The sequence below is a fragment of the Ralstonia sp. 1B3 genome, assembly GCF_036631435.1.
Window position 1 is genome coordinate 1 of the sequence record NZ_JAPNUG010000002.1, and the last position, 86,417, is coordinate 86,417.

At 61.8% G+C, this 86,417-nt stretch carries 69 protein-coding genes and 12 pseudogenes; 35 read left to right on the forward strand and 46 right to left on the reverse strand.

Features of this window, described 5'->3' with window-relative positions; all coding sequences use genetic code 11:
- On the forward strand, positions 1–1,169 hold a 1,169-nt coding region (locus OWR21_RS00220), incomplete at its 5' end, for an RNA repair transcriptional activator RtcR family protein (RefSeq protein ID WP_332394298.1).
- 56 nt (positions 1,170–1,225) lie between these two features.
- The gene (locus OWR21_RS00225; RefSeq protein ID WP_332394300.1) at positions 1,226–2,140 is read left to right on the forward strand and encodes a LysR family transcriptional regulator; all 915 of its coding nucleotides are present in this window, start codon (positions 1,226–1,228) and stop codon (positions 2,138–2,140) included.
- Position 2,141: 1 nt separating this feature from the next.
- On the opposite strand, the gene OWR21_RS00230 is transcribed toward OWR21_RS00225, so the two are convergent.
- From OWR21_RS00230 to OWR21_RS00270, 9 genes are all read right to left on the reverse strand, one after another.
- Complete coding sequence (locus OWR21_RS00230; protein ID WP_332394301.1) at positions 2,142–3,155, reverse strand: zinc-binding alcohol dehydrogenase family protein; 1,014 nt, start codon at positions 3,153–3,155, stop codon at positions 2,142–2,144.
- Between the two features lie 114 nt (positions 3,156–3,269).
- Positions 3,270–4,190: a patatin-like phospholipase family protein gene (locus OWR21_RS00235; protein WP_332394303.1), complete on the reverse strand. Its 921-nt coding sequence runs from the start codon at positions 4,188–4,190 to the stop codon at positions 3,270–3,272.
- 108 nt (positions 4,191–4,298) lie between these two features.
- A complete protein-coding gene (locus tag OWR21_RS00240; protein ID WP_332394304.1) occupies positions 4,299–4,571 on the reverse strand; it encodes a hypothetical protein in 273 nt (90 codons plus the stop codon).
- A 127-nt stretch (positions 4,572–4,698) separates the two neighbouring features.
- Entirely contained in the window at positions 4,699–5,556 is an 858-nt protein-coding gene (locus tag OWR21_RS00245; protein WP_332394305.1) for an FAD-dependent monooxygenase, read from the reverse strand.
- Complete coding sequence (locus OWR21_RS00250; protein WP_332394306.1) at positions 5,523–6,164, reverse strand: FAD-dependent monooxygenase; 642 nt, start codon at positions 6,162–6,164, stop codon at positions 5,523–5,525. The genes OWR21_RS00245 and OWR21_RS00250 overlap by 34 nt, the downstream gene beginning before the upstream one ends.
- A 1,314-nt stretch (positions 6,165–7,478) precedes the next feature.
- Positions 7,479–9,272 (reverse strand): methyl-accepting chemotaxis protein, encoded by a 1,794-nt coding sequence (locus tag OWR21_RS00255; RefSeq protein ID WP_027678527.1) that lies wholly within the window; start codon positions 9,270–9,272, stop codon positions 7,479–7,481.
- A gap of 312 nt (positions 9,273–9,584) precedes the next feature.
- Positions 9,585–10,304 (reverse strand): amino acid ABC transporter ATP-binding protein, encoded by a 720-nt coding sequence (locus tag OWR21_RS00260; protein WP_332394308.1) that lies wholly within the window; start codon positions 10,302–10,304, stop codon positions 9,585–9,587.
- A 7-nt stretch (positions 10,305–10,311) separates the two neighbouring features.
- Complete coding sequence (locus tag OWR21_RS00265; RefSeq protein WP_027678529.1) at positions 10,312–10,968, reverse strand: amino acid ABC transporter permease; 657 nt, start codon at positions 10,966–10,968, stop codon at positions 10,312–10,314.
- 221 nt (positions 10,969–11,189) lie between these two features.
- Complete coding sequence (locus tag OWR21_RS00270; protein WP_027678530.1) at positions 11,190–11,996, reverse strand: ABC transporter substrate-binding protein; 807 nt, start codon at positions 11,994–11,996, stop codon at positions 11,190–11,192.
- Positions 11,997–12,726: 730 nt separating this feature from the next.
- Here OWR21_RS00270 and OWR21_RS00275 point away from each other — a divergent pair.
- The 6 genes and pseudogenes from OWR21_RS00275 (at position 12,727) to OWR21_RS00300 (ending at position 20,419) form a co-directional block, all read left to right on the forward strand.
- Positions 12,727–13,855 (forward strand): annotated as a pseudogene (locus OWR21_RS00275) (DSD1 family PLP-dependent enzyme).
- 376 nt (positions 13,856–14,231) lie between these two features.
- Positions 14,232–14,975 carry a 2-hydroxyacid dehydrogenase gene (locus OWR21_RS00280; protein ID WP_332394348.1) on the forward strand — a complete coding sequence of 248 codons (744 nt, stop codon included), beginning with the start codon at positions 14,232–14,234 and terminating at the stop codon, positions 14,973–14,975.
- Positions 14,976–15,076: 101 nt separating this feature from the next.
- A pseudogene (locus OWR21_RS00285) lies at positions 15,077–16,344 on the forward strand (NAD(P)/FAD-dependent oxidoreductase).
- Between the two features lie 170 nt (positions 16,345–16,514).
- Positions 16,515–17,927 (forward strand): threonine synthase, encoded by a 1,413-nt coding sequence (thrC, locus tag OWR21_RS00290; protein ID WP_027678534.1) that lies wholly within the window; start codon positions 16,515–16,517, stop codon positions 17,925–17,927.
- A gap of 19 nt (positions 17,928–17,946) precedes the next feature.
- A complete protein-coding gene (locus OWR21_RS00295; RefSeq protein ID WP_027678535.1) occupies positions 17,947–18,942 on the forward strand; it encodes a homoserine kinase in 996 nt (331 codons plus the stop codon).
- Between the two features lie 4 nt (positions 18,943–18,946).
- Positions 18,947–20,419 carry an NAD-dependent succinate-semialdehyde dehydrogenase gene (locus OWR21_RS00300; RefSeq protein WP_027678536.1) on the forward strand — a complete coding sequence of 491 codons (1,473 nt, stop codon included), beginning with the start codon at positions 18,947–18,949 and terminating at the stop codon, positions 20,417–20,419.
- 14 nt (positions 20,420–20,433) lie between these two features.
- On the opposite strand, the gene OWR21_RS00305 is transcribed toward OWR21_RS00300, so the two are convergent.
- Together OWR21_RS00305 and OWR21_RS12520 are read right to left on the reverse strand one after the other, a co-directional pair.
- Positions 20,434–21,723 carry an aminotransferase-like domain-containing protein gene (locus OWR21_RS00305; RefSeq protein WP_442968584.1) on the reverse strand — a complete coding sequence of 430 codons (1,290 nt, stop codon included), beginning with the start codon at positions 21,721–21,723 and terminating at the stop codon, positions 20,434–20,436.
- Positions 21,660–21,917 (reverse strand): annotated as a pseudogene (locus OWR21_RS12520) (GntR family transcriptional regulator); the annotation flags it as partial. The pseudogene OWR21_RS12520 and the gene OWR21_RS00305, both read right to left, overlap by 64 nt.
- An 87-nt stretch (positions 21,918–22,004) precedes the next feature.
- Between OWR21_RS12520 and OWR21_RS00310 the strand changes: the two are divergent.
- The 4 genes from OWR21_RS00310 to OWR21_RS00325 all read left to right on the forward strand — a co-directional run bounded on the left by OWR21_RS00310 (position 22,005) and on the right by OWR21_RS00325 (position 26,271).
- The gene (locus OWR21_RS00310) at positions 22,005–23,090 is read left to right on the forward strand and encodes a four-carbon acid sugar kinase family protein (protein WP_332394312.1); all 1,086 of its coding nucleotides are present in this window, start codon (positions 22,005–22,007) and stop codon (positions 23,088–23,090) included.
- Between the two features lie 58 nt (positions 23,091–23,148).
- The gene (pdxA, locus tag OWR21_RS00315) at positions 23,149–24,165 is read left to right on the forward strand and encodes a 4-hydroxythreonine-4-phosphate dehydrogenase PdxA (protein ID WP_332394313.1); all 1,017 of its coding nucleotides are present in this window, start codon (positions 23,149–23,151) and stop codon (positions 24,163–24,165) included.
- Positions 24,147–24,824 carry a 4-hydroxythreonine-4-phosphate dehydrogenase gene (locus OWR21_RS00320; protein ID WP_027678539.1) on the forward strand — a complete coding sequence of 226 codons (678 nt, stop codon included), beginning with the start codon at positions 24,147–24,149 and terminating at the stop codon, positions 24,822–24,824. Before pdxA ends, OWR21_RS00320 begins: the two co-directional genes overlap by 19 nt.
- A gap of 130 nt (positions 24,825–24,954) precedes the next feature.
- Positions 24,955–26,271, forward strand: coding sequence for a porin (locus OWR21_RS00325; RefSeq protein ID WP_332394314.1), 1,317 nt, complete (start codon positions 24,955–24,957; stop codon positions 26,269–26,271).
- A gap of 161 nt (positions 26,272–26,432) precedes the next feature.
- Here the strand turns inward: OWR21_RS00325 and ltaE are convergent, their stop codons facing one another.
- The 8 genes and pseudogenes from ltaE to OWR21_RS00365 all read right to left on the reverse strand — a co-directional run bounded on the left by ltaE (position 26,433) and on the right by OWR21_RS00365 (position 35,348).
- Positions 26,433–27,497 carry a low-specificity L-threonine aldolase gene (ltaE, locus tag OWR21_RS00330; protein ID WP_027678541.1) on the reverse strand — a complete coding sequence of 355 codons (1,065 nt, stop codon included), beginning with the start codon at positions 27,495–27,497 and terminating at the stop codon, positions 26,433–26,435.
- A gap of 172 nt (positions 27,498–27,669) precedes the next feature.
- Positions 27,670–28,994 (reverse strand): annotated as a pseudogene (locus OWR21_RS00335) (NAD(P)/FAD-dependent oxidoreductase).
- Positions 28,995–28,996: 2 nt separating this feature from the next.
- Complete coding sequence (locus tag OWR21_RS00340; RefSeq protein WP_027678543.1) at positions 28,997–29,731, reverse strand: cupin domain-containing protein; 735 nt, start codon at positions 29,729–29,731, stop codon at positions 28,997–28,999.
- Between the two features lie 147 nt (positions 29,732–29,878).
- Positions 29,879–31,105: a M20 aminoacylase family protein gene (locus tag OWR21_RS00345; protein ID WP_081785319.1), complete on the reverse strand. Its 1,227-nt coding sequence runs from the start codon at positions 31,103–31,105 to the stop codon at positions 29,879–29,881.
- Between the two features lie 50 nt (positions 31,106–31,155).
- Complete coding sequence (locus OWR21_RS00350; RefSeq protein ID WP_027678545.1) at positions 31,156–32,613, reverse strand: aldehyde dehydrogenase family protein; 1,458 nt, start codon at positions 32,611–32,613, stop codon at positions 31,156–31,158.
- Positions 32,610–33,887 carry an NAD(P)/FAD-dependent oxidoreductase gene (locus tag OWR21_RS00355; RefSeq protein WP_027678546.1) on the reverse strand — a complete coding sequence of 426 codons (1,278 nt, stop codon included), beginning with the start codon at positions 33,885–33,887 and terminating at the stop codon, positions 32,610–32,612. The genes OWR21_RS00350 and OWR21_RS00355 overlap by 4 nt, the downstream gene beginning before the upstream one ends.
- Before the next feature lie 81 nt (positions 33,888–33,968).
- Positions 33,969–34,871, reverse strand: a complete 903-nt coding sequence (locus tag OWR21_RS00360) for a GNAT family N-acetyltransferase (protein ID WP_027678547.1) — start codon at positions 34,869–34,871, stop codon at positions 33,969–33,971.
- A gap of 72 nt (positions 34,872–34,943) precedes the next feature.
- Positions 34,944–35,348 carry a RidA family protein gene (locus OWR21_RS00365; RefSeq protein ID WP_027678548.1) on the reverse strand — a complete coding sequence of 135 codons (405 nt, stop codon included), beginning with the start codon at positions 35,346–35,348 and terminating at the stop codon, positions 34,944–34,946.
- Between the two features lie 186 nt (positions 35,349–35,534).
- Between OWR21_RS00365 and OWR21_RS00370 the strand changes: the two genes are divergently transcribed.
- From OWR21_RS00370 to OWR21_RS00380, 3 genes are all read left to right on the forward strand, one after another.
- A complete protein-coding gene (locus OWR21_RS00370) occupies positions 35,535–36,455 on the forward strand; it encodes a LysR substrate-binding domain-containing protein (RefSeq protein ID WP_027678549.1) in 921 nt (306 codons plus the stop codon).
- Between the two features lie 197 nt (positions 36,456–36,652).
- Positions 36,653–37,291, forward strand: a complete 639-nt coding sequence (locus OWR21_RS00375; RefSeq protein ID WP_027678550.1) for a LysE family translocator — start codon at positions 36,653–36,655, stop codon at positions 37,289–37,291.
- Between the two features lie 18 nt (positions 37,292–37,309).
- Positions 37,310–37,510: a hypothetical protein gene (locus tag OWR21_RS00380; RefSeq protein ID WP_027678551.1), complete on the forward strand. Its 201-nt coding sequence runs from the start codon at positions 37,310–37,312 to the stop codon at positions 37,508–37,510.
- A gap of 71 nt (positions 37,511–37,581) precedes the next feature.
- Here OWR21_RS00380 and OWR21_RS00385 read toward each other — a convergent pair.
- Positions 37,582–37,924, reverse strand: a pseudogene (locus OWR21_RS00385) (IS3 family transposase); the annotation flags it as partial.
- A 46-nt stretch (positions 37,925–37,970) separates the two neighbouring features.
- Between OWR21_RS00385 and OWR21_RS00390 the strand changes: the two are divergent.
- Positions 37,971–38,246, forward strand: a complete 276-nt coding sequence (locus OWR21_RS00390; RefSeq protein ID WP_316871984.1) for a hypothetical protein — start codon at positions 37,971–37,973, stop codon at positions 38,244–38,246.
- A gap of 64 nt (positions 38,247–38,310) precedes the next feature.
- Here OWR21_RS00390 and OWR21_RS00395 read toward each other — a convergent pair whose 3' ends face one another.
- From OWR21_RS00395 to OWR21_RS00415, 5 genes are all read right to left on the reverse strand, one after another.
- The gene (locus tag OWR21_RS00395) at positions 38,311–39,237 is read right to left on the reverse strand and encodes a hypothetical protein (protein ID WP_231479577.1); all 927 of its coding nucleotides are present in this window, start codon (positions 39,235–39,237) and stop codon (positions 38,311–38,313) included.
- On the reverse strand, positions 39,216–40,127 hold the full coding sequence (locus tag OWR21_RS00400) for a hypothetical protein (protein WP_231479578.1): 912 nt from the start codon (positions 40,125–40,127) through the stop codon (positions 39,216–39,218). Before OWR21_RS00400 ends, OWR21_RS00395 begins: the two co-directional genes overlap by 22 nt.
- A gap of 617 nt (positions 40,128–40,744) precedes the next feature.
- Positions 40,745–42,379 carry an anti-phage dCTP deaminase gene (locus OWR21_RS00405; protein ID WP_027678555.1) on the reverse strand — a complete coding sequence of 545 codons (1,635 nt, stop codon included), beginning with the start codon at positions 42,377–42,379 and terminating at the stop codon, positions 40,745–40,747.
- 123 nt (positions 42,380–42,502) lie between these two features.
- On the reverse strand, positions 42,503–43,279 hold the full coding sequence (locus tag OWR21_RS00410; protein WP_332394316.1) for a metallophosphoesterase: 777 nt from the start codon (positions 43,277–43,279) through the stop codon (positions 42,503–42,505).
- A gap of 12 nt (positions 43,280–43,291) precedes the next feature.
- Complete coding sequence (locus tag OWR21_RS00415; RefSeq protein ID WP_027678557.1) at positions 43,292–44,512, reverse strand: AAA family ATPase; 1,221 nt, start codon at positions 44,510–44,512, stop codon at positions 43,292–43,294.
- Between the two features lie 891 nt (positions 44,513–45,403).
- Between OWR21_RS00415 and OWR21_RS12525 the strand changes: the two are divergent.
- From OWR21_RS12525 to OWR21_RS00440, 6 genes and pseudogenes are all read left to right on the forward strand, one after another.
- Positions 45,404–45,622 (forward strand): annotated as a pseudogene (locus OWR21_RS12525) (TnsA endonuclease N-terminal domain-containing protein); the annotation flags it as partial.
- 132 nt (positions 45,623–45,754) lie between these two features.
- Positions 45,755–45,976 (forward strand): hypothetical protein, encoded by a 222-nt coding sequence (locus tag OWR21_RS00420; RefSeq protein ID WP_332394318.1) that lies wholly within the window; start codon positions 45,755–45,757, stop codon positions 45,974–45,976.
- A gap of 94 nt (positions 45,977–46,070) precedes the next feature.
- Complete coding sequence (locus tag OWR21_RS00425; protein ID WP_332394319.1) at positions 46,071–46,739, forward strand: hypothetical protein; 669 nt, start codon at positions 46,071–46,073, stop codon at positions 46,737–46,739.
- A 139-nt stretch (positions 46,740–46,878) separates the two neighbouring features.
- Positions 46,879–48,144 (forward strand): Mu transposase C-terminal domain-containing protein, encoded by a 1,266-nt coding sequence (locus OWR21_RS00430; protein ID WP_332394320.1) that lies wholly within the window; start codon positions 46,879–46,881, stop codon positions 48,142–48,144.
- Positions 48,141–49,646: an ATP-binding protein gene (locus OWR21_RS00435; protein WP_051530832.1), complete on the forward strand. Its 1,506-nt coding sequence runs from the start codon at positions 48,141–48,143 to the stop codon at positions 49,644–49,646. The genes OWR21_RS00430 and OWR21_RS00435 overlap by 4 nt, the downstream gene beginning before the upstream one ends.
- 4 nt (positions 49,647–49,650) lie before the next feature.
- The gene (locus OWR21_RS00440) at positions 49,651–51,486 is read left to right on the forward strand and encodes a TnsD family Tn7-like transposition protein (protein ID WP_332394323.1); all 1,836 of its coding nucleotides are present in this window, start codon (positions 49,651–49,653) and stop codon (positions 51,484–51,486) included.
- A gap of 201 nt (positions 51,487–51,687) precedes the next feature.
- On the opposite strand, the gene OWR21_RS00445 is transcribed toward OWR21_RS00440, so the two are convergent.
- From OWR21_RS00445 to ttcA, 4 genes are all read right to left on the reverse strand, one after another.
- The gene (locus OWR21_RS00445) at positions 51,688–53,232 is read right to left on the reverse strand and encodes a TnsD family Tn7-like transposition protein (RefSeq protein WP_332394324.1); all 1,545 of its coding nucleotides are present in this window, start codon (positions 53,230–53,232) and stop codon (positions 51,688–51,690) included.
- Between the two features lie 132 nt (positions 53,233–53,364).
- Complete coding sequence (glmS, locus tag OWR21_RS00450; RefSeq protein ID WP_027678560.1) at positions 53,365–55,203, reverse strand: glutamine--fructose-6-phosphate transaminase (isomerizing); 1,839 nt, start codon at positions 55,201–55,203, stop codon at positions 53,365–53,367.
- 116 nt (positions 55,204–55,319) lie between these two features.
- Positions 55,320–56,687: a bifunctional UDP-N-acetylglucosamine diphosphorylase/glucosamine-1-phosphate N-acetyltransferase GlmU gene (gene glmU / locus OWR21_RS00455; protein WP_316883449.1), complete on the reverse strand. Its 1,368-nt coding sequence runs from the start codon at positions 56,685–56,687 to the stop codon at positions 55,320–55,322.
- Positions 56,688–57,013: 326 nt separating this feature from the next.
- A complete protein-coding gene (gene ttcA, locus OWR21_RS00460; protein WP_147218976.1) occupies positions 57,014–57,961 on the reverse strand; it encodes a tRNA 2-thiocytidine(32) synthetase TtcA in 948 nt (315 codons plus the stop codon).
- Between the two features lie 166 nt (positions 57,962–58,127).
- Between ttcA and panE the strand changes: the two genes are divergently transcribed.
- Positions 58,128–59,084, forward strand: a complete 957-nt coding sequence (gene panE, locus OWR21_RS00465; protein WP_332394326.1) for a 2-dehydropantoate 2-reductase — start codon at positions 58,128–58,130, stop codon at positions 59,082–59,084.
- 286 nt (positions 59,085–59,370) lie between these two features.
- On the opposite strand, the pseudogene OWR21_RS00470 reads toward panE, so the two are convergent.
- From OWR21_RS00470 to OWR21_RS00495, 6 genes and pseudogenes are all read right to left on the reverse strand, one after another.
- A pseudogene (locus tag OWR21_RS00470) lies at positions 59,371–61,109 on the reverse strand (efflux transporter outer membrane subunit).
- A gap of 7 nt (positions 61,110–61,116) precedes the next feature.
- A complete protein-coding gene (locus tag OWR21_RS00475) occupies positions 61,117–62,286 on the reverse strand; it encodes an ABC transporter permease (RefSeq protein ID WP_147218640.1) in 1,170 nt (389 codons plus the stop codon).
- Complete coding sequence (locus tag OWR21_RS00480) at positions 62,283–63,254, reverse strand: ABC transporter ATP-binding protein (RefSeq protein ID WP_147218642.1); 972 nt, start codon at positions 63,252–63,254, stop codon at positions 62,283–62,285. The genes OWR21_RS00475 and OWR21_RS00480 overlap by 4 nt, the downstream gene beginning before the upstream one ends.
- Positions 63,251–64,225, reverse strand: coding sequence for an HlyD family secretion protein (locus OWR21_RS00485; protein WP_332394329.1), 975 nt, complete (start codon positions 64,223–64,225; stop codon positions 63,251–63,253). Before OWR21_RS00485 ends, OWR21_RS00480 begins: the two co-directional genes overlap by 4 nt.
- A 58-nt stretch (positions 64,226–64,283) precedes the next feature.
- The gene (locus OWR21_RS00490) at positions 64,284–65,048 is read right to left on the reverse strand and encodes a TetR/AcrR family transcriptional regulator (protein ID WP_147218646.1); all 765 of its coding nucleotides are present in this window, start codon (positions 65,046–65,048) and stop codon (positions 64,284–64,286) included.
- An 82-nt stretch (positions 65,049–65,130) separates the two neighbouring features.
- Positions 65,131–66,054, reverse strand: coding sequence for a LysR family transcriptional regulator (locus OWR21_RS00495; RefSeq protein ID WP_332394331.1), 924 nt, complete (start codon positions 66,052–66,054; stop codon positions 65,131–65,133).
- 118 nt (positions 66,055–66,172) lie between these two features.
- On the opposite strand from OWR21_RS00495, the pseudogene rocD reads away from it, so the two are divergent.
- Positions 66,173–67,398 (forward strand): annotated as a pseudogene (rocD, locus tag OWR21_RS00500) (ornithine--oxo-acid transaminase).
- A gap of 25 nt (positions 67,399–67,423) precedes the next feature.
- Positions 67,424–68,353 (forward strand): arginase, encoded by a 930-nt coding sequence (locus OWR21_RS00505; RefSeq protein ID WP_332394332.1) that lies wholly within the window; start codon positions 67,424–67,426, stop codon positions 68,351–68,353.
- A 286-nt stretch (positions 68,354–68,639) separates the two neighbouring features.
- On the opposite strand, the gene OWR21_RS00510 is transcribed toward OWR21_RS00505, so the two are convergent.
- Positions 68,640–69,038 (reverse strand): dihydroneopterin aldolase, encoded by a 399-nt coding sequence (locus OWR21_RS00510; protein WP_252692014.1) that lies wholly within the window; start codon positions 69,036–69,038, stop codon positions 68,640–68,642.
- A 23-nt stretch (positions 69,039–69,061) separates the two neighbouring features.
- The gene (locus OWR21_RS00515) at positions 69,062–69,880 is read right to left on the reverse strand and encodes an SDR family oxidoreductase (protein WP_147215915.1); all 819 of its coding nucleotides are present in this window, start codon (positions 69,878–69,880) and stop codon (positions 69,062–69,064) included.
- Between the two features lie 16 nt (positions 69,881–69,896).
- Between OWR21_RS00515 and OWR21_RS00520 the strand changes: the two are divergent.
- Positions 69,897–71,089 (forward strand): annotated as a pseudogene (locus OWR21_RS00520) (class I SAM-dependent methyltransferase).
- A 4-nt stretch (positions 71,090–71,093) separates the two neighbouring features.
- On the opposite strand, the pseudogene OWR21_RS00525 reads toward OWR21_RS00520, so the two are convergent.
- Positions 71,094–72,382: pseudogene (locus tag OWR21_RS00525) on the reverse strand (muropeptide transporter).
- Between the two features lie 97 nt (positions 72,383–72,479).
- Here OWR21_RS00525 and OWR21_RS00530 point away from each other — a divergent pair.
- Together OWR21_RS00530 and OWR21_RS00535 are read left to right on the forward strand one after the other, a co-directional pair.
- A pseudogene (locus tag OWR21_RS00530) lies at positions 72,480–73,426 on the forward strand (M48 family metallopeptidase).
- 304 nt (positions 73,427–73,730) lie between these two features.
- Positions 73,731–74,762, forward strand: a complete 1,032-nt coding sequence (locus OWR21_RS00535; protein WP_316875067.1) for a hypothetical protein — start codon at positions 73,731–73,733, stop codon at positions 74,760–74,762.
- Positions 74,763–74,775: 13 nt separating this feature from the next.
- On the opposite strand, the gene OWR21_RS00540 is transcribed toward OWR21_RS00535, so the two are convergent.
- A complete protein-coding gene (locus OWR21_RS00540; protein WP_332394335.1) occupies positions 74,776–75,693 on the reverse strand; it encodes an EamA family transporter in 918 nt (305 codons plus the stop codon).
- On the opposite strand from OWR21_RS00540, the gene OWR21_RS00545 reads away from it, so the two are divergent.
- The 5 genes and pseudogenes from OWR21_RS00545 to OWR21_RS00565 all read left to right on the forward strand — a co-directional run.
- The gene (locus tag OWR21_RS00545) at positions 75,692–75,880 is read left to right on the forward strand and encodes a hypothetical protein (RefSeq protein WP_332394336.1); all 189 of its coding nucleotides are present in this window, start codon (positions 75,692–75,694) and stop codon (positions 75,878–75,880) included. The two genes, OWR21_RS00540 and OWR21_RS00545, sit on opposite strands and share 2 nt — an antisense overlap.
- A 32-nt stretch (positions 75,881–75,912) precedes the next feature.
- Complete coding sequence (locus OWR21_RS00550; RefSeq protein WP_332394338.1) at positions 75,913–76,425, forward strand: MarR family winged helix-turn-helix transcriptional regulator; 513 nt, start codon at positions 75,913–75,915, stop codon at positions 76,423–76,425.
- 24 nt (positions 76,426–76,449) lie between these two features.
- Entirely contained in the window at positions 76,450–76,605 is a 156-nt protein-coding gene (locus OWR21_RS00555; RefSeq protein WP_332394340.1) for a hypothetical protein, read from the forward strand.
- Positions 76,606–76,686: 81 nt separating this feature from the next.
- On the forward strand, positions 76,687–77,442 hold the full coding sequence (locus OWR21_RS00560) for a YdcF family protein (RefSeq protein ID WP_316888868.1): 756 nt from the start codon (positions 76,687–76,689) through the stop codon (positions 77,440–77,442).
- A 330-nt stretch (positions 77,443–77,772) separates the two neighbouring features.
- Positions 77,773–78,654 (forward strand): annotated as a pseudogene (locus tag OWR21_RS00565) (prohibitin family protein); the annotation flags it as partial.
- A 59-nt stretch (positions 78,655–78,713) separates the two neighbouring features.
- Here the strand turns inward: OWR21_RS00565 and argC are convergent.
- Complete coding sequence (gene argC, locus OWR21_RS00570; RefSeq protein WP_012760871.1) at positions 78,714–79,727, reverse strand: N-acetyl-gamma-glutamyl-phosphate reductase; 1,014 nt, start codon at positions 79,725–79,727, stop codon at positions 78,714–78,716.
- Between the two features lie 127 nt (positions 79,728–79,854).
- A complete protein-coding gene (locus OWR21_RS00575) occupies positions 79,855–80,640 on the reverse strand; it encodes an exodeoxyribonuclease III (RefSeq protein ID WP_096745565.1) in 786 nt (261 codons plus the stop codon).
- Between the two features lie 31 nt (positions 80,641–80,671).
- On the opposite strand from OWR21_RS00575, the gene pyrE reads away from it, so the two are divergent.
- Entirely contained in the window at positions 80,672–81,349 is a 678-nt protein-coding gene (pyrE, locus tag OWR21_RS00580) for an orotate phosphoribosyltransferase (protein WP_147215929.1), read from the forward strand.
- Here the strand turns inward: pyrE and OWR21_RS00585 are convergent.
- The 5 genes from OWR21_RS00585 to OWR21_RS00605 form a co-directional block, all read right to left on the reverse strand.
- Positions 81,316–81,750, reverse strand: a complete 435-nt coding sequence (locus OWR21_RS00585; RefSeq protein WP_332394344.1) for a hypothetical protein — start codon at positions 81,748–81,750, stop codon at positions 81,316–81,318. The genes pyrE and OWR21_RS00585 overlap by 34 nt on opposite strands.
- Positions 81,751–81,942: 192 nt before the next feature.
- A complete protein-coding gene (locus tag OWR21_RS00590; RefSeq protein WP_316888872.1) occupies positions 81,943–82,770 on the reverse strand; it encodes a polyphosphate kinase 2 family protein in 828 nt (275 codons plus the stop codon).
- A gap of 57 nt (positions 82,771–82,827) precedes the next feature.
- Positions 82,828–83,709 carry a diaminopimelate epimerase gene (gene dapF, locus OWR21_RS00595; RefSeq protein WP_316888874.1) on the reverse strand — a complete coding sequence of 294 codons (882 nt, stop codon included), beginning with the start codon at positions 83,707–83,709 and terminating at the stop codon, positions 82,828–82,830.
- Between the two features lie 89 nt (positions 83,710–83,798).
- Positions 83,799–84,692 carry a lipid A biosynthesis lauroyl acyltransferase gene (locus tag OWR21_RS00600; RefSeq protein WP_332394345.1) on the reverse strand — a complete coding sequence of 298 codons (894 nt, stop codon included), beginning with the start codon at positions 84,690–84,692 and terminating at the stop codon, positions 83,799–83,801.
- A 13-nt stretch (positions 84,693–84,705) separates the two neighbouring features.
- A complete protein-coding gene (locus OWR21_RS00605) occupies positions 84,706–85,551 on the reverse strand; it encodes a lysophospholipid acyltransferase family protein (protein ID WP_332394346.1) in 846 nt (281 codons plus the stop codon).
- A 239-nt stretch (positions 85,552–85,790) separates the two neighbouring features.
- On the opposite strand from OWR21_RS00605, the gene OWR21_RS00610 reads away from it, so the two are divergent.
- Positions 85,791–86,417, forward strand: a 627-nt coding sequence (locus tag OWR21_RS00610) for an S-adenosylmethionine synthetase N-terminal domain-containing protein (protein ID WP_332394347.1), incomplete at its 3' end; no start/stop codon positions are given.

The window sequence follows — 86,417 nt, forward strand, 5'->3', positions numbered from 1 at the left end:
AGAAGGAACTCGGCAACACGTCCGGCAGCTACAGCGTCATCGACCTGGACCTCTCGCGCTACGACAAGATCGCCACGCGTTTTGCACGCGAGCGCGAAGACACGGTGTCGCTGCTGAAGTCCGGCATTGCCACGCGCAACCCGGCGTTCAACCGGATGATCGAGCAGATCGAGCGCGTGGCTTCGCGTTCCAAGTCGCCGATGCTGCTGTTCGGGCCGACCGGCGCGGGCAAGTCGTTCCTCGCGCGCCGGGTGTACGAGATGAAGAAGGCGCGGCACCAGCTGGCCGGCCGCTTTGTCGAGGTGAACTGCGCCACGCTGCGCGGCGACAGCGCCATGTCGGCGCTCTTCGGCCACGTGAAAGGCGCCTTCACCGGCGCACAGACCGAACGCGCGGGCCTGCTGCGCAGCGCGGATGGCGGCCTGCTGTTCCTCGATGAGATTGGCGAACTCGGCCTGGACGAACAAGCCATGCTGCTCAAGGCCATCGAAGAGAAGCGCTTCCTGCCGTTCGGCAGCGACCGCGAAGTCGAAAGCGATTTCCAACTCATCGCAGGCACCGTGCGCGACCTGCGGCAGTGGGTGGCCGAGGGGCGTTTTCGCGAAGACTTATACGCGCGGATCAATCTGTGGACCTTCGACCTGCCGGGCCTGGCCGATCGCCCCGAAGATCTGGAACCGAACCTCGATTTCGAACTCGCCCGGTTTGCACGCGAGCACGGCGAGCAAGTGCGCTTCCATACCGAGGCGCGCCGCATCTACCTGAAGTTCGTCACTTCGCCGCAGGCGCGCTGGACGGGCAATTTCCGCGAGCTGTCGGCCAGCGTCACGCGGCTGGCAACGCTGGCCGAAGGCGGACGCATTACCGAAGCCGATGTCGCAGACGAAATCGCGCGTCTGCAACGCACGTGGGCCGAACCGGATCCAGCAGGCAAAGGCGACCGACTTGCCGACTTGATCGGCGACGCGACGGCATCGATCGACCTGTTCGACCGCATGCAGCTGGACAACGTGATTGCCGTGTGCCGCGAATCGGCATCGCTGTCGGACGCCGGGCGCCGGCTCTTCGACGTGTCGCGCACCGAGAAGGCCAAGGTGAATGACGCCGACCGGCTGCGCAAATACCTCGCACGGTTCGGACTCGATTGGGCGACCGTGCGCGCCGGCTAGGCGCTCGGTAAGATGCCGTCCATCCTTCGACGCCTTCGCATTCGACACCACACGCCATGATCCGCCTGGACGACCTCGCCATCCTCGTGCTGGCCGTGGACAACGGCAGCCTGTCGGCGGCTGCGCGTGTGTTGAACATTGCCCCCGCGGCAGCAAGCGCGGCCATCAAGCGGTTGGAGGCGGAACTCGGCGTGCGGCTGCTGGCGCGCTCCACGCGCAGCCTGGCGCTCACGCAGGAAGGCGAGCGCTACCTGCAACACGCGCGCCGTGCGCTGGCGGATCTGCAGGCCGGGCAGGACGCGCTCGCGCTCGGCCGCCAAGCCATCGGCGGCGATGTGTCGCTGTCGATTCCGTCAGACCTCGGCCGCAACGTGCTCACCGGCTGGCTCGACGACTTCCTCACCGAGCATCCAGCGGTGGCGCTTCAGGTGCGCATCGGCGACCGGCTGGTCGACATGTTCCGCCAGCGCGTCGATGTCGCGGTGCGCTATGGCGAGCCGGAGGATTCATCGCTCGTGGCGCTGCCGCTGGCGCCCGACAACCGCCGCGTGCTGTGCGCGGCGCCGGCCTACTTTGCGCGGCACGGCATGCCGAAGACACCGGACGATCTGCGTCAGCACAATTGCCTGTTGCTGGCCCTGTCCGACACCACGCACGACCAGTGGACCTTTCACGGCGCGAGCGGCGACGGTCAGGCGCACGTTGTGCGTGTCACCGGCAACCGCATTGCCGACGACGGCGAACTCGTGCGCCGCTGGGCCGTTGCGGGGCATGGCATCGCTTACAAGTCGCGGCTGGATGTACTGGCCGATCTGCGCGCCGGCCGGCTGCAAGCCGCGCTGACCGACTGGCACGGCGAGGCGGCACCGCTGCATTTGATCTGCACGCACCGCCTCACGCTGTCGCCCACGCTGATGCGGCTGCGCGACTTCCTGCAAGACCGCATTGCCGGTTATCTGGCGGACGCCTGAATCAAAACCCTTCCAGCACGATCTTGCCGCGCGCCTGATTGCTTTCGATGAAGGCATGCGCACGCTTGAGGTTGGCGGCATTGATCGTGCCGAAGTGCTCGTTCATGGTGGAACGCAACGTGCCTTCGTCGATGAGCGCGGCCACGCGGTTGAGCAGGCGGTGCTGCTCGATCTGGTCGTCCGTGCTGAACATGGAGCGCGTGTACATGAACTCCCAGTGCAGCGACAAGCTCTTCGCCTTGAGCTTGCGAACGTCGAGCTGCGCCGGGTCGTCGATCAAGGCAAGGCGGCCTTGCGGCTTGAGCGCCTCGACGATCTGTTCGAAGTGGCGTTCGGTCTGGTTCAGGCTGGCGACGTAGTCCACCGTCGGCACACCAATGCGATGCAGTTCCGCGGCCAGCGGCTGCGCATGGTTGATCACATGGTGGGCGCCCAGCTCGCGCACCCAGGCGGCCGTCTCCGGGCGCGAGGCGGTGCCGATCACAGTCAGGCCGGTCAACCGGCGCGCGAGCTGCACGAGCACCGACCCCACACCGCCCGCCGCACCGACGATCAACAACGTCTTGCCGCTGGGCGCCGCAGATTCCGGCACCTGGAGCCGGTCGAAGAGCAATTCCCAGGCGGTGATGGCGGTGAGCGGCAGCGCCGCTGCCTGCGCAAACCCGAGCGTGGCGGGCATCGTGCCGACCACGCGTTCGTCCACGACATGCAGCTCGCTATTGGTGCCCGGGCGCTGCAGGGCACCGGCATACCACACCGCATCGCCCGGCTTGAAGAGCGACACCTCCGCGCCGACAGCGCGCACCACGCCGGCAGCATCCCAGCCCAGCACGCGGGGCTGACCATCCACCGGCGGCATGCCGGCGCGCACCTTCACATCGACCGGGTTGACGGAGATGGCGCGCACTTCCACAAGCAAGTCGCGTGGGCCTGGTGTGGGCTCGGGCAGGGTCAGGTCGACCAGCGCCTCGGGGCGGTCGATGGGCAGGCTTTGGTAGTAGGCAACGGCTTTCATGGCGGGCTTTCCAGTGAATTGGTTAGCCGCATCATGGGCGCGCAACGCTGGGCGAAACAGACGCGCGGCGCAGATTCAGTTTCAACGGCGGACAGAAAATCCGACGCTGCCGCATCAAGCCGCGGGCATGCCGTGGAGGTCTGCGCTGCAGTTCGGGTGAGCTTCGTCGTGATGGTGCTCACGCAGCGCGCCCGGGATGCCGGTGGCCGCCAGACCATCGGCTGCGAGCCATGCCGCCGTGGCGGCAGCGGCGCGGTCGATCAATTCACCGCAGCGGGCGTAGTCGTAGGGTGACACGTCGAGCGGGCACAGCGGCGGCACAACGGTAATGGGCACCTGCCCGGCCCATCGCTCCAGGTCTTGCACGAGCTGACGCGCGACCAGCAGCGACAAGGCGTTCAGCGCGTGCTCGATGGCGCTGCGCGGGGCACGGCGGTCCGCACAGGCAAACCCCGCCGGCAATACGACGACGCGCGTGGCGCCCAGCCGGATGGCCGCGGAGATCGGCGTGTTGTTGGCGACGCCGCCGTCGATCAACAGGCGATCACCAACGCGCACCGGCGGAAACACGCCGGGAATGGCGGCGCTGGCCAGCACAGCCGGCACGATGGCGCCGGACGACAACACCACCTCGGCGCCGGTGCGCATATCGGTGGCGACAACATGCAGCGGCAGCGGGGCCGACTCAAGCAGGGTCTGCGCAAAATGCCGCGTCAGCAGGCGCTCCAGGCCAGATGCATCGACGAGGTGTTCCCGTCGGCCGCCCAGGATGCCGAGCATGCTGAACATTGCCCGCCACGACCACGGCATCACGTCGGCGCGCCGCACGCCGCGCCACAGCGCCTCCAGCTGCGCCGTGCCGGCCGCATGCGGATTGCACGCAAAAAAGGCAGCGTTGATGGCGCCGGCCGAGGCGCCCACCACCATGTCGGGCACCACGCCGGAGGCCACCAGCTCGCGCAGCATGCCGGCCTCGATGGCGCCGAGGCTGCCGCCACCGGCAAAGACAAACGCCGTTCGTTCCACTCTGTCCATGATCGATGCCGCGTTGCAGCAAGGAGTCCCAACTGGTCAATCCAGGGACGACTGGAACTAGAGTAGGTCTGCCCCGCCGTTGCGGCTAGTAGGGCCGGTCAGTCGCAATCAGCGAGCTTGCCGCGCGGCGTCCGCCAGCGGCTTCCAGTGCAGAAAGCCGAACAGCAACGTCAGCAGCACGCTGTCGAACAACGGCCCCTTGTGCAGCGCCACCTTGCGAAAGCACAGCACCACTTCCAGCAGGTGCGCGGCCAGCAGCACCGGCGCCACGATGCGCAGCCAGCCGATGGCGTCGGCCGACAGCGGCAGTGGCGTGGCATAGCTGGCCAGCGCGAGGCCATACACGGCCAGCAGGACGATCTTGCTGAGGACGTTGAACATGCCAGGACTCCAGAGGGACGGTGATTCCGATGCCATGCAGCATACCGGCCACCGCTGTCCCTCCGGCCGCTTCAAACACCTGGATAGACGCCGCCCTCCACCCGGCTGTCTCTGCCGGCAAGCGGCGTCAGGCCGTCGCCGTGCCGAACCACCGCTGCAACGCCGCCTGCAGCCCCTCCGTCGTTCCGTCACCGACCCACGCCACGTGGCCGTCGGGACGGACCAGCACAGCAGACGGCGCGGGCACCGTGCCCACCACCGGCAGCGTCCAGGCGCCTGCGTAGCGGGCGTCCACTCGCCGCACGCGATCAGCCCATGGCGCGATGTCGATGGCATCCGCCGGGCCGAAGTTGAGCAGCACCGCGCCCGCCGCGTGCAACAGCTGGAAAACGCGCACCGGGCCCTCGGCGGTGTCCAGGTCGAGATCGGGCATACGGCGGCCAAGCAGCGGATGCCCTTCGCCAAAGTCGTAGCGCACATCGAGCGCGGAGACCATCCCGACCAGGCGCCTGCGCGGTTCATCCATCCGAAACAGCTCCGAGGTGATCTCGCTCAGCGCCTTGGACCGCTCGTCCTGGCGAAGCAGCACCACCTGCGCCAGCGTATTGCGCAACGTACGCGCGGCCACCGGATGGCGCTCCGCGTGATAGCTGTCGAGCAGGCTTTCGGGCGCCGTCCGTTTGATGACGGCGGCCAGCTTCCAACCCAGGTTCACGGCATCCTGCATGCCCATGTTCAGGCCCTGCCCGCCCATGGGCGGATGCACGTGGGCGGCGTCGCCTGCCAGCAGCACACGTTTGTCGCGGTAGGCCACGGCCTGGCGGGCCATATCGGAAAACCGCGAGATCCAGTTCGGGCGATGCGCGCCAAAGTCGGTGCCATAGACCGCGATCAGCGCCTCGCTCAGGTCGGCCAGCGTGGGCGCATTGTCGGTGCCGAGTTGTCGCTCGGTCAGCACCACGCGGACGCATTTGCCGTCCTCCATGGGCGCGACGGCGTGCCGGCCGATGGCGTCGTATTTGAAGCCGAAGGGGGCGGCTGCTGCGTGGTGCGCACCTCGGCGATGAGCCAGCTGGTCGTGGCGTCCCAGCCGGCAAACTCAATGCCGGCCGCCTTGCGGACAGCGCTGCGCCCGCCATCGCAGCCCACGAGGTATTGCGCCCGCAACACCTCGCCGTCGGACAGCGTGACGTCGACGCCGCTGCCGTCTTGCGCGAAGCCGGTCACTTGACGCGCGCGATAGAACGGCACGCCCAGCTCGCCGACCCACTGCGCGAGGAGGCGCTCGGTGTGGTGCTGCCACAGGCCGAGCACATAGTTGTGCCGGGTCGGGAAGTCGCTGATGTCCAGCGGGTTCTCGCCGAAGTGCACGACCGGATAGGTCTTGCCCTGCGAGACAAACCGCTCGGCCACGCCACGCTGGTCGAGCACCTCGATCGAGCGTGCGTGCAAGCCCAGGGCACGCACACCGACCACATCCTGGTTGGCGCGGCGCTCGACAATGGCGACGTCAATGCCGGCCAGCGCCAGCTCGGCCGCGAGCATGAGCCCCGTCGGCCCACCGCCGGCAATCACCACGGCATGCCCGCTCATTTCGCACCTCCGGCTTGCATCACCGCGGCCCTGCCCTGCGCTCCAAACGTCGATGGCATCACACGCATGTCTCACCCTCCTTTCGGTCGGTTTCAAGATGGGTGGCGATGCTACTGCGGCCGCCGGGGCTTCCCGCAACCCCCGGGGCCGCGGTATACTTGAGGCAACGGTGGAGCGAATGCTTGTCTGGCGAAGCGCACACCACGAAAAAAGGCCGTCCCGAAGGACGGCCTTTTCTTGATTAGTTGCAATTATGTCTGCCCTACGAAATGCAGCGGAATCAATGCGTTACGCCGGACACCATAATTACGCAAGTTTGTCCTGAAGCACCAGTTTCGACCCAATCCACGGTGGGGCGTTACAAACATGTTTGCCCCACCTCTGGTCGGATGGCCACGGCAACCGAGTGCCATCAAGTTGAGCTAATCGTCGATCAGTTGCTTGTCCACCCTCTAAGCCATTGGTCACCTGCGCCGATTCTATCCACCTCATCCAGTACCAGGATTGGTATCGCTGAGTCGCCAAGGACGGGTATCTCACCCCCTCTAGCCGAGATGAGCTTGCGAGCACTGACTGCGGGCGTACCTGAATGGAATCGAAATCATGCTAGAAGCTTCCTCAGAGAGCTGACGGTTAATCGAGACTACCCGAAGATCCTCTCATCCACATATGAACTAGGATGGGACCCGTGAGGGGCGTCCCCAACGATTGACTGCAGGCGACTCGCTGGTCTGACCGATCTGTCACTGCACCAAGTCGAAGTTGTAGTTCGACAATACCCTCGGCTGCGACATGCAATCGATGTAGCCAATCGCGATCTTCCGCGTCGGCAACTGCATTGGGCAGCTAGTGAGCTTATCAACGAAGGACGACGCTTATCATTGACCAGCATGGCTACGCGAGCTGGGCTAGGGCATAGACAGTTTCCGAAGCTGGCCGGCGAGGCGCAACTGATCATCGCAGCGCACACATAGCAGCAAGCCTAGGCTTCTGGCTATGGATACCACCCGCCAACGACACCGCAAAGCAAACCAGCTTTGCAGTACAGGCTCAATGCGGGATGCTGGATTGACATCACGACGGGATTTCGTCCATGGGTCAGCGAAACAGAAATAGCTCAACTCATGGCTTTCGAGCCGGTGGCCAGAATTGGCGAGGAACTGTTGGGGGCGGTATGCCCCATGTTGTTGATTTGCACCGAATCTTGCCCCGCTGGGTCAGGATTTCGTGCAAATCAACATGCGCTTGGCCTGTTCGGCCGAATGCGCGCCATTTCTCGCCATACCTTCAACTCGTGCCGACAGAGGGCGACCACTAGTCAATTTTGAATTGCCCAATCGCCGATACCAATGCATCAGCCTGGTTTTGTAAGGCGCTTGATGCGGCCGCAGACTCTTCTACAAGCGCAGCGTTCTGCTGCACCATCTCGTCGAGCTGCGCAACAGCACGGTTGACTTCTTGGATGCCTGCCATCTGCTCCGTTGCTGAACGGGCGATATCCGAGACGATTGATTGAACCTGGGCGACATTGGTCACGATCTCGCTCATCGTGTCGCCCGCTTGGTGCACTTGGGCAGCACCGGCCGCGACGCTTGCAACAGTAGACTCCACCAACTGCTTAATTTCGCGCGCTGCTTGAGCGCTCCGGTGCGCTAGGCCGCGGACCTCCTGCGCAACGACTGCAAAACCGCGACCTTGCTCCCCGGCACGCGCGGCTTCGACAGCGGCGTTCAAGGCGAGAATGTTCGTCTGGAAGGCAATGCCATCGATCACGCCGATGATCGTGCCGATTCGGTCGGATGCCTCCTCAATCGTTGTCATTGTGCCGATCACGTTCGACATCGCTTCGCCGCCTTGCGATGCAGTCTGCGTCGCCGTCACCGATCGGGCATCGGCCTCGCGAGCAGCTGCGCCTGACTGAACGACCGTGCCAGAAATCTCGTCCATGGATGCGGCCGTCTGTTGCAGGCTCGCCGCTGCCGATTCAGTGCGGGAAGACAGATCGAGACTTGCCGCTGCAATCTCGTTTGCGGCGGCATGTACCAATTCACTCGCACCACGAATCTCCAACATCACCTTCTGCAGCTTAGCTACGAATTGGTTGAAAGAGCGCGCAATGTCTGCCACCTCATCCCTGCCGCCTTCCGGCAAGCGCTGTGTCAAGTCGCCGGTGCCCGACCCGATCGCCGCCATTGCATGACAGACCTCAGCAAGGCGGCGAAACACCGTCGTGGTGATAGCGAAGCAGACGACGGTCGCGATACCTACGATGATGAACAGGGATATAAGCGAAGCGGTCAATAGCGAACGGATTCCAGCCGTGGCCTCTGATTTGTCGAGGCTGACCACAACATGCCAGTCGGTACCCGCGACGGCCTGCGCGCGCATGAGCTTGGCCTTGCCGTCTACCGTTAGCTCCATCGGCACCTTGCCTGTACTGCCCGATGTCGTGGCGACCTTGGCAAAATCGGGCGCAATGTCGGCAACGGGTTTAAATCGCAACTTTGGATCGGGATGCGCGATCACGCGGCCGCTTTGGTCAACCAGCACACCAAAACTCGCCGGCGTCGGATGAATCGACTTGACGTTTTCAACGACGCTGTCCAATGCCACATCGCCCACCAGCACCGCCTTCAAAACGCCATCGCGTATCACGGGAACGGCTAGCGCAACCAGCAATTGCCCGCTGGTGCTCACGTACGGAATGGCTACAGATTTACCGGCCTGCGCGGCTCCCTTGTACCAGGGGCGGCTGGTTGGATCGTAGCTCGCCGGAATGTTTGGCCAGTCAGTGAATTTTGCTGTGCGATCAGGGTAGCCGACGCCTACGTCAAAGAACCCACCTGCAACGGCGATCTGCTTCAGCATGGGGTCGGGGTTCGTTGTCAGCACAGCGTCCTGCAGCGATGACACCATGAGAGTCTTCGCAGCGATCCAATCGCCGATCGCTTTGGCATGGTCGTCGGCGTAGGTGGTGAGATCGTGGTCGATTGCCGCTTCTGCACTTGCCTTTGCAGTCGTGTAGTTCGCTACGGTGGTTGAGACGACGGAGAACGCTACAAGCGAAACGCAAGCGCAGACGACCCGTGCGCGGATGGATGACAGCATCGTATTGCCTATGCGGTGTGTGTGGCGAGCATTCGAGTCCACCTCAGAATGCAGCGAACCGGTTCCGGGTGAGGAGTACGGTCGCGCATGTAGAAGCGCTATCCAAAGTCCGCGCTGGGGCACCGACCTTCACGGGACGGCCGCGTCAATTGAATCGCTTTGCGAGATTGCGCTGCTGTTGCAAAAAAGGCCCCACCAAATCAGGGCCAACCCTCTTCTTATCGGCGCACCTTCACCGGACGCCCGCATCGTTGCGTCATGCCACCGCCCCTGCTCCGCCGGTGAGCGGGTCGGAGCCGTCAACACGGTGCGTTAGCACGTGGCGCAGAAACTCCGCGTCCGCGCCTCGCGTGGGGCACTGAGGACCTCCTTCGCACAGCCCTCCTCGATGATGCGTCCCGCATGCAAGAAACACACTCGATCTGCGACTTCACGGGCAAAGCCCATCTCATGCGTGACGACCAGCATCGTCATGCCTTCGCGCGCAAGCGTGCGCATCACGCTCAGCACCTCGCCCACGAGTTCCGGATCGAGTGCCGAAGTTGGCTCATCGAACAGAATGGCTTTCGGCTTCATTGCCAACGAACGGGCAATCGCGACTCGCTGTTGCTGCCCACCCGAAAGCTGGTGCGGATATGCATGCGTCTTTTCGCCGAGTCCGACCTTATGGAGCAGGGCAATAGCCTCGGTGCGCGCCTGATCGGGCGGTTCTCGTTTGACGTGCACGGGGCCTTCCATCACGTTTTCCAGGGCCGTCCGGTGCGGGAAAAGATTAAACCGCTGAAACACCATACCGACCTGGGTACGAAGCTGATTGATGTTTCGGCACCGCTGTTCCACGAGCTGATCGAGCAGCTTGATCTCCCCCGAGTCGTACGACTCGAGAGCGTTGATACATCGAAGAAGCGTGGACTTTCCCGAGCCAGAGGCGCCGATCAGGCACACCACCTCGCCTTGCTGAACATTCAGCGAAATACCGTTGAGCACGCGCACGCCGCCAAAGCTCTTATGCAGATCTTTAATTTCGATCATGACAACCTCACTTCACCTTGTGTTTTCCAAAGCGTCTCTCGAGATGCCTGGTCAATCCCATCAATGGGAGACTCAATGCCAGATAGCCAATGGCCACAAGCGTGTAGACGGTCAGATTCTGGAAAGTCGCAGCGGCAATGAGTGAACCTTCGCGCGTCATTTCCGCAACGGTAATGGTGGATGCAAGAGAGGAATCCTTAAGCATGGAAACCAACGTGTTGCTATACGGTGGCAATGCAACCTTGATGGCCTGGGGCAGGATGACGCGCGTCATCGTCTTGACCTTTCCCATTCCGAGCGATTGCGCCGCCTCGTATTGACCTGGGTCGACAGACTCGATGCCCGATCGAATGATCTCGGCAACGTATGTCGAATAGCCGAACGCAAGGCCCACGATGCTCGCCTCGAGGGCGTCGAGCCGCAGGTGAATATCCGGGAAAACAAAATAGATATAGAAGAGAAGCACGATCATCGGCAAGCCGCGTACAACGTTGATCAACGTTGCGACAGCACGCCGGACCGCAGCAAACCGTGACATCTTCAGAAGCGCCCACACGAGGCCCAGCGCCGTACTCAGCAGCAAACAGCTGATCGTGATGAAAACGCTAATCCCTGCTCCTTTGAGCAATATCGGGACAAATTCAACTACGTCACTCCAACGCATGATCTACCTTCTAATAATAGTTCTATTCATAGCGGCTCAAAACATGCGCCGGAGTGACCGGGATCGACCACCTCGCTCCCTCGCCCGCACGTTCTGCAACTCGCCTGCCTCCAAAGCTCCCACGTACTAATCTGCGCGCCTCCCCTGCCGGGCCACCGACTCAAGATGGCCCGCACTCATCAAGAAAAAAGTGCCTGCGATACATCACGTGGCACTCCCGTTCAATCCCCGAAGTTCCACTTTTTGAGTATCTTGTCGAGCGTGCCGTCAGCCTTGATCTTGCCTAGTCCGCTGTTAATCTTGGACAGCAAGGCGGTGTTCCCTTTCTTCACACCGAATGCAATCGGCACCCTTCGCAGCGGCTGAAAACCGTCCACGACGCGAACTCCATCCAATCGTCCTGCGGCCTCCTGAGCCTTTAGGACCGGGTAGTCGTTGAACGCTGCCGTAATGCGGCCCAGTGCAACGTCGCGAGCCATATCCGCGCCGTTGTTGTAGAGCTTGACTTCCTTAAAGATGCCGAGCTTGACGAGTTCGTCCGAGGTCTCTTCGCCAGCGCCCGCACCCACGACGGTGCCCTTCAGATCGTCGATCGTCCGATAGGTGTTCTTGTCGGTTGCGTTGACGATGATCCCTTTTCCGAACTGCGCCACGGGTTGGGAGAAGTCAATCACTTCTGCCCGCTTGGGTGTGGGCGTCATGCCGGCCACGATAAGGTCGATCTTGTCCGAGACCACTGACTGGATCAGTGCCGAAAATGGGATGACGTTAAAAGAAACGTCGAACCCTTCGCGCTTGCCGATTTCCCGGATCACATCAGGCATGACGCCCTGTATTTCGTGCGTCTTCAGATCAAGAAATGCATTCGGGATACTGGAAGGCGTCGTTCCTGCAGAAATCTTGACGGTGTCTGCCCGTACATGGCTCGCGCCAAGAGCCATTGAGAGAGCAACGGCAGCAGTGACAAGAATGCGCCTAGCGAAACCTTCATGCGTACCGGCACCCCGTTGCGACGTATAGAGATACATGACAGATCCTTAACGAAAGTTCTTCAGACAATCGCGGGAAAAAGCACACAGGCGATGCTTGATCAGCCCCAACCGCGATGGGAATCAGCAGGCAACAGCAGCCCTGCTCAACAACAAAACAAGTGCAAACCGGATCGGTTGTAGAAAGCGGCGAAACACATCGCCGGCAGTCGACGGTAGTTCGCATCATGAAGACAGCCCTGCCCGAAGAACCACGACGATCACAACTTCTTCGACACCGCAAAGCTCTCATCATCTTTACTCCGCCTGCAATGCCCTCCACCAGACTCGAACGCAGCGAAGTCGCATAACCTCATGCGGCAAACTATAGAGAAGAATGTTTTTCCGGTGCTTAACATCCAATAAATTGTTCGTTAAATTCTAGTTAATGCTCAGGCTATCAATGCAATGGAGTCCGCATGGTGAGCGCTCTTGCCGATAGCAGAGCGCCTGCGGCGGCAATCCGGGAGCAGCTTTGAGCCCGGCGAACCCATAACGACAGCATCAGCTGCATACGGTCTGACTTGGCGCGGCGTCGGTGCATTCGTCCTTACCGGCCAGGTGCGCTCAAGGGCGTCACCCATTAAGTTGCCCAGGCATTCGATAGCGCTTAACGATCAATTTATCGGCCATTAAGCACAAGTTCGCGGCTCACTCCTATAGTGGCGCTTCCTCAAGCGCAAGAACGGTACAAAAGGCCGGTCGCGCAAAGTGCCGCAAGGAGCCGCAGATGAATTTGGAGTCGTTGAACACGCCGGCCGCATTAATCGATGTCGCCCGCATGAACCGCAACATTGATCGGATGCAGCGCCGCATGAACGCGCTTGGCGTCACGTTTCGGCCGCACGTCAAGACAACGAAATGCGAACAAGTGGTGAAGGCGCAGGTTGCCGCAGGCGCTCGCGGTATCACGGTCTCTACGCTGAAGGAAGCCGAGCAGTTCTTCGCAAGCGGAACCCGTGACATCGTCTATGCGGTCGGCATGGCTCCGGCCAAGCTGCCGCAAGCATTGGCGCTCAGGCAACAAGGCTGCGACCTCAAGATCGTCGCCGACAGCATCGCCTGCGCCGAAGCCATCGTTGCCTTTGGCAACGAACACCAGGAACGATTCGAGGTTTGGATCGAGATCGACGTAGACGGGCATCGCTCGGGCATCGCGCCTGACGACAACGTGCTGCTGGATGTTGGAAGAACGCTGGCTGACGGCGGCATGCATCTGGGCGGCGTGCTCGCGCATGCAGGCTCCAGCTACGACTACGACACACACGATGCATTGGTCCGTGTGGCCGAACAGGAGCGCTCTGGCTGCGTACGTGCGGCCGAACGCCTGCGCTCCGCTGGGCTTCCGTGTGAGACCGTAAGCATCGGGTCAACGCCGACTGCGCTGACCGCCGAGCATCTGGAAGGCGTCACGGAAGTTCGCGCGGGCGTCTACGTCATGTTCGATCTCGTCATGCACAACGTGGGCATCAATGACATCTCGGAGATCGCGTTGAGCGTACTGACAACCGTGATCGGACACCAGAGAGAAAGGCTGGGCCATTGTCGACGCGGGCTGGATGGCAATGAGCCGCGACCGCGGCACACAGAACCAAAAACACGATTTCGGCTACGGCATCGTCTGCCGCGAGAGCGGCGAGGTTCTGGACGGGTACGTGATGAGTGCAGCGAACCAGGAGCACGGCATCATTTCACGGTCAGGCGTACCGGACCACGAGATCGAGCAACGGCTTCCTATCGGAACGCGTCTGCGAATCCTGCCTAACCATGCGTGTGCAACAGGAGCGCAGCATCCCGCCTATCAAGCTGTCGACGCTGACGGCACCGTACAGACCTGGCCACGCTTCTACGGCTGGTAAGGCGTTCCGAGCACTGGGCGTAGCAAACCGGAACGCTAAAGAAGCCATTCATGATTGTGGGATGCATACGCCAGAAAGAATCATGAACGACCAAAATGAACTCGATGCTGGGAACCTCACTTGGATCATCCGCCAACGCCTACTGCGCGGCGAGGTCGAGCGAAACCCGCATCGTAATACGCGAGCGTCCGTCAATGGCATTCCTGTTTAAGTCTGACACTCGCCGGGGCGAGTTTGGCGCAAGCGCCTGCGGAGCGAGTTCCCGAGCCTTGATTTCCGTGTTTGGCCAGACGTAGGCGATCCGTCGGAAATCAAATACATCGCCTGCTGGGTTCCGCCGCCGGATCTGGGTGAAGCTTTCCCAAACCTTGAATTGGTGTTCTCCGTCGGCGCAGGTGTAGATCAGATCGACCTTAACCTTCTTCCGCCAGGTGTGAAGCTATTGCGCATGACCGAACCAGGTCTGGCGGCCGGGATGAACGAATACGCTACGCTGGCTGTATTGGCGGCACACCGGAATTTGCCTGCTTACCTCGATCTTCAGCGTGCTGGCGCTTGGAAGCAGTTGCCCACCGTTGCGGCGAAGGATCGGAGGGTTGGAGTCATGGGCCTTGGCGTCTTGGGAACAGGACTGCTCGAGAGTCTGAAGCCCTTCGGCTTCACGCTTCACGGATGGAGCCGCTCTTCGAAGCAGATTGAAGGCGTCACAACATTTACCGGGTCTGATGAACTAGCGCGGTTTCTCTCTCAGACCGACATCCTCGTTTGCCTCCTCCCACTAACTGAAGATACTCGCGGCATCCTCAATACGAGGACATTCGACGCACTGCCCAACGACTCCTGCTTGATCAACGTTGGCCGCGGAGGCCATCTAGTTGAGAAAGATCTCCTTGGAGCCCTGGCATCGAACAAGCTGCGTTGCGCCATCCTGGACGTCACGTCTACCGAACCGCTGCCCGCTAATCACCCGTTTTGGTCGCACCCGAAAATCATTCTGACGCCCCACGTCGCGAGCGTTACGGATGCCGAAGGCAGTGCGGACTTCGTGGCGACCAGCCTTCGAAGGCATTTCGCCAAAGAAGCATTGGTGGGCGTCGTTGATACGTCCCGCGGTTATTAAGTCTGTCTTGGTTGTTTTCCGAGCCAACAATGGAAGTTTGAAATGCTCAGAGTTGAAGAGGTATCGACACGCCGGGATTTGTGGGTGAAGCGGATGTTGTCGTGATTGGGGCGGGAATCATCGGGACATCCGCGGCCTATGAATTAGCACGGCGCGGTGTATCTGTGGCTCTGCTCGACAAAGGCATTGTTGGCGCGGAGCAGTCCGGGCGCAATGGGGCTGGGTCCGCCAGCAGAACCGCGACATCTTCGAACTGCCGCTTGCCATGCGCAGCGTTCGACGTTGGAGCGAATTGCGCGATGAACTCCAGATCGACCTGGGCTTTCGCCGTGACGGCATTCTGTATGCCTCCAATGACGCGAAGAGCATCGCCCGGTGGGAGGCGTGGTGCAAGCGTGCTCGCGACATCGGGTTCATCAGCCACGTGCTCACTTCGGCGGAGGTGAACAGTCGTGTCCCTGCTGGGGGTCCACAATATGCTGGGGGCGTCTGGTCTCCTGACGATGGGTGCGCTGAGCCTTCGCGCGCAGCACCTGCCTTGGCGGAGGGCGCGAAGCGCCGTGGCGCCCTGCTCTACCAGAATTGCGCTGTACGTGGCCTCGAGTTCAGCGCTGGACGCGTGAGTGGTGTGTGGACTGAGCGCGGCCTGATCAAAGCGAGCACAGTGGTCTGCGCCGGCGGCGCGTGGAGTTCACGTTTTTGCAACCGTCACGGCATTGACCTCCCGGCGGTCAATGTCGTAGGCACCGTGATGCGTACGTCCGTCGCTCCTGCCGCCATCAACGGCTGCTTCAGCGGCCCCGGGTTCGCGCTTCGCCGCCGCCTGGACGGTGCATACACGTTGGCAGTTCCTGGTTTCGGGCGCATCGACCTTGCCCCGCTTGGTGTGAAGCACGCCTTGAGGTACTACCGCAATTATCGAAACGATATCGGAAAGAAACTCAAGTACCGATTCTCAACGCCCTGGTTTGAAGGTCCAGAGGCCGGGGCAAGCTGGCAATTCGATCAGGTGTCGCCATTCGAACGGTGCCGTGTGCTCGACCCGCGCCCCGATCTCGACTTCGTCAAAGTTGCCCTCGAGAACGTCAAACGAGCGATTCCGCAGTTGGCCGATCTGCAGGTGGTGCACGCGTGGGCCGGCGCAATCGACACGACGCCGGACCTCATTCCCATCATCTCTGATGTCGCCCAAGTTCCCGGGTTCTACGTCGCGACTGGATTCAGCGGCCACGGCTTTGCGTTGGGCCCGGCGGCCGGCGAGCTTGTCGCAGACATGGTGACGGGCGCACAGCCCATGATGGACATATCACCGTATCGCTTGGGCCGTTTCAGTGACGGCACCACCGTCAAAGTCCCGGAAATGATGTGACAGCAATGTTGCTGCGCGTGGTCTGAGCGGAAGCTCGCACCTCGCGTCCGCTGCACTGCCCAAGGTCGAGGTCCGCAAAGCGGACGCGTCGCGCGGCGCAACCGATGGACTACGGTGTTCCGCTGTGAACGGGTACCACCTCATTCAAAGTCATGAGCAGGAGTGTTTTTATGAGATATGTCTCGACCCGGGGCGGCAGTGTCGACCGTCGGTTCTCAGAGATTTTGCTGGAAGGACTCGCGCCCGACGGCGGTCTGTATGTGCCCACGGCCTATCCCAAGATCGATGACGCTACGTTACGTCGCTGGCGCGGCCTATCGTACGCCGAGCTCGCGTTCGAGATTCTCTCGCTGTATATCGACGACATTCCTGCCGATGCGCTTCGCACCATCATTGCGAACACCTACACGCCGGAAATCTTCGGATCGACGCAGATTACCCTACTGAGAAAGCTCGACGATTCGATCAGTTTGCTCAACCTGTCCAATGGCCCCACATTCGCCTTCAAGGACATGGCCATGCAGCTCCTGGGCAATCTGTTCGAAGTGGAGTTGGAGCGCAGGGGATTACAGCTCAATATCCTTGGCGCCACATCGGGCGATACCGGCAGTGCGGCAGAATACGCCATGCGAGGCAAGCGGAATGTCCAGGTCTTCATGTTGAGCCCGCATGGCCGCATGAGTCCATTCCAGCAGGCACAGATGTTCAGCCTGCAGGACGAAAACATCCACAACCTTGCCGTTGAAGGCAGCTTTGACACGTGTCAGGACATCGTCAAGGCTGTCTCCGCTGACCTGGGTTTCAAGCGGCAATACAGCATCGGCACGGTCAACTCCATCAACTGGGCACGTTTGCTGGCCCAGGTGGTTTATTACTTCGCTGGCTACTTCCAAGCGACGACTGACAATAGCGAGCGCGTCTCGTTCTGCGTTCCGTCGGGCAACTTCGGCAACATCTGCGCCGGCCATGTCGCCCGCATGATGGGGCTGCCGATCGAGAACCTGGTACTGGCAACCAATGAGAACGATGTTCTCAATGAGTTCTTCAAGACGGGTCGGTACCGTGTGCGCACCAGCCGCGAGACCATGATTACCTCCAGCCCGTCGATGGATATCTCGAAGGCATCGAACTTCGAGCGTTTTGTCTTCGACCTGCTTGGCCGCGATGCGCAGCGCGTGGCGCAGATGTTTGGTACGGAGCTTCCACGGTACGGCCGGTTCACGCTTGAGGAACACGCGTTTGCCCAGATCGCCAGCTATGGCTTTGTCTCAGGCAAGAGCACTCACGCAGACCGGTTGCAGATAATTTCCGATACATGGGAACGCCATCGCATGATGATCGACCCGCACACCGCGGATGGCGTCAAGGTCGCGCGCGAGCACCTGCGCCCCGGCACTCGCACCATCGTGCTGGAGACTGCGCTGCCGCTCAAGTTTGACGAGATCGTGCGCCAAGCGACGGGGCAGGATGCCCCGCGCCCTGCTTCGGTGGCTGACCTGGAGCAGCGCCCGCGGCGCTGCCGGGTGATCGAGCCCTCCGCTGACAAGGTGATGGCATACATCGCCCAGCACTGCAATTCCTGAGCGTGCAGGGAGACTCATCATGGCTGTGTTTACGCCTGTCTCCGAGGACCAAGCGGCCGGCTTCATCGCGTCGCTGACACCGGGAAAGCTGACCTCACTGCGCGGCATACCAAGCGGAATCGAAAACACCAACTATTTCGTTACCACCACCGCTGGCGAATTCGTGCTGACCCTCTTCGAGCGGCTGCGCGAAGATGAACTGTCGTTCTACCTGAAGCTAATGCTCCACCTAGCTGGAAAGGGAATACCCGTTCCGGAGCCCAAAACCGATCGCAACGGGCAGATTGTCTTCAGACTGAACGGGAAACCGGCTTGCCTTGTGACGAGGCTGGAGGGACAGCATTGCCCGGCACCGACGCCGCACCATTGCGCGCAAGTCGGAGCAATGCTTGCACGCATGCACTTGGCTGGTCGGGATTTTGGGCTGGAGCAGTTCCCAACGCGCGGCTACGGTTGGTGGTTTCACGCCGCAGATCAGATCCTGCCGTTTCTCGACGGCAGCAAACGCGAAACGCTCCTTGACGAGTTGCGGTTCCAGCAGACCCTGGCCAACGATCACCTGTACCAGAACTTGCCTCGTGGCCCAGTCCACGGCGACTTGTTTCGCGACAACGTGTTGTTCGCCGATGGATCTAAGTCGAACGACAAAGCTGGCGCACAGACGCTGTCGGGTTTCTTTGATTTCTACTTTGCTGGAACCGACACATTCATCTTCGACGTAGCAGTGTGTCTAAACGACTGGTGCATCGATCATCCATCTGGAGCACTGCTGCCGGCGGCGGCCAACGCCTTCGTCAAGGCTTACGAAGTGGTTCGGCCGTTGACTCCACAGGAGCATCGCCACTTGCCTGCCGTGCTCCGAGCGGCAGCCTTGCGATTCTGGCTTTCGCGCCTAATGGATCTGCATTTCCCCCGCGAATCGACACTACTCCACGCACACGATCCGGAGCATTTCTTCCGTGTGTTGTGTCTTCACCGCTGTTCATCTCCTTTTTTGACACGAAACCAACGTTGATCCCATGACAAAATCATATTCACTGCGCGATCTGATTCGTGCCGATAATTTCATCGACGGCCAGTGGGTTCCTGCAGCGAGCGGCAAGCGCTTTCCCGTGACCGATCCCGCAACGGGCAAGGTCATCACAGAAGTCGCGGACAGCGGCCCCGATGATGCCCGCGCCGCAACTGACGCCGCCGCGCGCGCCTTCCCTGGCTGGCGAGATACCTTGCCGAAGGACCGTGCCACTGTTTTGCGTCGCTGGTACGCCCTCATCCTCGAGCACACTGATTCGCTGGCTCGGCTCATCTCGCTAGAGCAGGGTAAACCGCTCGCAGAAGGTCGCGGTGAGGTCATGTACGGTGCATCCTACGTCGCTTGGTTCGCTGATGAGGCCACGCGCATCTACGGCGACGTCATCCCCCAGCAGCAGCGCGGCAAACGCATGACAGCCATCAAGGAGCCGGTGGGGATTGTCGCGGCAATCACGCCGTGGAACTTTCCGCTCGCGATGATCGCGCGCAAGATCGCGCCGGCACTCGCGGCCGGCTGCACCGTGGTCGGCAAGCCCGCGGAAGACACTCCCCTCACTGCGCTGGCGTTGGTGCTCCTGGCGCACGAAGCCGGCGTTCCTGCTGGTGTGTTGAATCTCATCAGCGCGTCGCGCGACAACGCAGTCGGCTCGGTCAAAGCGTGGTTGGACGACGGCCGCGTACGCAAGATCACGTTCACCGGCTCGACGCCGGTGGGCAAATATCTCGCGCAGGAGTCAGCTGGCACGTTAAAAAAGCTGTCGCTCGAGCTGGGAGGCAATGCACCTTTTATCGTGTTCGAGGATGCCGACCTCGAAGCTGCGGTGACGGGGCTCATGGCGGCCAAGTTCCGCAACGGCGGTCAGACATGCGTATCGCCCAATCGCGTCTATGTACAAGCGCCGGTCTACGAGAAGTTTGCCGACCTCCTCGCAACGCGCGTTGCCGCGCTGAAGGTTGCGCCAGCAACTGATCCGAATGCACTCATCGGGCCCATGATCAATGCGCGCGCCGTCGAGAAGATCGAAAGTCATGTCAAGGACGCAATAGACCACGGCGCCCGGGTACTCACTGGTGGCAAGCGGTTACCAGAGCTTGGCAAGAACTACTACGCGCCCACCGTGCTAGCAGACGCCACGCCCAATATGCGGTTGAGCTGCGAGGAAACCTTCGGCCCGGTGGTTCCGCTGTTCCGCTTCGATGACGAAGCGCAGGCAATCCACGCCGCCAACGACACACCGTTCGGGCTGGCAACCTATTTCTACAGCCAGGATCTCCGCCGTATAGAGCGTATTGCTCGTCTGCTGGAAGCGGGGCTGGTCGGCATCAACGAAGGTGTGCTTTCGAGCGAAGCGGCACCCTTCGGCGGTGTGAAAGAGTCCGGCTACGGGCGTGAAGGGTCGAAGTACGGCCTCGATGATTACCTGTCGATCAAGTACCTGTGCCAGGGCAATCTCGAATGAAGAGCCGGGTGTGCTCATCGCGGCCGACGTCTGAGGGGTGCAATTCCCTGGATGCACGCCTCGAGCACGTCCAGCGACTGCGTCAGTGCCTGGCTATCCATATGCCCGTATCCAAGCAGAAAGCCGCCGGGGTCTGACCTACGCGCGGTGAAATCCCGAACATCATTGAAGACGACACCATGGGAGCGCAATGCGGCTCGCAAGTCCTGATCCCACGCAGGGTTTCGGCCCGAGATGACCACGTGCAGCCCGCCCTCGTCGCCAGCCAATGTCACCACGTCGGCGTAGGGCGCCAGCCGCTCGCGTATGGCATTCCGCATGTCCCCATAGTGCCGCCGCACCCTGCGCAGGTGTCGATCTAGCTCTCCAGACACCAGCAGGGTTTCAACGACCTTCTGCACCGGCCACGACACATGTGCACGCTCCCGTTCGACAAGCCCAGCCAGCGCTGCTGCGGCAGCGGGAGGCGCGACGATGAAGCCCAGCCGTAGCGAGGGGCTGACCGCCTTGGCGAATGTGTTCAGCAACAGTGTGCTTTCCGGCGCATGGCTGAAAATCGGTGGATGGTTTGTTCCTGCGTAATGGAACTCGCAGTCGTATTCGTTCTCCAGGATGAGCATCCGGTGCGCGCGCGCAAGTTCGACGAGCGCTCTGCGCCTCGGCCCCGACAGCCGCCCTCCCATCGGGTACTGATGCGCCGGTGTTACGTGGGCAAGGACAGGCACGGCGCCATCTCCCGCAATCCTCTCAACCAGAACGCCTTCAGCATCCACTGGCACGTAGCGCAGCGATGCACCGCAGCGAAGGAAGGCCGAAGTCGAACCGGCGTAACCCGGATCCTCAGTCGCGCACAGGTCACCCGGCTTGAGAAGTGCCTGCGCCGCAAGCTGCAGGGCATGACCTGTGCCATGCGTCACGATAATCTGTTCCGCCCCAACGCTGACGGACCGGTGTTCGCCCAGCCATTCCGCGATCGCGCGTCTGAGCCCCGGTTCTCCGCGCGGATCGCCATAACTCTGGGGCGGCAAATGGCGCCCGGCTTCACGGCAGGCGTTGCGCCATACCTCAAGCGGCAGGGTCCGCGCGTTGGCCTGTCCAGGCCGCCAGTCATGTCCGGAACCCTCCGGCCCTTCAGGCTCCCCCGCAGGACCTCGCCTATTCGTGCCAGCAGTAGGGGAGTCGAAGCCGGCTGTACCGCCGTGGCAGGGAGAGAAGACACGCTTGTCGCAACGAAGGTGCCGTGACGTCCGCGCCCCTCCAGGATGCCCTCGGCGATTAGTTCGTCGTATGCATCGACAACGCAGTTGCGGGCCACCGTCAACTGGGTCGCGAGGTCGCGGCTCGGGGGTAGCCGGGTGCCGGCCGGCACCACATGGCTGGCGATCTTTTCGCGCAGTTGCCGTGCAATCTGGCGGGAAACAGGCCCACCGGAAACCCGATCCAGTTCGAGGGCGACCAGCGCAGGCAGCGGCTGTCTCGACGAGCGATTTGCAACCATAAACGCGCCAAATTGTTCCGGTTTTGGTTCTTAAAAATTCTGTGTAAATCGTCAGAATTGATGAACCAAAGATAACACGGGATCGCCATGCGCATCCGCATCATTACCGACGACTTCACCAGCGCGCTGGACGGAACAGCTTGCTTTGCCGAGCGGGGCTGGAACACCGCAGTCCTCGTCCGACCGGACGGCTGCGATAGTGCGGAGGTCGTCAGTCTTGACACCGATTCGCGCGAATCACCTCTTTCGAGCGACCACGACAGCATCACGCGCGCAGCAACGGCATGGCGCGATGCCGAGGTGCTGACGCTGCAATTCGACTCGACGCTGCGGGGCCGGGTGGCACATGACTGCGTGAATGCACTTGCCGCTTCCGGCAGGCGCAAGCTGCTGCTCGCGCCCGCCTTCCCCTCCGCTGGACGCACGCTCGAAGCAGGACGGGTGCTGGTGGACGGTGTGCCCGTCCACGAAACCGCATTCGGGCGTGATCCCACCCTGCCGGTACGCGAGTCCAGCATTCCTGCGCTGTTCCGGGAGCACGGCGTCAACGTGCAGATCGCGCGTGACGCAGCGCATGCTCGGGCGCTGCTGGACGTGCATGACGCTGTGGTCGTGGATGCGCGTACTGAAGCGGAACTGGATGCGATCGTTGCTCGATTCGCGGGAGCACCTGATGTGCTCCTCGCCGGTTCAACAGGCTTGCTGCGCGGGCTTGCCCGCGTCCTCCCCAACTCGCGATGGACACCGGCCGATCGCCGCAACAGCGGCAGCTCCGCAGGAGCGTCAGATGTGCCGTCGGCACGCCATCCGTGGCTCGTCGTCGGAAGCATGAATCCGCGGTCACGCAGGCAACTCGCCGTCGCGCGAACAGCGTGCAAAGTCCACGTGCTTACAACCAGCGAAGCCCGTCTGCCTATCGGCACTCCGCCACAGGCTGCATTGCGTGAGCTGGTACAGCAAGTAGCGGATGGCATTACCAGCGGTCAATGCGACGGGCTCGTCGTAACCGGCGGCGAAACCGCGCGCCGCATTATCGATGCGTTGCCGGCCGTATCGTTGCACGTGTGCCGCGAGGTCATGCCTGGGGTGCCCCTAGCCCTGGTCCAAACCGCTCACCGCACATTCCCCATGATCACAAAGGCAGGGGCTTCGGAGACGACGAAGCCCTGCTGACCTGCATCCACTTACTGGCCGGGACAAAGTCATGAAGCAGAAACTGATCGCCGTCACGATGGGCGATGCGGCCGGCATCGGGCCGGAAATCATCGTCAAGACGTTTGCCAATGCGGCGCTCTGCGTTGAGCAGCCCTCATTCGTGATCGGCGATGCAGGTGTGTTACGCCGACAGGCCGCCGCACTTGACGTCCAACTCACCATACGCGAGGTCAATTCGGTAGCAGAGGTCGCACCAGAGCCCGGCGTGCTGGAAGTCTTGCAGGTGCCTGGCTCAGCCGCGCTGCCAGAGAACCTTGCCGTTGGCGAGGTCAGTGCCGCTGCAGGACAGGCCGCATTCGATGCTATCCGTATGGCCATCGAGCTGGCAGTCCGGGGCGACATCGCAGGCATCTGTACGGCCCCAATTCACAAGGAAGCACTTGGGGCGGCACACGTGCCGTATCCCGGACACACCGAAATGCTGGCGGACCTGTCGGGCACCCGCGATTACGCAATGATGCTCGTCAATCCGACGCTGCGCACGATCCTCGTGACGGTCCACTGCTCAATGCTGGACGCCATCGCAAAACTGTCGGTCGAGAGTGAACTGCGCATCATCCGTCTCGCACACCGAGCCATGCGCGATCTCGGTATCGAACGCCCACGCGTGGCGGTCGCCGGATTGAATCCGCATGCGGGCGAAGGCGGCCTGTTCGGCCGCGAAGACCTCGACATCATCGCCCCCGCGATCCGGCTCGCACAAGCCGAAGGCATTGATGCCAGCGGGCCGTGGCCCGGCGACACCGTATTCATGAACGCCAGCCGTGGGCGCTTCGACATCGTGGTTGCGCAGTATCACGACCAGGGTCTGATTCCCGTCAAGCTTGCAGGTGTCGAGGACGGCGTGAACATCACTGTCGGTCTGCCCTTCGTGCGCACGAGCCCAGACCATGGCACAGCTTTCGATATAGCAGGAAAGGGCATTGCCGACCCGGCCAGCCTGCAACTTGCCTTGCGCACCGCTCACCAGTTCGTTCGCCCGCAAGCGGGCCACACTTTCTACCGGAGCCTGATGTGTCCCACTTCATCCTGATGCTGACCGAAAACGACGCAACCGTCAGCGACGCGATTGCCACGTACGACAACCTGCGCGACAGCCCCCTACACTACGTTGGCTTCAAGGACGTCGGCTTGCCCATCACTGCGCTGAAGGAACTCGCGCAGCGAATCCGCGCGGATGGCCGCAAAGTCATGCTGGAAGTCGTCGCAACCAGCCGCGAGGCGGAGCTGGAATCGATTACTGCCGCACTCGAGATCGGCGTGGACTACCTGCTGGGTGGGCGGCACGTCGAAGACGGGCTGTCGCTGCTGCGCGGGTCGGCAATTCAGTACTTTCCGTTCGCCGGCCACACGGTTGGCCATCCCACCGTGCTCCACGGCACGATGGACGAGATCGTCGAGGACGCTCGCCGCATTGCATCAATGCCCGGCGTACACGGCCTGGACCTGCTCGCATATCGCTTTGCTGGTGAAGGCGATCCGGCCGAACTGACCAAGCGTGTTGTTCAGGCGGTCGGCGTACCGGTCATTGCCGCAGGCAGTATCGACCGCGAAGCCCGCGTGAAGGCCATGATCCAAGCAAACACGTGGGGTTTCACTGTGGGCAGCGCCCTGTTTCAGGAAGCGTTTGTCGATCGCCGTCTGTCAGCCCAGATCAATACGATCTTCAATATCGAAGGTGTGACTGCGTGATGCCGATGTGTCGGTCAAGCATCGACCATCGGTTGCCCGGCAGATACGGGGCACTCATCACGCAACGTCACGTCCCTACGCTAAACGCCCTCGCCCATCCGCCGGTGGCTGAAGCCATTGCCGGCGGACGTTGCCGGTAGGCAAGCAGCACATCAGCTTTCGGCTGATTTCAATCAGCCGCGACCCTGCATTTCGTTCTCCTCGAGGTTGTGTGTCTCCATGCCCGGGCGACATCCCGGCCAGCACGCACCCTGAAATCAGAGCCTCCACAAAAAGGGGCCACGCTTTCCAGTTGTATTCCACAACTATTAAGGGCCACAAAATGAGAATCACGCAGTGTGCAATTGCATCGACGCTGCTTTGCGCCGCCGGGAGCAGCCTGGCGCAGAGCTCCGTCACGCTTTATGGGGTCATCGACACTTCCATTCGTTACACGACCAACCAGCCTAGCGCGAACGGGCCAAGGAGCCAGATCGCGCTGAGCGACGGCGCCTTCAATGGACCGCGATGGGGCCTGCGCGGCGCCGAAGACCTCGGCTCCGGAAACAAGGCCATTTTCACGCTCGAAAGCGGCTTCGCCAGCGATACGGGCAAGAGCGGTCAACAAGGTCAGTTGTTTGGCCGACAGGCCTGGGTTGGTCTTTCCAACAGCACCGTGGGCACCCTCAAGCTCGGGCGGCAATACGGCGCGACCTACTCGTTCGTCAGCGATGTGGACCCGATCGGCGTTGGCAACTATTCGGAAGATAGCTGGGAGAGCGGACTGACCGGTCTGCGTTATGACAACACGCTGGACTACTCGAACCAGTGGGGTGGCTTCAAGGTGAACGGGCAATACTCGCTTGGGGAGCAAGCGGGCAACGCGAGTCGCGGCCGGACGATGCAGTTGGCGGCAACGTACGACGTTGGCGGTCTGAAGATCGGTGGCGCTGGCCAACAGTCTCGTGACGCGAACGGCAATGACCTGGTGCTCTGGACGGCCGGTGCGAAGTATACGTTCGGCAACATCACGCTGCACGGTTACTACATCGACTCGCGCCGTGATGCCGGCTTTGCCATCGGTGCGGGCGGAACCTCAACGCCGCTTGCCAACACCAGCATTGGCAGCAATGCCAATACCGTCTTGGGTGCCAACACGCAAACGTCGCGTCGCCACGATCGGCTCGGTGCGGTGGGCGTGACGTATCAGGCAACACCTGCGATGCGGTTCATCGCCACGTACATGCGTGACAACGTTGAGGGCGTGGCGCAGGGCAATTCGGGCATCGTGCAGACGGGTTACCTGGTGGCGATGTACAGCTTGTCCAAACGCACGGATGTGTATGTTGAGGCGGACTGCAGCCGGCTGAGCGCTGCGTCCATCGCCGACCCGAACAGTCCTCTGGGAACGTTTGGCGGGGCAAACAACCGGACAGGTGTAGGAGTGGGGATGCGCACGCGCTTCTGACAGCCACGCATCGGCATGATCGTTGCGCCGCCCTCTCGCACAAAGGCCGAGAGGGCGGCGCTTCCTGTATTCGCAGGCAAGCGGATGCGGTGCTCTGCTCCACTTGAGAAGATGCCTGGCTCCATCGGTTTATTTCCGATGGAACCATGTTGGCGACGCAATCAGAACGATGCAGTCGCCTTGATAGCGCGCTCGACATCTGCGCTGCTCACATCGAGGTGTGTGACCCAGCGGATGCGGCGCATGGCGCCTTCTTCACCACGATAGACACCGCTTTTCACCTTGATGTCGCTTGCTTCAAGATGAGCAAAAAAGTCGTCAGCGATAGTCGGATCGATGTCGGTGAACAGGATATTGGTTTGCGCCGGATGCGCCCTGAAGCGGCCGCGCAATCGAGCATTGCCCTCTGCAGCTTGGGCCAGCCCGCGCGACAGCATGGCCGCATTGGCATGGTCGTCGGCCAAGCGATGCACGTGGTGCTGCAGCGCGTGCAAGCCAGCTGCGGCGAGCAATCCGGCCTGACGCATGGAGCCGCCCAGCATCTTGCGAACGCGCGTCGCCTGGCGGACGAAATCGTGCGAGCCCAGCAGCAGCGATCCCACCGGCGCACCGAGTCCCTTTGAGAGGCACAGCGATACCGAGTCGAAACCTTCGCAGAGTTCACGCGCACGCTGCAGCGGATCGCCGCCATCGGCGAGCGCCACCGCGGCGTTGCAGAGACGTGCCCCATCGATGTGCGAGCGCAATCCGTGACGCTTCGTCAAGGCAGCGACGTCGTGCATGTACTGCATGGGCAGTACTCTGCCGCCAAACGTGTTTTCAACCACGACGAGGCGCGTGCGAGCGAAATGCGGGTCGTCAGGCTTGATGGCGGCTTCGATGTCGTGCAGGGCGATGGTGCCGTCGGGCTGGTGCTCCAGTGGCTGCGGCTGAATGGAGCCGAGCACCGCCATACCGCCGGCTTCCCAGCGATTGGTATGCCACTGCTGGCCTACGATGGCTTCGTCGCCGCGTTGGCAATGCGTCATCATCGCGATCAGGTTAGTTTGCGTGCCGCTGGGCGCGAACAGTGCCGCTTCGAAGCCAAGCATCGCAGCAGCAGTTTCCTGTAGGAGGTTGACAGTCGGATCCTCCCCTACTACGTCGTCACCGAGCGGCGCTTCCATCATTGCCTGCTTCATAGCAGGAGTGGGCAGGGTGACGGTGTCACTGCGAAAATCGCTCATGGGTTCCTCAACAATCAATCGTGAACTTGCCTCTCATCGGCGAAGGAACGACGAGTCGCGAGACCCAGCCGCACATCCTGCCGCTAATTGGAGGCGTCAACGGTGAGGAGAAAGCTCACCGCTGGGTACCTTTATTGCGGAATGACGCCTGCGCTCAATGCGCAAGCATCGCTTAGAAATCGGCGACCTTTCCCCAAGCGGATTTGCCGAATCTGGAGGGCTGATACGGCCGCGGGTCGACGATCGGATTCGCACCGGTGGCAAGATCGGCAACCAAGTGACCCGCGCCAGGACCGATGCCAAAACCGTGACCGGAGAATCCGGCTGCCAAAATCAACCCCGGGATACCGGGGACTTCACCAATGCCTGGAACACCATCGGGCGTGCTATCGACGAAACCGGCCCAGGCATGAGTGACCTTCGCATCGCGAAGCTGGGGTAGCAGCTTGACAGCGCGCCGGTGCGTTTCCCGGATCGTGGCCGGATCGGGCTTCGGATCAAGAATCCGCACCTGCTCCATGGGTGTCGGCGCATCAAGCCGCCATCGCTTCAGCGTCTCGTGCCCGCCGCGGACGCCTTCCAGCCCACCGGGCAGAAGGCTCCGCCACCGCTTGGCAAACATCGGCACGAACTGGGGTGCAAACCGCAAAAACTGCGGCGTCACGTCCACGCGCGCGCGGCCGCTGATGGCGAGGGCATAGCGGCCATCGTTCCTGCGTGTAACGGATATCCCCGCTGTAAACAGCGCGTCCGGTAAGGGATCGTCCACAGGAGATACGCTCAGGATGGACTGGCGAATCGATGCCTGAGGGAAACGGACACCGAGTTGCCGGCAGAACGCCGACGCCCAGGCGCCACCTGCAAGCACAACGGTTTTGGTCTTGATGACCCCCGCTTCCGTAACCACCCCGCTAACGTGCCCGCCCTGCAGTTCGATGCCACGGGCCGCACACTGCTGATTGACGCTGCCGCCGAGCTTCATGAGTGCCGTTGCCACAGCGGGCGCAGCCTTCCCCGGGTCGGCTGTTCCGTCGGTAGGCGAGAAGACCCCGCCTTTCCAGGACTTGCCGGTCGCTCGCCCCTTTCAGCAGCCTGCCGGCCGTCGAGCATGTATGTTGTCACGCCTGCGGTCTTTGCAAACTCACCCCAACTCGCCCAACGTGCCAACTCGTCGTCATCGTTGCTGAGATACAGGAGCCCGCAGCGATGAAACCCGGCGTCTTCGCCAGACTCGATGGAGAACTGTTCCCACAGATCAAGACTCTTGCTTGCCAGAGGCAACTCGCGAGCATCGCGGTTTTGTTGCCGGCACCAGCCCCAGTTGCGACTCGACTGCTCGGCGCCGATGCGTCCCTTTTCGACCAAGGCGACTGAGACTCCTCGCTTGGCCATGTAGTAGGCAGCAAAGACGCCGATGATGCCCCCGCCGATCACGACCACATCTGCGGCTGTCGGCAGCGTAGGGGAAGACTCTATGAAGCACAGCGGAGGGGACATGATTATGCTCGCTCGATTAAGGCCTGGACGTTCTGTGTCACGTAGAACTTGGCCACGCGATCGCTGCTTTCCCACCCGATCGCTGCACCTTGCGGCACGAACAGCGCGTCGCCAGCGCTCAGCGACAGAACGCTGCCGTCAGGCGAGGCAAACCGCACACCACCGGCAAGAAGTTGCATGAACTCGTTCTGACGATGTGGACGAATGATCCGATGGTACGGCGTCGAATCCCACGTACCCGCACGGTACTCCATACCCTCATCGGTGAAGACATTGTCGCTGCGGCATTGCGGCGCGGAACCAAGCAGTACCTCCGCTGGTAGCGACGAAGACGGCTTGAAATCCGCATCGACGCGAAGCGGAAAAAGACCGGGCAGCGCTGGCCCCTTGCTGGCGGCCGCACAGAATACGAACTGCGCAGGCGACTGCGCCTTGACGCGCAGCGCCGTACCTGCGCCGATGACTGCCCCGCCTTGCGGACCGAGTACCAGCGAGGTACCACCAGCCACCTCAAGCGTCAGCTCCCCCTCTACGACAACAATCGTTTCAATGTGAGGAAAGCTCTGTACATCCAGCTCGCCCACAAAGTCGATACGGCCAACGACCATCGAATCGGCACCGCTCCACGCGATTTCGCGCTGCTGCGCGAACGGGTCATTTTCGCCAAAGGCTGCCTTGTGGAAGGACGTGGAAAAAGGCGCGCCTCCGGCACGGTGCAGCACGATTGCTCTGGTCATGTTGTTCCTCCTATGTGGTGCATTGGTTTTGTAAATACCCTAGGGGACCTGCTGGAAACGCATGCCCCTTCACGGGCGAATTTTGCGACACCGGGCACCTGGGCTTCGGTGCATAGCAGTCCTGTCGCGAACGGACGTTTTCCTTCGCTATTCCTCGCGCAGTCCTTGGTGCCCCGGCGTGCCGAAGTAACGCTGCGCCAGAGCAACCCAATACAGCACACCGGCAGGAATGATGTCGTCGTTGAAGTCGTATTGCGGGTGATGCAGACCCGGCGCAGCGCATCCTGTCGAGGCATTGCCGATCAGCACGTATGTGCCAGGCCGCTCCTCGAGCATGAAACCGAAGTCTTCGGACGTCATGTTGGGCGGCACGTCCCGGTGCAGGCGTGCCCCGCCAAACGTCTCGCGTATGGCCGCCTCGCAAAGCGCTGTCTCAGTCGCCGTGTTGATGGTGGCGGGGTAGTACTGGAAGAACGTGACTTCGACCTGCGCACCATAGGCAGCGGCCAGCCCATTGCACATCTGCTCGATGTCACGTTGCAGCCGTTGCAGCAAGTCCGACGACAGCGTGCGAATCGTGCCCCGCAACTCGGCGCAGCTTGGTATGACGTTGTCCGTGTCGCCCGCGTTGAACATGCAGACCGAGATGACGGCCGGATCTGCAGGATCCTTGTGTCGCGCAGCGATGGTCTGACATTGCAGCACCATGGAACACGCCAACGGTATTGGGTCGAGGCCAAGGTGCGGTTGTGCAGCGTGGGCGCCCTTGCCCGTGACGGTGATTCTGAATCGCGAGCCAGCGGCCATGATGGGGCCCGTGCGCAATCCGAATTGTCCGGCCGGCAAGCCAGGCCAATTGTGCATGCCGAAGACCGCTTCCGTCGGGCATCGCTCGAACAGCCCGTCGTCGATCATCTTCCGCGCGCCTGCGCCGCCTTCTTCTCCGGGCTGAAACACAAAATGAACCGTGCCGGGCAGTTGTCGCATTTCCTTCAGGATACGAGCCGCCCCCAGCAACATCACGGTATGGCCGTCATGCCCGCAGGCATGCATGACACCTTCCTGGACGGATGCATGAGCAAAGGCATTGGCCTCGCGAATGGGCAACGCATCCAGATCTGCCCGCAGGACGATTCCTCGTTCCGGTGTAGCGCCCGGCAGGCTCGCTACCACGCCCGTGCCACCCAGGCCCCGCACAACCTTATAGCCGATATCCTCAAGCTCACGCGCGACGACATCCGCCGTTCGGTGCTCTTCAAAGCGCAGCTCGGGATGGGCATGCAGGTCGCGTCGCAGTTTCGCCCAGTGCGAATGATGCTGTCGTAGTAACGGCTCAAGGGTTGTAGGGGTTTCCAATCTCAACACCTGTGTCATGCAAGCTGCTTCACGTCTGCGCCATCACAGCGTCAGGCGTGGCCGCTGTTCTAATCGTAGAAGCCGAGGATCGACTTGACTTCCATGTACTCTTCCATGCCCTCGACGCCATACTCGCGGCCGTTGCCCGATTGCTTGTAGCCGCCGAACGGCGCCTGCGGATCCCACGCCGGATAGTTCAGATGCACCTGCCCCGACCGGATGCGCGCGGCTACTGCACGCATCACCTCCTTGTCCGTGCCTTGGACATGCGCACCCAGTCCGTAGACCGTGTCGTTCGCAATGGTGATGGCTTCTTCGACCGTGTCGTAAGGAAGGATGGCAAGAACGGGCCCAAAGATCTCCTGCTGGGCGATCGTCATATCGGTGCGAACTTCGGAGAAGATCGTAGGTCGCGCATAGAAGCCCGCGCCGAATCCCGATGGCCTGCCCGGGCCGCCCGTGAGTAGCTTTGCCTGCTCGTCGATGCCCGCTTCGATCATGTGCTGCACACGGTCAAACTGGGCACGATTGGCGAGCGGACCATGCGTCGTGGCTTGGGTGAACGGGTCTCCGACGACTATATGCTCCGTTGCTGCAACAGCCAGCGCCTCTACCTGTTGCAAGGCTGCGCGCGGCACGATCATGCGGGTCGGCGCACTGCAAGACTGACCCATGTTCCGGAACGCCCCGGCCACGCCCATTGAGACGGCACGCGGCAGATCGGCATCAGGCAGCACAATGTTGGGTGATTTGCCGCCCAACTCCTGCGCCACTCGCTTGACGGTCGGCGCGGCGGCCTGTGCGACCAGCACGCCAGCGCGCGTCGAACCTGTGATCGACACCATGTCGACTTCAGGGTGCGAAGCGAGTGATGCGCCGACTTCCGCGCCGCTGCCACTCACGAGGTTAAAAACGCCGGCAGGAATGCCAGCATCCGCGATGACCTCTGCGAAAAGCAAGGCGCTCAGTGGCGACAGCTCACTCGGCTTCAGGACGACGGTACAGCCGGCGGCCAATGCTGGGCCGACCTTAGCCGTGATCTGATAGATCGGCCAGTTCCAGGGCGTAATAAGTCCGCACACGCCAATGGGTTCGCGCGTGATCGCTGTGGTTCCGCGCTGGGTCCGGAACGGATAACTCGCGAGGTTGTCGCGCGCCACCCTGATATGTTCCGCCGCCAACGGCACGTGCGCGGCGCGCGCGTAGCTGATCGGTGCACCCATTTCCGCTGCGAGCGCTGTGGCGAACAGTTCGGCCCGCTCCAGCAGCAAGGCATGAACGTTGTTCAGTAGCGCTGCGCGCGCCTGCGGCGAGGTCGCCGACCACGTCTGGAACGCGATGCGGGCGGCGTGCACCGCCCGATCGACATCATGCGCGCTGCCGAGCGGAATCTCGCAGAGCGCCGTTTCGGTAGACGGCGAGATGACAGCAATTCGATCAGTGCCCTGCGGCACAACCCATTCGCCGCCAATAAAGAACCGATCCAACCTTCCGGCTTGCGCCAGGTGACGTACAGGTGAACTCATCTCAGTGTGTCCATAAGTCGGTACCACGCGCCAACGAACGGCAAAAACCACGGCTTGCCAAAGTGGCCAGGGATGGCAGGCCACTCAAAGTCCTTCCATGGATTCAGATCGGCACGTCCTTCCATGATTTCAGCCATCAGCGTGCCCATCAGCGTGGCCATGTGGGTGCCGTGGCCGCTATATCCCATCGAGTAGTACACGCCTTCCCGCTGACCAGCGCGCGGCAGCCGGTTGGCCGTCATATCGACCATGCCGCCCCAGCAGTAGTCGATGCGCACACGGGCCAGTTCGGGAAACACCGTGGCCATCTGCTGGCGCAGGATCAGACCGCTCTTCTCGTCCGACGTCGGATTGGATGTTGCGAACCGCGCGCGGCCACCAAACAGCAGCCGATGGTCGGGCGTGACACGAAAGAAGTTGACGAAATTCTTGGTGTCGGTTGCCATGCGCCGGGCCGGCATCAACCGGGCCAGTCGGTCATACGGCAGAGGCTCCGTGACGATGATGAAGGCGCCGACAGGCACAATCCGGCGTCGAATCCAACCGAATGGCCCGACTTGAGAAACCCCGCTGGCCAGCAATACCTGTTGCGCCCGAATTTGCCCGCGCGGGGTGCGCACCACGTATGCGGTGCCTGACGTCTTTTCTAAAGCCAGGACCGGCGTATGCTCGAGAACGTGTGCCCCGCGCGCTTGCGCGGCGTTGGCAAGACCTCGCACGTAGCGACCGACATGCATTCCGGCACTCTTCTCGAAAATCAGTCCGCCGTGATAACGGTCTGAGCCGATCTCATCTCGAAGCTCGGCCTTCGTCACAATGCGTGTGTCGGGGTCAACGCTCGCGGCCAGCAACGCCTGGCTTCGTGCGAGCTTGTCGAAGTGCTCTGGCTTGGCGGCGAGCTTGATCTTTCCGTGGCGGGCGAAATCGCAATCAATCGATTCCTCCCTGACCAGACGCTCGACCGTGTCGACACCCGCGTCGAACGCCACATACAACCGGTTGGCTAGCTCCGTGCCAATACGCTGCGACAGCGAAGCGTAGTCCTGCGCGAAGCCGTTGTTGCACATGCCACCATTGCGCCCTGATGCGGCCTGTCCTACGGTTCCCGCCTCGCACACAACGACGCGTGCGCCTTTTTTGCTGAGCGCCAGCGCGGCCGCCGTGCCTGTGATACCGCCACCGACCACAACCACATCGCAGTTCCCGCTTGGTAGCTCAGTGGAATGGCTAACGAACGACTCCGACGTATCAAGCCAGTAAGAACGGAGATGCATCACAAGCCTCAAGCACGCAAGCGGAAAGAACTCGTCGCAATAACCGGCAGCCGTGTCCCGCAACGATTCATTGGACCCAGCCTAAAACATAGCTTGACTGATAACCGCGTAATACCGGCCAGCCCGATCGGGTAGGCCACTAGTTGCATCGGCAGGCGCGTTGCGGACCATCTTTGGAACAACATCGACTCGGTTCAATCCTTGTTCGCTGAGCCAGCCCCCAAAAGTAGCTCCGGAAGGGACGTCGATACGAATGAATTCCCCTGCTTGTCCCGCAAGCCAATGACTGATCAGTGCCATGGCGCGAACGTCTTCACTCGAATGCGGCGCGACCACGGGGCCAATGACGTAGCCCCGGCCAAAGCGGCGGAGCACCGAGAATCCAATAATCTCTCCACCACGTTGGAGTACTACGCTGTCCCCAAGCTTGAACAAGGCGCACAAAATCGCACGGCGCTCCAGGCCGGAGGCGCGTGAAGCCATGTCGGCAAGATGAGGGAAGTCCTCAGGCGTTGCCAGCCGAATCCGCTCACCGTCGGGCAAAACGACAGGCGTCGCATTGACGACGGTCCCCTGATACTGCTCCAGCGAACCGCACTCGGTGAAACCCAACTTTTCGTAGAGTGGTCGGCCCGCCTGTGTCGCATGCAAAAAAACTTCTCGTGATCCCAACTCTCCGAGGAGCATCTCCACCAACTTGCGGCCAATGCCTCTGCCATGGTGGTTTGGGGACACGATGACGTTGCCGATAGACGCGCGGTCCGTTCCGAACTTCCAGCACAACGCTGTACCAACGACAACACCACCTTCTTCCGCGACGACGCCTGTCGCCCGGTCTGCAGAAAATTGCCAATCTTCCGGCCTATGTGCCCAGCCGAACGCCTTTGAAAGCGCATGGGCCGCAGGTATATCGGACCGTGCGAACACTCGATATCGAAGAGTCGTCGCGGAAGAAGGTGCCCTTACAAAGCATTCCTGTTTCATTGAGCCTACCCATGTTATGCCTCGCCAGTCAGCGCAGCCGCTATACGCGGGGCGTGGATCGAGCCAGAATTTCTATGCCAATGCGATGGCTTCGACCTCTACTTGCAGACCGAAGTGGAGTGCCGGAACCGGCACGACTGCGCGAGCGGGCCTGGTATCGCCGGCCCAGCGTGCGTAAATCTCGTTGAAGGTCGCCCATTGCCCGATATCGACGATATAGACACGGACTTGGACGAGCTTCGTTACATCGCTGCCGGCACCTGAGAGTGCAGCCGCCAAATTTGACAGCACCTGCTCAACCTGGACCTCAAACGGCTTGTCCGTGAGCTTTGTACCCGCTGCGTCGATCGGCAGTTGGCCCGACACGAACACCAGCCCATTGGCAATCGAAACATGGCTGTAGTGGCCGCCGGGAGATGCCATTCCGGAAGGATTTACTGTCCGACGCGCTTGAGCGCCAGTGTCTTGCTGATCCATGGAAACCCTAGAGGTAGAGGGACCGTCGCTAACTTGCGGCGCGCCTGAAAACCGTCGAACTGCAGCCCCCAAGCCGCCCCGGGCCTTGGATATGGGGCGCTGCTGCCAAGCTCATGCGCCAAACTATAGAAAAATTTCTTTTTGTCGTGTTTAATATCCAATGAATACTTCATTAATAAGGTCTTAATGCTACAACTAGAAGACATGCAGTTGCTTCGCGCGTTGGGAGTGTCACAATCGCTTGCCGCGGCCGCGAGGTTGCTGGACCTGACGCCGCCAGCGGTCACAGTGCGCCTTCAGCGGATCGAAGAGCGCATGGCATTACGCCTCGCCACGCGGGCCGCGAGAGGCATTTCGTTGACGGATGAAGGCCAGCGTCTTGTTCAGGAGGCAATCGATATCCTCGAGAGGATCGAATCCATTCCGTCACGCGTGTCCGGAGAGTCCAGCGGCGTCAGTGGCCATTTGCGCGTCGTGGCACCGTTCGGATTCGGTCGCGAATACATTGGTCCGCTGGTCCGTGACTTACACCGCTCGCATCCCAACCTCGCGATCTCCCTGATCCTGGTCGAAAGCCCGCTTGCAGCAGCGTCCGGGGCCGATGCCGTCGTATCCATCGGGCACGTCAAGGGGTCATCCTGGGTGGGACACTTCCTGGCCCCCAACGACCGTATTCTTTGTGCTAGCCCTGCGCTGGCGCGCAGTCTGTCTAAGCTCAAGCATCCATCGGAACTGACACGGTACGACTATCTGACATTGCGAGAGAACGACGAAGACGTGACTCGCCTGCGCTTCACTCAACACGATGCGGCGGGCAAACGCCTAAGCAAAGCGGTGACGGTTCGGTTGAACAGCGCGCTGTCGTCGAACGACGGCACTGTAGTAAGGGACTGGGCAGTCAACGGCCTCGGCGTCGTAGCGCGATCGGAATGGGATTGCGCACGGCTCATCGCAGAGGGAAAACTGGTCAAGGTACTTCCGGCGTGGCACCTTGAGCCCGCCCCGGTTATGGCGCTGACACCTACGCGACAAGGACTAACGATCCGTCAACGCGTATTTCTTGAAGCCGCGAAACAGGCCTTCAGTCCTGCGCCTTGGCGCAGTTGAGACAGGTTTGCGCCAGAGTGCGCAAGCATATCTATTTATGCCTCGGATGTCGGTATAGCAGCTCCCTAGAGCGGAGACCGGGTGCAATGCTGCACATGTCTATGCTTCAATGCCTAACACCGCCCACAAATCCCGAGAACTCAGCAACTGAACGCCGGCGTGATAAAGACGCGCGGCCGCGCCATAGGAGCCCTGCAATGATTAACTTTTCCGTCTTGCCCTACTTTTTGCTAACGGTGGCGCTGGTTGTCGCCATACCCGGGCCCAACACCATCTATGTGTCGACGGCAAGCGCCAGCCAGGGCTTCAAGTTTGGTCTTGCGTCGTGCTTCGGCATCATGCTGGGAACACTCGTTCATGTGTCCTTTGCCGCAGTAGGCATCACCGCGCTGCTGATGGCGTCACCAACCCTTTTAGGCGTGACCAAATTGCTCGGGGCCTCTTACCTCATCTATTTGGGGGTCAAGTCGATCACCAAAACGGTCACCGATACCGATGCCGTTCGTCAAACCTCTCTCGGCCTGGGCGAATCCATCAAGAAGGGGTTCCTCGTCAATTTGCTGAACCCAAAGACTGCCCTTTTCATCGCCGCTTTCCTGCCCCAGTTTGTTGACCCCGCCTCTCGAAACATTCCCCTTCAAATCTTCTCTCTGGGCGTCATCCTGATCGTGATCGGCGGCCTCAGCGACATCCTTTACGCCGCAGCGGCCAGCAAGATTGGAAAGATGGTCGCCAACACTCGCAGGACGCGCAGCGTTGGAAAATATGTGACGGGGGTCATCTACATTGGGCTGGGCATCGTGGCCGCCACAACTTCGAACGGCTCAACGAAGTAGCACCGACGGGAGCGGGGCATGTGCTACTCCGCCCAGATCGAAGCCGACTATCGACGGTTCGTACACGAGTACGGCGCCATCATGTCGCTCGACGACTTCACGCGGATGGTGGTCGAGTACTTCGCCAACCCAACGGTGCGCGTCCCGAAGGCAATGACCGTGCATTTCCTCAAATCGCCCGAGACCGACGAAGAAAAGAAAATCGCCAGGGTCACCTGAACTCGTGACCCTTACAATCGGCTGCCCCGCCGTGCCTTGCTGTTGGGGGCGCGGCAGAAATCTTGAACTGGTTACGCAAAGATTCCAAGGCTCCTGCGGTACTCGACTGGCTCAGAGAGCCCAGTGAAATCTTGATCCGCTTTTTTTGTTACAGCGGATATAGGCGTCCAGAGCCTGGATGAACTGCTCGATGGTTGTGGACTGCCAGTTCCGAGGATAGAACAGTTCGGTTTTGAGCCGGCCGAAGCATCCTTCGCATGCCGCATTGTCAGGTTAGTAACCCTTGCGCGACACGGAGCGCACCAGCTTCGCATCGGCAATGCGCGTCAATCAGCCTGGCCAGCGATAGTGGGCGCCACGGTTGGAGTGCACGACAGGCCGTGCGCTGCTGGATGCAACCGTCTCGATTGCAGCAGCCGCCCGCGAAATCAAGGAACTCATCGAAGCATCTACCACCACGGTGGATGCCGGTTCCCAGCAGGCTGTGGAGATCAGGGGCCTTATGCATGAAGTTCGGACGTCGACCGGGCGCGTCTCGGAGATCGTGACAGAGATTGCTGCAGCGTCCGACGAGCAGACTAGAGGGATTGAGCAGGTGAATGTCGCGGTTGCGGAGATGGGCGAGGTAACTCAGCGGAACGCTGTACTCGTTGAGGAGGCTGCCGCTGCAGCAAACTCTCTGGAGGAGCAGGCCGATCTGCTCCGCAACAAGGTCTCGATCTTCAAACTGCAATAACCGTAAATCGCATTATGAGCGCTGCCTGCGCCGCCGTATGGCGGGCAGCGCGGCGCACACTTGGCTAGATCGAGAACACGGCTGAAGACCTGGTGTCGATGCTGGCGCGCTCATCTAGCTCTTCAAGTATGCGCGCACCCTCAGCAGGGTCTCTCGCTTCAATGAGGGACATTTTCTTTTGTGCGCTCATGAACCGAAGTCGCTCAAGAAGTTCCCGCGCGACCGCCTCCGCCTCCTTGGACAGGGACTCAGCAAGCGCAGCGGTGTTGACCAAGATGGATGGTTGCGCTGGAGCAGCATTGCGCAACAGCGTCGCCGCAATATCTAACTCGAACATCTTGCTCTCCGCCTCTTTCTGCAAGGCGAGCAAGTGGGACGCCGACTGCGGAAGGCTGGTCACTTGGACGAGATGCTGATTGTGTGCATAGTCGAGCGTAATCTCAGGGGCGCCAGGCCATTCGACTTTCCGATTGAAGCGGGCGCGCCTTTCACTCTCCTCACGCGAGAATGCCGATCGCACCGATCGAAGAAACCGACTCGTAGGGACGGTGTTTCGCTGCACCGTTTCAAGCTCATCGACGTATGTGTCTCTCGTCCCAAACGCTGACAGCATCCGCACTGCAGTGTCTATCACCTGTGTTTTCGAGTATCCACGCACACGGGCTTCTTTCCCCACGATAAAGCCATCGAACGGCGCCGATAGTTCCGCGAGGTGCGATCCGTCTAGCAATTGCTGATGAACGAATCGGGCAACGTGCTCGAGGATGCCATACGCCGACGCCGCTCTCTTGGCGCCAAGCATCGCCTTTAGTTGCTGCTGTCGAAACGCGATATGGGTGGATGCATCTCCCATGACGGGAGCTTCATACCGAAGAGCCACCACGGCAACAAATCGCTCACCGGTCGACTCGTTCGGCTGCCAGAGCAACGGCACCGCATGCGCAGCAAAAGGCGGCGCTCCCCAAACGCTCAATTCGTCGAAGTGTCCCAAAGCGCCTCCGCATTCGGCTTCTTGAGCCGCGCCTCTATGTGTAATGCCAATGGTTCAAGACGCAAGGCGATCAAATCGACAATCAACGCTGCCATCTCGATCGTTTCAGATATCCGGCCCGGTGCCAAATGCCACTTCCTCATCTCGATCGCTAGGATCTTGAGCCTCTGCGCATGGCGGAGTAACCGCTGCGCTTCTTGCTCAACGCCGTGATCCTTTGGCCGGCGTTTGACCACCTGCTCAAGTAGCTGATTGACTTTCGCTGTGTGCTCGATGATCTGCGCCCTTGCCTGACTATCAGTGTCGATGGACGCATAGAGCTTCGAGAGGGGTTGAAGGGCTAGGTTGTGATCGAAAAGCCACCATTTCGTCCCATCGAAAAGCAGATTCTGCACATGTCGATCAGGGTTGGCTACCAATTCGTCCCAAGCAGAGCCGGACGGCCCCACCTTCTCTTGACAGACTTGGTCCCAAATATACTCCGCCGCTTGTCCACCTTGATCTGCTCGTCGAGCAATGAATTGGTCTTCTGCTTGAAACAAGCTGCCAAAAAGCAAGACCGGGCCTGTTGTGAGGCCTACGGGGCGCGAAGGGAGATCATCAAGGTCCGCGAGGACAAGCGCAGGTCGGGGGACTGGAAGATTCAGAACCTGTGAAGCGAGCCCACAGGCTAGTTCGATGTCAATCTGGCCGGCATTCGGCAAATGCTTAACGACAACAGGAATGCCAGGCTCGTCGGCTCGGGGCACTCCTGCTAGACCTTTCCAGGCATGGTTTAGATGCTTCCCGCGCAGTTTCTCCGCTACCCCTAGCAAGCGATAGATCGGAGGACGGGAAACCAGCTCCTGCAAATCAGCGGGAACACTCTTCTTCGGATTGCTCGTCGACATAGCTCACCCCCGTGAACTCTCCAAATATCGTCGCGAAACAACCGCTCGTCAAACCGGCCAAGCCGTTCTTCGATGCAATGACCTCGGAGATACGACAACGCAGTCCTGAGCAGATCGCGCGAATGGAAAGTGCTATGAGACTAATTAGAGAGGAACGGTCATGAGTGCGCGTTCCTGCTTCGGTGCGAGGAGTGATCTGGACAACCAGGTGGACAAATGACACTACAGAGCACGATACAGCAGCTCGACTAAACTTCCGTTGCTGGGCTACGGTTAGCCCATCCCAACGCATCGCGCGCGGGAGGCTCACGAGTGTCACGCACGTTTAGTAGCCAAAAGCAATCGAGGCCACCCCATTGGTGACCTCGATTCGTCGAACTTAGAACTGCCACGCGCGACGTAGCACACGTTCCAGTAATTCCGCCTCTCGCTCCGATGCTCTCTTTCGCTCCCGGTCAGCGGCGCTTGGCAAATGCAGAATGTCTGCAGTCCTTACGGCGTTCGGCAGATGCTGACCGGCAGAGTGTTGCCCAAGAGCCCCAACCGTAACAGGCTCTTGAGGTGGTCCGAAATTGAGCGGCAGTTGCTTATCTCGATCCATGTTAACCCGCAAGTGCTCACTTATCTTCGTCTGAGCCATCATTCTGGCCGGCGCTAGCGCCGACAGCAGGAGTGGCCTGTGGCTGGCGGGATTGTAGACTACGGACCGCCAAAGCCTCAAGCGTTGGAATCGCCTCGAGGGTGATGGCGGTTACAGGATACGCCGCTCGCACCCTCATCTTTCCGCTAACTGGGTCCTTTCGCCCTCCATCATGCGTGGAGAAAAATTTCAGAAAGCGAGAAGGCGCTACGCCATCGAAGGGCAAGATCCGGACTTTTGTGCTGTCGCCTTCACGCTCCGTGATCGCGTCGGCATGCAACTTAGTCGCCAAGCTCTTTCGATATGGTTCGAGGAAGTACACCTCTGTAATTCCGGCCGCGACAATATGGCGCGCACATGAGTGGCAGGGGTAAGTGGTCACAAACAGCTTGCCGCCACGCACTTGGGAACCATGTACTGCGCCCGCGTTGAGCAATGCGTGCATCTCGGCATGGACCGCCCTCGAAAATTCGATCAGCCCACGCAGTTGGCTGTCCCGGCGAATTATTTTGAAGGCGTCTTCTCGCTTGGCGTCATCGATGATCCCGCCGACGACCATGCGATCCACCACGGCACTCGCGATGAGGTCCTTCTCCTCATCATTGAAGCAGTGACCTCCGTCTATGTTCCAGCATCGGTGATCTCCATCAACAGAGTCAGCAACATCTTGGGCTTCGTAGAGGCCGCCAAACGGGCGAGGAACATCGTTCCAACCCACAGACAAGACTTCTCCTTTCTCGCCGATGAGCGCTGCTCCCACTTGGCGAGATAGGCATGCTGAGTTGCGCGCCGCAGAGTACGCCGCGTACATCGCACGCTCATTTGGTGTGGGCGTTGCAATACGTGTTCCAAGCATTAGATCAAGGAAGCGCTTGACCCTGGCGTGCAACTGCGAGTCTGTACCTGCGTCGGCACGAAGGAAGAAATCGGATTGAGGAAACGTGTCTCCCACTTGCTGCCCATAGTCGACCTCCTCTCCAGAATCACGATCGATTAATTGGTGGACGTGATCCCCCCTGTTGGTACGTTTCGACAACTTCTCGATACGCATCTCAATAGGTGTGTAGACACCAATAACATGCAGCATGTCGCCATACACCGATCGCAGAAGTCGAAGTTCGTCAACGTTCTTGATGGAATCGATGATGTGGCAACTCGGGATGGAGAAAATGGGCCTCAGATCCTCATCGGAGTCGGTTTCGTCGAAAAGACTAGCTTGCTCCTTACTGTGGTCTACGTTCAGACCTTCGCGCGCGATAGTGATCTGGTTGATTGCGATCCGAGCAAGGTATGCATTGCCATGCTTCTTTCGCAACTCATTCCCTGCTTCGATTAGTTGCCTTGTTGAGCAGTTCTGGTTTTTAAGGCCAGCGAGTTCTCTGATCTCGTCGCTGAGGCGGATGATAGAGACATGCTCGTAGTTGTAATCCGTACCTTTGAGTAGCTTCTCGAATGTTTTTGCCACCTCATGCAGCGGCGTACCCATTGGCCCACACAGAGCAATCACAATCTCGGCGGTGCGAGATTTGTCTATCGCATTCTGGTCATCAAATGCTCCTGTGTTGCGAGGTGCCCTCTTCGACGTAAGCTCAACCAGGTTCGATTTCGACATGCCCCCCTTTAGGACTGATTTTTGAGGTTAAGCATAGCCTGAATCTGCTCGCCCTAGCGTGTGGTGATGGGGCGCCGCCGCGCAAGCCATTGCACCACTAGGCATGGGAACAGACTCACACCCTCAGAAATTCAGAACAAGCCCCGCATCAAATTCGAGATTTTCAGCACCCCTTCCTTTGGGGGCATAACCTCTCGGGTTGCAGACGACCCGACATTCCCCCACGGTGTAGTCAAAACTGTCATGCATATGACCATGGATCCATAGGTTCGCTAGCTGGACAACGCTTTCCATACGACTGGCGTACGCCGGCGTGAGAGGGTCATCCTGGTACTGGGGCGCTACGCTTTGCCCTGATGGCGCGTGGTGAGTGATAACAACGCGCTTACGCTGCGCAGGAGCCATCAGTTCATTGTTCAACCACTGTCGCGCAGCGATATGCATCTGAATCGTGTCCCTCGGCTGGAGCTTTCGGAACACGCCACGCGCCTCAAAGCGGATCGAACCCGTGAAGTCACTCATGCCCCTCGCGGCATAGCCCTCTGCCGAAAGTACGCTCTGTTCTGTGCCACGGTACAGCGCGAAATCTGTCCAAAGTGTCGCACCTAGAAACTCCACATCCCCGATCGTAATCTTGTCCATGTCGAGCAGATGAACGTTCGGCGTCGCCGCGCATGCCACACGCAGGTCGCGAAGCACTCGACTGTGCTCCCCTTTGTAGAACTCATGGTTGCCGGGCACATAGATGACGGGAAGGCCTTTGCTCTGAGCTTCGATCCACGGGATGCCTCGGGTACCGAGGTGAATATCGCCAGCAAGCACGATGACATCGACACCAGTGGTGTCGATGTTGAGCAACGAGAACTCACGATGGAGGTCACTCAGGATCAGGAGGTTCATTGTTGGCGACTCCTAGTTCCCTGCATTAGATCGGCTGCCCGCTACGAAACCGATCGATTGTGCCCCGACACGCTTTGGCATCATCGGCACGGCGATGAGCTTGCCTGACGCCATCGCTGTAGCGAACGCATCTTGTACCAAACGATGTGTCTTGCGAAGATCGAGATCACTCCGTTCGGCAAGGGCATCAGCAGCGTGGATATCCAACTCGATGCGACGGCCCGTTGCGCGTTGCAACCGCTGAGCCTCGGCCAGAATGATTTGCAGCCTTTGTTCGGGGTCAGGCGCGCGGATATCGAAAACCTCCACTCGACTTAAGAGAGCGGGCGGCACGGCGTCGACATCATTGGCTGTTAGGACACAGATGATCCGGCTCGCGTCAAACGGCATGCGTAGAAACGCGTCCTGGGACGCGCACGCCGTTTCAGTATCCAGCAAATCGAGTAGCACCGGAGTGACCGGGTAGCGGCCATCATCGCCAATCTTGTCCACCTCATCCAGGACGAGAACGGGTGTCGCAGAGCTTCCTTTTGCCAGCATGTCGAAGATCATCCCTGGCCGAGCGCTCCGCCAAGCGCTGTCGCCGCCGGTCAGTTGGAAATTGGCCTGCGCGCTTCCAGCCGACCACTTCTGCATGGGCACCCCCAAGATCTCGGCCAACTGCAACGCGAACTGGGTCTTGCCAACTCCAGGCTCACCCGTCAGCAGAATCGGTCGAACACGAAAGTCTTTCGCCCGCATGGCAGCGGCAAGCGTCAGATCAATCGTTAACTTCTGGATTGGCTCACGCAGATTGCCCAGCGAGCTGTGGGCTTCTTTGAGCTTCTTCAGGGCTGGTTGGATGCGAGGCAGTTCACGGTATCCATCGTTGGTAGCAGCCTGCTCCAACAATGCCTTTGCGTGCTTCTGCTGATAGCGATCAGCCGTTTGCAGGTTTGCGCTGGCTTGCTCCAGCGCCTCCTGTGCAAAGACGTGAATATGCCGGCCCCTGGTCCGGCGGCGCGCCGGCACTACTTCTGTCGCCGCGACTGTAGGTGGTTGTGGCGAGCGGGATTCGGGCTCATCCTCCTTGACCTCAGCAAGATCCACTTTGGCTTGTTCGGCAGCATCAAGGACCGTGTACGTGGTCGACGGGACGAGTAGCGCCCACGATGCCGGGCTGCGCAGTACGGCAAGCTCCCTCAAGGGAACAAATCCAGGCGGGTACTCCGGTGACTTTCGGGGAACGTTCAAGATGTTTCTCCATACGCGAACTGGCGGCGTGTCGCCGCAGATGTCTAGCCGGCTCTATGCCGGGACAAATAGGGGCTGGGAATCAGCCTGCTATTCGCGTGCTGGTTCGCTCACGATGAGCGAACGCGCGGCTGCCGAAACCGACCGCTAGGATTGATTGGTGACGGTGGATACGCTGGGCAGCCATGGAGAAGTGCGTGCGAGATGGAATCTGCGTTGCTATGTTCTTCGACCATACAACATCAACCGGGTTGGGTCTATTGAAAAATCATGGCAACCGACTAGGCAACCTTTTCCAAACTAGAAATCAACAATCCCGAGAAAATCCGGACTTTAATCATGAATAGATATCAAAAATGATACAAAAAAATATAAGCACCTTTTTTTGCATATTTAATCCGATCGGGATACGCTTTTAGAAAGTGAGAAGCGAGCTCTCTGCGCACAAAGCGCCATCAGAAATAGACGTGTCGAGTCAACTCGACGATGCAGCTTGGACACATGGCGACTACTGCTGAGCGAGTTGCCTCTCAGGGTCGAGGATTGCCGTTAGACGTAAGACCCTACGACAACCGCCGTAGCCAAGTAGAACTAGCCTGATCAAGCAATGAAAAAGCGTCGCAACATCACGACTATCGATATAGAGCGATGGCGGGACGCTGGGCTTGGCTCGGGAACAGGCCCCGGCTATCGACCGTGGCTCACGATCCGAGACGTGCCATCCAGCGGCCGCAAGAGTCGACCGTGGGGTTTCACCACCAGCCGCCTCCATCATCTACTGTCTGACATCGAACTCCATTTCTTCCTTTACGCCGATTTCGCCGAGGAGGTGCTGGACATACGCGAACAGTTCCCACTGTTCCCGCAAGAAAAACCGCGGGTCTCTCAGAAATGCTTGGCATACGACACCCCCAGTACCCCGGCACTTCAACGCTAACGGTTATCACGACCGACTTTCTTCTGACCCTTCGAGGGCCTTCGGGAAAAATCGAGCACCGCGCATACAGCATCAAATCGTCAAGCGAGCTTCAGAGCAGGAAACGAAAACGCGTCCTCGAAAAACTGCGACTCGAACAGGAGTACTGGCTTTCTCGTGGAATACCGTGGACCTTGGTTACCGAACGTGAGTTTGATCGCGTTCGGATCATGAATCTCGAATGGCTAAGCTACCTTGCGTATCCCGAACCGGTATGCCTTACACCCCTCATCCCCCGATTCTTACGGTTCGTACAGCATCGCTGGATGAAAGATATCCCGCTGCAGGTGTTGCTTGAGGCAACAGCGAACGAACTGCAGCTCACCCGGCATGACGCCGACCGACTGTTTCGTCACTGCGTTTGGCAACATCTCATCGAGATCGATATGACCGCAGACATCGGACCACGTCATCCCGTCATCGTGCGTCATGTGCGCCACTTTGCCTCGGAGATAGATGATGGCGACACCACAAAGCTTAGCGCTTAACCAAGTCTTAGTTTCAACCCCAAGCATTGGCTCTCCTAGGTTCACGCATCCTCAAAGAATACTCTGGCTGGATGCACCGGCCGATCTCATCGTCATGATCGGCATCGAACCGAAGCTCAAGCAGCCTCGCGCATTCTGTTACGGCAAGATCAAAGAGGCCTTGGATTCAGGGCTGTTGGCTATTGTGCAGATGCGGCCACGCCCATTTGCATTGAGAGACCTAGACGCCATCCCCGCCAGGTATGTCGAGATGCGAGACCGGTTATGGTCGATCATCGCTCCGTTGGTCGATGAGCAATACATCCCGGACATTTTTGACGACGAAGCTCGTGGTCGCATTATCAGCCTGCGGGCAAGGCAACTTGGCATTGCCGCAAAATCGGTACGGCGACCACTCTATCGCTACTGGGCGCACGGGAACAGCAAGGCTGCACTCATCCCTTTCTATGATCTCTGCGGACCACAGGGAACGCGACAAGAACGCAAGCAGAAAGCAGGATCTGCAAAACGTGGACGGCGCCCCGATCGATTGCTGTCAACCGACGATGCAAGCCTTCTCGGTGTTGCCGTGGCCGATGTCCGGGAACGGATTGTCGCCGGCATTACTCAGTTCTATAAGGGGTACATCGCGCATGAAGGCGTGGCGCGACACCAAAACGAAGTACTTCAGTGCCGGCTACGTTCAACAAGGCAGTATCTCTGTACCAATCGAACCCGCTCCTCATCAAGCGCCATCGTATCGGCAGTTCAACCGCGTTATTGAAGAGCTGAATCTGGACCTATCTATCACCAAACGCAATGTTGACACGTCCACCTGGAATCTCCGCATGCGTGGTGTGATGGGTTCATCGCGGCGGCACGTTTTCGGACCGTGTGCACGGTTTGAGATCGACGCCACTCTGATGGACATCTATCTCGTTTCTGTGTTCAACCGTGCCTGGATAATCGGCCGCCCTGTTCTATACGTCGTTGTTGATGTCTTCTCCGGAATGGTCGTCGGGTTCTATCTTGGCCTTGAGGGACCGAGCTGGGAAGGTGCCCGCCTAGCCCTCTTTAACGCGTTCACTGACAAGGTCACCTTCTGCAAGGACTTCGGTGTTGAGATCACGCAGGAAATGTGGCCCTGCCACCATCTGCCACGATATCTGTTGGGAGACAACGGAGAGCTGTGCGGCCTGGCAGCCGACGATCTTTCGGGCACCCTCGGCATTTGCCCGCAAAACGCCGCAGTGCAACGAGGCGACTGGAAGCCGAACGTCGAGCAACAGTTCCGCCTGACAAATCTTGAGCAAGTTAATTTTCTGCCAGGAGCCATCAATGCGAGGGAGAGAGAGGTTAAGAAGCGCGGATATGCAATGGATGCTTGCCTAAATCTTCCCGAACTCACCAGCATTCTGATTCGCCGATTTATCCGGTTCAATCACTCCAATTACAACGCCGGCCGTTTGCCGGAAGCAATGCTTGGCCAGAACCTCACTGACGCCACACCGACGGCAGTGTGGAACTGGGGGCTATCGAACCTGACTGGTGGCGCCAACATACGGAGTCGCCACGAGGTTTGGACAAATCTGCTACCCAAAGGAACCGCGTCGGTTCGGCCGAATGGACTTCGCTTCGAATCCCGACACTATACGAATGCTCGCTTGGAGCGCGAAGAGCAGTTCGCGCGCGTACGTATAAGGGGACGATACGGTCACGTGGAAGTTCGACACCTGCCGTACGCGCCATCGACGATCTGGATTCGAAATGAAGAAGAAGGAGAGTGGGAAGCTTGCTACCTCGTCGATCGCGAAGAGCAGTTCAAAATTGCTCGTATCGAAGAGCTTTGGGACCGAATCAAGTTGCTGAATGCTGCCTCGGAGCGCAAGGCAAATGACACGCGCTCACGGAATGCGCAATACAGCGCGGAATGCGAGGAGATTGTTTCGAACGCAAAACAGGAGGCCAGTGCGGCGCGTAAGGGCATGACAAAGTCCGAGGCCCTGCGCAACATTGGCGGGAACCGTGCCTTCGAAAAATCAGGACAGCGTATCGACAGGACGCGAGAGGAAATACTCTCACGGCAAACGGCGCTCGATGCTCGACGAAAGCCGGCCAATGTGGTCCCCATCAAGAACGCCCGGCGCGGCGCCGATCCGCTGGACGACATTTGGACGGTGGAATCATGAGTCACCTTGCTGGCACCCTCGCGACTTACCGTGAACAGGCGATTGAGGAGTATCGCAACAACCCGCTGATCGCAGCACTTCCGGACATCTATTCGGAGCGGGATGCAACCGTTGCAATGCTCGTCCGTCCGAAATTTGACCCTGCTGAGCGGCAGCTTCCGGCAGAACAGCGCTGGCACCTGCTCGCACGCTTGAAGCACGTTGTGGTGCCGCGACCAAAGTACTATGAAATCGAGCGAACGGTATCGCGACTCATCCGGGCTGGGTACGTCATGCGTAACCCTTTGCAAGCGGATACTTGGCGCCGCGTTTACCACGCCAACACTCATACCGAAGGCCGTTCAAGAATATCGAGTTCATCGGACCAACTCATGGCTGCTGACTCGAAGGCCACCATCGTCGGTCTTAGTGGAATTGGGAAGACCACTGCGATCGACGCAGTGCTACGCACTTACCCCGATCAAGTCGTCCGCCACGAGCTCTATCACGGATCGCGCCTTCCAATTACGCAGATCGTTTGGCTGAAAGTGACCTGCCCCGAGAATGGATCGATTTCAAGCTTCTGCAGAGAGTTCGCACGACAACTAGATCATGCGCTTGCTATAGATAAGTACGAACGCATGTACTCGCGCAGCAAGCTCACTCGTGATGAGCTTGAGGGCATGATGCGTCAGCACTCGGCAACCTATTTTTTGGGACTGCTTGTCATTGATGAAATCCAACGATTGGATCTCGCCAAAACACAAGGCGCTGCACCGTTGCTTGATTTCATTCAGGACTTACGTGAGCAATTGAAGGTACCGACTGTCCTTGTCGGTACCTACAAGGCTATACGACTCTTTAAGCGCGAATTGAAAGATGCTCGCCGCGCGTCGGAAAGTGGTCTGATAGATATTGAGGTCCCAAGTTCGCATGACGATGCCGACTGGGTCAAGTTCGTCAGGCGCTTGTGGACGTATCAGTGGACGCAAAAACCAACGGAACTCGATGAAGAGTTGTTCTACACCTTCTACGATCTCACGCAAGGTATCACGGACATCCTAGTTATCTTGTTCAAGCTAGCGCAGCAACGCGCCATGCTCGACGGTTCAGAAACGCTGACGGTCGAATGCGTCCGTGCCACATACAACGAGCAGCTCGTGCTACTGCATCCGGCGATAGATGCGTTGCGTAGCAATACGGACGAGTCGCTGACAAAGTTTGAGGATCTCCTTCCACCCAGTCGTAGTGTGATCGAGCGTGCGACAGCCACTTCGCTAGCAGCGAATATCGATGCACGCCTTGACGAGTTGATGGGAGTACGGAGCCACGAGATGGCTACACCTATTTCGCCGGAAGATACCCGCAAGAGTGGAAAGCGACGCCCACAGCCAGAACTTCATGAGAACGACCTTCGGAGCGCCGCACAGTCCGATGATGTATATGGGACCCTAAAGCGAGCCGGAGCTATCGCAGACATAACACTGTTTGGGGAAGCGCTTCCGTCTGCTGACCCGGAGTAGTTCAATGCGGTCTCTCGACATCATGACTGCGCCCGACGAAACGGTATTCGGCATCGCGGCGCGACAGCACCGTCTAAGTGGCAATCGTTCGTCAAACGACTCCCTGCTCGAGCTGTTCGGGTCGGATCGCGTTATTCCTGCCAGTCTACTGCCAGGCCATCTCGGGCGGCTGTTCGACTACCTGGGCATGGCTGATCGTTCGCCATATTCCTCGATAGTCGACCGGCATACCGTCCTTCCCTACTGGAGATTGTTTGTTCCAGTCGATCGCTACGGAGCCGTGCAGTCATCAATGTGGCTGACAGCCGCAACTGGCTTGAAACTCTCGCTCGGGCTCATCAGCAGCCGACTCGGTGGCGCAAGTACGCTGCGATACTGTGACGGCTGTGCCGAAGCAGATCTCGCAAACCTAGGGGTAGCGACCTGGCACCGAATACACCAACTGCCCGGGGTACTGATGTGCCCGAATCATGTACTAGCGTTGAATGAATGCCATCACCTGTCGCAGCACATTCATCGCCACACGCTATTTCTGCCTGACGAGCGACTGGTTCCGTTCAATCGTCCGGCACATGACCTGCCAGAGGCCACCAAAGCCCAGCTAGTTCGTCTGGCCTCGCTTGGCACTGAACTACTGAACTCGCCCTCAGAAACTGCACTGCAGGCACTTGCCCTACGTGAGCGATACCTCGTTTGGCTGGGCAACTACGGCCTGCTCACATCTGGAAAGAGAGTATGTATCGTAGCATTACAGCGGCACGTTATGAATTACTGGGAACCAGTTTCCGGTACCGAGCCGTTTGCCACTCTATTCGCTTCGATTCGTGATGACCACAGTTGGTTGACCACCCTCGTCCGGAAGCAACGCGCGATACATCACCCGCTGAAGCATCTCTTACTGATCGGATCGCTCGCTCCATCGGTTAATGCGTTTCTTTACGAAAGAGTATCCACGAGTGCACCATCTGGGGTATGGCGCCAGCCGGCGGCCCTCAATGATTCTTCCGTAGTAGCCGATGCGCTCCGGCTTATGGAAAGCGAAGGATATTCCGCACGCCATACCGCTCATGAGTTGAGTGTCGGTATCCATACAATCCTCACGATCGCCCACCGCCACGGCGTTAGGGTTGCTCGGCGCAGTAAGCGGGTCTTTGCTGCTCAGCGCGACGCAATAAGACTATTGCTCCGCAAAGGTACCCCGTTGGCTGAGACCGCACATCGACTGGGAATATCCGTATCTACGGCCAGTCGCGTCCTCGCCGAAGATTGCGACCTTCAACGCGTTCGCAGGAAGGTTCAGCGGTCTTTGCGACGCGATGAAAGTAGGCATTGCATGATCGCTGCGCTCGAGAACCACCCCATTCCTTCACCAAGCGAGCTACGCCGGCGAATACCGGCTTGCTACATGTGGCTGTACCGGAATGATCATGCGTGGCTTATTGAGCGCTTGCTGGATTTGCCTCCCGCAACAAGAGCGCCGAAGAGCTGTGTCGACTGGAATATGCGGGATGCTCACTTAGCGAAAGCCATTCGATCGACGGTGCAAGCGATACGTGTCTCCGAAGAGGCGCCGGTCAGAATTACGCTGCGTGAGTTGGGACGACGTACTGGCCATGTGTCCTGGCTGGAAAAGCATCGTGCCAAGCTGCCAATCTGCAACATCCTCCTTGAGGACGTGCTTGAGTCCGTTCCCGAGTTTCAAGCTAGACGCTTGGAATGGTGGAACCAACAGCTAACCAATGAGGAAGGAATCTCGCCTCCGCCGTCACGGCTGCGCCGTCTCGCGGGCATCCCTAGCCGTCACCGTGTGTACGACGTTGGTAACCGCGTCCCACACTAGAAAAGACGCGCTCTGGGCATGGCCCCTCCCAGCTCAAACCGATCTGCCAATCCCGAAGTATCCGCATCACGTCTGACGGGCCGGCTACTTCTGGAACAACTTTTAGCGCACAGTAGTCCATTAGAACCTGCCCCTTGCGCACCTCCACCCCGGATATCTTGCAAACCTTGCTCCTTGACCACGCGCGAGCGGACGGCTGAGTCAAAGCCCATAGGATTCTACGAATATAGAAATGCCAGGGCGATTCACACGCAGCCGCCAGCTCCTTCTCAACAGAGGGAATCTCGGCAGATCTGAAGTGGGATTGTGTTTCCAGCCAATTCGCCTCAGCAACAGTTGTCGAGTGCCTCGCTCGGGATACTCGGCTCCGTTGTAGAAACGAGGCGCGAATTGCATGAGTTCCTTTGCCCAGAATGCGTCGTTTGGATGTGAGTTGGGTGTGGTGTCCCCTGAGGACTTGTAGTCTCGCTGGCTGCCACGCTCCAGCTCCTTCCGCAGGTCATCGAGCGCACCGGGATTCTGCCGAACAAGACGCTTCATCAGGCCGTAGTGCTCTCGCCACAGCGTATCGAGATCGCAGTTCGGAATTGCTTTTGAAGCTGCGACAACTTGCCCAATTAGGTCGCCTGATAGCGGCGGCTGGTCGGGAACCTCCGTTCGAGCAAGGCGCTTAGTCAATCGCGCACGGGGATGCAGTGCAATCTCACGGTACCGAGTTAGAAATCGTTCGGCCTCCTCGTAGAGGAAGAACGAAAGTAGCAAATGCCTGCCGAGGTGGACCTCCCATGTCGCGCTCTCGATCAGGATATGAAGCCATGCTGAGAGTCGATCAGTGCGAAACGCGGGATCAACTCGTTTGACGAACTTCTCGCCATATCGATCCACAATCTGCCGAATCAACTCTTTTCGATTGACTGCGCCTCTATGCGTCACCCCTAGCTCGTGGATGCCGGCCCGGTAAAGTTGGACAATTCCCTCACGCGAGGCGCCGCGGAGGCCTGATATCAACAACTGAGCAGCAAAGCGAGCGAAGGCGATAGCGTGGTCGCCCTCGTCCGCGAGGAGCCCCTCGACTTGTTGGTCAGTCGGCTTTCTTCCACAAGCAGAACAGCCCCGCCACGGGGTCAATACCAAGTCTGCCTTTCGCTCAAAGGGGCACCGACATGTGGGGCATTGCTCTAAGAGTGGAATGCCATGGCGGAAGCATACGGAAACGCCGGGTATCTGATGTGCATTCAGAATAGCTGGCGTGCCGTACCTGTCTTCATTTTCCGTCAGACATTGAGGGCAAAGACGCGTCCGATTAAATGCGCCGGCTGTGTGTTTTGGAAGCCCCTGGAGCACCGCGTCGATATGGCTTTGCTCGTCCCGCGCAGCGAACTCAGCGCCAGTAAACATTTCCAATAGCGGAAACATGGTGCTCTCTCGCAGGAGGCACTGAATCGTCTGACTTGGTCGTGTGAAAAAACGATCACCTAGGGCTCCAACATATGACGGAACCCAGGCTGTGAGTTGGAACGGCAAACGCCGGAAGAGCTCTGCGTACGTATCCCGCGTAGTTAGGTTTCCACTGGTAACGTGATACCGCCCAACCTGGGAAATCAAGCTTTCCCCTGGGATAGGCGGGGCACACAAAGCTAGCGGTTCGCGATAGGCCTGTGCGAGCAACGCAGCGGCGTCGAGCTGCTCGCCCCGGCCATCAAAGCAATCGTATGCTGCCTCAACTACCTCAACGGCTGGTACCAAACGTCGACCACCTCATGTGGAACTCTGGGCCGAAACGCCCCAGGACAAACATATTTTTCAGAACCCAAACATATTTGCGCTGGGGCCAACATATTTGTAAATGATCATTTCTGTTTCTGCGCCTGCCGAAACTTACTCGACAGTCACCGATTTCGCCAGGTTGCGCGGCTTGTCGACGTCGGTGCCGCGCGCCAGCGCCGTGTGATACGCCAGCAGCTGCAGCGGCACCACGTGCAGGATCGGCGAGAGCTGGCCGTAGTGCTCCGGCATGCGGATTACTTGGATGCCGTCGCTCGACTGAATATGCGTATCGGCGTCGGCAAACACGTACAGCTTGCCGCCGCGCGCGCGCACTTCCTGGATGTTCGACTTGAGCTTTTCGAGCAGCGCGTCGTTCGGGGCGACGGTCACGACCGGCATCTGCTCGGTCACCAGGGCCAGCGGGCCGTGCTTGAGTTCGCCGGCCGGGTAGGCCTCTGCGTGGATGTACGAGATTTCCTTGAGCTTGAGCGCGCCCTCCAGGGCGATCGGGTAATGCAGACCGCGGCCGAGGAACAGCGCGTTTTCGCGGCGGGCAAATTCGTCCGACCACGCGATGATCTGCGGCTCGAGCGCCAGCACCGCGTTCAGCGCCGACGGGAGGTGGCGCAGATGGCGCAGTGCATCTTCTTCCTGCTCGGCGTTCAGATGACCGCGCAGCTTGGCGAACGTCAGCGCCAGCATGTACAGCGCGGCCAGCTGCGTGGTGAATGCCTTGGTGGACGCCACGCCGATCTCGGTGCCGGCGCGCGTGAGGAACTTGAGCTGCGTCTCGCGAACCATGGCGCTGGTCGCCACGTTGCAGATAGCGAGCGTATGCGTGTGGCCCAGTTCGCGTGCGTGGCGCAGTGCGGCCAGCGTGTCGGCGGTTTCGCCCGATTGCGAGATCACGACGACCAGCGCGTTCGGGTTGGGCACCGTCTCGCGGTAACGGTATTCGCTGGCAACCTCGACCTGCGTCGGGATCTTGGCGATCGATTCAAGCCAGTACTTGGCCGTGCAGCCCGAGTAGTAGCTCGTGCCGCACGCCAGGATCAGCACGCTGTCGACCTTGGGCAGCACCTGGGCTGCTTCGGGGCCAAACAGGTCAGGCGCAAAGCCTTGCACGCCTTCGAGCGTGTCGCCCAGGGCGCGCGGCTGCTCGAAGATTTCCTTCTGCATGAAGTGGCGGAAGGGGCCGAGTTCCACAGCAGCAGCGTAGGTGCCGACTTCCTTCACTTCACGCTCGACGATCTTGTCGTTTGCATCGGCCACGGTGAAGCCGTCGCGGGTGAGTTCCACCACGTCGCCTTCTTCCAGGTAGGCCATGCGGCTCGCGGTGCCGGCCACGGCCAGCGCGTCGGAGGCGAGGAACGATTCGTTCTCGCCGATCGCCACCACCAGCGGCGAGCCGGCGCGCGCGCCCACCACCACGTCGGGGTTGTCGCGTGCAAACACGGCAATCGCATAGGCGCCGTGCAGGCGCTTGACCGAGGCACGCACCGAGGCGAACAGGTCGCCGCGCGTGGCGCTGCTGGGGTACGTGTAGGCCTGGTGGATCAGGTGCGCGACGACTTCCGTATCCGTCTGCGATTCAAAGCCGTAGCCGACGGCTTTGAGTTCTTCGCGCAGCGCTTCGTAGTTTTCGATGATGCCGTTGTGCACCAGGGCGATGGTGTCGCCCGAGAAGTGCGGGTGCGCGTTGACGGTATCCGGCCGGCCATGCGTGGCCCAGCGGGTGTGCGCGATGCCGATGGCGCCATCGAGGTGGCTGGTCTGTGCCTGGGCATCGAGATCGGCCACGCGCGACACGGTGCGCGCGCGCTCGAGCTGTCCGTCACGCTGTACGGCGACGCCGCAGGAGTCGTAGCCGCGGTATTCCAGGCGGCGCAGGCCTTCGATCAGGACGGGAACGATATTGCGCGTGGAAACCGCGCCAACGATACCGCACATGTTGATTTCTCCAGTTGGGGTGCGGCCGCACGTTCAATGTGCGCCGCACTCGGTAATTCAGTATCGATGCTCGTGTGCCGAAGCGGCATCCGCTGTTCGGCGCAGGAGAAAACCAGTCAACCTTCCTTCTTCTGCTTGACCGGGCGTTGCCAGCTGTCGATGGTGACCTGCCGTGCGCGCGAGACCGTCAGCTTGCCGTCGGGCGCATCCTTGGTCAGCGTGGTGCCGGCGCCCAGCGTCGCGCCCTTGCCCACGCGCACCGGCGCCACGAGCTGCGTGTCGGAACCGATGAAGGCGTCGTCTTCGATGACGGTGCGGAATTTGTTCGCACCGTCGTAGTTGCACGTGATGGTGCCCGCGCCGATGTTGACGCGCGAGCCGACCGTGGCGTCGCCCACGTAGGCCAGGTGGTTGGCCTTGCTGTGCGCCGCGATCTGGCTGTTCTTGACCTCGACAAAGTTGCCGATGTGCACGTCTTCGGCCAGCTCGGTGCCCGGGCGCAGCCGCGCATACGGGCCGATGCGCGAGTCCGCGCCAACCTTGGCGCGCTCGATGTGGCAGAACGGCAGAATCTCGGCGCCGGCCTCGATGGCGGCATCGCGGATCACCGCATTGGCGCCGATGCGCACGCCGTCAGCCAGCGTGACGTCGCCCTCGAAGATGCAGTTGACGTCGATCACCACGTCGCGGCCGCAGGTGAGCTTGCCGCGCACGTCGATGCGCGCCGGGTCGACGAGCGTCACGCCGTCTTCCAGCAGTTGCTGCGCGATGTTGCGCTGGTGAATGCGCTCCAGCTCCGCCAACTGCACCTTGCTGTTCACGCCCAGCGTTTCCCACTCGGCCAGCGGATGGGCGGACGTGATGGGCACGCCTTCGCTGGCGGCGCGCTCGATCACGTCGGTCAGGTAGTACTCGCCCTGCGCGTTGTCGTTGGAGAGCGTGGCAAGCCAGCTCTTGAGCTTGGCCGTCGGGCACACCAGGATGCCGGTGTTCACCTCATGGATGGCGAGTTGCGTTTCGTTGGCGTCTTTCTGCTCGACGATGCGCGTGATGCGGCCGGCGGCGTCGCGCACGATGCGGCCGTAGCCGGTCGGGTCGCCCAGGTGCACGGTCAGCACGCCCAGGTGATCGTTGCCGGCGGCGCCCACCAGCGCGCTCAGCGTTTCAGCGCGGGTGAGCGGCACATCGCCGTAGAGCACCAGGGTGGGCACGCTCTCGTCGAGCTGGTCCACGGCCTGCATGACGGCGTGGCCGGTGCCAAGTTGCTTGTCTTGCGTGGCGAAAGCGATGTCGGGCGCGCCAACCATCTCGCGCACCCGATCGCCGCCATGACCAACGACGACCACCAGCCGCGTCGGCGACAGGGTGCGCGCGGTTTCAATGACGTGCGCCAGCAGCGATTTGCCGGCCAGGGGGTGCAGCACTTTCGGCAGGGCGGAGCGCATGCGTTTGCCCATGCCTGCCGCCAGGATGACGATATTCACAAGGAGGTTCCTAGAGTGACTCGAAGCGATAGCCTGCGACGGGTTGCCGGCACCGGGATTGGCTGCCTGAAACCCACCGCCCGCCACCTCCCCTCAGGATGGCCGGACCGCCTGCAAACCCTTCTGCGGGGCGCTTTTGCGGCGTATAAGACACAGATGGAAAAATTCTAGCATGGGGCCCACCCTCCCCCTGAACCGGTCAAACGGTGGAATTGTTGCAATCGCGCCATTACCGAGACGGTTAGGCCGCCGGCCGGTCAGGCGGATGGCGGAGCGCACGCAGCGCATGTGCGCCGCGTGTGTCACCTGTGTGAAGCGCGCCGCGCTCAGCTTGCCGCGGCCTCCCCGGACACGGCCTGCTCGGCGGGCTTGTCGCCCGGTTTGCGCTCAAACCGCACGAACTCGATGCGGTCGTCGTGCGAGCCGGCAAACACCAGCGGGGCTTGGTCATAGGCGGTCTGGCCGAACAGCGCGTCTTCGCCGATCTTCGCCAGGCCGGTGGTCAGGCCGTTGAAGTCGAACAGATCGGTATCGGCCAGGTGCGACGGCACGACGTTCTGCAGCGAAGCGAAGATGTTGTCGATGCGGCCCGGCGTCTGGCGCTCCCACTCCAGCAGCATCTCCTTGACCTTCTTGCGCTGCAGGTTTTCCTGCGAGCCGCAGAGGTTGCACGGGATGATCGGGAATTCCATCGCGCGGGCGTAGGAAGCGATGTCCTTTTCCGCGCAATAGGCGAGCGGCCGGATGACGATGTGGTCGCCGTTGTCGGTGGCCAGCTTGGGCGGCATCGACTTCATCTTGCCGCCGAAGAACATGTTCAGGAAGAAGGTGTTGACGATGTCGTCGCGGTGATGGCCCAGCGCGATCTTGTTGGCGCCCAGCTCCTTGGCCGTGCGGTAGATCACGCCGCGGCGCAGGCGCGAGCACAGCGAGCACGTCGTCTTGCCCTCGGGCACCTTCTCCTTGACGATCGAATAGGTGTCCGCCTCGACGATCACATATTCCACGCCCAGCTTCTTCAGGTAGTTGGGCAGCACCTCTTCCGGAAAGCCGGGCTGCTTCTGGTCGAGGTTCATCGCAATCAGCTTGAAGTCGACCGGCGCGCGCTTCTGCAGCGCCATCAGCACGGACAGCATCGTGTACGAATCCTTGCCGCCAGACAGGCACACGAGGATGGTGTCGCCGTCTTCGATCATCTTGAAGTCGCCGATGGCGCGGCCAACCTGCGACTGCAGACGGGTTTCGAGGCGGTGGAAATTATTGGAAAACGTCATGGCATATCGACCCCGCCAGCGCTGAATAATGGCCGGACGGGCGTCAAATTGTGAGGAAAATCAGCATTTTAGCGCGCGCGGGGCGCCGCCTGCAGGGTGGCGCGAACAGGCCTAGAATCGTTTGCCTATCTTTGGCTCGATGGAAACGAACCCCATGAGGACAGCAATGCGGATTCTGGTGCTTGGCGCCGGTGGCACCGGCGGTTATTTCGGTGGGCGGCTCGCCCAGGCGGGCGCAGACGTGACGTTCCTGGTGCGCCCCGCGCGGGCGGCGCGGTTGCGCGAACACGGTCTGGTGATCCGCAGCCCGCACGGCGACGCGCAATTGCCCGTGCAGACCGTCACCGCAGACCAGGCGGCGGCTTGGGGCCGTGCCGACCTGGTGCTGCTGAGCTGCAAGGCCTACGACCTGGAAGACGCCATCACGGCCATCCGCCCCGTGGTGGGTGAGCGCACGGTGGTGCTGCCGGTGCTCAACGGGCTCGCGCATCTGGAACGGCTCGATGCGGCGTTTGGTGAATCGCGGGTGCTCGGTGGGCTGTGCCACATCAGTGCGACAAGTGCGCCGGATGGCGCGGTGCTGCACCTGAGCAACGGCCAGGGCCCCGCCGCGCATTCGATCACCTTTGGGGAGCGCACGCCGCATGCGCCCCGCGAGCGCACCGAGGCGATTCGCGATGTGTTTGCCACGGCCAACTTTGATTCCGTGCTGGCCGAGAACGTCATGCAGGACATGTGGGAGAAATTCACGTTCCTCACTTCGCTGGCGGCAATGACGTGCCTGATGCGGGCGACGGTGGGCGAGATTGTTGCCACGGATGAGGGCGCGGCGCTGAACGAGGCGATGTTCAACGCGTGCGAGCGCGTGGCGGCAGCGTCGGGGTATCCGAATCGGCAGGCGGCGCGCGAGCGTGCGCTGAACGTGCTGACGCAGGCTGGGTCGCCGCTGACGGCATCGATGCTGCGGGATCTGGAGAGTGGTGCGCGGGTGGAGGCGGATCACATCGTGGGGGACATGTTGCGCCGTGGGCGGGCGTTGGGCGTTGATGTGTCGCTGCTGCGGGTGGCGTTTGCGCATTTGCAGGCTTATCAGCAGCGGTTGTTGCGGGCGGCGGCTGGCTGACTGTTTGTTTTTTGCGCTTTGGGTTCGCCCTTGTTTCACCCCCTGCCGGTGGCGACTCACTTTCTTTGTCTTGCCAAAGAAAGTAAGCAAAAAAGGCGCGCCCGAGATGGCGACTTCCCCTTGAATTTCTGTGACCGTGCGGGGAAGGAGGCAAACTCGCTGCGCTCAAACAGGCCTCCTTCCTTTTTCCGCCCGCTCACAGAAATTCAAGGCGCCATCTAGGGCAGGGTACGGCCACACCGGCTGAAGGCTTGCGTTGTCGATTGGGTTTCCCTTTGTCGTGGGTTTATTGCCAACCGCCACCCAATGCCTGCATGAGCGCGGCGGAGTCTAGCAACCTGTCGGCTTGGCTCTGCACCTGTTGCAGCGTGGCTTGGTCGACCTGGCGCTGGGCGTCCAGCAACGTTAGCGTGCTGATGCCGCCGGCGGCGTGGCGGGCTTGGGCGGCGCGCAGGGTCTGTTGCGCCTGGTCGGTTGCCTGCGCTCGGGCCTGCAGCGTTTGGGCGTCGTTGTTGACGGCGTGCAGGGCGTCGGCCACTTCTTGCAGGCCTTGCAATACGGCTTGCTTGTAGGCGGCGCCGGCAGCGTCGTAGGCGGCTTCGGCTTCGCGCTTTTGGCGCGCAGGGTGCCGCCGTGGAAGATCGGCTGCGTGAACCCGGCGCCGAGGTTCCAGATGCTCGACCCGGCGCCGAGGAGGTTGCGGAAGCTGGTGGTTTCCGAACCCAGGCCTGCGGACAACGTGATGCGCGGGAACAGGTTGGCCGTGGCCACGCCCACGTTGGCGCTGGCTTCGTGCCACATCGCTTCGGCAGCGCGGATGTCGGGGCGGCGCTGCGCGAGCGTGGATGGCAGCGACACCGGCAGCGGGTCGGGCAAATGCAGCGTGTCGAGCGATGGCAAGTCCGGCAACCCAGCGCCGGGCTCACGGCCGAGCAATACCGATAGACGATGCCGCTGCTGCGCGGCCTGTTGCACGAGCGGCGGCAGCGTCGCGTCGGTCTGCGCGACGAGCGTGCGCTGCGAGAACGCATCGACCTGCGCGACGCCGCCCACGCTCAACCTCCGCTCGGTGATCTCCAACTGCTTGCGCTGCTCGGCCGCCAATCGCTGCGTGGTCGCGATCTGCGCATCCAGCGCGGCAATCCGCACCACGGTCGTCACCACATTGCCCGCCAGAGATAGGCGTGCCGCCTCCAGTTCATAACGCTGCGTATCGACCTGCGCTTGCGATGCCTCCAGCGCCCTGCGCACGCCGCCAAAAATATCCAGCGCATACGACACCGACAGCGACGCCGAATACAACGTGAACGGCCCCGGCTTGGGCGTGTTGAACCCGAATGCCTCCGGGTTAATCTGCTGACGCACCGCCGACACGGTGCCATCCACCGACGGCAACGCATAACCGAACTGCGCCTGCGCTTCGGCCTGCGCCTGACGCAAGCGTGCCTCTGCCTGCATGACCGACGGACTCGCGCGCAACGCCTCGTCCACCAACGCATCCAGCGCCGGCGATCGGAACAGGTGCCACCAATCGGCCGGCACGTTGGCATCGACAAGATGCTGCGCTTCGCCGCCAACAACGGGCGCGGATGCGGTTTCGCGCGGAACAGGCTGCGCGGAATAGCCGGTAGCCGCAGGCCCCGCGGGCGCTTTGAAATCGGGACCGACGGCACAGCCACTCACAGCCAGTGCGGCGATCAACACGACCCCCGCCGCACATTCGCCAGCCGCCAACGCACGCCCCAACGTCAGCAAACGGGACCAGATGGTGTGGCCGTACCCTGCCCTAGATGGCGCCTTGAATTTCTGTTGCAGAGAGGAAGTAGGAAGGGAAACTGTTTGAGAGAAGCGAGTTTTTCCCTTCCCCTCTCTGCGACATAAACTCAAGGGGAATTCGCCATCTCGGGCGCGCCTTTCTTTGCTTACCTTTCTTTGGCAAGACAAAGAAAGTAAGTCGGCCCCGGCAGGGGACGAAACGAGAGATGCACCACCAGCCTCAGCACGTCGAATCCACAGCATCCACATAGCCACCTCAATCCAACGTCCTGCGATAAAACCGCAACGCCACCCCCAACACCACCACCGTAAACACCATCAGCGGCCAGATGCTCGGCCACAGCTCAAACCATCCATTGCCCTTGAGCAAAATGCCGCGCGTCAGCCGGTTGAAGTACGTCATGGGCAGCAGGTTGCCGATCACCTGCGCCCACTTGGGCATGCCCACGAACGGAAACATGAAGCCCGAGAGCAAGATGTTCGGCAGGAAGTAGAAGAACGTCAGCTGCGTCGCCTGCAGCTGGTTCTGCGCCAGCGACGACAGCGTGATCCCTACCGTCAGGCTCGCCACGATAAACAGCAGCGCCGACACGTAGACCATCCACACGCTGCCGACAAACGGCACGTGGAAAACGAAGAACGCCATCAGCAGAATGATCGTCACCTGCACCAGCCCGATGAAGATGTACGGCACGATCTTGCCCGTCATCACCTCCAGCGGATGCACCGGCGTGGCGAGCAGGTTTTCCATCGTGCCGCGCTCGCGCTCGCGCGTCATCGCCAGGCCCGTCATCATCACCATGGTCATCGTCAGGATGGTGCCCATCAGGCCGGGGATGATGTTGTACTGCGTGATGCCTTCCGGGTTGTAGAGCTTGTGGATGCGCACATCGAATGGCGGCGCGGCACCGCTCGGGCCCGCGCCCGCACCTCCTGCCAGCGGCGACAGCGCACCCTTCATGTCCTTGCTGACGACGCCCTGCACGAGTTGCGAGAGCGAAGCCACAGCCAAGCCGGTAGCAGCAGGGTCGGTAGCATCGGCTTCCACGAGCAGGGAGGGCTTCTCGCCGCGCAAGAGCCTGCGCGTGAAGTCCGGCGGGATCGTTACGACAAACTGAAGTTGCCCCTTGGCCAACGCCTCGCGCCCGGCGGTTTCGTCGGGCAGGGTCGTCGCCAAGTCGAAGTAGTCGGAGTTGCGCATGCTGGCCAGGAAGCTGCGCGTGAACTCGCTCTGGTCTGCGGCAATCACGCCGGTCAGCAGATGCTTCGGATCGGCGTTGATGGCAAAGCCGAACAGAAACAGCTGCATGATCGGAATGCCGATCATCATCGCGAACGTCACGCGGTCGCGGCGCAGTTGCAGGAATTCCTTGAGCACCACGCTCCACCAGCGCACGAGGGAAAAGCGATTGCCGTCCGGCTTCATGGCTGCGCCCCGTAGTTGTCGGAGGAGCGCTTCATCATGTGGATGAAGACGTCTTCGAGGCCGGTGTCGATCGGCTCGGCGCGCGTGCCGGATTCTCCGGCGAGCTTGCGCAGCGTGCCCTCCAGCGCTTGCGCGTCCGCGCCGGTCACATGCAGCACAGACCCAAACGCGACGGTCTGATCCACGCCGGGCTGCCCTTCCAGCTTGCGGCCCAGTTCCACCAGATTGCCGCCCGAAACCGACCATGTCGACAGATGCTGTGCGGCGATCACCTCATCGGCGGTGCCGTGCGCGAGCAGTTCGCCATACGCGATGTAGGCGAGCTTGTGGCAGCGCTCGGCTTCGTCCATGTAGTGCGTGCTGACGAGCACCGAGATGCCTTCCGCCGCCAGCCGGTGCAGTTCTTCCCAGAAGTCGCGCCGCGCTTTCGGGTCGACGCCGGCGGTGGGTTCATCGAGCAGCAGCAGCTCAGGCTTGTGGAGCATGCACGCGGCCAGCGCCAGGCGTTGCTTCCAGCCGCCGGACAGCGAGCCCGCCAGTTGCCTGGCGCGCGAGGCCAGCCCGAGATGCTCCAGCGCGTGGTCGACCACCTCTCGCCGATTGGGCATCTCGTACAGGCGCGCCACGAAATCCAGGTTCTCGCGAATCGAAAGATCATCCCAATACGAGAACCGCTGCGTCATGTAGCCGACGCGCCGCTTGATCTGCGCAGACTCCTTGAGGATGTCGTAACCGAGGCACGAACCGCTGCCGCTGTCGGGCGTCAGCAGCCCGCACATCATCCGGATCGACGTGGTCTTGCCGCTGCCGTTGGGGCCGAGAAAGCCGAAGATCTCGCCGCGCGCGACCTGCATTGAGAGGTCTTTCACAACGTGCTTGTCGCCAAAGTGCTTGTTCAGGCCATGCACGTCGATGGCGTAGTCGCCGTTGCGTGTGTGCGGTTGACCGTCGTGGCTGGCAGCGCTCATGGCAGCGTGACCTCCACGGGCTGGCCCGGGCGTAGTTTCGGACCGTCGGCCGCAGCGGGCCGCGCCTCCACCATGAAGACCAGCTTGTCGCGCGTCGCGTTGCTGTAGATGACGGGCGGCGTGTATTCGGCTTCGGTGGCGATGTAGGTGACGGTGGCGTTGATATCCGCCGCGCAGCCATCGCAGTGCAGGCGCGCGGCTTGCCCGGGCTTGAGCGCGCCGACCACGCCTTGCGGCACGAAGAACCGCACTTTCACGTTGGCCGGCGGCAGCATCCGCACCACGGGGCTGCCGGCGCCGACCCATTCGCCTTCGCGATACAGCGTGTCGAACACGAGACCGCCATGCGTAGCCTTCTGCGCTTTCTGATCGAGCCGCCATTGCGCTTGCGCCACCGCCGCACGCGCGGCTTCCACCTGCGCGGATTGCGCGCGAATCTGGTCATTGCGCGCCGGCAGCTGGGCAATGCGCAGCTGGTTGGTCAACTCACGCACGCGCTGCGCGTTGGTCTGCGCGGTCGAGCGGCTTGCATCGAGCTGCGATTGCGCGATGCCCCCAGCGCGGAACTGCGCTTCGTCCCGCGCGAGTTGCGTCGACGAAAGCTTGTCCGCCGCCACCGCCTGCGCCAGTTGCGCGCGCACCGCGTCCACTTCCGGCACGCGCTTGCCGACGTTCAGATCGGCGAGTTGCGCTTCGGCACCTTGCAGTTGCGCGACAGCCTGCTGGCGGGCCGCCGTCTCATCCACCGATTCCAGTACGAAGAGCGGCGCACCCGCGTTGACGGTCTGCCCGCGCTGCACGCCGAGATGTTCGAGCCGCCCGCCCACCGGCGAGGCCACGTAGACGAACTCGCCTTCCACATAGCCCTGGTAGGTGCGGTCGTCGTGTTTGGCGCAGCCCGCCAGCACGATGGCTGCGGCCGATACCGCCGCCAAAGACCCTGCCCTACCGATGCACAACGCTTGCCGCATACCGCCCTCCGCGGGATTCGATTGATGCGATTGATGCGATTGACCTGCCGTGTACGCCCTACTCGCGCCCCTTGCTCTTTGGCTTGGACTTGGGCTTCGATTTCGATTTCCGCTCGGCTGATTTCCCGTCCGCCTGCTCGGGCGTGGCGACTGGGCCGATGCCATGCAGCAGCAACGCGGCCACGTGCCGGCCGATGTCCTCGTCGCTGACCCGATCCGCCAGCGGCAGGCGCCCCCACAGCGCGCGCGTCGCCAGCGGCAGCATCGCCAGGCCGATCAACGACACCATCACCAGCGGCGGCTGCAAAGACGCGTTCACCGCGCCGGCGGCCTGCGCGCGCGCAATGCGGTCGACCAGCAGCGTGGCGCGCTCCAGCGCGATGCGTGCGAACACACGCTCGCGCAACTGCCCGCCCTCGCTGGCGATCTCGCGAATCCACAGCGTCGGAAACCATGGCGTGGCCGTCGCTACCGCGACCATGCGCTGCGCAACACCTGCCACCGTCTGCGCAAGGTCGGGCAGATGCGCGTCGTCGGCGATGATCGCCAGCGCCGGCCCCGTCACCTGATCGACGAGCGGCCGGATGCGCCCTTCCACCACGGCGTCGAGCAATTGATCGCGCGTCTTGAAGTGGTAATGCACCATCGGCGCCGTCACCCCGGCTTCGCGGGCGATGGCGGCAAGCGTGGTCGGGCCGACGCCATCGCGCGCAAACAATGTGACGGCAATGTCGAGCAGGCGGTCCCGGAGGTCGTCCTGCGTTGCGCCATCCTGGCGGCGGGGGCGGCCGGGGCCGCGAGCGGGAGGTTTACGGGTTGCCATGCCGCGAATATTAATTGTCGAATTAATTAATTTCAAGGCGGAAATTGACGCTGTGCAGGTCAGGAAGGGGACGATTTCGCGGCTAAGCGCGCGCGGCCGCATCGAGCTGCGCCAGCCGCACCAGCAAGCGGTCTTGGGCTTCGCTCGGGAAACTCGATGTGCGACGCACGGCAAACACGGTGTTCAGGCAGCGTCGCGCCACGATCGGGCGCACGACGTGCAAGCGCCCGCGCTCCACTGCATCCTGGATGGCGTGCAGCGGCAGCACCGACCAGCCCATGCCAGCCTCCACCAAGGTGCTCACCTCTTCCAGGTCGGAGACGTGATGCGCGCTGACGGTCGTCTCGGGCATGCGCCGGAACAGCGCCTTGAACCACAGCCCGTAGACCGCGTCGGATTCGTCGTAGGTGACGAAGGGCAGTGCCGCGCAATCAGCCAGCGTGCGCGGCGCAGCGTGCTCGCGCAGTGCGCGGGCGCTGCAGGCGAGCACAAATTCCTCGGTATAGACAGCGTGGTGCTCAAACAGGCGAGACGTGCGCGGCGTGTAGACGAAACCGAGATCGGCGCGACCGGATTCGACATGGCCGAAGACCTCCTCGTCGCTGCCGAAGGCGAGGCCCAAGCGCACCTCGTCGAGAAGCGGCGCGTCGGATTCGGGCGACGGCGTCAGGAGCGCCGGCATCAGCACATAGCGCCCGAAGCTGGAGCCGCTCGCCAGCTTGAGCGACACGCGCTCCATCTCGCCGCTGTGCAAGGCGGCGCGCAGTTCATCCAGCCCGGCAAACGCATCACGGCACCACGCACGCACCGACGTGCCGGCGCGCGTGAGCACGAGCTTGCGCCCCGAGCGCTCGAACAAAGGCACGCCGAGCCACTGCTCCAGCTGCCGCATCTGGTACGACAGCGCTGGCTGCGACACGGCCATGCGGTCTGCGGCACGCACGAAGCTGCCCTCGTTGGCGACGGTCAGGAAGCTATGCAGATAACGCAGCGGCGAGTGCGACATGGCGCGTCAATTCATCAAATTTTTGGATCGAAAAACGAAAAACATTCGATTTGATTTCAAGTCTGTCAGATCGCACAATCCGCCGCAAGTGAACGACAGATCCAGGCAGGAGGCCATCATGACGACCGCAATGCAACATCCGAGCTATGCATTGGAAGACCGTTACGGCGCACGCAACTACGCGCCCTTGCCGGTCATGCTGGAACGCGGCGAAGGCGTGTGGCTCTTCGATACGGACGGACGGCGCTACCTCGACATGATGTCGGCGTACTCGGCCGTCAGCTTTGGGCATTCGCATCCGAAACTCGTTGCCGCGCTGATAGAACAGGCCGGCCGCCTGACGCTCACATCGCGCGCCTTCCACAACGTCGAACTGGGCCCGTTCCTGGCCGACGTCTGCCGCATCACGCGCATGGACCGCGCGCTGCCCATGAACACCGGCGCCGAGGCCGTCGAAACCGCCATCAAAGCGGCCCGCAAATGGGCACGCGACGTGAAGGGCCTGGCGCCCGAGGCGGCCGAGATCATCGTCTTCGAGAACAATTTCCACGGCCGCACGACGACGATCGTCGGGTTCTCCTCGCACGATCAATATCGCTACGGATTCGGCCCGTTCGCGGGGGCTTCCGACGCATTCCGTTTGGCGACGCCGATGCGCTGCGTGCGGCCATCGGGCCCAACACCGGCGCCATCCTCATGGAACCTGTGCAAGGCGAAGGCGGCATCGTCGAACCGCCTCCTGGCTACTTGAAACTCGCACGCGAACTCGCCACCCGGCACAACGTGCTGCTGATCTGCGACGAGGTGCAAACAGGCCTCGGCCGCACGGGCGATGTGCTCGCGAGCTGGCATGAAGGCGTTGACGCCGACTTGGTGGTGCTGGGCAAGGCGCTCGGCGGCGGCATGGTGCCCGTGTCAGCCATCGCAGGGCGCGAGGCCGTCATCGGCGTGTTTCGGCCGGGGGACCACGGCTCCACGTTTGGCGGCAACCCGCTCGCAGCGCACATCGGCCGGGCGGCACTTGCCTTGCTGATGGAAGAACAACTGCCACAGCGTGCCGCGCGCGTGGGCGCAGCGTTCATCAACGAACTGAAAACGCTGGTCGGCCACGGCGTGCGGCAGGTGCGCGGACGCGGCTTGTTGATCGGCCTGCAGCTCGACGCCGACATCGACGCACACGACTTCGCCTTCGCGCTGGCCGAGCGCGGCGTGCTGACCAAGGACACCAACGGCAACGTGGTGCGCCTGACACCGCCGCTGGTGATTGGCGAGGCGGAACTGGCACTGGCGCTGGAGGCCATCCGCCGGACGCTGGCAGGGTGGCCGCGCCGCAAGGTGGCGTGACGGAAGAACTTGCAAGGGGAGTGACATGACCATCATCGATCTGATCGGCGCGGCCATCGGCTGCGGCGCGCAAGACGACGGCTGCAAGGACGGCCCGCGTGCGCTGCTGGAAGCCGGCGCGCTGGCGCGATTGCAGACGCCTGACACGCACGCTGCGCTCGTGCACGACATCGAACTGGCGACGTCGGCCGGGCACAACCGCTCGGCACGCCTGGCGGCGCTCCCGGGCGTTGCCGGGTTCTCGCGCGCGCTTGCGGATGCGACGGCGCACAGCGTGCACCAAGGACATGTGCCCGTGGTCATCGGCGGCGATCACTCGTGCGCCATCGGCACGTGGTCCGGCGTGGCGAACGCCTTGCGGCCGAAGGGTCCGCTAGGCCTCATTTGGATCGACGCCCATCTCGACAGCCACACCCCGCAGACGAGCGATTCCGGCGCCATCCACGGCATGCCGCTGGCGGCGCTGCTCGGCCACGGCGCGGCGGCCCTCACGCAGATCCGCGATGCCGCGCCGAAGCTGTTGCCGGAACACATCGTGGTGATCGGCGCGCGCAGCTACGAGCCCGCCGAACGCGCGTTGCTGGATCTGCTGGGCGTGCGCGTCATCGACGCCGCCGAAGTCGCACGCAATGGCCTGCGCGCCGTCATGGCTGGCGCCATCCGCCAGGTCAAATCGGGCACCGCGGCCTTTGGCGTGACGCTTGATCTGGATGCCTTCGACCCCGCCGTCGCACCCGGCGTCGGCACGCCCGAAACGGATGGCCTCACCGCTCACGGCATGGCCCAGGCACTTGCCGCCTGCGCGCGCGATGCACGTTTCGCCGCATTCGAACTGGTGGAATACAACCCGCGCCACGACAAGGGCGGGATCACAGCGCATCTGGCCCTGGACCTGCTGGCCAGCGTCGCAGGCGCATTGCACGCCCAGCGCCGCGAATACGCGACAGCGGCTTGAACCGCCATCAAGAAAAAGCGCACCGCCACCGCCCGCGCACAGACGGTGTGGCCCTACCCTGCCCTATGCGGCGCCTTGAATTTCTGTTGCAAGGAGGAAAAAGGAAGGGAAACTGTCTGAGCGCAGCGAGTTTTCCCTTCCCCTCCTTGCGACATAAATTCAAGGAGTCTTTCGCCGCATCGGGCGCGCCTTTCTTTGGTTACTTTCTTTGGCAAGACAAAGAAAGTGACTCAGCCCCGGCAGGGGATGAAACAGAGAACGCACCACCAACAACAAAACCAGCCGCTCAGGCCTGGTCCTTGATGCGGAACACCTCCACCCCCACCGACTCGCAATCCGGATACACATCCGGCTTCTCCGTCGACACCCGCGCAGCCAGCACATGCGGATGCTTGAGCATCGCCGTCAGCACGTCATCGCACAGCGTTTCCTGCAAGTGAATATGACCTTGCGCCATACGCCGCGCCACGGTGTCGCGCATGAAGTCGTAATCCACCACTTCATGCAGCTTGTCTTCCGTGGGCGACGAATGCTCCAGCGGCACGTACAGCTCGATGTTGATCAGGACGCGCTGCTCGCCCTTCTTCTCGAATTCATGCACGCCGATGTTGATCTGCACTTCGTAGTTGCGCAGGAACATGCGGCGGCAGTGCGACAGGCGCGGGTGGGATAGCAGGGAAAGCATGGGGGCGTCCGGGGAGGAGTTGTTTATTCAGTCAGGAACATCACGTCGCGGGCCAGCGGCATCAGATGCTGGCCTCCGTCGACGAACAGCGTGGTGCCGGTCACGGCGCGGGCGGTGGCGAGGTAGCACACCGCCTCGGCAATATCTTCCGGCGTGGACGACTGGCCCAGCGGCGTCATCTGGTGCGCGCGTGCAAACCCGCCCTGCGACTGGTCGCCCGACACCATCGTGATGCCCGGCGCCACGCCCACCACGCGCAGCGCGGGTGCCAGGGCCTGCGCAAGCTGCATCGTGGCCGTCGACAGCGCTGCTTTCGACAGCGTGTAAGAGAGGAAATCCGGGTTCAGATTGTCGAGCTTCTGGTCGAGCAGGTTGATGACGACGCCGTGGCCCTGGGCGCCATCGGCCGTCAACGCCCGGTGCAGCTCGCGCGACAGCAGCAGCGGCGCGGCCACGTTGGTGCGCATGTGCGTATCGAGCGACGCATAGCTGAAGCTGGTCGCCACGTCGTACTGGAACAGCGACGCGTTGTTGACCAGGCAGGTGGGCGTACCCAGTGCAGCGCTGCAATCGGCAATCAGGCGGCCAGCGGCGGCTTCGTCCGACAGATCGGCCTGCAGCACGGCGGCGCGGCGGCCCATGGCGATGATCTCGGCGGCCACGGCGTCGGCCTCGGCGCGCGAGCGGTGGCAATGCACGGCCACATCCCAGCCGTGCCGGGCCAGCGCCAGGGCAATGACGCGCCCCACGCGGCGGCCTGCGCCGGTGACGAGGGCGATGCGCCGCTGAGTAGCGGATTCTGCGGTCGATTCCGCAGTGGACTGGTTGGGCGTCTGCGCCATTGTTTACAATTCGCCGATGAGCAAAACCGTGAGTTTACCGCTTCCCAACGAGGCGGCGCAGGCGCAGTCCGCGCACCTGTTCGCCATGATCGCCGACGCCATTGCGGCCGCCGGCGGCTGGCTTCCGTTCGACCGCTACATGGAACTGGCGCTCTACGCGCCCGGCCTCGGCTATTACAGCGGCGGCGCGGCCAAATTCGGCCGCCGCGTGGAAGACGGCGGCGACTTCATCACCGCGCCCGAACTGACGCCGTTCTTCGGGCGCACCGTGGCGCACCAGATCGCGCAGGTGCTGCAGGCACTGCCCGAAGGCCAGCGCCACGTGCTGGAATTTGGCGCCGGCACCGGCAAACTGGCCGCCGACATCCTCACCGAATTGGATGCGCTGGGCGCGCGGCCCGACAGCTACGGCATCGTCGAACTCTCCGGCGAGCTGCGCCAGCGCCAACAGGAACGCCTGGCTGCGCTCGGCCCCGAGCTGGGCGCCCTCGCGCGGTGGCACGACACGTTGCCCGCGCCGTTCACCGGCGTGATGGTTGGCAACGAAGTGCTCGATGCGATGCCCGTGTCGCTCTGGGCGCGCCGCGGCGGCGTGTGCACCAGCGCGGCGTGGTGCTCGATGTCGACAACGGCCTGCAATGGGAAGACCGGCTTGTTGACACGTCGGAGGTGCCCGCCAAGCTGGCCGCACTGCCGGGCGCGGACGATCTCATCACCGAATCACACGAGGCCGCCGAGGGCTTCATCCGCAGCGCCGGCGCGGCCCTTGAGCGCGGCTTGTTGCTGCTGATCGACTACGGTTTCCCGGCTGCGGAGTACTACCACGCGCAGCGCGCCAACGGCACGCTCATGTGCCACTACCGCCAGCACGCGCACGACGATCCGTTCTGGCTGCCAGGCCTGCAGGACATCACCGCGCACGTCGATTTTTCGGGGATCGCCCAGGCGGGGCAGGAAGCCGGGCTGGAACTGCTCGGCTACACGAGCCAGGCGCGCTTCCTGTTGAGCGCCGGCGTGGGTGAGCTGCTGATGACGCTCGACCCCTCCGATCCGATGCAGTTTCTGCCGGCCGCCAATGCCGTGCAGAAGCTGCTGTCGGAAGCGGAAATGGGCGAGCTGTTCAAGGCCATCGCGCTAGGCAAGGGCATCGACGCGGCACTCCCGCTGGCCGGCTTTGCCGATGCCGACCGCTCGAACCGCTTGGGTTAGTCGATCAGGCTGACGCGGCCTTGGCCGCTTTGGCTTCCAAGGCGCGTTCGTTCTGCTCGGCTTCGTAGCGGCCGATCGTGCCGCGCATCCACCACAGCAGCGCCAGGCCAGGGAAGGCAAACACCACGGTCATCAGATAGAACGCCGGCCAGCCGTAGGCTTCAACGAGGTAGCCCGAGGTGGGCCCGACGTACACGCGGCCGATGGAAGCCAGCGCCGACAGCAACGCATACTGCGTCGCCGAGAACGACCGGTTGCACAACGCCATCAGCAGCGCCACAAAGGCCGCCGTGCCCATGCCGCCGCAGATGTTCTCGATGCCGATGGCCACCGCCATCATCCACAGATGCTGCGGCGTCACGGCCAGCACCCAATAGCCCAGGTTCGACACCGCCTGCAGCACGCCAAAAAGCAGCAGCGCCCGCACCAGCCCCAGCCGGACCATCAGCGTGCCGCCATACAGCGCGCCCACGATGGTGGCGGCCAAGCCGAGCGTCTTGTTGACGATGCCGACCTCACCCGCAGAAAAGCCGACGCCGCGGATCAGGAAGGTGGTCGACAGGCTGCCCGCAAACGCGTCGCCCAGTTTGTAGAGCACGATCAGCGCCAGCAGCGCCCAGGCGCCACGGCGCGAGAAAAGTCCCGCAGCGGGCCGACCACCGCCTCCTGCAGGCTGCGCGGCGGGCGCGCCGACACCTCAGGCTCGGGCGACCACAGCGTCGTGAAGATACCCAGCGCCATCAGGCCGGCCATCAGCAGATACATGTTGCTCCAGCCCATGACGCGATCGGCGAGATACAGCGCCAGGCCGCCCGATACCAGCATCGCCAGCCGGTAGCCGAGCACCTTCACGGCTGCGCCGACGCCGCGCTCGCTCGAATGCAGCACGTCGGTGCTGTAGGCATCGAAGACGATGTCCTGCGACGCCGACAAAAACGCCACCAGCACCGCCAGCCCGGCCAGTGCCCAGAGCGCGGCGTGCGGCGGCGTGAAGGCCATGGCGGCAATCGACGCCACCAGCCCCGCCTGCGTCAGCACCAGCCAGCCGCGACGACGGCCCATGAGGGGCGGCGTGAAGCGGTCCATCAGCGGCGCCCAGAGAAACTTGAAGATGTACGCCTGCCCCACCAGCGAGAACAGCCCGATGGTGCGGATATCCAGCCCTTCCACCGTCATCCACGCCTGCAGCGTGCCCGAGGTGAGCGCCAGCGGCAGGCCGGAGGCAAAGCCCAGCAGCAGCATCGCGCCGATGCGGCGGTTGCGGAAAATATCGAGGTAATCGTGGAAGCTCATGCGGCGGGCCGGAGGCGAATGCGAATGCGGGTTGCCACGTAGCGTGGCGCGGTGCGTTGGCCGATATTATGTCGCACGGATTCGGCCCCTCATCCATATGCCCCGCGCCACACGCTCCCTGCTGACCGCCATCGGCCTCGCGCTGTCTGCGTGGGCCACCGCCATGGACGGCCCGCTGCCCGTGCCCGCCGACGGCGTAAAGCTGGAAGCGCCGACCACCACATCGCCCAACATCCGCCTCGTCATTCCGGCGGAAGAAATCGACAAGCGCGCGCTGGACGAATACCAGGGCATCGTCGACAACGCCGCCCACGAAGGCGCGCTGGCGCCCGACAACGTGCCCGATCTGATCCGCATCCGCGGCATCGTCAGGCGCCTCACGCCGCAGGCGCCGCGCTGGAACCCCGACGCCGCGCGCTGGCAATGGGAGGTCAATCTGATCGGCTCGTCGCAGGTAAATGCCTTTTGCATGCCCGGCGGCAAGATCGCCGTGTTTTCGGGGCTGCTCGAACAGTTCAAGCTGACGGACGACGAACTCGCCATGGCGCTCGGCCACGAGATCGCCCACGCCTTGCGCGAGCACGCCCGCGCCCGCGCCGGCCAGCGCGAGATCACCAACCTGGGCGCCAACGTCATCTCGCAGCTGTTCGGCTTCGGCAACCGGGGCGACACGGACCTGGGCGAAGGCGCCAAGATGCACCTGCTGGCCTTCTCGCGTGCGGAGGAAACAGAGGCCGACCTGGTCGGCATGGACATCGCCTCCCGCGCCGGCTACGACCCGCGCGCTGCCCTCACGCTGTGGCAGAAAATGGGTTCGATCGGCGGGACGGAGCAAAAGCAGTTTCTGTCGACGCACCCTCGGGGCGCACGCGCATGGCGGTGCTGTCACGCCATTTGCCCGAAACGCTTACGCTGTTTGCCGACGCCCGACATATGACGATGGCGAAACTGCCGGAATATCGGTCGAACATGCAATATCTGGGCGCCGCGCCTGTTGATAATGGCGATGAGGCGCCGATGCGGCCGATGGTGCGGCGGCAATAATCGCCAGCGATTTACCGCGCCTCATCCCAAGGTGCCGTCGGATTGCATCGCGATACGCTTGAAACCCACATCAGCTGCCACTCTTGCCGTCAGCACGCTGTGCGCACACGCAAATGTCTGCGTTTTGCCGCGCGTTTTGTGTTCGCAATCGTGTTAATGACTGCGTGGCCCACCAGTTAGTGGGGAGTTACCCCGCGCTAAGCAAATCCTAAGAAAACAAATTCGCCCCGCTTGTACGCTGCGCCGGCAGATTTTCTGCGCACAAATCTCCACAAAAATCACAGCGACAGGGATACGTACAAAAATGAAGGCATGGGGCAAGGGATTTACGGGAATTGCACTGGCATGCGCGCTGAGCGCCTGCGGCGGTGGCGGCGATAGCGGCAGCGTTGCTGACCCGAACAGCTTTTCGGTTAGCGCAACCGTAGGCGGAACCAAGGTGCAAACGTTTAGCGCAACCAGCGGCCAAAATGCCACGCTGACGGTCAAGTCCGGGCAAGATCTGCGCCTGGATAGCAGCACCGACGTCAATTGGAAGTCCGGCGATGCAACGAGCAATACCGAGGTCTCGGTCAAGGGTGCCAGCACGCAAAGCTGGACCGCCGGCCTGAAGAGCCCGCCGGGCGGCACGTTCACGGTAACTGTGACGTCGGCCAAGGACGCGAGCAAGTCGGCCAAGGTGACGGTCACGGTGACGCCGCATGAGTACAGTGCCGTGGCGCAGCATGTCGGTTCAACGGTGGTCTGGTCAGAAAACAGCACGCGCCTGGACGGTTCGGTTTCAACCCGCACGCGCACAAACGTTACGACTGCCGTCGCGAACGGTCAGAGCACCGTGGATTCAACCGTAGATGCCGCCGCCACGCCTTCGGAGCGGTACACCTACGACGCGGACAACAACCGCCTCACCCGCACCTATCTCAATATCAATAGTGGCGGCGACAACGCTTGCAGCTATGGGCCCGTGCGAAAAATGCTGAATTTCCCGATGTCAGTCGGCAAATCGTGGCAGACGACGTGGTTCTACAGCTGTGCGGCCGGTTATCACGAATCCGCTGCTCTCACCTCTACGGTAGAAGGTTACGAGTCGCTCACCACGCCCGCCGGCACCTTCAATACGTTGCGCGTTCATTACGTACTCGCGCTAACCAACGCGAACGACTCTGCACTGCCCGGCGGTAGCACTGGTACCGCAGCTTATGGCCAAGACTATCGTTGCTGGTGGCACGTCGATACGGGTCACTTCGTCCGTTGCGATTTCGCGTATTCGTACCCGTCTGGGGCCCCGTCCAACTTCCTGAAGACATTCTCGCAAGTGGCGACATCGGTCCAGTAAGCACCGCGCAGCCTCACCGCTCAACCAGCCCCGCGGCCTTTACCGGCCTCGCGGGGCTTGTTGTTTGTACGGCCGCCTTCGCCTGCCGCGACAACGCCATCCCCGCCACCGTCGCGCCCAGGATCAGCACCGCGCCGCCCGTCTGCATCGGGCTGAACCATTCACCCAGGACGAGCGCGCCCAAGACCGTCGCCGTCAGCGGGCTGAGCAGCGAGAGGAACGTCACGTCTGCGCCCAGCACGCCGATGCCACGCACCCACAGCCAGTAGCCCAGCGCCGTGCCGATGACGATGAGGTACGCAAAGCCCAACGCGTTACGCGCCGTGAGCGCGGGCGGCAGGCCTTCCACGAACAACGCCACCGGCAGCAGGACCAGGCCGCCGAGCGCAAGCTGCCAGGCGGCCACTGCCAACGGCGTGCCGATGCGGCCCCAGCGTTCAATGAGCACGGTGCCGATCGCCATCGAGAACGCCGCGGCCAGCGCAGCCGCCACGCCGATTGCATCGAGCTTGGCCGCTGGGCCAAGAATCAACAGCCCCACCCCCAGCGAGCCGGCCAGCGCCGCGGCCAGTTGCGCCGGACGCGGCTTGCGCGCAAGCAGTGGCCACGCCAGCAGCGCGACCACCAGCGGTTGGGCCGACATGATCGTCGCTGCCACGCCGCCCGGCAGGCGCTGCGCCGCCACGAACAGCAGCGCGAAGAACACGCCGATATTCGCCAGCCCCAAGAACAGCAGCGGCAGCAGCTTGCTACGCGGCGGCAGGCCGGGGCCGAGCAGCATCAGCAGCACACCCGCCGGCAGCGCACGCAGCGCCCCAACCAGCAGCGGATGGCCGACGGGCAGCGTCTGCGTGAAGACGAGATAGGTCGTGCCCCACAGCACCGGCGCCGCAGCGGTGGCCAGCATCAACGTCAGACGGTTGAACTGCATGATGAATCTCCATGTCACGTTATTTGATATCGAAATAAATGAGGACACTGACGTCTGGTCTTTGTTTCCCTGCGGCAAGAAAGGCGGCACCAAGCGCCTCGCTTTGCCCCGGCGCCACGCGTGGTGGCACGCATTGTCTGCGCAGCGCAAAACCGATACGATTTCACAGAGCCTCGACATCAAGTAATTCGATGTCGAAATACCAGGACGAGGATTTTTATGGGTCAAGGTGATTCCCTACCCCCGCAAGGGGGACCGATGGACAACATCCTCGCGCAATGGCGGCGCGAGCGCCCAGACATCGACCCGAGCCCGATGGCCGTCTGCGGCGATGTCTGGCGCGCCGCCGAGCGGCTACGCAGCGGCGTGGTCGCCAACGTAGCGGGAGCGGATCTCGACGTGGCGGGTTTTGACGTGCTGCTGACGCTGCGCCGCAACGGCCGCGACCAGGCGCTGTCGCCTTCCGCGCTGGCCAAGGACATGATGCTGTCGACCTCCGCCATGACGAACCGGCTCGACCGGCTGGAAAAGCGCGGCCTGATCGCCCGCAAGACCGATCCGGACGACCGCCGAGGGCTGCAGATCGTTCTGACCGACGAAGGCTTCGCGCTGGTCGACGGACTCGTCGCCTCGCATGTGCAGACGGAAGAGCGGATGCTGGCGGCGTTGAGCCAGGCGGAGCGGGCGATGTTGCGGGAGCTGCTCGGGAAGATCGGCGGCGCAGGCGGGTAGGTGCGACCGAGAGCAGAAACGTGCATGCTGATGCGATCCAAGAGCCTGTTCGGTCGACCAGCGTCGGCACCAACGTCGGAAGACCTGCTGCGCGACGACATCCTGCAAGACGATTTTTCTCCGAGCGCGGACGCAATCGATGCCCTGGTCGAGTTCCTACGCCTGGTGGCAACCCCGTAAGCAGACGGGTCGCGCAACCGTCCATTCCTCTTTACGATGCCTCCTCATGTACGCGCGTAGCGCGCCAACCTGGAGGAACGTGTGAGCCTGACCATCCTGTGTGTGCTGGTGATCGTGGCAGCGGTGTGCGCAGCACGCGGCCGGCGTCGGGCTGCGCGCGGGCTGGCGGTGTTCTCCGGTGTGCTGGTGATGGCGATCGGCTGCGGGCCGGTGCCGGCGTGGCTGCTCGATTCGCTGGAAAAGCCGTTCGAGAACGAGCCGCACATTCAATGGGGCGCGCGAAACGCCATCGTGCTGCTGGGCGCCGGTACGTTCCGCGTGGGCGATGCCGTGGAGCCTGGGCTGTTCTCGTATCCGCGGCTGGTGGAAGCCGCGCAGTTGTACCAGGCGTGCCGCAAGGCCGACGGCGATTGCAAGATCCTGGTCAGCGGCGGCGATGCCCGTCACCACGGCGAATCGGAAGCCGCGGTCTATGGCCGCGAACTCGTCGCCCTCGGCGTCGACAAGGCCGACGTGCTGACGGAGCCCAAGAGCATGAACACGTGGCAGAACGCGCAATTCTCGCGCGCGGTCCTGGCGCAATACGCGGCCGACCGCACGGTGCTCGTGTCGTCGGCCATCCATCTGCGGCGCAGCCAGCTGTATTTCACGCACTTCGGCATGGCGCCAATTCCCGTGCGCGCCGACGATCTGCAAGCCGCGGCATCGCCCTTGCCGATGGCATACAACTTTGCGCTGACCGATTTCGCGCTGCACGAGTGGATCGGCATCGCCCGCTATCACGTGTACAACGCGCTGGGCTGGAACCCGGCGCGCATCAATCCCGGCGACGCCTGATTCGGCCTCGCTGCCCCACCGTTCGAAGCGGCGCTCTAGTGCTTCCGGAGGGCAGCAAAAATCCGGCGCCCGCCTATACTTTGTGCATCGCAACATCCGGGCATCGCAATGCGCCACCTCGGCCGTATTGAAGCTCACCGCCTCATCACCATTGGCAAGCTTGCTTGCCACCACCCGCCCACTGGGCGCGGCCATCCCTGACGGGAATCGCTGACGATTCCTGCGCCAGCAAGCAGGCCGCTGCGTAAGCAGCGCCCGCCCCGCCAGCCACACCTCAGAAGCAAACCAACAAGCAAGGGCAACCCTCATGCTCAAGTCACGGCAAGCAAGCTGCCGGTCAAACTGCTCGCGCTCGTCTTCGGCGCCGTCGCGGCGCTGGCCATCGGGCGGACTTTCCTGCTGAACTGGCAGATCATTCCGCCCGGCTACACGGGCATCAAGATCAACCGGCTCGTCGATCGCGGCATCACGCATGAAAACGTCGTCACCGGGTTCGTGTTCTACAACCCTGTGCAGACGGCGATCATCCAATACCCGACCTACGTGCAGCGCGTGATCTGGACGCAAGACGTGAATGAAGGCCGCGCGCTCAACGAAGAGCTGACCTTCAATACCAAGGACGCCGTGCCCGTCAATGTGGACGTGGCCGTCTCGTACCAGCTCGATCGGGAGAAAGTGCCGGCGTTCTACACCAATTTCCGCGCCGATCGCATCGAGACCTTCACGCACGGCTACCTGCGTGACACCGCGCGCAACGTGATCGTCGCCATCGGCTCGGAATACAACTTCGACGACGTGAATGGCGGCAAGAAGGAAGAGTTCGTCGCGCGGCTCACCAAGGAGCTGGACGCGCGGCTCGCACCGCTGGGCGTGTCGATCAAGCAGTTCGGCATCGTCGGCTCACTGCGCCCGCCGCGTGCGCTGCTCGATGCGGTGAGCGCCAAGACCAAGGCCATCCAGGACGCCATCCGCACCGAGAACGAAGTGCGCTCCGCCCAGGCCGAGGCCAAGAAGCGCGTGGCGATTGCCGAAGGCGAAGCCGCTGCCAACCGTGCGCTCGCCTCGTCGCTGGATGACCGCCTGCTGGCGTGGGAGCGCCTGAAGCTCGAGCGTGCCGCCATCGAGAGGTGGAACGGCGTGACGCCGAGCGTGATGGCGGGCGGCAACGGCGGCGGCATGTTGTTCAACATCCCGGCCGGCGCGCAAGCCAAGTGCCGCGCCCAAAGAAAACGCGCCCGAAGGCGCGTTTTTCGTTTCCGCTCAGGCGGCGATCAGCTTGCGAAGCCCGGCGCTGCCTCGCGCACGGCGTGCTCGGCGCCGGCTGCGGGAATCGGCGCTTCCACATGCAGGCTCGTCGCCTCGTCCACGCCCAGGTGCACGTTCATGCATTGCACCGCCGCACCGGCCGCGCCCTTGCCCAGGTTGTCCAGACGCGCGGTGACGACCATGCGCTCGTCCGAACCAAACACGAACAGGTCGGCGCGGTTGGTGTCGTTGGCGCCCTGCACGTCGAAGAAGCCGTTGTCGAGCGTCGCAACGTTGTCGGCCGGCGCCACGCGGATGAACTGCTCGCCCTGGTAGTAATCGGCCAGCACGCGGGCGATGTCCGTCGGGCTCACCTTGCGCGCGAGGTGCTGCGGGTGCAGGCCGATCGTCACGGCCAGGCCCTTGAGGAAGTTGCCGACGACCGGCGTGAAGATCGGCGCGAGGCTCAGGCGACTCTGCACGCGCATCTCCGGCAGGTGCTTGTGCGCCAAGGCCAGCGCGTACGGGCGCGGGCTGTCGAGCTTCGGGTTATTGGCGGCCAGGTAGTCGGCGATCATGGCCTTGCCGCCGCCGCTGTAACCGGTGAGCGAGAACGCGGTGACCGGGTAGTCGGCCGGGACGATGCCTGCATCCACCAGCGGGCGCATCAGCAGCACGAAGGCGCTGGCGTGGCAGCCCGGCACGGCGATGCGCTTGGTGTTGCGCAGGCGCTCGCGCTGGCCCTGGGCCAGTTCGGGCAGGCCGTAGACCCAGTCGTCCGACGTGCGGAACGCGGTGCTGGCGTCGATGATGCAGGTGTTCGGGTTGTTGACCAGCGAGACGGCCTCGCGCGAGGCGACGTCCGGCAGGCACAGGAACGCGACATCGGCGGCATTCAGGAATTTGGCGCGCTCGGCTGAATCCTTGCGCTTGTCTTCGGCGATGCGCAGCAGCTCGATATCGTCGCGCTGCGACAGATAATCGAGCAGGCGAAGGCCGGTGGTGCCTTCCTGACCGTCGACGAAAACCTTGAATGCCATGGTGATCTCGCTAAAAAACTGGGGGCCAAAGACAACGCCGGCAAGCGGTGCCGGCGCGTGAGGTTTGCATTGTAGCGGCTGCCGAAGACATTTCCGCGGCGACGCTACGAAGTGATTGCTGTGCCGCTTACCAGTGCGGCTTCGTGTCGTAATCGATCGTCAGCGGCGCGTGGTCGCTGAACTTGATGTCCTTGAAGATCGACACGCGTCGCGCCGTGGCGGCAATGCCCGGCGTGGCGATCTGGTAATCGATACGCCACCCGACGTTCTTTGCATACGCCTGGCCGCGATTGCTCCACCAGGTGTACTGCTCGGGGCGCTGGTCGAGCGTGCGGAACACATCCACATAGCCGACCTCGTCGAACAGCTTGGTCAGCCACGCGCGCTCTTCGGGCAGGCAGCCGGAGTTCTTCTGGTTGCCCTTCCAGTTCTTGATGTCGATTTCCTTGTGGACGATGTTGACGTCGCCGCACAGCACGACCTCGCGGCCCTTTTCGTGGCGCAGGTCCTTCAGGTGCTCCATGAACAGGTCCATGAAGCGGAACTTGGCCTGCTGGCGCTCTTCGCCGCTGGAGCCCGACGGCACGTAGACCGAGATGATCGACAGCTTGCCGTAGCGGGCCTCGACGTAGCGGCCTTCGGCGTCGAACTCGCCGTTATCGAAGCCGATGATGACCTCGTCGGGCTTGTGGCGCGTGTAGATGCCCGCGCCGCTGTAGCCCTTCTTCACCGCGTGCTGGAACACGCCGTGGTAACCGTGCGGCGCCAGGAATTCGGGCGTCATGTCGTCTTGCGCGCATTTCAGTTCCTGCACGCAGACGAAATCGGCGTCCTGCTTGCCCATCCATTCAAAAAAGCCTTTGCTGGCAGCGGAGCGAACGCCGTTGAGGTTGGCGGAAATGATGCGTAACATGGCGGGACTTTTTTGCGGACCAGAGAAAAAGATGAGCCAAAACAGCGAGTTGCGCCAATCCTTCATCCGCTTTGCGGTGGAAGCCGGCGTGCTGTCGTTCGGGGAATTCGTGACCAAGGCGGGGCGGACGTCGCCCTATTTCTTCAACGCCGGCAAGTTCAATGACGGCGCACTGCTGGGCCAAGTCGCGCAATTCTATGCGAAAACCCTGCTGGACTCCGGTGTCGAGTTCGACATGCTGTTCGGGCCGGCCTACAAGGGCATCACCCTGGCATCGGCCACCGCCGTGGCGCTGGCGGGCCTGGGCCGCAATGTGGGCTTTGCGTACAACCGGAAGGAAGCCAAGGACCACGGCGAAGGCGGCAGCCTGGTCGGCGCGAAGCTGCAGGGCCGGGTGGTGATCGTCGATGACGTGATCTCTGCCGGCACCTCGGTGCGCGAGTCGGTGGAGATGATTCGCGCCGCTGGCGCAACGCCGGCTGCCGTGCTGATTCTGATGGATCGGATGGAGCGCAGCGGCAATGCGGTGAATATCGGCGAGCGCTCTGCGGTGCAGGATGTGCAGGCTCAATACGGCATGCCGGTTGTGTCGATTGCCAATCTGGATGATTTGCTGGGGTATCTGGATGGGGCTGGCGACCCGGCGCTGGCTGGGTATCGTGAAAAGGCTGCGGCTTATCGGGATAAGTACGGCGTTAGCGCGATTTGAGCTTTTGATGTTGTGGAAAACCCCGGCGGATGTTGTTCGCTGGGGTTTTGTCTTTTTTGGTTCATCCCTTGTTTCACCCCCTGCCGGGGGCGACTCACTTTCTTTGGTCTTGCCCAAAGAAAGTAAGCAAAGAAATGCGCGCCCGAGATGGCGAAAGACTCCTTGAATTTATGTTGCAGGGAGGGAGGGGAGGCAAACTCGCTGCGCTCAGACAGCCTCCCCTCTTTTTCCTCCCTGCAACAGAAATTCAAGGCGCCATCTAGGGCAGGAAAGTCAAAGGACAAAGCCAAACACTCTGGGCGCCAGCCCAAACGACAAGGCCAACCGCGCGATGGGTTGGCCTTTTCTTTTGACGTTGAGCCCTTGATGGCGCCTTGAATTTTTGTGAGCGGGCGGATCAAGGAAGGAGGCTTGTCTGAGCGCAGCGAGTTTGCCTCCTTCCCCGCACGGTCACACAAATTCAAGGGGAAGTCGCCATCTCGGGCGCGCCTTCTTTGCTTACTTTTCTTTGGCAAGACAAAGAAAAGTAAGTCGGTCCCGGCAGGGAACGAAAGGGAGATGGACCACCAAGGCCAAAACAAACCCCAAAAAAACTACTCAATCCTCAACGCCTCAAACGCCGGATTCCCCTCCGGATACTGCGGCTTCATCGCCTCAAACACCTGCAACAAGATCTCCGCCACCATCACATTCCGATGTGTCTTGGAATCCGCGGGCACCACGTACCAGGGCGCTTCGGGCGTCGCTGTGGCATTGATGGCCGCCTCGTAGGCCTCCATGTAGCCATCCCAAAACCCGCGCTCTGCAATATCGGCCGGGTCGAACTTCCAGTGTTTGTTCGGATCGTCGATGCGCTCCTGCAACCGCTTGCGCTGCTCGTCTTTCGAGATGTGCAGGAAGCATTTGACGATGGTCGTGCCGGTTTCGCTCAGCATCTGCTCGAACGCGTTGATGTGCCCGTAGCGGCGTTTGCATTCGGCCGCGTCGATGTCGCCGTGCACGCGCGTGATGAGCACGTCTTCGTAATGGCTGCGGTTGAAGATGACGATCTCGCCGCGGGCGGGCGTCTGGGCGTGCACGCGCCAGAGGTAGTCGTGTGCGAGTTCCTGCGGCGTCGGCGCCTTGAAGCCGACCACGCGCAGCCCCAGCGGATCCATCGCGCGGAAGACGCCGCGCACGGTGCCGTCCTTGCCGGAGGTGTCCATGCCCTGCAGGATCACCAGGACCTTGCGTCGGTGCTCGGCGTAGAGCACATCCTGCAGCGCGTCGAGCTTGGCCGAGACTTCGGCCAGCCGCGCGTTGTCGTCCGCCTTGTTGCCGGTGGAGAACGGCTTGCTGGCGGCATCCACCTTCGCGATCTTGAACTTGTTGCTGCCGTCGAAACGGTAGTCGTCAATCAGGTTCTTGCCGTTCGTGCCCACGGTATCTCCTTGTTGTTCTGACGTATGCGGCAGCGGCCCGCCGGGGCATGCGCGGTGTCAATGCGCGGCGGCGGTCAGCTTGAGCGCATCCAAATCCAGCGTGCCTTCAAAGACGGTGGTGGCGGGGCCCGTCATCATGACCGGCTGGCCGACGCCCGCCCACGCGATGGTCAGGTCGCCGCCATGCGTGGCGACCTTGACGGGCGAATCGATCAGGCCGCGGCGGATGCCGGCCACCACCGCTGCGCACGCGCCGGTGCCACAAGCAAGTGTCTCGCCCGCGCCGCGCTCGTACACGCGCAGACGCACGGAATGCCGATCGACGATCTGCATGAAGCCCGCATTCACGCGACGCGGAAACACGGGATGCGACTCGATCAACGGGCCGTCTTCCAGCACGGGAAAGGCTTCCGTGTCGTCGACGATCTGCACGGCGTGCGGATTGCCCATCGACACGGTCGACAGCCATGCAGTGCGGCCGTTGATCTGCAGCGCGTGCTGCGTGTCGTCGCCTTCAACGCGGGTGGGCAGGCCTTCGGGCACGAACGGCAGGCGCGCCGCTTCGAACACCGGTGCGCCCATGTCGACCGTGACCTGGCCATCGTCCTGCATCGTCAACGTGGCGATGCCGTTCATGACTTCCACGCGCACGGTCCGTTTGTCGGTCAGACCGCGGTCGGTGACGAACTTGACGAAGCAGCGTGCGCCGTTGCCGCAGTGCTCCACCTCGCCGCCGTCGTGGTTGAAGATGCGGTAGCGGAAATCGACGTCGGGCCGCGTTGAACGCTCGACCAGCAGGAGCTGATCCGCCCCCACGCCGAAGTGGCGGTCGGCAATGGCAGCCCATTGCTCGGGCGTGAAGTCGATCGGGGTCTGGATGCCGTCGAGCACGACAAAGTCGTTGCCCGCGCCGTGCATCTTGGTGAAGTGCAGTTTCATGGCGGGCCGCACAGATGCGGCGATGAGCGTTCGGAAAACGCCCATTCTAAAGCGAGCCGGCCGCGGTTGCCCCGAGCCGGCTCCCGGCATCAATAGATGCCCGGCATGCCCTCGGGGCGGTGCTTGAAGCGCTTGTGCACCCAGTAATACTCGGTGATGCGCGGGCGGATGGCGTCTTCAAAGAAGGCGTTCATGCGGCGCGTGTCGGCAGTCAGATCGCCGGTGGGGTAGTTCTCCCACGCCGGCAGGATGCGCAGCGCATAGCCCTCGTAGTTGGGCAGGATCTCGGTGTACATCGGCACGACCTTGGCGCCGGTCATCGACGCCATGCGCGGGATGGCGTTGAGCGTGAGCGCCGGCACGCCGAAGAACGGCACGAACTCGGAGTCGCGCTCGCCGAAATCCATGTCGGAGATGAGCTGCAACGCCTCGCCGCGCTTGATGGTGCGCATGATCTGGCGGATGTTTTCGTTGCGCGACACCATGGTCGCGCCAAAGCGGCTGCGCAGCGCCTTGATGGCGTCATCGAGCACCGGGTTCGCCATGCGCGTGTACAACGAGCAGCCCGCGTTGCCGACGTGCGTGCGCAGGTAGTCCGTCAGCGCCAGCGCGCCGATCTCCACACCCGACAAATGCAGCGTCACGAGAATGTGCGGCGTGCCGTGCAGCGCCGGCAGGTTGGCCTGATCGTCGATCTTCACCACGCGCATCAGCCGCTTTTCCGATGCGAACCAGGCAAACGAGCGCTCGGCAAAGCTGCGGAAGACCTTGCGGAAAACGTCGTGCGCCAGGGCTTCGCGCTCGGCTTCCGATTTCTCGGGAAAGCACGCGCGCAAATTGGCCAAGACCACGCGGCGGCGGCCGTTGGGAATGCGGTACAGCAGCCCACCAAGGCCTTCGCCAAAACGCGCGACGAAACCGTAGGGCAGGAAGGACAGCAGCCACAAGAAGCCGAGTCCGAGTTTGGCAGAGAAACGTTCCATAAAGGCAGCAGTGTCAGGCAGCGGGTGGAGCTTCCGCGCCCTTGGGATGCTTGTAGCGGTTATAGCCCCAGAGATATTGCGTCGGCGCCACGGCAATCAACCGCTCGATGGCGGCGTTGATGCGGGTGGCGGCCTGCGTGGCGTCTTCGGGCAGATCGCCGATCTCCTCCACGTGCAACCGGTAGCCCGTACCGCGCGGCAGCCGCTCGGCAAACAATGCCACGACCGGCGCACCTGTGAGCCGATGCAGACGGTGCACCAGCGTCATCGTGTAGGCCGGCTTGCCGAAGAACGGCGCCCATACGCCTTCACCGCCGGTGGGCGTCTGGTCGGGCAGGATGCCAATGGCCTCGCCGCGCTTGAGTGCGCGCACCAGCATGCGCACGCCGCGCGGGTCTGCGGGGGCCATCTGCATGTTCGGCCCCGTGCGCATGTGTTCGATCCAGGCGCGCAGGCTTTCCTTGCGCGGCGGCTTGAACAGCGATGTGACGGGATGCTCGCTCGCGTAGGCCTGCGGCAGGACCTCGAAGCAGCCCAGATGCGGCGTGAGGAAAATCAGGCCGCGCCCGTCTGCCAGCGCGCGCTCAATCGTGGATCGGCAGACATCGAACAGGTGCGGCGCAACTTGCGCCCCGTTCTTGCGCACCCAGAAGTACGGCATCTCGAACACCATGCGGCCGGCGGAGCGCCCAGCCTCTTTGAGCATGGCGGGTGTGACGTCGGGATAGGCGTGGCGGAAGTTGGCGATGAGCCGGTCGTGATAGCCGGGCACCTGGGCGGCCAACGCTCCCAGCCAGCCGCCCAGCGCCTGCAGCACTGACAGGGGCAGGCGTGAAAACAGCCAGTAGAGGAAGGTCATGCGTGCGTACGCTGCAATGTGTTGGTCGCAGTCGACAGGAGAGCAGGGTCTTGGCAGGCCGTGCTGCGGCCCCGAAAAGTGCCGCGTATAATAGCGCGATTCGCCGAGTTAACTGACAACTTGCGGGGCGAATCCTTGCTTGGCCACAAACCTCGGCAAGGTTGCTAAATACCGCTAAAGCGTCGCCGGCCGTGGCTTAACGGATTGGCAACGTGATAGCCAATCTGGAGCTAACAGCCGTGTCAAACGACTTCCTCTTCACCTCGGAGTCGGTCTCCGAGGGCCATCCCGACAAGGTCGCCGACCAGATTTCCGACGCCATCCTGGACGCCATCCTCGCCCAGGACAAATATGCGCGCGTCGCAGCAGAAACGCTGTGCAACACCGGCCTGGTGGTGCTGGCGGGTGAAATCACCACGACGGCCAACGTCGACTACATCCACGTGGCGCGCGAAACCATCAAGCGCATCGGCTACGACAACACCGAATACGGCATCGACTACAAAGGCTGTGCCGTTCTCGTCGCTTACGACAAGCAATCGCCGGACATCGCGCAGGGCGTCGACCGCGCATCGGACGACTACCTGAACCAGGGCGCCGGCGACCAGGGCCTGATGTTCGGCTACGCGTGCGATGAAACGCCCGAGCTGATGCCCTTCCCGATCTACTACGCACACCGCCTGGTCGAGCGCCAGTCGCAACTGCGCCGCGACGGCCGCCTGCCCTGGCTGCGCCCCGACGCCAAGTCGCAGGTGACGGTGCGTTATGTGGATGGCAAGCCGCACAGCGTGGATACCGTGGTGCTGTCCACCCAGCACGCGCCCGAGATGTCGCAAGAGGCCATCCGCGAAGCCGTGATCGAAGAG

Coding starts and splice junctions, on each gene's coding strand:
- OWR21_RS00225 (WP_332394300.1), top strand. CDS start 1,226: ATGATCCGCCTGGACGACCTCGCCATCCTCGTGCTGGCCGTGGACAAC.
- OWR21_RS00230 (WP_332394301.1), bottom strand. CDS start 3,155: ATGAAAGCCGTTGCCTACTACCAAAGCCTGCCCATCGACCGCCCCGAG.
- OWR21_RS00235 (WP_332394303.1), bottom strand. CDS start 4,190: ATGGACAGAGTGGAACGAACGGCGTTTGTCTTTGCCGGTGGCGGCAGC.
- OWR21_RS00240 (WP_332394304.1), bottom strand. CDS start 4,571: ATGTTCAACGTCCTCAGCAAGATCGTCCTGCTGGCCGTGTATGGCCTC.
- OWR21_RS00245 (WP_332394305.1), bottom strand. CDS start 5,556: ATGGAGGACGGCAAATGCGTCCGCGTGGTGCTGACCGAGCGACAACTC.
- OWR21_RS00250 (WP_332394306.1), bottom strand. CDS start 6,164: ATGAGCGGGCATGCCGTGGTGATTGCCGGCGGTGGGCCGACGGGGCTC.
- OWR21_RS00255 (WP_027678527.1), bottom strand. CDS start 9,272: ATGCTGTCATCCATCCGCGCACGGGTCGTCTGCGCTTGCGTTTCGCTT.
- OWR21_RS00260 (WP_332394308.1), bottom strand. CDS start 10,304: ATGATCGAAATTAAAGATCTGCATAAGAGCTTTGGCGGCGTGCGCGTG.
- OWR21_RS00265 (WP_027678529.1), bottom strand. CDS start 10,968: ATGCGTTGGAGTGACGTAGTTGAATTTGTCCCGATATTGCTCAAAGGA.
- OWR21_RS00270 (WP_027678530.1), bottom strand. CDS start 11,996: ATGTATCTCTATACGTCGCAACGGGGTGCCGGTACGCATGAAGGTTTC.
- thrC (WP_027678534.1), top strand. CDS start 16,515: ATGAGATATGTCTCGACCCGGGGCGGCAGTGTCGACCGTCGGTTCTCA.
- OWR21_RS00295 (WP_027678535.1), top strand. CDS start 17,947: ATGGCTGTGTTTACGCCTGTCTCCGAGGACCAAGCGGCCGGCTTCATC.
- OWR21_RS00300 (WP_027678536.1), top strand. CDS start 18,947: ATGACAAAATCATATTCACTGCGCGATCTGATTCGTGCCGATAATTTC.
- OWR21_RS00310 (WP_332394312.1), top strand. CDS start 22,005: ATGCGCATCCGCATCATTACCGACGACTTCACCAGCGCGCTGGACGGA.
- pdxA (WP_332394313.1), top strand. CDS start 23,149: ATGGGCGATGCGGCCGGCATCGGGCCGGAAATCATCGTCAAGACGTTT.
- ltaE (WP_027678541.1), bottom strand. CDS start 27,497: ATGAGCGATTTTCGCAGTGACACCGTCACCCTGCCCACTCCTGCTATG.
- OWR21_RS00340 (WP_027678543.1), bottom strand. CDS start 29,731: ATGACCAGAGCAATCGTGCTGCACCGTGCCGGAGGCGCGCCTTTTTCC.
- OWR21_RS00345 (WP_081785319.1), bottom strand. CDS start 31,105: ATGACACAGGTGTTGAGATTGGAAACCCCTACAACCCTTGAGCCGTTA.
- OWR21_RS00350 (WP_027678545.1), bottom strand. CDS start 32,613: ATGAGTTCACCTGTACGTCACCTGGCGCAAGCCGGAAGGTTGGATCGG.
- OWR21_RS00355 (WP_027678546.1), bottom strand. CDS start 33,887: ATGCATCTCCGTTCTTACTGGCTTGATACGTCGGAGTCGTTCGTTAGC.
- OWR21_RS00360 (WP_027678547.1), bottom strand. CDS start 34,871: ATGAAACAGGAATGCTTTGTAAGGGCACCTTCTTCCGCGACGACTCTT.
- OWR21_RS00365 (WP_027678548.1), bottom strand. CDS start 35,348: ATGGATCAGCAAGACACTGGCGCTCAAGCGCGTCGGACAGTAAATCCT.
- OWR21_RS00370 (WP_027678549.1), top strand. CDS start 35,535: ATGCTACAACTAGAAGACATGCAGTTGCTTCGCGCGTTGGGAGTGTCA.
- OWR21_RS00375 (WP_027678550.1), top strand. CDS start 36,653: ATGATTAACTTTTCCGTCTTGCCCTACTTTTTGCTAACGGTGGCGCTG.
- OWR21_RS00380 (WP_027678551.1), top strand. CDS start 37,310: ATGTGCTACTCCGCCCAGATCGAAGCCGACTATCGACGGTTCGTACAC.
- OWR21_RS00400 (WP_231479578.1), bottom strand. CDS start 40,127: ATGTCGACGAGCAATCCGAAGAAGAGTGTTCCCGCTGATTTGCAGGAG.
- OWR21_RS00405 (WP_027678555.1), bottom strand. CDS start 42,379: ATGTCGAAATCGAACCTGGTTGAGCTTACGTCGAAGAGGGCACCTCGC.
- OWR21_RS00410 (WP_332394316.1), bottom strand. CDS start 43,279: ATGAACCTCCTGATCCTGAGTGACCTCCATCGTGAGTTCTCGTTGCTC.
- OWR21_RS00420 (WP_332394318.1), top strand. CDS start 45,755: ATGAAAGATATCCCGCTGCAGGTGTTGCTTGAGGCAACAGCGAACGAA.
- OWR21_RS00425 (WP_332394319.1), top strand. CDS start 46,071: ATGATCGGCATCGAACCGAAGCTCAAGCAGCCTCGCGCATTCTGTTAC.
- OWR21_RS00430 (WP_332394320.1), top strand. CDS start 46,879: ATGGACATCTATCTCGTTTCTGTGTTCAACCGTGCCTGGATAATCGGC.
- OWR21_RS00435 (WP_051530832.1), top strand. CDS start 48,141: ATGAGTCACCTTGCTGGCACCCTCGCGACTTACCGTGAACAGGCGATT.
- OWR21_RS00440 (WP_332394323.1), top strand. CDS start 49,651: ATGCGGTCTCTCGACATCATGACTGCGCCCGACGAAACGGTATTCGGC.
- glmS (WP_027678560.1), bottom strand. CDS start 55,203: ATGTGCGGTATCGTTGGCGCGGTTTCCACGCGCAATATCGTTCCCGTC.
- ttcA (WP_147218976.1), bottom strand. CDS start 57,961: ATGACGTTTTCCAATAATTTCCACCGCCTCGAAACCCGTCTGCAGTCG.
- panE (WP_332394326.1), top strand. CDS start 58,128: ATGCGGATTCTGGTGCTTGGCGCCGGTGGCACCGGCGGTTATTTCGGT.
- OWR21_RS00475 (WP_147218640.1), bottom strand. CDS start 62,286: ATGAAGCCGGACGGCAATCGCTTTTCCCTCGTGCGCTGGTGGAGCGTG.
- OWR21_RS00480 (WP_147218642.1), bottom strand. CDS start 63,254: ATGAGCGCTGCCAGCCACGACGGTCAACCGCACACACGCAACGGCGAC.
- OWR21_RS00485 (WP_332394329.1), bottom strand. CDS start 64,225: ATGCGGCAAGCGTTGTGCATCGGTAGGGCAGGGTCTTTGGCGGCGGTA.
- OWR21_RS00490 (WP_147218646.1), bottom strand. CDS start 65,048: ATGGCAACCCGTAAACCTCCCGCTCGCGGCCCCGGCCGCCCCCGCCGC.
- OWR21_RS00495 (WP_332394331.1), bottom strand. CDS start 66,054: ATGTCGCACTCGCCGCTGCGTTATCTGCATAGCTTCCTGACCGTCGCC.
- OWR21_RS00505 (WP_332394332.1), top strand. CDS start 67,424: ATGACCATCATCGATCTGATCGGCGCGGCCATCGGCTGCGGCGCGCAA.
- OWR21_RS00510 (WP_252692014.1), bottom strand. CDS start 69,038: ATGCTTTCCCTGCTATCCCACCCGCGCCTGTCGCACTGCCGCCGCATG.
- OWR21_RS00515 (WP_147215915.1), bottom strand. CDS start 69,880: ATGGCGCAGACGCCCAACCAGTCCACTGCGGAATCGACCGCAGAATCC.
- OWR21_RS00535 (WP_316875067.1), top strand. CDS start 73,731: ATGAAGGCATGGGGCAAGGGATTTACGGGAATTGCACTGGCATGCGCG.
- OWR21_RS00545 (WP_332394336.1), top strand. CDS start 75,692: ATGATGAATCTCCATGTCACGTTATTTGATATCGAAATAAATGAGGAC.
- OWR21_RS00540 (WP_332394335.1), bottom strand. CDS start 75,693: ATGCAGTTCAACCGTCTGACGTTGATGCTGGCCACCGCTGCGGCGCCG.
- OWR21_RS00550 (WP_332394338.1), top strand. CDS start 75,913: ATGGGTCAAGGTGATTCCCTACCCCCGCAAGGGGGACCGATGGACAAC.
- OWR21_RS00555 (WP_332394340.1), top strand. CDS start 76,450: ATGCTGATGCGATCCAAGAGCCTGTTCGGTCGACCAGCGTCGGCACCA.
- argC (WP_012760871.1), bottom strand. CDS start 79,727: ATGGCATTCAAGGTTTTCGTCGACGGTCAGGAAGGCACCACCGGCCTT.
- OWR21_RS00575 (WP_096745565.1), bottom strand. CDS start 80,640: ATGTTACGCATCATTTCCGCCAACCTCAACGGCGTTCGCTCCGCTGCC.
- pyrE (WP_147215929.1), top strand. CDS start 80,672: ATGAGCCAAAACAGCGAGTTGCGCCAATCCTTCATCCGCTTTGCGGTG.
- dapF (WP_316888874.1), bottom strand. CDS start 83,709: ATGAAACTGCACTTCACCAAGATGCACGGCGCGGGCAACGACTTTGTC.
- OWR21_RS00600 (WP_332394345.1), bottom strand. CDS start 84,692: ATGGAACGTTTCTCTGCCAAACTCGGACTCGGCTTCTTGTGGCTGCTG.
- OWR21_RS00605 (WP_332394346.1), bottom strand. CDS start 85,551: ATGACCTTCCTCTACTGGCTGTTTTCACGCCTGCCCCTGTCAGTGCTG.